Origin of the sequence: Kutzneria chonburiensis (assembly GCF_028622115.1) — a bacterium.
GTDB classification, from domain to species: domain Bacteria; phylum Actinomycetota; class Actinomycetes; order Mycobacteriales; family Pseudonocardiaceae; genus Kutzneria; species Kutzneria chonburiensis.
Window position 1 is genome coordinate 3,765,513 of the sequence record NZ_CP097263.1, and the last position, 113,269, is coordinate 3,878,781.

At 69.8% G+C, this 113,269-nt stretch carries 107 protein-coding genes (2 of these 107 only partly in view); 60 read left to right on the top strand and 47 right to left on the bottom strand.

Going from position 1 to position 113,269, the window contains the following annotated elements:
* Window positions 1-655, bottom strand: the beginning of a protein-coding gene (locus tag M3Q35_RS16820; protein WP_273942760.1) for an AfsR/SARP family transcriptional regulator. Its footprint begins 2,051 nt before the window's first position; the window shows 655 of its 2,706 coding nt (coding positions 1-655); the start codon lies at window positions 653-655; its stop codon lies beyond the left edge, outside the window.
* A 153-nt stretch (window positions 656-808) separates the two neighbouring features.
* Here M3Q35_RS16820 and M3Q35_RS16825 point away from each other — a divergent pair, with 153 nt between their 5' ends.
* Complete coding sequence (locus M3Q35_RS16825) at window positions 809-1,396, top strand: hypothetical protein (RefSeq protein WP_273942761.1); 588 nt, start codon at window positions 809-811, stop codon at window positions 1,394-1,396.
* A gap of 450 nt (window positions 1,397-1,846) precedes the next feature.
* Window positions 1,847-4,018, top strand: coding sequence for a galactose-binding domain-containing protein (locus M3Q35_RS16830; RefSeq protein WP_273942762.1), 2,172 nt, complete (start codon window positions 1,847-1,849; stop codon window positions 4,016-4,018).
* 44 nt (window positions 4,019-4,062) lie between these two features.
* Here the strand turns inward: M3Q35_RS16830 and M3Q35_RS16835 are convergent, their stop codons facing one another.
* The 4 genes from M3Q35_RS16835 to M3Q35_RS16850 form a co-directional block, all read right to left on the bottom strand.
* Complete coding sequence (locus tag M3Q35_RS16835; RefSeq protein ID WP_273942763.1) at window positions 4,063-4,440, bottom strand: VOC family protein; 378 nt, start codon at window positions 4,438-4,440, stop codon at window positions 4,063-4,065.
* Between the two features lie 11 nt (window positions 4,441-4,451).
* On the bottom strand, window positions 4,452-4,820 hold the full coding sequence (locus tag M3Q35_RS16840; protein WP_273942764.1) for an SgcJ/EcaC family oxidoreductase: 369 nt from the start codon (window positions 4,818-4,820) through the stop codon (window positions 4,452-4,454).
* Complete coding sequence (locus tag M3Q35_RS16845; protein WP_273942765.1) at window positions 4,817-5,401, bottom strand: MPN domain-containing protein; 585 nt, start codon at window positions 5,399-5,401, stop codon at window positions 4,817-4,819. The genes M3Q35_RS16840 and M3Q35_RS16845 overlap by 4 nt, the downstream gene beginning before the upstream one ends.
* A gap of 153 nt (window positions 5,402-5,554) precedes the next feature.
* The gene (locus M3Q35_RS16850; RefSeq protein WP_273942767.1) at window positions 5,555-6,565 is read right to left on the bottom strand and encodes a PucR family transcriptional regulator; all 1,011 of its coding nucleotides are present in this window, start codon (window positions 6,563-6,565) and stop codon (window positions 5,555-5,557) included.
* Between the two features lie 290 nt (window positions 6,566-6,855).
* Here M3Q35_RS16850 and M3Q35_RS16855 point away from each other — a divergent pair, with 290 nt between their 5' ends.
* Window positions 6,856-8,016 (top strand): alpha-hydroxy-acid oxidizing protein, encoded by a 1,161-nt coding sequence (locus M3Q35_RS16855; protein ID WP_273942768.1) that lies wholly within the window; start codon window positions 6,856-6,858, stop codon window positions 8,014-8,016.
* 25 nt (window positions 8,017-8,041) lie between these two features.
* Here M3Q35_RS16855 and M3Q35_RS16860 read toward each other — a convergent pair whose 3' ends face one another.
* Window positions 8,042-9,232, bottom strand: coding sequence for a M48 family metallopeptidase (locus M3Q35_RS16860; protein WP_273942769.1), 1,191 nt, complete (start codon window positions 9,230-9,232; stop codon window positions 8,042-8,044).
* A 64-nt stretch (window positions 9,233-9,296) separates the two neighbouring features.
* Between M3Q35_RS16860 and M3Q35_RS16865 the strand changes: the two genes are divergently transcribed.
* Window positions 9,297-9,863, top strand: a complete 567-nt coding sequence (locus M3Q35_RS16865; protein WP_273942771.1) for an LOG family protein — start codon at window positions 9,297-9,299, stop codon at window positions 9,861-9,863.
* Window positions 9,864-9,931: 68 nt separating this feature from the next.
* Window positions 9,932-11,614 (top strand): hypothetical protein, encoded by a 1,683-nt coding sequence (locus tag M3Q35_RS16870; RefSeq protein ID WP_273942772.1) that lies wholly within the window; start codon window positions 9,932-9,934, stop codon window positions 11,612-11,614.
* 6 nt (window positions 11,615-11,620) lie between these two features.
* Here the strand turns inward: M3Q35_RS16870 and M3Q35_RS16875 are convergent, their stop codons facing one another.
* A complete protein-coding gene (locus M3Q35_RS16875) occupies window positions 11,621-11,821 on the bottom strand; it encodes a PLD nuclease N-terminal domain-containing protein (RefSeq protein ID WP_273942774.1) in 201 nt (66 codons plus the stop codon).
* A 162-nt stretch (window positions 11,822-11,983) separates the two neighbouring features.
* On the opposite strand from M3Q35_RS16875, the gene M3Q35_RS16880 reads away from it, so the two are divergent.
* Both M3Q35_RS16880 and M3Q35_RS16885 read left to right on the top strand, forming a co-directional pair.
* Window positions 11,984-13,279 (top strand): sensor histidine kinase, encoded by a 1,296-nt coding sequence (locus M3Q35_RS16880; protein WP_273942775.1) that lies wholly within the window; start codon window positions 11,984-11,986, stop codon window positions 13,277-13,279.
* Window positions 13,267-13,908, top strand: coding sequence for a response regulator (locus M3Q35_RS16885; protein WP_273942777.1), 642 nt, complete (start codon window positions 13,267-13,269; stop codon window positions 13,906-13,908). Before M3Q35_RS16880 ends, M3Q35_RS16885 begins: the two co-directional genes overlap by 13 nt.
* 4 nt (window positions 13,909-13,912) lie before the next feature.
* Here the strand turns inward: M3Q35_RS16885 and M3Q35_RS16890 are convergent, their stop codons facing one another.
* From M3Q35_RS16890 to M3Q35_RS16900, 3 genes are read right to left on the bottom strand one after another with little or no spacing between them, the layout of a single operon-like run.
* Complete coding sequence (locus M3Q35_RS16890) at window positions 13,913-14,818, bottom strand: TIGR03564 family F420-dependent LLM class oxidoreductase (protein WP_273942778.1); 906 nt, start codon at window positions 14,816-14,818, stop codon at window positions 13,913-13,915.
* Between the two features lie 14 nt (window positions 14,819-14,832).
* On the bottom strand, window positions 14,833-17,070 hold the full coding sequence (locus M3Q35_RS16895; protein WP_273942779.1) for an AfsR/SARP family transcriptional regulator: 2,238 nt from the start codon (window positions 17,068-17,070) through the stop codon (window positions 14,833-14,835).
* The gene (locus M3Q35_RS16900; protein ID WP_273942780.1) at window positions 17,058-18,293 is read right to left on the bottom strand and encodes a pyridoxal-dependent decarboxylase, exosortase A system-associated; all 1,236 of its coding nucleotides are present in this window, start codon (window positions 18,291-18,293) and stop codon (window positions 17,058-17,060) included. The genes M3Q35_RS16895 and M3Q35_RS16900 overlap by 13 nt, the downstream gene beginning before the upstream one ends.
* Window positions 18,294-18,538: 245 nt before the next feature.
* On the opposite strand from M3Q35_RS16900, the gene M3Q35_RS16905 reads away from it, so the two are divergent.
* Genes M3Q35_RS16905 through M3Q35_RS16945 form a run of 9 tightly spaced genes read left to right on the top strand, consistent with a single transcriptional unit; the run spans window position 18,539 to window position 38,801 of the window.
* Window positions 18,539-26,122: a type I polyketide synthase gene (locus tag M3Q35_RS16905; RefSeq protein ID WP_273942781.1), complete on the top strand. Its 7,584-nt coding sequence runs from the start codon at window positions 18,539-18,541 to the stop codon at window positions 26,120-26,122.
* An 11-nt stretch (window positions 26,123-26,133) separates the two neighbouring features.
* Window positions 26,134-30,588 (top strand): type I polyketide synthase, encoded by a 4,455-nt coding sequence (locus M3Q35_RS16910; RefSeq protein WP_273942782.1) that lies wholly within the window; start codon window positions 26,134-26,136, stop codon window positions 30,586-30,588.
* A gap of 7 nt (window positions 30,589-30,595) precedes the next feature.
* Entirely contained in the window at window positions 30,596-33,874 is a 3,279-nt protein-coding gene (locus M3Q35_RS16915) for a type I polyketide synthase (protein WP_273942784.1), read from the top strand.
* Window positions 33,832-34,758: an SDR family oxidoreductase gene (locus M3Q35_RS16920; RefSeq protein ID WP_273944367.1), complete on the top strand. Its 927-nt coding sequence runs from the start codon at window positions 33,832-33,834 to the stop codon at window positions 34,756-34,758. The genes M3Q35_RS16915 and M3Q35_RS16920 overlap by 43 nt, the downstream gene beginning before the upstream one ends.
* Entirely contained in the window at window positions 34,749-35,594 is an 846-nt protein-coding gene (locus tag M3Q35_RS16925; RefSeq protein ID WP_273942785.1) for a 3-hydroxyacyl-CoA dehydrogenase family protein, read from the top strand. Before M3Q35_RS16920 ends, M3Q35_RS16925 begins: the two co-directional genes overlap by 10 nt.
* A 10-nt stretch (window positions 35,595-35,604) precedes the next feature.
* Window positions 35,605-35,847, top strand: coding sequence for an acyl carrier protein (locus tag M3Q35_RS16930; protein WP_273942786.1), 243 nt, complete (start codon window positions 35,605-35,607; stop codon window positions 35,845-35,847).
* 10 nt (window positions 35,848-35,857) lie between these two features.
* Window positions 35,858-36,991 (top strand): acyl-CoA dehydrogenase family protein, encoded by a 1,134-nt coding sequence (locus M3Q35_RS16935; protein WP_273942787.1) that lies wholly within the window; start codon window positions 35,858-35,860, stop codon window positions 36,989-36,991.
* The gene (locus tag M3Q35_RS16940; RefSeq protein WP_273942789.1) at window positions 36,988-38,055 is read left to right on the top strand and encodes an HAD-IIIC family phosphatase; all 1,068 of its coding nucleotides are present in this window, start codon (window positions 36,988-36,990) and stop codon (window positions 38,053-38,055) included. Before M3Q35_RS16935 ends, M3Q35_RS16940 begins: the two co-directional genes overlap by 4 nt.
* The gene (locus tag M3Q35_RS16945; protein WP_273942790.1) at window positions 38,052-38,801 is read left to right on the top strand and encodes a thioesterase II family protein; all 750 of its coding nucleotides are present in this window, start codon (window positions 38,052-38,054) and stop codon (window positions 38,799-38,801) included. The genes M3Q35_RS16940 and M3Q35_RS16945 overlap by 4 nt, the downstream gene beginning before the upstream one ends.
* 55 nt (window positions 38,802-38,856) lie before the next feature.
* Here the strand turns inward: M3Q35_RS16945 and M3Q35_RS16950 are convergent, their stop codons facing one another.
* The 4 genes from M3Q35_RS16950 to M3Q35_RS16965 are packed head-to-tail and all read right to left on the bottom strand — an operon-like array spanning window position 38,857 to window position 42,175.
* Window positions 38,857-39,630 (bottom strand): ABC transporter permease, encoded by a 774-nt coding sequence (locus tag M3Q35_RS16950; RefSeq protein ID WP_273942791.1) that lies wholly within the window; start codon window positions 39,628-39,630, stop codon window positions 38,857-38,859.
* Window positions 39,620-40,453, bottom strand: coding sequence for an ABC transporter ATP-binding protein (locus M3Q35_RS16955; RefSeq protein ID WP_273942792.1), 834 nt, complete (start codon window positions 40,451-40,453; stop codon window positions 39,620-39,622). Before M3Q35_RS16955 ends, M3Q35_RS16950 begins: the two co-directional genes overlap by 11 nt.
* The gene (locus tag M3Q35_RS16960) at window positions 40,447-41,922 is read right to left on the bottom strand and encodes an acyl-CoA ligase (AMP-forming), exosortase A system-associated (protein WP_273942793.1); all 1,476 of its coding nucleotides are present in this window, start codon (window positions 41,920-41,922) and stop codon (window positions 40,447-40,449) included. The genes M3Q35_RS16955 and M3Q35_RS16960 overlap by 7 nt, the downstream gene beginning before the upstream one ends.
* A complete protein-coding gene (locus M3Q35_RS16965) occupies window positions 41,915-42,175 on the bottom strand; it encodes a phosphopantetheine-binding protein (protein WP_273942794.1) in 261 nt (86 codons plus the stop codon). The genes M3Q35_RS16960 and M3Q35_RS16965 overlap by 8 nt, the downstream gene beginning before the upstream one ends.
* Window positions 42,176-42,344: 169 nt before the next feature.
* On the opposite strand from M3Q35_RS16965, the gene M3Q35_RS16970 reads away from it, so the two are divergent.
* From M3Q35_RS16970 to M3Q35_RS16980, 3 genes are all read left to right on the top strand, one after another.
* On the top strand, window positions 42,345-43,352 hold the full coding sequence (locus M3Q35_RS16970) for a helix-turn-helix transcriptional regulator (protein WP_273942795.1): 1,008 nt from the start codon (window positions 42,345-42,347) through the stop codon (window positions 43,350-43,352).
* Window positions 43,353-43,506: 154 nt separating this feature from the next.
* A complete protein-coding gene (locus M3Q35_RS16975; protein ID WP_273942796.1) occupies window positions 43,507-44,214 on the top strand; it encodes an alpha/beta fold hydrolase in 708 nt (235 codons plus the stop codon).
* A 346-nt stretch (window positions 44,215-44,560) separates the two neighbouring features.
* The gene (locus M3Q35_RS16980) at window positions 44,561-45,340 is read left to right on the top strand and encodes a hypothetical protein (protein ID WP_273942798.1); all 780 of its coding nucleotides are present in this window, start codon (window positions 44,561-44,563) and stop codon (window positions 45,338-45,340) included.
* Window positions 45,341-45,350: 10 nt separating this feature from the next.
* On the opposite strand, the gene M3Q35_RS16985 is transcribed toward M3Q35_RS16980, so the two are convergent.
* Entirely contained in the window at window positions 45,351-46,454 is a 1,104-nt protein-coding gene (locus tag M3Q35_RS16985; RefSeq protein ID WP_273942799.1) for an agmatine deiminase family protein, read from the bottom strand.
* Window positions 46,455-46,545: 91 nt separating this feature from the next.
* On the opposite strand from M3Q35_RS16985, the gene M3Q35_RS16990 reads away from it, so the two are divergent.
* The gene (locus M3Q35_RS16990) at window positions 46,546-47,088 is read left to right on the top strand and encodes a TetR/AcrR family transcriptional regulator (RefSeq protein WP_273942800.1); all 543 of its coding nucleotides are present in this window, start codon (window positions 46,546-46,548) and stop codon (window positions 47,086-47,088) included.
* Here the strand turns inward: M3Q35_RS16990 and M3Q35_RS16995 are convergent.
* The 10 genes from M3Q35_RS16995 to M3Q35_RS17040 are packed head-to-tail and all read right to left on the bottom strand — an operon-like array spanning window position 47,066 to window position 57,617.
* Window positions 47,066-48,013, bottom strand: a complete 948-nt coding sequence (locus M3Q35_RS16995) for a 3-oxoacyl-[acyl-carrier-protein] synthase III C-terminal domain-containing protein (protein WP_273942801.1) — start codon at window positions 48,011-48,013, stop codon at window positions 47,066-47,068. The genes M3Q35_RS16990 and M3Q35_RS16995 overlap by 23 nt on opposite strands.
* Complete coding sequence (locus tag M3Q35_RS17000) at window positions 48,010-49,503, bottom strand: AMP-binding protein (RefSeq protein ID WP_273942802.1); 1,494 nt, start codon at window positions 49,501-49,503, stop codon at window positions 48,010-48,012. Before M3Q35_RS17000 ends, M3Q35_RS16995 begins: the two co-directional genes overlap by 4 nt.
* Window positions 49,500-49,934 carry a holo-ACP synthase gene (locus tag M3Q35_RS17005; protein WP_273942803.1) on the bottom strand — a complete coding sequence of 145 codons (435 nt, stop codon included), beginning with the start codon at window positions 49,932-49,934 and terminating at the stop codon, window positions 49,500-49,502. The genes M3Q35_RS17000 and M3Q35_RS17005 overlap by 4 nt, the downstream gene beginning before the upstream one ends.
* Window positions 49,879-50,601, bottom strand: a complete 723-nt coding sequence (locus M3Q35_RS17010; protein WP_273942804.1) for a hypothetical protein — start codon at window positions 50,599-50,601, stop codon at window positions 49,879-49,881. Before M3Q35_RS17010 ends, M3Q35_RS17005 begins: the two co-directional genes overlap by 56 nt.
* Window positions 50,594-51,730, bottom strand: a complete 1,137-nt coding sequence (locus M3Q35_RS17015) for an acyl-CoA dehydrogenase family protein (RefSeq protein WP_273942805.1) — start codon at window positions 51,728-51,730, stop codon at window positions 50,594-50,596. The genes M3Q35_RS17010 and M3Q35_RS17015 overlap by 8 nt, the downstream gene beginning before the upstream one ends.
* Window positions 51,730-52,323: an acyl-CoA dehydrogenase family protein gene (locus M3Q35_RS17020; RefSeq protein ID WP_273942806.1), complete on the bottom strand. Its 594-nt coding sequence runs from the start codon at window positions 52,321-52,323 to the stop codon at window positions 51,730-51,732. Before M3Q35_RS17020 ends, M3Q35_RS17015 begins: the two co-directional genes overlap by 1 nt.
* The gene (locus M3Q35_RS17025) at window positions 52,320-53,255 is read right to left on the bottom strand and encodes a 3-oxoacyl-[acyl-carrier-protein] synthase III C-terminal domain-containing protein (protein WP_273942807.1); all 936 of its coding nucleotides are present in this window, start codon (window positions 53,253-53,255) and stop codon (window positions 52,320-52,322) included. The genes M3Q35_RS17020 and M3Q35_RS17025 overlap by 4 nt, the downstream gene beginning before the upstream one ends.
* 2 nt (window positions 53,256-53,257) lie before the next feature.
* On the bottom strand, window positions 53,258-53,521 hold the full coding sequence (locus tag M3Q35_RS17030; RefSeq protein ID WP_273942808.1) for an acyl carrier protein: 264 nt from the start codon (window positions 53,519-53,521) through the stop codon (window positions 53,258-53,260).
* Window positions 53,518-54,786, bottom strand: a complete 1,269-nt coding sequence (locus tag M3Q35_RS17035; protein WP_273942809.1) for a type III PLP-dependent enzyme — start codon at window positions 54,784-54,786, stop codon at window positions 53,518-53,520. The genes M3Q35_RS17030 and M3Q35_RS17035 overlap by 4 nt, the downstream gene beginning before the upstream one ends.
* On the bottom strand, window positions 54,783-57,617 hold the full coding sequence (locus M3Q35_RS17040; protein ID WP_273942810.1) for a condensation domain-containing protein: 2,835 nt from the start codon (window positions 57,615-57,617) through the stop codon (window positions 54,783-54,785). Before M3Q35_RS17040 ends, M3Q35_RS17035 begins: the two co-directional genes overlap by 4 nt.
* Window positions 57,618-57,822: 205 nt before the next feature.
* Here M3Q35_RS17040 and M3Q35_RS17045 point away from each other — a divergent pair, with 205 nt between their 5' ends.
* The 14 genes from M3Q35_RS17045 to M3Q35_RS17110 all read left to right on the top strand — a co-directional run bounded on the left by M3Q35_RS17045 (window position 57,823) and on the right by M3Q35_RS17110 (window position 69,052).
* Window positions 57,823-57,987 (top strand): hypothetical protein, encoded by a 165-nt coding sequence (locus tag M3Q35_RS17045; protein ID WP_273942811.1) that lies wholly within the window; start codon window positions 57,823-57,825, stop codon window positions 57,985-57,987.
* A gap of 125 nt (window positions 57,988-58,112) precedes the next feature.
* Complete coding sequence (locus M3Q35_RS17050) at window positions 58,113-58,670, top strand: acyl-CoA dehydrogenase family protein (RefSeq protein WP_273942812.1); 558 nt, start codon at window positions 58,113-58,115, stop codon at window positions 58,668-58,670.
* Window positions 58,667-59,746 carry an acyl-CoA dehydrogenase family protein gene (locus M3Q35_RS17055; RefSeq protein ID WP_273942813.1) on the top strand — a complete coding sequence of 360 codons (1,080 nt, stop codon included), beginning with the start codon at window positions 58,667-58,669 and terminating at the stop codon, window positions 59,744-59,746. Before M3Q35_RS17050 ends, M3Q35_RS17055 begins: the two co-directional genes overlap by 4 nt.
* Entirely contained in the window at window positions 59,733-60,227 is a 495-nt protein-coding gene (locus tag M3Q35_RS17060; protein WP_273942814.1) for a hypothetical protein, read from the top strand. The genes M3Q35_RS17055 and M3Q35_RS17060 overlap by 14 nt, the downstream gene beginning before the upstream one ends.
* On the top strand, window positions 60,224-60,679 hold the full coding sequence (locus tag M3Q35_RS17065) for a GNAT family N-acetyltransferase (RefSeq protein WP_273942815.1): 456 nt from the start codon (window positions 60,224-60,226) through the stop codon (window positions 60,677-60,679). Before M3Q35_RS17060 ends, M3Q35_RS17065 begins: the two co-directional genes overlap by 4 nt.
* Window positions 60,672-61,118: a GNAT family N-acetyltransferase gene (locus M3Q35_RS17070; RefSeq protein WP_273942816.1), complete on the top strand. Its 447-nt coding sequence runs from the start codon at window positions 60,672-60,674 to the stop codon at window positions 61,116-61,118. The genes M3Q35_RS17065 and M3Q35_RS17070 overlap by 8 nt, the downstream gene beginning before the upstream one ends.
* Window positions 61,115-61,690, top strand: coding sequence for a GNAT family N-acetyltransferase (locus M3Q35_RS17075; RefSeq protein WP_273944368.1), 576 nt, complete (start codon window positions 61,115-61,117; stop codon window positions 61,688-61,690). Before M3Q35_RS17070 ends, M3Q35_RS17075 begins: the two co-directional genes overlap by 4 nt.
* Complete coding sequence (locus tag M3Q35_RS17080) at window positions 61,687-64,638, top strand: S41 family peptidase (protein ID WP_273942817.1); 2,952 nt, start codon at window positions 61,687-61,689, stop codon at window positions 64,636-64,638. The genes M3Q35_RS17075 and M3Q35_RS17080 overlap by 4 nt, the downstream gene beginning before the upstream one ends.
* A complete protein-coding gene (locus tag M3Q35_RS17085) occupies window positions 64,635-65,336 on the top strand; it encodes a 4'-phosphopantetheinyl transferase family protein (RefSeq protein ID WP_273942818.1) in 702 nt (233 codons plus the stop codon). The genes M3Q35_RS17080 and M3Q35_RS17085 overlap by 4 nt, the downstream gene beginning before the upstream one ends.
* A gap of 111 nt (window positions 65,337-65,447) precedes the next feature.
* Entirely contained in the window at window positions 65,448-65,699 is a 252-nt protein-coding gene (locus M3Q35_RS17090) for a hypothetical protein (RefSeq protein WP_273942819.1), read from the top strand.
* A 116-nt stretch (window positions 65,700-65,815) separates the two neighbouring features.
* Window positions 65,816-66,754, top strand: coding sequence for a hypothetical protein (locus M3Q35_RS17095; RefSeq protein ID WP_273942820.1), 939 nt, complete (start codon window positions 65,816-65,818; stop codon window positions 66,752-66,754).
* A complete protein-coding gene (locus tag M3Q35_RS17100; RefSeq protein WP_273942821.1) occupies window positions 66,748-67,233 on the top strand; it encodes a nucleotidyltransferase domain-containing protein in 486 nt (161 codons plus the stop codon). The genes M3Q35_RS17095 and M3Q35_RS17100 overlap by 7 nt, the downstream gene beginning before the upstream one ends.
* Before the next feature lie 51 nt (window positions 67,234-67,284).
* Window positions 67,285-68,202 carry a hypothetical protein gene (locus M3Q35_RS17105; RefSeq protein ID WP_273942822.1) on the top strand — a complete coding sequence of 306 codons (918 nt, stop codon included), beginning with the start codon at window positions 67,285-67,287 and terminating at the stop codon, window positions 68,200-68,202.
* Between the two features lie 199 nt (window positions 68,203-68,401).
* A complete protein-coding gene (locus M3Q35_RS17110) occupies window positions 68,402-69,052 on the top strand; it encodes a G1 family glutamic endopeptidase (protein WP_273942823.1) in 651 nt (216 codons plus the stop codon).
* A 65-nt stretch (window positions 69,053-69,117) separates the two neighbouring features.
* On the opposite strand, the gene M3Q35_RS17115 is transcribed toward M3Q35_RS17110, so the two are convergent.
* Complete coding sequence (locus M3Q35_RS17115; RefSeq protein WP_420704705.1) at window positions 69,118-70,272, bottom strand: IS30 family transposase; 1,155 nt, start codon at window positions 70,270-70,272, stop codon at window positions 69,118-69,120.
* Window positions 70,273-70,531: 259 nt separating this feature from the next.
* On the opposite strand from M3Q35_RS17115, the gene M3Q35_RS17120 reads away from it, so the two are divergent.
* On the top strand, window positions 70,532-72,361 hold the full coding sequence (locus M3Q35_RS17120) for an FUSC family protein (protein WP_273942825.1): 1,830 nt from the start codon (window positions 70,532-70,534) through the stop codon (window positions 72,359-72,361).
* 73 nt (window positions 72,362-72,434) lie between these two features.
* Complete coding sequence (locus M3Q35_RS48905; protein ID WP_273942826.1) at window positions 72,435-72,791, top strand: ClpX C4-type zinc finger protein; 357 nt, start codon at window positions 72,435-72,437, stop codon at window positions 72,789-72,791.
* On the opposite strand, the gene M3Q35_RS17130 is transcribed toward M3Q35_RS48905, so the two are convergent.
* Window positions 72,771-73,145, bottom strand: coding sequence for a hypothetical protein (locus M3Q35_RS17130; RefSeq protein WP_273942827.1), 375 nt, complete (start codon window positions 73,143-73,145; stop codon window positions 72,771-72,773). The genes M3Q35_RS48905 and M3Q35_RS17130 overlap by 21 nt on opposite strands.
* A gap of 138 nt (window positions 73,146-73,283) precedes the next feature.
* Here M3Q35_RS17130 and M3Q35_RS17135 point away from each other — a divergent pair, with 138 nt between their 5' ends.
* From M3Q35_RS17135 to M3Q35_RS17150, 4 genes are all read left to right on the top strand, one after another.
* Window positions 73,284-74,045 carry an alpha/beta fold hydrolase gene (locus tag M3Q35_RS17135; protein ID WP_273942828.1) on the top strand — a complete coding sequence of 254 codons (762 nt, stop codon included), beginning with the start codon at window positions 73,284-73,286 and terminating at the stop codon, window positions 74,043-74,045.
* Between the two features lie 88 nt (window positions 74,046-74,133).
* A complete protein-coding gene (gene ggt, locus M3Q35_RS17140) occupies window positions 74,134-76,011 on the top strand; it encodes a gamma-glutamyltransferase (protein ID WP_446685288.1) in 1,878 nt (625 codons plus the stop codon).
* A 48-nt stretch (window positions 76,012-76,059) separates the two neighbouring features.
* A complete protein-coding gene (thrS, locus tag M3Q35_RS17145) occupies window positions 76,060-77,355 on the top strand; it encodes a threonine--tRNA ligase (protein ID WP_273944371.1) in 1,296 nt (431 codons plus the stop codon).
* Window positions 77,356-77,364: 9 nt separating this feature from the next.
* Window positions 77,365-77,598: a hypothetical protein gene (locus M3Q35_RS17150; RefSeq protein WP_273942829.1), complete on the top strand. Its 234-nt coding sequence runs from the start codon at window positions 77,365-77,367 to the stop codon at window positions 77,596-77,598.
* Here M3Q35_RS17150 and M3Q35_RS17155 read toward each other — a convergent pair.
* Complete coding sequence (locus M3Q35_RS17155; protein ID WP_273942830.1) at window positions 77,585-78,601, bottom strand: YeiH family protein; 1,017 nt, start codon at window positions 78,599-78,601, stop codon at window positions 77,585-77,587. The two genes, M3Q35_RS17150 and M3Q35_RS17155, sit on opposite strands and share 14 nt — an antisense overlap.
* A 72-nt stretch (window positions 78,602-78,673) precedes the next feature.
* Between M3Q35_RS17155 and M3Q35_RS17160 the strand changes: the two genes are divergently transcribed.
* Together M3Q35_RS17160 and M3Q35_RS17165 are read left to right on the top strand one after the other, a co-directional pair.
* Window positions 78,674-79,429 carry a GntR family transcriptional regulator gene (locus M3Q35_RS17160; RefSeq protein ID WP_273942831.1) on the top strand — a complete coding sequence of 252 codons (756 nt, stop codon included), beginning with the start codon at window positions 78,674-78,676 and terminating at the stop codon, window positions 79,427-79,429.
* A 220-nt stretch (window positions 79,430-79,649) separates the two neighbouring features.
* A complete protein-coding gene (locus M3Q35_RS17165; RefSeq protein ID WP_273942832.1) occupies window positions 79,650-80,882 on the top strand; it encodes an HNH endonuclease signature motif containing protein in 1,233 nt (410 codons plus the stop codon).
* 376 nt (window positions 80,883-81,258) lie between these two features.
* Here M3Q35_RS17165 and M3Q35_RS17170 read toward each other — a convergent pair whose 3' ends face one another.
* Window positions 81,259-81,597, bottom strand: a complete 339-nt coding sequence (locus tag M3Q35_RS17170; protein ID WP_273942833.1) for a hypothetical protein — start codon at window positions 81,595-81,597, stop codon at window positions 81,259-81,261.
* Window positions 81,594-83,903, bottom strand: a complete 2,310-nt coding sequence (locus M3Q35_RS17175) for an excinuclease ABC subunit UvrA (RefSeq protein WP_273942834.1) — start codon at window positions 83,901-83,903, stop codon at window positions 81,594-81,596. The genes M3Q35_RS17170 and M3Q35_RS17175 overlap by 4 nt, the downstream gene beginning before the upstream one ends.
* Between M3Q35_RS17175 and M3Q35_RS17180 the strand changes: the two genes are divergently transcribed.
* Genes M3Q35_RS17180 through M3Q35_RS17200 form a run of 5 tightly spaced genes read left to right on the top strand, consistent with a single transcriptional unit; the run spans window position 83,868 to window position 88,124 of the window.
* A complete protein-coding gene (locus tag M3Q35_RS17180; RefSeq protein WP_273942835.1) occupies window positions 83,868-84,656 on the top strand; it encodes a MerR family transcriptional regulator in 789 nt (262 codons plus the stop codon). The two genes, M3Q35_RS17175 and M3Q35_RS17180, sit on opposite strands and share 36 nt — an antisense overlap.
* Window positions 84,657-84,695: 39 nt before the next feature.
* Window positions 84,696-85,166, top strand: a complete 471-nt coding sequence (locus M3Q35_RS17185; protein ID WP_273942836.1) for an Lrp/AsnC family transcriptional regulator — start codon at window positions 84,696-84,698, stop codon at window positions 85,164-85,166.
* A 12-nt stretch (window positions 85,167-85,178) separates the two neighbouring features.
* Complete coding sequence (locus M3Q35_RS17190; RefSeq protein ID WP_273942837.1) at window positions 85,179-86,369, top strand: cytochrome P450 family protein; 1,191 nt, start codon at window positions 85,179-85,181, stop codon at window positions 86,367-86,369.
* A gap of 40 nt (window positions 86,370-86,409) precedes the next feature.
* Window positions 86,410-87,285, top strand: coding sequence for an aminoglycoside phosphotransferase family protein (locus M3Q35_RS17195; RefSeq protein WP_273944372.1), 876 nt, complete (start codon window positions 86,410-86,412; stop codon window positions 87,283-87,285).
* A complete protein-coding gene (locus M3Q35_RS17200; protein WP_273942839.1) occupies window positions 87,282-88,124 on the top strand; it encodes an aminoglycoside phosphotransferase family protein in 843 nt (280 codons plus the stop codon). Before M3Q35_RS17195 ends, M3Q35_RS17200 begins: the two co-directional genes overlap by 4 nt.
* Window positions 88,125-88,129: 5 nt before the next feature.
* On the opposite strand, the gene M3Q35_RS17205 is transcribed toward M3Q35_RS17200, so the two are convergent.
* Together M3Q35_RS17205 and M3Q35_RS17210 are read right to left on the bottom strand one after the other, a co-directional pair.
* A complete protein-coding gene (locus M3Q35_RS17205) occupies window positions 88,130-89,062 on the bottom strand; it encodes a GlxA family transcriptional regulator (protein ID WP_273942840.1) in 933 nt (310 codons plus the stop codon).
* The gene (locus M3Q35_RS17210) at window positions 89,047-89,583 is read right to left on the bottom strand and encodes an NAD(P)H-dependent oxidoreductase (protein ID WP_273942842.1); all 537 of its coding nucleotides are present in this window, start codon (window positions 89,581-89,583) and stop codon (window positions 89,047-89,049) included. The genes M3Q35_RS17205 and M3Q35_RS17210 overlap by 16 nt, the downstream gene beginning before the upstream one ends.
* Window positions 89,584-89,671: 88 nt before the next feature.
* On the opposite strand from M3Q35_RS17210, the gene M3Q35_RS17215 reads away from it, so the two are divergent.
* Complete coding sequence (locus M3Q35_RS17215; protein WP_273942843.1) at window positions 89,672-90,793, top strand: CaiB/BaiF CoA transferase family protein; 1,122 nt, start codon at window positions 89,672-89,674, stop codon at window positions 90,791-90,793.
* On the opposite strand, the gene M3Q35_RS17220 is transcribed toward M3Q35_RS17215, so the two are convergent.
* Window positions 90,768-91,304 carry a CGNR zinc finger domain-containing protein gene (locus M3Q35_RS17220; RefSeq protein ID WP_273942844.1) on the bottom strand — a complete coding sequence of 179 codons (537 nt, stop codon included), beginning with the start codon at window positions 91,302-91,304 and terminating at the stop codon, window positions 90,768-90,770. The genes M3Q35_RS17215 and M3Q35_RS17220 overlap by 26 nt on opposite strands.
* Window positions 91,305-91,410: 106 nt before the next feature.
* On the opposite strand from M3Q35_RS17220, the gene M3Q35_RS17225 reads away from it, so the two are divergent.
* Genes M3Q35_RS17225 through yidD form a run of 3 tightly spaced genes read left to right on the top strand, consistent with a single transcriptional unit; the run spans window position 91,411 to window position 93,239 of the window.
* Window positions 91,411-92,388 carry an SLAC1 family transporter gene (locus tag M3Q35_RS17225; RefSeq protein ID WP_273942845.1) on the top strand — a complete coding sequence of 326 codons (978 nt, stop codon included), beginning with the start codon at window positions 91,411-91,413 and terminating at the stop codon, window positions 92,386-92,388.
* 44 nt (window positions 92,389-92,432) lie between these two features.
* Window positions 92,433-92,774: an STAS domain-containing protein gene (locus M3Q35_RS17230; RefSeq protein ID WP_273942846.1), complete on the top strand. Its 342-nt coding sequence runs from the start codon at window positions 92,433-92,435 to the stop codon at window positions 92,772-92,774.
* Window positions 92,775-92,798: 24 nt separating this feature from the next.
* The gene (yidD, locus tag M3Q35_RS17235; RefSeq protein ID WP_273944373.1) at window positions 92,799-93,239 is read left to right on the top strand and encodes a membrane protein insertion efficiency factor YidD; all 441 of its coding nucleotides are present in this window, start codon (window positions 92,799-92,801) and stop codon (window positions 93,237-93,239) included.
* Here the strand turns inward: yidD and M3Q35_RS17240 are convergent.
* Window positions 93,236-93,691 carry a MarR family winged helix-turn-helix transcriptional regulator gene (locus M3Q35_RS17240; protein ID WP_273942847.1) on the bottom strand — a complete coding sequence of 152 codons (456 nt, stop codon included), beginning with the start codon at window positions 93,689-93,691 and terminating at the stop codon, window positions 93,236-93,238. The genes yidD and M3Q35_RS17240 overlap by 4 nt on opposite strands.
* A gap of 73 nt (window positions 93,692-93,764) precedes the next feature.
* Here M3Q35_RS17240 and M3Q35_RS17245 point away from each other — a divergent pair, with 73 nt between their 5' ends.
* On the top strand, window positions 93,765-94,334 hold the full coding sequence (locus M3Q35_RS17245; protein ID WP_273942848.1) for an NADPH-dependent FMN reductase: 570 nt from the start codon (window positions 93,765-93,767) through the stop codon (window positions 94,332-94,334).
* Window positions 94,331-95,191, top strand: a complete 861-nt coding sequence (locus M3Q35_RS17250; protein ID WP_273942850.1) for an alpha/beta fold hydrolase — start codon at window positions 94,331-94,333, stop codon at window positions 95,189-95,191. Before M3Q35_RS17245 ends, M3Q35_RS17250 begins: the two co-directional genes overlap by 4 nt.
* Before the next feature lie 6 nt (window positions 95,192-95,197).
* Here M3Q35_RS17250 and M3Q35_RS17255 read toward each other — a convergent pair whose 3' ends face one another.
* Window positions 95,198-95,890, bottom strand: coding sequence for an RraA family protein (locus M3Q35_RS17255; RefSeq protein ID WP_273942851.1), 693 nt, complete (start codon window positions 95,888-95,890; stop codon window positions 95,198-95,200).
* Between the two features lie 65 nt (window positions 95,891-95,955).
* Entirely contained in the window at window positions 95,956-96,522 is a 567-nt protein-coding gene (locus M3Q35_RS17260; RefSeq protein WP_379793984.1) for a transglycosylase family protein, read from the bottom strand.
* A gap of 375 nt (window positions 96,523-96,897) precedes the next feature.
* On the opposite strand from M3Q35_RS17260, the gene M3Q35_RS17265 reads away from it, so the two are divergent.
* From M3Q35_RS17265 to M3Q35_RS17275, 3 genes are read left to right on the top strand one after another with little or no spacing between them, the layout of a single operon-like run.
* Window positions 96,898-97,989: a LolA-like protein gene (locus M3Q35_RS17265; RefSeq protein ID WP_273942854.1), complete on the top strand. Its 1,092-nt coding sequence runs from the start codon at window positions 96,898-96,900 to the stop codon at window positions 97,987-97,989.
* Entirely contained in the window at window positions 97,986-98,894 is a 909-nt protein-coding gene (locus M3Q35_RS17270) for an ABC transporter ATP-binding protein (protein ID WP_273942855.1), read from the top strand. The genes M3Q35_RS17265 and M3Q35_RS17270 overlap by 4 nt, the downstream gene beginning before the upstream one ends.
* Window positions 98,891-99,724 (top strand): ABC transporter permease, encoded by an 834-nt coding sequence (locus M3Q35_RS17275; RefSeq protein WP_273942856.1) that lies wholly within the window; start codon window positions 98,891-98,893, stop codon window positions 99,722-99,724. The genes M3Q35_RS17270 and M3Q35_RS17275 overlap by 4 nt, the downstream gene beginning before the upstream one ends.
* 36 nt (window positions 99,725-99,760) lie before the next feature.
* On the opposite strand, the gene M3Q35_RS17280 is transcribed toward M3Q35_RS17275, so the two are convergent.
* The 5 genes from M3Q35_RS17280 to M3Q35_RS17300 all read right to left on the bottom strand — a co-directional run bounded on the left by M3Q35_RS17280 (window position 99,761) and on the right by M3Q35_RS17300 (window position 105,375).
* The gene (locus M3Q35_RS17280) at window positions 99,761-101,056 is read right to left on the bottom strand and encodes a TolB family protein (RefSeq protein WP_273942857.1); all 1,296 of its coding nucleotides are present in this window, start codon (window positions 101,054-101,056) and stop codon (window positions 99,761-99,763) included.
* Window positions 101,056-102,351: a TolB family protein gene (locus tag M3Q35_RS17285; RefSeq protein ID WP_273942860.1), complete on the bottom strand. Its 1,296-nt coding sequence runs from the start codon at window positions 102,349-102,351 to the stop codon at window positions 101,056-101,058. The genes M3Q35_RS17280 and M3Q35_RS17285 overlap by 1 nt, the downstream gene beginning before the upstream one ends.
* Window positions 102,351-103,640 (bottom strand): TolB-like translocation protein, encoded by a 1,290-nt coding sequence (locus M3Q35_RS17290; RefSeq protein ID WP_273942861.1) that lies wholly within the window; start codon window positions 103,638-103,640, stop codon window positions 102,351-102,353. Before M3Q35_RS17290 ends, M3Q35_RS17285 begins: the two co-directional genes overlap by 1 nt.
* Before the next feature lie 73 nt (window positions 103,641-103,713).
* A complete protein-coding gene (locus M3Q35_RS17295; protein ID WP_273942863.1) occupies window positions 103,714-104,463 on the bottom strand; it encodes an esterase/lipase family protein in 750 nt (249 codons plus the stop codon).
* A 24-nt stretch (window positions 104,464-104,487) separates the two neighbouring features.
* Window positions 104,488-105,375, bottom strand: a complete 888-nt coding sequence (locus tag M3Q35_RS17300; RefSeq protein ID WP_273942865.1) for an NAD(P)/FAD-dependent oxidoreductase — start codon at window positions 105,373-105,375, stop codon at window positions 104,488-104,490.
* Window positions 105,376-105,443: 68 nt separating this feature from the next.
* Between M3Q35_RS17300 and M3Q35_RS17305 the strand changes: the two genes are divergently transcribed.
* Window positions 105,444-106,388 (top strand): threonine ammonia-lyase, encoded by a 945-nt coding sequence (locus M3Q35_RS17305; RefSeq protein WP_273942866.1) that lies wholly within the window; start codon window positions 105,444-105,446, stop codon window positions 106,386-106,388.
* Window positions 106,385-107,077 (top strand): class I SAM-dependent methyltransferase, encoded by a 693-nt coding sequence (locus tag M3Q35_RS17310; RefSeq protein WP_273942868.1) that lies wholly within the window; start codon window positions 106,385-106,387, stop codon window positions 107,075-107,077. The genes M3Q35_RS17305 and M3Q35_RS17310 overlap by 4 nt, the downstream gene beginning before the upstream one ends.
* Here the strand turns inward: M3Q35_RS17310 and M3Q35_RS17315 are convergent.
* The 3 genes from M3Q35_RS17315 to M3Q35_RS17320 are packed head-to-tail and all read right to left on the bottom strand — an operon-like array spanning window position 106,993 to window position 109,252.
* A complete protein-coding gene (locus M3Q35_RS17315) occupies window positions 106,993-108,222 on the bottom strand; it encodes an FAD-dependent monooxygenase (RefSeq protein WP_337960635.1) in 1,230 nt (409 codons plus the stop codon). The genes M3Q35_RS17310 and M3Q35_RS17315 overlap by 85 nt on opposite strands.
* Window positions 108,183-108,500 (bottom strand): FAD-dependent monooxygenase, encoded by a 318-nt coding sequence (locus M3Q35_RS48515; protein WP_337960592.1) that lies wholly within the window; start codon window positions 108,498-108,500, stop codon window positions 108,183-108,185. Before M3Q35_RS48515 ends, M3Q35_RS17315 begins: the two co-directional genes overlap by 40 nt.
* On the bottom strand, window positions 108,497-109,252 hold the full coding sequence (locus M3Q35_RS17320; RefSeq protein ID WP_273942870.1) for a TetR/AcrR family transcriptional regulator: 756 nt from the start codon (window positions 109,250-109,252) through the stop codon (window positions 108,497-108,499). Before M3Q35_RS17320 ends, M3Q35_RS48515 begins: the two co-directional genes overlap by 4 nt.
* 149 nt (window positions 109,253-109,401) lie before the next feature.
* Between M3Q35_RS17320 and M3Q35_RS17325 the strand changes: the two genes are divergently transcribed.
* On the top strand, window positions 109,402-109,524 hold the full coding sequence (locus M3Q35_RS17325) for a hypothetical protein (protein WP_273942872.1): 123 nt from the start codon (window positions 109,402-109,404) through the stop codon (window positions 109,522-109,524).
* On the opposite strand, the gene M3Q35_RS17330 is transcribed toward M3Q35_RS17325, so the two are convergent.
* A complete protein-coding gene (locus M3Q35_RS17330) occupies window positions 109,521-110,906 on the bottom strand; it encodes an MFS transporter (protein WP_273942874.1) in 1,386 nt (461 codons plus the stop codon). The two genes, M3Q35_RS17325 and M3Q35_RS17330, sit on opposite strands and share 4 nt — an antisense overlap.
* A gap of 56 nt (window positions 110,907-110,962) precedes the next feature.
* A complete protein-coding gene (locus M3Q35_RS17335) occupies window positions 110,963-111,880 on the bottom strand; it encodes a hypothetical protein (RefSeq protein ID WP_273942876.1) in 918 nt (305 codons plus the stop codon).
* Window positions 111,881-112,016: 136 nt separating this feature from the next.
* On the opposite strand from M3Q35_RS17335, the gene M3Q35_RS17340 reads away from it, so the two are divergent.
* Entirely contained in the window at window positions 112,017-112,661 is a 645-nt protein-coding gene (locus M3Q35_RS17340; RefSeq protein WP_273942879.1) for a response regulator, read from the top strand.
* A gap of 198 nt (window positions 112,662-112,859) precedes the next feature.
* On the opposite strand, the gene M3Q35_RS17345 is transcribed toward M3Q35_RS17340, so the two are convergent.
* On the bottom strand, window positions 112,860-113,269 hold the 3' end of the coding sequence (locus M3Q35_RS17345) for a GAF domain-containing sensor histidine kinase (RefSeq protein ID WP_273942880.1). It continues 1,222 nt past the right edge of the window; only the last 410 of its 1,632 coding nucleotides appear in the window; its start codon lies off the right edge, out of view — the gene reads right to left on this strand; the stop codon is at window positions 112,860-112,862.

Consider the following 113,269-nt stretch of genomic DNA (forward strand, 5'->3'; position numbering starts at 1 on the left):
GATCGGCCAGCTGTTCGCGGAGTCTGTGGTAGCGCTGCAACGCCTCCGCCGGACGGCCGGCGCGATAGAGGGCCAGCAGCAGTTGGGCGACGACCCGTTCGTCCAGCGGATCGTCGTCGGCCAGGGTGGCGAGTTCGTCGAGAACGTCGGTGTGACGGCCGGCGTTCAGCGCGGCGTCGATGCGATCCAGCTGCACGGCCCGTCGCTCGGCGTTGAGCGCTGTCCGCATGCCGGTTAACCACTCGCTGTCAGTGCCGGTGAACGCCTCGCCGCGCCAGAGGCTGAGGGCCTCGTCGAACAGCGCGAGGGCGTTCAACGTGGCTGCACGGGCCTGTGCAGCCAGACGGCGAAAGCGGTGCAGGTCGATGGTGTTCTCGTCGACCGTGAGCACGTATCCGGCCGGGCGCTTGACGATCGCGACGTCGTCGGGCAGCAGGCCGCGTAGCCGGGACAGGTAGCCGTAGAGCGCGTCACGGCCGCGCTGCGGCTGCTGCTCACCCCAGACCCGGTCCAGCAGCTGATCGGCCGGCACCGGCTGATTGGCTGCTAGCAGTAACACCGCGAGCACGCTACGTTGTCTGGCGTGGCCGAGGTCGAGCGACGTGCCGCCGCTGACCGCCTCGACCGCGCCGAGCACCCGGAACTCCACGTGCACCCAACTATCAGAGGTGGGGCCGGGCATTCAAGGTTTGCCGAAGGTCGGTGTGGCACGGTGGCCTCGGTGCCGTTCCCGGGCTCCTCGGGGGAGGTGGCTCCCGGGAGCGGCACCCGCGAGAATCCCGCTCATCCCGGCCGTTACCGTGAGCGGATGCCCAACGAGGACACCGCGCCCATTCCCGCCCAGACCACCGCGGCGCGGCCCGGCACCCGTGCCGTCGCGTTCCTGGCCGCCGCCGGTGTGCTGTTGATCGTCAGCACCTTCACCAACCTGATCACGCTGCCGTCCAGCACCGGCGAGTCGCTGGCCGCGATCAACGGCTGGGGCCTCGATCTGGGCCTCGGGCACACCATCCAGCAGTACATCGGCGTGGTCGCCCTGATCGCCGGCGCCGCGCTCATCCTCATCGCCGCCGCCTCGCTGCGGCCCGGGTTCGGCTGGACCCGCAACGCCTCGCTGGTCGCCGGCGGTCTCGGCGTCGGCGCCGGGCTCTTCCTGGCCGCCGCCGGCTACAGCACCGGCACCTTCCTGGCCGAGATCGCCGGTGTGTCCGGGCAGGACGTGGCCCCGCTGATCGGTCCCGGCATCTGGCTGGCCCTGCTCGGCTCCGCCTGCGCCCTGGTCGCCATCTCCTCCCCCACCCGCGTCGACACCGTGGCGGCTCCGGTCGTGGCTTCGGAAGACGAGCCCGTCGTGTACCGCGTGGACGAGGAGTCGGAGGAGGAAGAAACCCGCTGAGTGTCTCGTCGGCCGCGGGTGCGGCCGACGAGTTCTTCGGCACCCGTCCGCGCGCCGCCGGCCCATGGGTCGGCCCGGTGCACGCGGTGTCGGCACTGCCCAACTGGACTGCCCGGTTCACGCCGCGTCCGGCCACCGAAGTGACGGTCGGCCGGAAGTCGCGCTGTGCCGGGGTTTCCGCGCGCTTGCGCACGCTGTCGCCACGGCGGCCAACCGGTCACGGAAATGATCACCGTGGCCGCCGCCGGCACCAGGCAGAACCAGCCATCACCACCCTCCCGTGCGGCCGTCGCTCGCCCATCGGCCTGCTTGTCATTTTCTTGCACTGTCTCGTCTGACTCTTGCGGCCATGTGTCGGGATTCGTATAGTCCGCTGCACGTGGTCTCGCACCCTGCCTCGCGGGACCAGGAAGCGAGCAGTCGATGAAGCCTGCCAACCCTGTCTTTGGCATGCCCGTATTGCTGGCCGCGACGCTGATCGCCTCGGGCGCGGCCCTGCTGACCGGGGCCGCGCCGGCCGCCGCGGCCACCTGTCCGACAACCGCGTCCGGCGGCGCGTCCGTGCCGTTCCGCACGGTGGAGGCCGAGTGCTCGGCCACCAACGGCGCCGCCGTCGGGCCCGACTACACCCAGGCCAGCCTGGCCTCCGAGGCGTCCGGCCGGCAGGCCGTGCGCATCGGGCAGGGCCAGTACGTCGAGTTCACGCTGCCGGCGGCGGCCAACTCGATCAACGTCCACTACAGCCTGCCCGACGGCAGCGCCGGCCGGCTCTCCGTGTACGTCAACGGAACCAAGCTGTCCAGCGGGCTTTCCGTCACCTCCCGGTACATGTACATCGACACCGGCTGGATCCCGGGCGCGAAGAACCACCACTTCTTCGACGACTCCCGGCTGCTGCTCGGTCAGAACCTCAACGCCGGGGCCAAGGTCCGGGTACAGGCCGACGGCGGCGACGTCAGCCAGGCCACCATCGACCTGGCCGACTTCGAGCAGGTCGGCGGCGCGGCGACGGCGCCGTCCGGGTCGCTGTCGGTGACCGACTACGGGGCAACGGCCAACGACTCGTCCGACGACTCGCAGGCGTTCCGCAACGCCGTCGCGGCGGCGAAGTCGCAGGGCAAGACCGTGTGGATCCCGTCCGGCCGGTTCGAGATCTCCTCGGCGCTGTCGGTCGACCAGGTGACCATCCGCGGCGCCGGCCCGTGGTACACCACGTTGCACGGCAACAACATCTTCAACAACGGCGGCGCGTCCGGCAACATCAAGCTCTACGACTTCGCCATCTTCGGCGACGTCACCGAACGCAACGACGGCAGCCCGGACAACGGCTTCCACGGCGTACTGGGCAACGGATCCGTGGTGCAGAACCTGTGGATCCAGGACACCAAATGCGGCCTGTGGCTGATGAACGGGGCGTCGAGCAACCTGACCATCAGCAACAACCGGATCATCGACACGATGGCCGACGGCATCAACTTCGACGGTGCGGTGACGAATTCGACGCTGAGCAACAACTACCTGCGCAACAACGGCGACGACGGCCTGGCGCTGTGGTCCAACGGGCAGGCCGACTCCGGCAACTCGCTGACCAACAACACCGTGGTGCAGCCGAATCTGGCCAACGGCATCGCGCTGTACGGCGGCTCGAACAACACGGTCAGCGGCAACCTGGTGCAGGACACCAACGCCCTCGGCGGCGGCATCCTGGTGGCCAACCGGTTCAGCAGCGTGCCGCTCGGCGGCACGATCACCGTGTCCGACAACACCACGCTGCGGGCCGGGGCGCTGGATCCCAACTGGCAGTTCGGGGTCGGCGCGCTGTGGTTCGACGCCCGGGACCAGGCGATCACCGGGGTGACGATCAACGTCACCGGCTTCAAGGCGATCGACAGCCCGTACGAGGCGATCCAGTTCATCGACGGCAACGGCGCCGGCAAGACGATCCAGGGCATCACCGTGAACGGCGCGACCGTGCAGGGCGTCGGCACTTTCGTGGTGCAGTCCCAGACCCAGGGCACGGTGTCGATCAGCAACGTCACCGCCAGCGGGGTCGGCGTCGTCGGCACGTACAACTGCCCGTACCCGACGTCCATCCCGAAGATGACCTTCAACGGCTCCGGCAACAGCGGCTACAGCGGCACCTGGAGCAACTGCTCGACGTGGCCGCCGCCCAACTCCGGTCCGCCAGCGCCGCCGACGTCCGGTACGAACCTGGCGCTGGGCAAGGGAATCTCGGCCAGCGGGTCGCAGGGCGGCTTCCCGCCGGGCAACGCCAACGACGGCAACGCCAGCAGCTACTGGGAGAGCACCAACAACGCCTTCCCGCAGTCGCTGACCGTCGACCTCGGCCAGGCGTACTCGATCAACAAGGTCGTGCTGAAGCTGCCGCCGTCCACGGCGTGGGGCACCCGCACGCAGACGATCACCTTGCAGGGCAGCAATGACGGCAACTCGTGGTCGACGCTCGTCGCCTCACGCGGTTACGTGTTCGATCCGGCGTCCGGCAACACCGCCACGGCGTCGTTCGGCACCACATCGCAGCGGTACGTGCGGCTGACCATCACCGGCAACACCGGCTGGCCGGCAGGGCAGGTGTCCGAGTTCGAGGTGGACATGGCGTGATCTCGTCGGGGCCGCACGGTGTTCCTGTGCGGCCCCGACGGTTTTCAGTTTTCTTCGGTGGGCGGCAGGAAACCGTGGCCGGACAGGTCGAACCAGTTGCCCTCCGGGTCGATCGCCCGGTACTCGGCGAACGGCCGGGTGGTGTGCCGGGCCGCGGGCTTGGGCAGGCCGGCGTCGACCAGGCCGGTCATCGCGCCTTCCACGTCGTCGACGTGGAAACCGAAGTGGTTGAAGCCCGTCGGCACGTCGCCGTCGAGGGCCTGCTGGATGATCGCCAGGTTGATGTAGCCGTCGGTGAGGAACTGGCTGCCGTCGGGGTCGGTGTGGAAGATCCGCATACCGAACTGGTCCCGGTAGAAGTGCGCGAGCTTGACCGCGTCGCGGGCGGTGAAGGCCAGATGGCGCAGCTTGGCGGTGGGCATGGGGTTTGCTCCTACGTTGCCGGGATCATGTTGTGGAAAGCCGTGATCAGCCACTCGCCGTCGCGGCGCCGCACCACCGCCTGGGCGTGCGTGCCGGTGCTGTTTTCTCCACTGTGGACAGTGGACGCCACGTGCACCACCGCCGCGTCGTCGCCGATGAACCGGATCGTGTGCACCTCGGCTGTCAGCTTCGTGTCGCGGTAACGGGTCCGGAACAGGGCACCATGGTTGGCCGCCACCGTCTCCCGGCCGTGCTGCTCCTCGCCGCGGACGTTCACGAAGTCGACGTCCTCGGCGAAGACACTGGCGAACCGTTCGCCGTCCGCGTTGGCCCAGCCTTCGGCCATCCGCTGCCACAGCGCCTTGATCTCGTCGCTCACGCGGCCACCATCCTCACAGTCGTGCGCAGCGGCAACAGGTTGCCGCTCGGGTCCCAGGCCTCGACGTTGTAGCTGGTCAGGCCGTTGACCTGCTCCAGGTAGCAGATGATGTTGACCGGCCAGCCGGCGGCGGCGAACACGTGCTCGTCCATCGGCGTCGGCCGGGACGACAGCGGGCAGGCCTTTTCCGCTTCCTTGTTGGTGATGCGGTGCCAGTCCGGGTGCATGTGGATCGAGCCGAGGATGTCCATTCCCGTCCGGTCCGCCTCCTTGCCGATGCGCAGCAGGTCGGCCGGATCCAGCCAGTAGCCGCGGTCGGTGTTCTCGTAGGCGCTGCCGAACCTCGGCACGATCGTCGTCTCGAACTCCTCGATCGCCGCGCGGTCCGTGGTTCTGGCGTTGGCCCCCACCTCCAGTTCGCGCACGTGGATCGCCGTCGTCGTGTAGTCCCCCAGCAGCACCGCGAAGCAGGGCAGGGGGTGGTCGGGCGTGAGCGTCTCGTACACCGGCAGGGCGATGTCGAGGAAGCGCTCCACGACCCGCGGGCAGACCACCACGGCAGGGGTGTGATGACTGGGCATGCGGATGTTCTCTCCTACGGACTTCCTCGGGTTGCTCCGAGGATGCCCCATGTTCCGCCGGCGGTACTTCAAAGTTCGGTCAGAAATGTTCGCAGCCAAACGACCGGGACCAAACGATTGACCGTTGACGGCCCGCTTGATCACGCGTTCGGACTAACCGATGCCGTCGTTCGGGACCGTACGAACGTCGCCGGCCATCCGCCGCACCGCCACCGCCGCGCGCAGCATCGGCAGATCCGCCGGCCTCGTCGGGTCGAGCCCCGTCAGCCGGCCGATCCGGCGGAGCCGGTTGTCCACGGTGTTCGGGTGCACGCCCAGCACCTTCGCCGTCGCGTTGCGGCGCAGTCCTTCGTCCAGGTACACGTCCAGCGTGCGACGGAGGTCTTCGTCCACCGGCTCGAGGAGCTCCGCCAGCCGGTGCGTTGCCGCACTGCGGCGGGTCAGCTGGTACTCCAGCAGCACGTCCGCCAGCCGGTAGGCGCCTGGCTCGCGGCGGGTTTTCGTCGCCACCTCAAGCACTTCGCGGGCCAGGCGGACGGCTGTGGGCACGTCGGCGGGTGCCGCCTCCTCCAGGGCCAGCGTGACCTTCGCACCGGCGGCCCTGGTCAGGCGGTCGTGCAGCGGAAAGTCGGCCGGCGTTGGCAGCAGGGCGATTCCGCCGGTGGGCGAGAGGGCGGTCAGTACGTCGTGGCCGGTTCGCGCAAGCTCGGCACGGACGCGGCGCACCTTCCGCCGGCCCGCCATGACGTGATCCACGCCGTCATGGAGCTCGTCCTCGTGCGGCCCCAGATCCAGCGCCACCACCACGTACCGCTCCGGCAGCCGGATTCCAGCTCTCAGCGCCGCATCCGTCGCATCGCCGCCTTCCGTGAGCGCCGCCAGCAGCGCTCCCCTCGCCGCTTGCGTCTCCCCCACCGTGCTCTCCCGGTGTTCCAGGAAGCCTTTCGCGATCGCTTGGTGCACCACGTGTTGGAACGTCACCAGCGCCCCGAAGAAGTCGATCAGCTCCCCCTGCGACGCCCGGTCGAGCTCCGGCCGCAGCTGCCGCACGCATTCCTGCAACCCCAGCAGGTAGGCGTCCAGGATCGCCTCCATCGGGATCCCTTCCTCGCCGCGCGCGATCGCCGACTCCCTCGCCTGCGCCACCAGCTCCCCCGCCGGCACTCCTCCTCCGGCAGCGCCGCCAGGAATCCCTTGAGCACCCGCTCCGTCATCGGCCGCACGTCGCCGGCCAGCGCCTCCACCGGCATCGACCCGTAGCTCGGCAGCCGCTCCACCAGCCGTTCCAGCACCCGATCCACCAGCGCCGGCACCTGTGCGTCGTCCAGCATCATCGAGGCCCCATCCTGTGACTTGTCACAAGCATCATGCCGGTCGGCTGGGTGGATTCGCAGTACGCTGCTGCTCTCAGCTGGTGGAGGATTGTGACAGCCACCAACCGGGAGGAGCGTTCGATGGCCTTCGGCGACTACCAGTACGAGATCTACTTCGGCGGCCTTCAGGGTGTGCAGCCGGCGCTGCCGATGGTGTTCGCGGAGCTGGAGGAACGGGCGGCCAAGGCGCTGTCGCCGTCGCTGCTGTCGTATGTGGCGGGCGGGGCCGGCGACGAGCACACGCAGCGCGCGAACGTGTCGGCGTTCCAGAAGTGGGGACTGATGCCCCGGATGTTCGTCGGGGGCAAGGACCGCGACCTGTCGGTGTCGATGTTCGGGCTGACGCTGCCGTCGCCGCTGTTCATGGCCCCGGTCGGCGTGCTCGGCCTGTGTGCCCAGGACGGCCATGGCGACCTCGCGGCGGCGGACGCGGCGGCGCACACGGGGGTGCCGCTGGTGCTGTCGACGCTCACCGAAGATCCGCTGGAAGACATCGCGCCCCGCTTCGGCGACACCCCGGGCTTCTTCCAGCTCTACACGCCCAACGACCGCGAGCTGGCCGAGAGCCTGGTGCGCCGGGCCGAGGCCGCGGGATTCAAGGCAATCATCGTCACCCTCGACACATGGCTGCCGGGCTGGCGTCCGAGGGACCTCGCCACCGGCAACTTCCCCCAGCTGCGGGGCCGGTGCCTGGCCAACTACACCTCCGACCCGGTGTTCCGGGCCCGTCTCGGCAAGGATCCGGCGGAGGACCCGCAGGCCACCGTCGGGCTGTGGGCCCAGCTCTTCGGCAACCCGCTGACCTGGGACGACCTGCCCTGGCTGCGGTCGATCACCTCGCTGCCGCTGATCGTCAAAGGCATCCAGCACCCCGACGACGCCCGCCGGGCCCGCGACGGCGGCGTCGACGGCATCTACTGCTCCAACCACGGCGGCCGGCAGGCCAACGGTGGCATTCCCGCCCTCGACTGCCTTCCCGCGGTCGTCGCTGCCGCCGACGGTCTGCCGGTGCTGTTCGACTCCGGCGTCCGCTCCGGCACCGACGTCGTCAAGGCCCTCGCCCTCGGCGCCACGGCCGTCGGCGTCGGCCGGCCGTACGTGTACGGCATGGCCCTGGGCGGCGCCAACGGCGTGGTGCACGTGCTGCGGTCAATGCTGGCCGAGGCCGACCTGCTCATGGCCGTCGACGGCTACCCGACGCTCGCCGACCTCACCTCGGACTCGCTCCGCCGCACGGACTGAAGTCCGGCCTGGCTACTGCCGGAGGTCAGCCCTTGTCGGCGCCGTTGGCCGGCGGCTCGTCGGACGTTCCGGTGTCGCCGTTCGACTTGCTCGACCCGTTCTCGCGCGACTCGTCGGCGGACGATGCAGTGGCCGGGCCGTCGCCCGGCGGCTCGTCGGACGGCGGGGCGTCCTCGGCCGGCGGCGTGGGGCGGGTGAACCTGGACCACACCTTGCCGGCGGCGTCGGAGATCACGCCGCCGACGTCGTTGAGCACCTTGGCCAGCGGATCGGTGCTCTCCACGAACGCGTCGCGGTACGACTTGGCCGCCGACTTCACGTCGTCGGTCCACTGGTTGTGCGGCTCGTCGCCGCGGTCGGGGTAGGTGCCGCCGAGGATGTCGCGGTACCCCTCGGTCGCGGCCCACTTCTGCAACTCGGCCGCCCGCACCACGGACAGCGGGTGGGTCTCGTTGATCACGTTCATCAGCTTGAGCACGCTGTCCCGGACGTCGCCGCCGGCTTCGTACTCGGCAGCCTGGGCCAGGAACGCCTCGGTGTCCACTTCGGACGGATCGACGGCGCCGGCCATCATGATCTGTGTCCGCAGCGCGGCCTGCGGGTTCTGCACGCACAGCAACCCGGCCCGGTCGGCCGACAGCTCGGCCTTGCGGTACCACTCCCGCAGCGCCGCGACGACCGCCCTCAGCCCCCAGTAGCCGATCGGCATCCACGACACGCTGAGCAGCATCTGCGTCAGGCGCAGCATCATGGTCCGGTACAGCGCGTGACCGGACAGCACGTGCCCGACCTCGTGCCCGATGACGAACCGCAGCCCCTCGGTGTCCAGCGCCTCGACCAGGCCCGTGGTCACGACGATGAACGGCTCGTCGAGGCCGATCGCCATGGCGTTCTGCCGGGGGTTGCGGGTGATGTAGAGCTCCGGCACCGGGTTGACGTCGAGGATCTCGGCGCACTCGTTGCGGATCGCGTCCAGCTTCGGGTACTGCTTCGGTCCGACGCGGATCGACGAGGACAGGAACAGCAGTCGATCGGCCCGCTCGCCGAACGCGCCGTTGACGGCCCGTAGCACCTGGGCAAAGCCCGGCACGGAACGCAGCGTGGTCAGCGCGCCGCGGTCCGCCGGGTGTTCGTACGCCCGCGGGCTGATGCCCGGGAACCGCACCCGGCCCTCGCTGAGGGCTACACCACCGGTGGAATCGTCCGCAGAAGTCACTTCTCCACAGTAACCACGCCCGCCAGCCGCCGTGGCCGAATCCGGTGATAGTTAGGATCGGCCCATGCGGATTTGCGTCTTCTGCGGTTCCTCCAACGGCGGCGAGGTCTACCTGGAGGCGGCCAGGACCGCCGGCCGAACCCTGGCCGAGCGGGGCATCGGCATCGTGTACGGCGGGGCCAAGGCCGGCACCATGGGCGCGGTGGCCGACGCCGCGCTGGCCGCGGGCGGCGAGGTCATCGGGGTCATCCCGGAGAGCCTGGTCAAGTGGGAGGTCGCCCACGAAGGCCTGACCGAGCAGCACATCGTCGACGGCCTGCACGCCCGCAAGGCGCTCATGGCCGAGCTCTCGGACGCCTTCATCACCCTGCCCGGCGGCGTCGGCACCATGGAGGAGCTGTTCGAGGTGTGGACCTGGGCCCAGCTCGGCCTGCACGACAAGCCGGTCGGCCTGCTCGACGTGAACGGCTTCTACGACCACCTGCTGCGCTTCACCGACACCATGGTCGAGCAGGGTTTCCTGCGCAAGCCGTACCGGGACGTGCTGCTGGTGGACACCGACCTGTCGGCGCTGCTGGACAAGTTCGCCCACCACCAGCCGCTGACCTTCCGCTGGTCCAAGGAAAGCTGAGCAACCGGGTGACATGAGGTAATCCGGCGGCCGGCGGCTGCGACACTGGTGACGGGAGGTGCGTCACCATGAACACCCCTGAGTCGAACAACACCGGGTCGCTGCCGTTGGCCGCCGTCCGTCCCTATTTCTCCGTCGTGGTCCTCGAGGGCGAGGACTTCGCCGCCCTCACCGATTTCCTGCTCACCTCCGGTCGTGGCGAGATCGTGGCCCGGCACGACGGGCCGGACCTGCTGGCGTTCGTGCGCCGTCGCGAGGATCCGCCGACCTGGGCCGGCCCCGCCGCGGGGTTCGTCGACATCACCCATCAGCTCACGATTGTGTTGCGGCGTGGCGGTTTTCTCGTCGTCTGCACGGACCGGCCGACCCAGGAGCGGCTGCAGACCTGGCTGGACCGCCAGCGTTCACTGCGGCGCTACCCGTCCGAGGTGCTGGAGAGCGCGCTCATCCAAGGCGAGGTGAAGAACCTGTGGTTACGCGGGATTCACCGGCGCAGCAGCGTGAAGGCCGACGGCAAGGTCCTCAGCGGCACCAGCGTCGAGCAGACGCTGAGCCCGCACGAGGACGGCTCCTACGTGGCCGGCTCGGCCCGCGCCGCGTTACCGCTGCGGCCGGATCTGCTGCTGCTCAAGGGAAACGCCGGGACAACACCGCGTAACGCCCTGGTGTGGCTGAGCACCCGCGCCGATGTCGAGACCTTCACCGCGATGGCCGCCGAGCTGCTCGACCTGCTGGAGGACGCGCGCGCCCAGGGCGCCGAACGGCCCGACTTCCTCACCATGCTGGCCAGTCCGGCCGACCTCGCCGAGGTTCGCGACGCCTTCGAGGTCATCGTCGAGGACCCCGACACGCTGCCGGCGGGCGCGCTCAGCGACGAGCTGCGCGACCTGGCACTGTCCGCACGGGACACTCCTCCTTCCGTCACGGGTTTCCCCGACTCGGCCTCGTTCGTGCTCGACGGCACGGTCGAGGTCACCCCGGAGCTCGTCGGCGACAAGGTCCGCCTCGACGGCGACTCCCCCATCCTCGACACCGATCTGCTCACCGTGTACTACCAGTCGGGGCACTCCTACAGCCGCGGCCGGTTCTGGCAGGCCCGTGCCCCCGAATACCCCTTTCGCAACTGGCGGTTCGAGGACTTCCGCGGCTGGGACATCCGCCGCGAGAAGCCCCGCGCCGACTCGCCGCAGCAGATCCACGACAACATCGGGGCCGACAACTCACTGTTCGACTGGGTGGTGCGGCACTACGGGCACGGCTGGCTGATCTGTGACGACGGTCCCGGCGAGGTCGCCGACTTCCTGCACATCGACACCGCCCGCACGCTCAGCCTGATCCACGTGAAGTCGGCCAAGAGCCATTCCCGCGACCGCGACGTCTCCGCCGCCGCGTACGAGGTGGTGGTCAGCCAGGCCGTCAAGAACCTCATCTACGTCAGTCGTGGGCACCTCCGTCCCCAACTCTCCCGGCCGCCGGTGCGGCGGCCCGCGTCCTGGATCGACGGCCGGCGCGTCCGCGGCCGTCGCGACTTCCTGCGCCAGCTCGATGCCCGGGTGGCCACCGACGACATGCGGGTGGTCATCCTGCAACCGCACGTCAGCAAGCGCACCTACGATCTGCTGCGCGGCCCGGGCGGTCGCGGCTCGCCCGAGCTCATGCGCCTGTATCTGCTGGAGTCCATGCTCAACTCGGCCCGCCAGTCGGCCACCGGGCTCAACGCCGACCTCGAGGTCATCGCCAGCACGGAATGAGCCGGGTCAGGCCGAGGCCCGGCGCACGGCCTTGGAGCGCCGGCCGAACAGGAACCAGGCCAGCGCCCCGACGACCGGCAGGCACAGGTCGGCGATCACCCAGCCGATCTTGGTGCCGCTGTCGACGTCACGCCGGAGCACGTCCACGATCGCGGCCACCTCCAGCACCAGCATGGGTAGCACGATCAGGAGATGAGTCAGGGTCATGTCGGTCGCTCCTTCGTCTGGAATGGACGGTGCAAGCATCGCGCGGCGGGCGTGGCCGGCGCAGTAGTGCAGATGTCCGTCTTTGGGGTGGTGCTAGGTACAGGTCCAAGGCGGGCACTGGTGCCATGGCCGGCCCCGCCCGCCGTCGTTACGGTGAGCCGCATGCAGCAACTAGCCCGCCGCATCCTGCGCGCACCGTGGTCGCCGCAGCCGTGGCGCGCGACCGCGCTGATCGCGCTGGGCTGGCCGATCGGGCTGGTCGGCACCGTCGGCGTGCTCGGGCTGACCACCCTCACCATCGCCTGTGCGACGCTGCTGGGCCCGGCCGTGATGGGCTGGCTGATACCCCCGCTGCAACCCTTCGCGACCTGGCGGCCGTGGACCTTCGTCCTGGTGATCCCGCTGTTCACGGCGCTGCTGCTGTGGTCAGTGCCGTGCACGGTCGTGCAGCGCTGGCGGTTCGCCGCGGTACTGGGCATCGAGCTGCCGGCGCCGCCCACGCGGCGACGCCTGCTCGGGCTCGCGGCCCAGTCGGCCACCTGGTGTCAGCTCGCCTATCACCTGCTCGCCGGCGTGTTGAGCACTGTCTCACTGGCGATCACGGCGGCGTTGTGGCTGCTCGGGCCGCCGCTGGCGCTGCAACTGCTCTACCTGTGGTGGCTGCCCGACCATGGCTCGACGGCCACGGTGCTGTTGACCAGCGCGCTCGGTGTGGTGGCGTTCCACCTGGCGCCGTGGGTGGCGGAATGGATCGCCCGGCTGGAGGTCGGCATGGCCCGTGATCTGCTTGGTCCGAGCCGGCGGCAACAGCTGGCCGAGCTGTCCGAACGGGTGCGCGTCGTCGTGGACAGCCGCCTGGACGTGATCGCCTCGGCCGACGCCGAGCGTCGGCGCATCGAGCGCGACCTGCACGACGGGGCCCAGCAGCGGCTGGTCTCGCTGGCCATGAACCTCGGCATCGCCCGGCTCGACCTCGACGCGGTGCCCGAGGCGACCCGCAAGGCGATCGAGAACGCGCACGAGGAGGCCAAGCTGGCGCTGACCGAGCTGCGCGATCTCGTACGCGGGCTGCACCCGGCCGTGCTCGACGAGCGCGGCCTCGACGCCGCGCTGTCCGGCATCTCGGCCCGTTCGCCGGTGCCCGTCACCCTGCACGTCGACCTGCCCCACCGTCCGTCGCGGACCACGGAAGCCGTCGCCTACTTCGTCGTCTCGGAGGCACTCGCCAATGTCGCCAAACACGCCCGCGCGTCCCGAGTGGACATTCGGGTGAGCCATCGGGAGCACACCATCGCCGTTGTCGTCACCGATGACGGACGCGGCGGCGCCCGGCTCGACGACAGCAGCGGCCTGCGTGGGCTGATGCACCGCGTCGGCTCCATCGACGGGTCGTTCCGGGTCGACAGTCCGATCGGCGGTCCCACCATCCTCACCGCGGAGCTGCCATGCGAGTCGTGATCGCCGAGGACTCCGTGCTGCTGCGGGAGGGCCTGGTCCGGCTGCTCGACGGCGCCGGCATCGAGGTCGTCGAAGCCGTCGGGGACGCCGACGAGCTGCTCCGCGCCGCCGCCGACCACGAGCCCGACCTCGTCCTGCTCGACGTCCGGATGCCGCCCACCCACACCGACGAGGGACTCCGTGCCGCACTGGTCATCCGCCGCCAGTGGCCCGCCATGGCGGTGCTCGTCCTCTCCCAGTACGTGGAGGAGCGTTATGCCAGTGAACTGCTCGCCACCGAGACCTCCGGCGTCGGCTACCTGCTCAAGGACCGCATCGCCGACGTCGGCGAGTTCCTCACCGCGCTGCGCCGCGTCGCCGACGGCGGCACCGCGCTGGACCCGGAGGCCGTCGCCCAGCTCCTGCTGCGCACGCGCAGCGCGCCGCTGGCCCGGCTCAGCCCCCGGGAGACCGAGGTCCTGCGGTACATGGCCGAGGGCCGGTCGAACGCGGGCGTCGCCGACCTGCTGATGGTCAGCGAGAGCGCGGTGGCCAAGCACGTGAACAGCATCTTCACCAAGCTCGACCTGCCGATGGCCGACAGCGACCACCGCCGAGTGCTGGCCGTGCTGACGTTTCTGAAGGGGTGATGGCTCAGAGCGAGCCGGCTAGCTGCCAGGTACGGAGGCGGTCGGCGGTCGAGCGCATGCCGGACTGGATGAGCACGACATCGGTGGCGCCGGCGTCGAAGTAGCGCCGGATGCCGGCCGCCACGTCGGTCTCGGAGCCGATGAGAGCGAGGTCGGCCGGGTGGTCGACGCCTTCGGCGTCGAGGATCCGGCGGTAGGAAGGGATGTCGCCGTAGTAGCCGAGGGTGGTGGCGGCGACGGCACGGACGGCGTCGACGTCGCTGGTGACCACGGCTGGCACGGCGGCGACGATGCGTGGTTCGAAGGAGCCGGCGAACGCCGGCACGATGTGGCGTTCGATCGCCCGAGGCCCAGCCAGGAAGGGGATGGTGCCGTCGGCGAACTCGGCGGTGGCCCGCAGGGTCTGCGGGGCCATGGCCGCGACCAGCAGTTGCACGCCGTCGCCGCCGGCCACGGCGGTGGGTAGCGGCGGCCGGGCCCGGACGGCCGAGCCGGCGAACGAGACCTGCTCGCCGTCGAGGGCCTGGTTGAGGACCTCGAGCGACTCCCGCAGCAGCCGGATGGGCGGCGGATAGTCGAGCCCGTAGGCGGGTTCGAGCAGGCCCCGCACTCCGAGGCCGACGCCGAGGGTGAAGCGGCCGTCGGTGGCGGCCTGCGCGGTCTGGGCCAGCGAGGCAATGACGAGGGGGTGACGGGAGTAGAGCGGCACGACGGCGGTGCCGACCTCGATGCCGGGCACCTCCCGTCCGGCCAAAGCGGCCAGGCTGATCGCGTCGTGGTCGAACAGCTGGGTGAACCACACCGACGACAGCCCGGCGGTCGCGGCCTCCCGGGTCTGGGCGATCAGCTCGTCGACGATGTTCTTGGCGTGCGCGGCGTCTCCGGCCGGCAGCACGGCTCCGATGGTCATGGTGTCCTCCCGGATCAGCCGGCGAGCTCGGCGTGGCGCAGGTGCGGGGTGGTGGCCCAGTCGACGACGGCCAGGGACCGCTCGGCCAGCTCCTGCCAGCCGATCTCACCGAGCCGGTCGAACATGCCGAGCGCGAGCGAGATCCGGGCCGACGCCTCGGCGTAGCGGTGCTCGCGCAGGTCGAGTTCGCCGAGCAGGTACTGCATCGCGGCCTCACCGAGCCGGTCGCCGGTGCGGAGCGCGGCGCGCAGGGCGCAGTCGTTGCTGTCCCGCCAGTCGCCGAACATCCGTTGCGCGCCAGCAAGATCGGCGATGGCGGCGGCGAGGTTCCAGCAGTGCTCGACGGCGTCCGTGGACGCGGCGTGCTGCACGGTCGCGAGCAGGGCGGCGCGTTCGCGGGCGTACCAGCCGAGCGGGTCGGCCAGCACGGCGTTGACCACGGACGACGGCAGCATCCAGCGGCTCGCCTCGCCGCGGGCGCCGAAGCCCAGCCGCAGCCGCGCCTCGTCGGCCAGACCGAGCCAGGCACCGAGCAGCCGCGTCTGGTAGCCGTCGTTTTCCTGCCCGGCCAGGAGTTCACGGGCGTGGATCCGCGCGAGCGGGTGCAGCCGGTAGCGAGCGGTCGCGCCCGCACCGGTCACGTCGACCAGCCGCGCATCGACGAGGCCCTCCAACGCATCGGCCGCGGCCACGGCGTCCAGGTCGAGCAGCGGTGCCGCCACCCAGGAGGCGAAGCAGGTCGTCGGCAGGGATCCCAGCCGCGCGAACAAGGTGCGCGATGCCGGCGGCAGCGCGGCGAAGCCGCGCTGGAGGCTGTCCCGCACCTGCGGGTCCAGGCGGTCGACCCGCATCCGCGCGACCAGGTCCGCGAACGTCCAATGTGGACGTGCGGCCAACATCGCCGCAGCCCGGGTGACGGCCAGTTGCAGGCCGCCGCACAGCTCGACCAGCTCACCGGCCTCGGCGAACTCGGCCCACACCCGGTCCCGCCCGACCATGGCCGACAGCAGCTCGATGCCGTCACGGCGGCTGAGCACGTCCAGCTCGAACACGGTCGAACCGGGCAGGGCGCCGGTCCGGGTCCGGGTGGTCATGATCAGCCGACTGGCGGCGGTACTCGGGAGCAGGCAACGGATCTGGGCGATGTCGGCCGCGTCCTCCACGACCGTCAGCACCCGCCGGTCGGCGATCGCACTGCGGTACAGGGCCGCGCGCCCCTCGACGTCGGCCGGGATCGCGGTGAAGCCCAGCGCCTGGAGGAACCGTTCGAGCACGTCGGCGACATCCGAGGTCATCCGGGCGTAGAGCTGGCCGTCGGGGAAATCGGCGGTGAGCCGGTGCGCCGCCTCGATCGCCACCGCGGACTTGCCAACGCCGGCCCGACCGGTGATCACCGTGACCGGCAACGCATCGGCCACCCCGTCGAGCAGATCCTCGGCCCCGGTGAAGTACGGCAGCCGGGCCGGCAGCATGCGCGGCACGGAAACGCTTGCGGTGGGTGGAGTGGACGCGGCGTGGCCGTTGAGGATGTCCTGGTGCAGCCGGCGCAGCTCCTCGCCCGGCTCGAGCCCGAGTTCGTCCACAAAGGTCTGTCGCACGGTCCGGTACGCCGCCAGCGCCTCGACCCGCCGTCCGCAGCGGTGCAGCGCGGTCATCAGCTGGCCGACAAAGCGTTCCCGCAGCGGGAACTCCTCGACCATGGTGGAGATCTCGCCGACGATCTCGTGGTGCCGGCCCAGTTGCAGTTCGGCGTCGAAGCAGTCCTCGAACGCCTCGACCCGCCGCTCCGCGATGCGCACCTGGTTGGCCCGCACCACGGCGCTGTCGACGCCGGTCAACGGCTCCCCGCGCCACAGCGCCAGCGCACCACGGAAAGCCTCCCGCGCGGCGTCGGACCTGGACGCCGCCAACTCGGCGCGGCCCCGGCTGACCAGGTCCTCGAACACGTGCAGATCAAGCTCGGCCGGGGCCAGCTCGATGGTGTAGCCCAGGCCCCGCACCCGAATCCGGTCGCCGAGACCGGCGGTCACGGTCAGCCGGCGCAGCGCGGAGATGCTGGTCTGGATCTGCGCCCGGGCGGTGGCCGGCGGCATGCTGCCCCACAGCGCGTCGAGCAGGCTCTCCAATGGCACCACTCGGTTGGCGTTGAGCAGCAGCATGGCCAGCACCACCTGCTGGCGGCGGGCGGTCACGCGGGCGGCGTTCACCTGGAGCAGCCCCAGTAGCCGGAAACTTGGTGTCACTGTCTCCACTTGAACTCCCCCAGAGAGTGTGCCGTGGCGCCGACGAGGAGCTCGCGCGGCGGCGGGTGGCCGAGGAACGCGGTCGGGCTGGCGGTCAGCCCGTACGCCCCGGCCTGGAAGATCGCGATCAGGTCGCCGACCTCGGCCCGCGCCAGCTCGACCTTGTCCCCCAACAGGTCCAGCGGCGTGCACAGGCAGCCGACGACGGTGACGGTCTCGGTGGCGGCGGCCGAGGTGGCCACCGTGAGCGGGTAGTTGCGGCGGATCTTCTGCCCGAAGTTGCCGGACGCGGCGAGCTGGTGGTGCAGACCACCGTCCACGACCAGGAACGTCGTGCCCCGCGAATGCTTGCGGTCGACCACCCGGGTCACGTAGACGCCGGCTTCGCCGACGAGGTAGCGGCCGAGCTCGATCACCACGCGGGCGTCCAACTGGCGCAGCGAGGTGTCGACGAGCTTGGCCAGGTTCTCGCCGATCGGCGCGAGGTCGAGGGCGGTGTCCCGGGCCGAGTACGGAATGCCGAAGCCGCCGCCGAGGTTGACGTAGCGCACCGGTGTCGGCGCCATTGCGGCCAACCGCAGCACCAGCTCGACGGTCGCCCGCTGAGCCTCACAAATACTGTCGGCGCGCAGGTTCTGCGAGCCGGCGAACACGTGGAAGCCGTAGAAGTCCAGGTCACCGAGCTCCGCCAGCACGGACGGCACCTGCTCGGCGTCGATGCCGAACTGCTGCGCCCCGCCGCCCAACGTCATGCCGGCGCCGCGCACCGCGAAGTCCGGATTGACGCGCAGCGCCACCCGGGCCTGGATGCCGAGGTCCGAGCTGACGTCCTGGACGCGGCGCAGCTCGGTGATCGACTCCAGCTCCACGGTCACGCCCGCGGCAACGGCCTGGACCAGCTCGGCCGTGGTCTTGCCCGGGCCGGCGAAGCTGATCCGGTCGGCCGGCATCGTGGTGTCCATGGCCAGCTGGAGCTCGCCCGCCGAGGCGACGTCGAACCCGTCCACCAGGCCGCTCATATGGTGCAGCACGGCCGGCATCGGGTTGGCCTTGACCGCGTAGCTCAGTGAGATCTCCGCCGGCAGCGCCGCGCGCAGCTCGGTGACGCGGGCGGTGAGCCGGTCGCGGTCGTACGCGAAGAACGGCGTGCCGCCGACGCGCGCCGCGAGCCGGTCCACCGGCACGCCGCCGACGGCCAGCACCCCGTCCACCCGGGGGAACGTGTTCGACATGGCACCCCTCGATCACTTGCCGACTCAACTTCCGCCGAAACTCTGTCAAGTGCGGCCCACTACCCACATGGGTACGCCCTACCCATATTCGCCGGGCGGGTAGGGGCACGCCCGTGTCCACCGCCGCTGTCCACTAGTTGCCGGCCTTTTCCGGCCGCCGCCCGCGCCTTGCCCGCCGCATTCCGCAGACCGCACGATCGGCAGCGAATTTCCCCTCTCGTGACGGCGGTGAGCGAATGACTGGCATGGCTGCGAACGAGCCGATCGCCGTGGTCGGAATCGCGTGCCGGCTGCCGGGGGCGGCCGACCCGGAGCAGTTCTGGCGGCTGCTCGACGCCGGCCGCGACGCGATCACCGAGCCGCCCGACGGCCGTTGGCCTGGCGCGACGGAGTTCCGCCGCGGCGGATTCATTGCCGATGTTGACCGTTTCGATGCCGCGTTCTTCGACATTTCGCCGCTCGAGGCGGCGGCCATGGATCCGCAGCAGCGACTCGCGCTGGAACTGTCATGGGAGGCGTTGGAAAACGCCCGAATCGCGCCGGATTCGCTGCGCGGCTCGGGGACCGCGGTGGTCGTCGGGGCCATCAACGGGGACTACGCGCTGCTGCACTCGAAGCTGGGGGCCGGCCCGCATTCACTCACCGGCACCCACCGCAGCCTCATCGCCAACCGCGTGTCGTATCTGCTCGGGCTGACCGGTCCGAGCCTGGCCGTGGACAGCGGGCAGTCGTCTTCGCTGGTCGCCGTGCAGGTGGCATGCGAGCAGCTGCGTCGGGGCTCGTGCACGCTGGCGCTGGCCGGCGGCGTCAACCTGAACCTGCTGGCCGAGACCACCGAGGCCATCGCCGAGTTCGGCGCGCTGTCGCCCGACGGCCGCTGCCACACGTTCGATGCTCGCGCCAATGGCTACGTCCGTGGCGAAGGTGGCGCGGTCATCGTGCTCAAGCCGCTCGCCTCAGCTGTGGCCGACGGGGATCGCATTCACGCCGTCATCCTCGGCGGGGCCGTCAACAACGACGGCGGCGGCGAGGGGCTCACTGTTCCCCATGGCGAGGCCCAGCAGGAAGTCATCCGCCTGGCCCACGCCGCCGCCGGCGTTTCGCCGGCCGAGGTCGGGTACGTCGAGCTGCACGGCACCGGCACCAGGGTCGGCGACCCCATCGAGGCGCGCGCCCTCGGCGCGGTGCTGCGGGCCGATCGGCGGCTGCTGGTCGGGTCGGTCAAGACCAACATCGGGCACCTTGAGGGCGCGGCCGGCATTGCCGGGCTGCTCAAGGTGATCCTCAGCCTGCGGCACGGGGTGCTGCCGGCCAGCCTGAACTTCGAGACGCCCAACCCGGACATCCCGTTCGACGAGCTGAACCTCGATGTGGTGCGGGAGAAGCAGAGCTGGCCGGGTCGGCGGATCGCCGGCGTGAGCTCCTTCGGCGTCGGCGGGACGAACTGCCACCTGGTGGTGGCGGCCGGCCCGATCGAGCCTCGGGACGACTCCGTCCGCACCGACGCCCCGCTGATCATCACCGCCCGGTCGGCGAAAGCCCTTGCGGCGCAGTCGCAAACGCTTTCGTCCTTTATGGACCGTGATATCGCCTACTCGTTGCTGCACACCCGGACCCAGTTCGAACACCGTTCCGTGATGCTCGGCGATGACGTGGTCACGGGCAAGGTCTCGCCCGGTGCGACGGCGTTCGTCTTCCCCGGCCAGGGCGGTCAGTGGGTCGAGATGGCGCAGGCCCTGCTGGCCGAGGAGCCGGTGTTCGCCGCCAAGCTGGCCGAATGTTCAGCCGCGTTGAACGACTTTGTTGACTTCGACGTGCTGGAGCTGCTGCGGGAGGCCGGCGATCTGAGCCGGGTGGACGTGGTGCAGCCGGCACTGTGGGCCGTGATGGTGTCGCTCGCCGCGGTGTGGCGGGCCAACGGCGTCACCCCGGAGGTGGTGCTCGGGCACTCACAGGGCGAAGTCGCGGCGGCCACGGCGATCGGCGCGTTGTCGCTGGTCGACGGCGCGCGGGTGATCGCCCTGCGGAGCAAGATCGCCGGCCGTTTGACCGGCGGCGGCATGATGTCCGTGGGCGCACCGGCTTCCGTGGTGCAGGAGATGCTGCCGCCGGGCGTGACGATCGCGGCGGTGAACGGGCCGCGTTCAGTGGTGCTGGCCGGGCCGGCCGATGAGCTGGCGGGGTTGCAGGAGCGACTGGTCGACGTCCGGACGAAGATCGTACCGGCGGCCTATGCCTCCCACTCCCCCGCAGTCGACGTGCTGCGGGGCGAGCTGTTGCCGCTGTTCGAGGCCGTCCGTCCACAAGCGACGGACGTGACGTTCATCTCCACCGTGACCGGCGAGCCGCTGGACACCCGCGAGCTGGATGCCGACTACTGGTTCGCCAATCTGCGGCAGCCGGTGCGGTTCATCGACGCCACGCGGCGGGCGCTGGCCGACGGCGTCGGGCGGTTCATCGAGTGCAGCCCGCATCCGTTGCTGCTCAACAGCATCGACGAGACCGTCGAGGGCGAGGCCGCGGTCGTCGGTACCCTGCGTCGGGACGAAGGTGGCACCGAGCGGATCCGCCGGGCGCTGGCCGAGGCGTACGTCGTCGGCGCGCCGGTGGCGTGGCAGATCACGGGCCGCAAGGTGGACCTGCCGACCTATCGGTTCCAGCGGGAACGGCACTGGTACGGCGAGATCGCCGCCGCGCAGACGGTTGCGGCCACTGGTGATCTGCGCGAGACTGTACTCAGCTCCACTGCCCATGTGTTGGGGCACAAGGACGCGTCGGCCATCGACGCCACGCGTCCGTTCAAGGAACTCGGGTTCGACTCGAACTCGCTGATGCGCCTGCGCGCCCAGCTCTCGGCACAGACCGGGCGAAAGCTGCCGACCTCGCTGCTCTACGACTACCCGACCCCTCAGCGGTTGGTCGACGGGCTCAAGGCGGCGGTTGCGGATCAGCGGTCGGAGAATGGACCGGCCACACCGGCGGCACAACCGGTGGCCGGCCAGCCCATCCCGGCCGACGCGTCGAGTTCGGACCCGATCGCCGTGATCGCGATGGGCTGCCGCTACCCCGGCGGGGCCGACTCGCCGGAGGCTTTCTGGCGGCTCATCGCGAACGGCGAGGATGCCGTCACGCCGCTGCCGTCGAACCGCGGCTGGGATCTGGACGCGTTGTTCGACGGCGCGTGCGTGACGCGCAACGGAGGCTTTCTGCACGACGCCGACCAATTCGACGCGGCGTTGTTCGGGTTGAGCCCGCGTGAGGCGCTGGCGATGGAGCCGCAGCAGCGGCTGATGCTGGAGATCTCTTGGGAGGCCTTGGAACGGGCTGGCCTGCACGATCTCCAGGGCTCGTCGACCGGTGTGTTCGTCGGGGCGATGGCGATGGACTACGGCCCTCGCCTGCACCAGCCGACCGGGGTCGTCGACGGTCACCTGATGACCGGCACCGCCCTCAGCGTCGCCTCGGGCCGTATCGCCTACACCTTCGGCTTCAACGGCCCGGCCCTGACGATCGACACCGCCTGCTCGTCGTCGCTGGTGGCGATCCAGCTGGCCGTGGAATCGTTGCGGCGCGGGGAATGCACACTGGCCTTGGCCGGCGGAGCCACGCTCATGGCCAGCCCCGGCAACCTGGTCGAGTTCACCCGTCAGAACGGCCTGTCGGTCGACGGCCGGGCCAAAGCTTTCTCCGACAACGCCGACGGCACGTCGTTCTCCGAGGGTGCGGGCGTGCTGCTGTTGGAGCGCCTGTCCGACGCCGAGCGCAACGGGCACGAGGTGCTGGCGGTGATCCGTGGCATCGCCGTGAACCAGGACGGCGCCAGCAACGGCCTGACCGCACCGAACGGTTTGGCTCAGCGGGAAGTCATTCGCAAGGCTTTGAACGACGCCGGTCTGTCCACTGCGGACGTTGACGTCGTCGAGGCCCACGGCACCGGCACCGCCCTCGGCGACCCCATCGAAGCGCACGCCGTTCTCGCCACCTACGGCCAGAACCGCCCCGCCGATCGCCCGGTGTGGCTCGGCTCGGTCAAGTCCAACATCGGCCACGCCCAGGCGGCGGCCGGTGTCGCGGGCGTGATCAAGATGGTGATGGCCATGCGGCACGGCATGGTGCCGCGGACCCTGCACGTCGACCAGCCGACGTCCAAAGTGGACTGGGAGTCCGGCAATGGTCGGGTGCTCACCGAGCACCGGCAGTGGCCGGTTGGTCCTCGGCGCGCGGCTGTGTCCAGCTTCGGTATGTCCGGCACCAACGCCCACGTGATCGTCGAGGGGGTCGCGGCCGAGCCTAAGGTTTCCGGCAACGACAACACCCCCCTGCTTTGGGTCATCTCCGCGCGTACCGAGGTGTCGCTGCGGACCCAGGCACACCGCCTTGCCGACGTCGCCGAGACCGGCGACCTTCACGCAGCGGCAGCAATTCTGGCCCGCAAGCCGGCCTTCCAACATCGTGCGGTGATCGTCGCGGACTCCCGTGAGGAGCTGCGGGAAGCGCTGCAAGCGCTTGCGACCGGCGAACCGCACCCGGCACTAGTTACCGGCGAAGCGACCCGTGACACCGACCCGGTGTTCGTCTTCCCTGGTCAGGGGGCGCAGTGGGTGGGCATGGCGGTGGATCTGCTGCGCGAGAACGAAACCTTTGCGCACGAGCTTCGTCGATGCGATGAAGCGCTGCGGCCCCACACGGGCTGGTCGGTGATCGACGTGCTGACGCACGGCGAGCCGACGCTGGATGGCACGGACGTGGTGCAGCCGGTGCTGTGGGCGCTGATGGTGTCGCTGGCCAAGCTGTGGCAGTCGATCGGCGTCGAGCCGGCGGCGGTGATCGGCCACTCACAAGGCGAGATCGCCGCGGCGGCGGTGGCCGGGGCGCTGACACTGAACGACGCGGCGAAGATCAGCGCGCTGCGCGGGCAGATCGTCGGCGCGCTGGACGGCACGGGCGGCGTGCTGGCGGTTGGGTTGCCGGCGAACGAGGTCCGTCAGCGGATCAAGCCGTGGAGTGACCGGCTCTGGCTGGCGGTGGACAACGGCCCGACGGCCACGGTGATCGCCGGCGACCTCGAGGCGCTCGACGAATTCGAGGCGGCGCAAGGCGATGACGTGCAGCTTCGACGCGCGCCGGTGGCCTACGCCGCCCACACCCCGCACGTCGCGGCGGTCCGTGACGAACTGCTGCGGCAGCTGGGCACGATCGAGCCGGTCGAGGCGACGACCAAGATCTGCTCGACCTGCCACGGCGACTTCATCGATGGCACGGCGATGACCACCGACTACTGGTACCGCAACCTGGCCGACCCGGTCAGCTTCGACCCGGCGGTCCGGAAGTTCCGCGACCGGCCGCTGTTCATCGAGGTCAGCCCGCATCCGATCCTGGCAGGCGCGGTCCGGGAGATCCTGGCCGACGAGGGTGTCGACGGCACGGCCGTGGGGACGTTGCGCCGCAACGAAGGCGGCCAGCACCAGTTCCTGATCGCCGCCGCGACGGCGTACACACAGGGCGCGGCCGTGGATTGGCCGAAGATCGTCGGCCCGGTGACACAGCGCATCGAGCTGCCGACGTACGCCTTCGACCGGCAACGATTCTGGCTGCACACCAACGAAACCGGCATGCACCCGCTGCTGGCCGACGCGGTCCCGGTGGCCGACACCGGCGGCCGGCTGCTGACCGGCAAGATCTCCCGGCACAGCGCCCCCTGGGTGGTCGACCACGCCGTCAACGGCACGGTTCTGTTGCCCGGCACGGCCTTCGTCGACCTCGCGCTGACGGCCGCCGATGGCGACCAGCTCGAAGACCTGACCCTGCACGCCCCACTCGTCCTGCCGGTCACCGGCTCGGTGCAGCTCCAGGTCACGGTCGGCGGCGAGGAGAACGGCCGGCGCTCGCTGGCCATCCACTCCCGCACCGACGGCGACTGGATCAGGCAGGCCGACGGCTTCCTCAGTGACGGCCCCCGCGTCACCAACAGGCTCACCACCTGGCCGATCGGCACGGAGATCGATCTCACCGATGCCTACGACCGGCTCAAGGCCGGCGGTTACGAGTACGGGCCGGCGTTCCAGCTGCTGCGGAGCGCTTACCGTGACGGCGAGGACTATCTCGTCGAGGTGGCGATCCCCGATGCCGGCGACTTCACCGTCCACCCGGCGCTGCTGGACGCCGCCCTGCACATCCTCGTGCTCGACGCCGACGAACTGAAGCTGCCGTTCTCCTGGTCCCGCGTGTGGTTCAACGGCCGTGGTGTCAATCGGATCCGAGTGCGGCTGAGCAACGGATCCTTGGCCATCTATGACGAAAACGGCACGCAGATCGGCGGCGTCGAGTCGCTCACCCTGGCGCCGGCACCGCAAGGCGTTGCCTCGGCTGAGTTGTACCGCGTCGATTGGGTAGAGGCTGAGCCGACCGGCCAGGCGTCGCTGACCGTGGCCCGGCCGGGCGACCTCACGAGAGTGCTGGCCCAGGTGCAGGAGTGGGTGGAGAAGGACACCGACGAGCGGCTGGTGTTCCGCGCCGATCCGTCCACTCTGGACGGTGCGCGGACGTGGGGGCTGGTCCGTTCGGCCCAGTCCGAACATCCCGGCCGGTTCGTGCTGGCCGACTGCGCCGAGGACGAGATCCCGACCACCGACGAGCCGCAGTTCGCCGTGCGTGACGGCAGGTTCTTGGTGCCGCGCATCGTCCGGCACACCATCTCGGGGTCCACCATGGACCTCGGCGGCGGCACCGTGCTGATCACCGGCGGCACCAGCGGCCTCGGCGCATTGATCGCCGAACACCTGCGGTCCAAGGGCATCACCGATCTGCTGCCGGTGTCCCGAAGCGGCGACGTGGCCTGCGATGTCGCCGACCGGGCCCAGCTGACCGAGCTGATCAAGGGCCGCCGCATCACGGCCGTGATCCACGCGGCCGGCGTCCTCGACGACGCGACCGTCACCGAGTTGACGCCGGAGAAGCTGGACACGGTGCTCCGGCCGAAGGCCGAGGCGGCCTGGCTGCTGCACGAACTCCTGCCGGACCTCAAGGCGTTCGTGCTGTTCTCGTCGGTCGCCGGTGTGCTCGGCAACCCCGGGCAGGGCAACTACGCCGCCGCCAACAGCTATCTCGACGCGCTGGCCACCCATCGCCAGAGCCTGGGCCTGCCGGCGACCTCGATCGCCTGGGGCCTGTGGTCGCTGCCGACGGCCATGACCGCGCACGTCAACAAGGTTGCGTGGGTGGCGCCGCTGAGTGTGCAGCAGGGCCTGGAGATGTTCGACGCAGCGATCAGCGAGCCGAACGCCCAGCTCGTCGCGGCGCGGTGGCGCCGGGACGGCGACGACGTGCCGCCCGTGCTGCGAAGTCTGTTCAAGCCGCGCCGGGCCGTGACGGTCGAGGCCGCGCCGGCTCAGCGGTTCGACGCCGACTCGATCTTCCGGCTGGTCCGCGACAAGGTCGCGGTGGCGCTCGGGCACCGGTCCGCCGCCACGGTCGATCCGGACAAACCGTTGCGGGAGCAGGGACTCGACTCACTGACCTCGGTCGAGCTGCGCAACCAACTCGGTGCGGCAACGGGTCTGCGGTTGCCGGCATCACTGGTGTTCAACCACCCGACGGTGACCAAGCTGGCCGGCTACCTGGCCGGCGAGCTCGTGCCGGCCGAGCCGTCGCCGGAAGACCTGCTGCGCGAGGCGCTGGACCGCATCGATCCGTCCACTCTGGACGATGAGCACCGCGACCGGCTGGCCGCCGTGCTCCAGGAGACGCTGCGCACCCTCGTCCCCGACACAACCGGCCTTGATCTCTCCTCCGACGAGGAGATCTTCGCCTTCATCGACAACCAGCTGTGAAAGGGAAAACCATGGCCGGCGAGGACAAGCTCCGCGAGTATCTCAAGCGGGTGACGGTCGACCTGGCGAACGCGCGCCGCCGGCTGGCCGACGCCGACGCCCGGGAGCACGAGCCGGTGGCCGTGATCGGCATGTCCTGCCGTTTCCCGGACGCGCCGGATGTGCCCTCGTACTGGGAGATGCTGCGAGAGGGCCGGGCGGCGGAGATCACCGGCTTCCCGCGCGGCCGGTTCGACCACGACCCGTCGGCCGAGGACAACACGTTGTACCAGCCGAAAACCGGGGCCTTCCTGCCCGATGTGGCCGGCTGGGACGCGGAGTTCTTCGGCTTCCCGCCGCGCGAGGCGCTGCGGATGGACCCGCAGCAGCGGCTGCTCATGGAGCTGGCCTGGGAAGCCATGGAGGATGCCGGCACCCCGCCGAAAACGCTTGCGGGTAGCCGAACCGGTGTCTTGCTGGGCTTCTCCGACGCGTTCCAGTACGGCCAGTTGGAGCACGACCGCGAGGGTATCGACGTCTACACCGACCCGTACATGGGTCAGGGCAGCCTCGGTAGCGTGGTCGCCGGTCGCATCGCGTACCACTTCGATCTGCACGGGCCCACGTTCTCCCTGGACACCGCCTGCTCGTCCTCGCTGGTCGCCGTACACCTGGCCGTGCAGGCCCTGCGCAACAACGAGTGCGACTACGTGCTGGTCGGCGGCGGATACCTCGCGCTGCACGAGTTCCTGTATATCTACAGCTGCTCCAACGCCCTGCTCGCGGACCGCTGCAACACCTTCGACGCCGGCGCCAATGGCTACATGATGGGCGAGGGCGGCGGCATGGTGCTGCTGACTCGGCTGTCCGATGCCGAGCGCAACGGGCACCGCGTCCGGGCGGTCATCCGCGGCACCGCCGTGAACCAGGACGGCCGCAGCAACGGCCTCACCGCGCCGAACCGCGCCGCCCAGGTCGACGTGATCCGCCGGGCGCACGCGGCAGCACAGGTGAAGCCCGAAGACATCGCCTTCGTCGAGGCCCACGGGTCGGGCACGGCGCTGGGCGACGAGATCGAGTTGGGGGCGTTGAACGACGTCTTCCACCAGCGTGAAGTCCCACTGCACGTCGGTGCGGTGAAGACCAACGTCGGCCACACGCACGCCGCCGCCGGCATCGCCGGCCTGATCAAGACGGTTCTGGTGCTGGAGAACGGCGTGGTGCCGCCGAACCTGAACATGTCCGAGCCGGCCGAGGCCGTGGTGGCCAGCGACACCGTGCGGCCGGCGACGGCCAGCACCGAGCTGCCGGCCGGCGCGATCGCCGGGGTCAGCTCGTTCGGCTGGTCCGGCACCAACGCGCACATCGTCCTCGAAGCCAAGCCGGCACCGGCACCGACTCAGGTCGAGGGGCTCACGTTGCTCCCGGTGTCAGGGGCGTCGGAGAGCGCTCTCCGTGACGGCCTACAGGCGCTCAGCGGCACGAACGCCCAGCTGACGGACCTGGCCCACACGTTGCAGGTCGGCCGGACCCACCACGAGTACCGCCGGGCGATCGTGGCCACCGACGCCGCCGACGCCAAGGCGCGTTTCGCCACCTCCGAGCCGGCTATCAAAGCAGGGCACGAAAAGCCGAGGGTGGCGTTCCTGCTGCCGGGTGTCGGCGACCAGTATCGAGGGCTCGGGAGAGCGCTCTACGAGCACGAACCGGTGTTCGCGGCGGCCGTCGACGAGTGCCTGGACATCGCCGCCGACCGCTGCGGGGTCGACCTTCGCGAGCTGTTCTTCGCCGAACCGCCGGCCGAGGTGCAGGTGCCGTCGCTGTTCGGCGGCGGTCCCTCGGACGACGTGATGGACCACGCGGAGATCGCGCACCCGTTCCTGTTCACGGTCGAGTACGCGCTGGCCCAGCTCCTGGCGCACCGGGGCATCAAGCCCGATCTGCTGGTCGGCTACAGCCTGGGCGAGTACGTGGCGGCCTGCATCGCCGGTGTGTTCTCGCTGTCCGACGCGCTCTGGGTCGTCACCGAGCGGGCCCGGCTGATCGAGTCGGCACCCGCCGGCCGGATGCTCGCCGCGGCGGCCGGGCCCGAGCAGCTCGGCGACCTGCCGGTGGACATCGCGGCGTTGAACGGCCCGCAGATGACCGTCCTCAGCGGCTCGCCACACGACATCGAGCAGGTCTCGCAGCAGCTGAAGGCCAACGGCATCGCCAACCGCACCCTGCGGTCGGCGCATCCCTTCCACTCCACGTTGTTGCAGCCAATGCAGGACAAGCTGGCGGCGCTGATCGCCACCGTCGAACGTAACGCACCGACCGTTACTATCATCTCCAACGCCACCGGCACCGTGCTGACGGAGGCCCAGGCCACCGATCCCCAGTACTGGGCCGATCACCTGTGCCGGCCGGTCCGCTTCGCCGAGAGCATCCAGAATTTCGCCGCCGACGCGTACGTGGAGCTCGGCCCCGGCCAGACCCTCGGCGGCCTCGTCCGGCAGAACGTCACCACCCGCCCGACCGTCCTCGGCACGCTGGCGGCCCCGTGGCCGGCGGTGGACCGACCGGAGGAGAACGTCAGCGTCCTGGAGACGTGCGGCCGGCTGTGGGAGATCGGCGTCGACCTGGACTGGGCGGCGTTCGACCGGGGCGGTCAGCTCGCGGAGCTGCCGCCGTACCCGTTCCAGCGCACGCGCTTCTGGCCGCAGGCCAAGGAGAAGTCGGCGACACCGTCGAACGGCCTGCTGTACAGCCCGATCTGGCGCACCGACCTGTCCCGCCCGCAGTTGGACGAGCTCACCGGCACGCTGATCGTGTTCGCCGACGACACCGGAATCGGCGGCCGCCTGGCGGACATCGCCGAAGCGGCCGGCGTGCGGGTCGTCGAGGTCGCGCCGGGCACCGGCCGCCGCCGGGACGGCCGACGCGTGGTGATCGACCCGACGGTTCCCGAGCTGTACCGCGAGATCCTCGCTGCCGACGGCCCGGTGCAGGTCGTACACCTGTGGAGCCTGCTCGCCGACTCCCCCGACACCGCGATCACCAGCGGCTTCGACACGCTGCTGCTGGCTGTGCAGGCGCTCGCCGGCACGGCCAAGGAACACGGCGTCCGCCTCCTGACGGTCAGCGACGGGGCGTCGGAGATCGTCGGCGGCGATACTCCCACCCCGTATCGCGCCATCGTGCACGGCCTCGGCCGCGGCGTCCGGGCCGAGTACCCGGGACTGAGCTGGCGCGGCATCGACCTGGCCTCGGACGCCGATCCGTTGGCGGCGGCCAAGAACCTGGCCGAGGAGCTGCGGCGCGGGCCGTGGTCGTACGAGGACGCGGCGGCCGAGCCGGCGCTCATCGGCTGGCGCAACGGTCGCCGCTGGCTCAAGGGCTACACCGAGATCACGCCGTCGGGCGAGCCCGGCTGGGCCGGCACGTACCTGATCACCGGCGGCACCAAGGGTCTCGGCCTCCGGCTGGCCAAGCACTTGGCCGGCAAGGGAGTCAGCCGGCTGGCACTGGTCAGCCGCAGCGGCGGCGAGGTCGACATCGACGGCACCGAGGTGCTGGTGATCAAGGCCGATGTCGGTGACCCGGACCAGTTCCGGTCGGCGATCGAGCAGGCCCAGGAGAAGTTCGGGCAGCTGCACGGCATCGTGCACGCGGCCGGCGTTCCCGGCAGCGGCCTGGCCCAGCGGCAGACCTTGGATGACGCCCATGCCGTGCTGGCCCCGAAGGTCCGTGCCCTGGAGCCGCTGCACGAGCTGATCAACTCGGCCACCCCGCCGCGCAAGGTGATCCTCTACTCATCAGTGTCCACTGTGCTCGGTGGTCTCGGCGAGGGCGACTACTGCGCAGCGAACACCGTGCTCGACGCCTACGGCACCGCACTGGCGTCCACTTCGGACACCCAGGTGATCACGGTGACCTGGGGCCACTGGCAGTACGACGCCTGGCAGGACGGCAGCGAAGCCATCGCAGACCGCGCGGCCTACCGCCGCCGCAACGGCTTCAGCGACGCCGCCGGCCTGGCCCTGCTGGACCGGATCGTTGGCGGCGCCAACGGCACCGTCGTGGCGATGCGGCAGGAACTTCCGGCGGCGCAACGGGAATGGTCCGCGCTGAGCAACCTCGCCGATCTCGTCGAGACGGCCGCCACGCCGGAGTCGACGCGGTTCCCGAGGCCGCCGCTGCGCACCGACTACGCCCCGCCGCGCACCGACCTGGAGACGACCGTCGCCGAGATCTGGGGCGAGTTCCTCGGCATCGACCGCATCGGCGTCAACGACCCGTTCTTCGACCTCGGCGGCACGTCGCTGGTCGGCATGGCGATGGTGGCGGCGATCGAGAAGGTCGTCGGCCGGGCCATCGCGCCGGCCGTGCTGTTCGCGCACCCGACGGTAGCCACCTTCGCCGCCGAGCTGACGGCATCTGACCAGCCCAGACCGGCGCTCGGCGCATCCCGTGGCGAACGTCGTCGTCGCGCCCGGCAGAAGTGAGGACCCGATGACCGACGAGATCCAGAGCACCGACATCGCGCTGGTCGGCATGGCCGGGCGCTTCCCCGGCGCGGCCGACGTCGACGAGCTGTGGGCGACCATCCGGGCCGGCCGGTCCGGCCTGCGCCGGTTCACCGACGAGGAGCTGCTGGCCAACGGCGTCTCCCCCGAGCTGCTCGCCGACCCCGCGTACGTCAAGGCGGGCGCGGTGATCGACGGCATCGCCGAGTTCGACGCCGGCTTCTTCGGTATCACCCCGAAGGAAGCGCAGATCCTCGACCCGCAGCACCGGCTGCTGCTGGAGCACTGCTGGCACGCCCTCGAGGACGCCGGCTGCGATCCGGCCCGTTTCGACGGTGCGGTCGGGGTGTTCGCCGGCACGGCCTGGAGCACGTACCTGATCAACAACCTGGCGCCGGCCGGGGCCGCCCGCGAGATGGGCGACATGGCGGTGGCGCTGGCCAACGAGAAGGACACCCTCGCCACCCGGGTGGCTCACCTGCTCGGACTGTCCGGGCCGGCCTTCGCGATCCAGAGCGCGTGCTCGACGTCGCTGGTGGCGGTGTGCGTGGCGGCCAGCAGCCTGGCCAACTTCGAGTGCGACCTCGCGCTGGCCGGCGGCGTGTCGCTGGCCGTGCCGCACGAAGTCGGCTACCTGTACCAGGAAGGTGGGATCGCGCCGCCGGACGGCGAGTGCCGGGCCTTCGACGCCGCCGGTCTCGGCGCGCCGCTGGGCGGCGGGGTCGGCGTGGTTGCCTTGCGGCGCTTGGAAGACGCGCTGGCCGACGGCGACCGGGTGTACGCGGTGCTGCGCGGTTGGGCGGTCAACAACGATGCCGGCCGCAAGGTCGGATTCACTGCCCCGGGTGTCGAGGGTCAGGCCGCGGTGATCGCAGAGGCGCTGGCGGCAGCCGGGCTGGAACCGTCGGACATCGACTACGTGGAGGCGCACGGCACCGGCACTGCGCTCGGCGACGCCTCGGAAATCGCTGCCCTGCAACGGGTCTTCCATGGTGAGCGGTTGAGCATCGGCTCGATCAAGACGAACGTGGGCCACCTCGACCGGGCGGCCGGTGTGACGGGCCTGATCAAGACGGCGCTTTCCCTGCACCGCGAGGAGATACCGCCGACGCTCAACCTGGAGACCCCGAACCCGCAGCTCGCGGCGGGCAGCGCGGAGCTGGACGTGGTGACGTCCACACAGGACTGGCCGCGCAGTGAGCGCAAGCGGCGGGCCGGCGTCAGCGCTTTCGGCATCGGTGGCACCAACGCCCACGTGATCGTCGAAGAAGCCCCGGTTGTCGTCCGGGACCCGTCGCCACGGCAGGAACTGCTGGTGTGGTCGGCCCGAACCGCCCAGGCCGCCGATGAAATGGGCTCCAGGCTGGCCGATCACCTTGCCGTCACGGAAGACTCGCTGGCCGATGCGGCGAACACGTTGCAGCAGGGTCGATCGGTGTTCCGGCACCGGCGGATCGTGGTCGCCGGCAGTAACGCGGAGGCGGCCGACAAGATCCGCGAGGGCGAGTTCCTGACCAGGCACGACGGCCGCACCGACCGCGGCGTCGGGTTCCTGCTGGCCGGCGCGGGCGAGCAGTACCCGGGCATGGCCCGGCACCTGTACGAGACCGAGCCGGTGTTCGCCATGGCCATCGACGCCTGCATGGAGATCGTCGGCCTTGAGCCGCTGCAAGACCTGCTCCAGCCGCGCCGGGCCACCTCCAACGGCCTCGCCCAGCTCATGGGCCGTACGCAGACCTCCCGACAGGACGCCACCGATCGCCTGCACCCGGCGCTGTTCGCCGTCGAATACGCGCTGGCCCAGCTGATCCGGTCCTGGGGCGTCGAGCCGACCGTGCTGGTCGGCTACAGCCTCGGCGAGTACGTCGCCGCCTGTCTGGCCGGCGTGCTGTCGCTGGACGACGCGCTCAAGCTCGTCGCCCACCGGGCCAAGCTGATCAACGCCCTGCCCGGCGGCGCCATGGCTGCCGTCCCCCGCTCGGCCGAGGAGCTCCGTCCGCGGCTCGACGGCGTCGACATCGCCGCGATCAACGGGCCGGATCTCACGGTCGTCTCCGGCGCGGATCTGGCTGACCTGCAACGGAAGCTGGCTGCGGACTCGATCCCCTGTCGCCCGCTCGCCACCACGCACGCGTTCCACTCTCGCATGCTGGCCCCGATCCGGGACGAGCTGACCGTGTGGATCAAGGCCAACATCACGCTACACGCACCGACCATCCCGTACGTCTCCAACGTCACCGGCGAGCTGATCACCGAAGCGCCGACGCCGGAGTACTGGGCCGAGCACATGTGCGCGCCCGTGCAGTTCGACCGGGCCATCGAAACCGTGCTGGCCCAGGGTGATCTGGCGTTGGTGGAGATCGGTCCCGGCCAGTCGCTCGGCGCCATGATCCGCGGCCACCGCGACTGCACGCCGGACCGCTGGCCGCTGATCGTGCCCACGCTGCCGGCGGCCGACGACCGGCGCGAGTCGGTGCTGGCCGAGGCCGCGGGACGGCTGTGGCTGGCCGGCGTGGCCATCGACTGGGCCGGCTACCAGGGTGATCGCGAGCTCGGCCGGGTCGGCCTGCCGACCTATCCGTTCCAGCGCGAGCGCTACTGGATCGACGCGCCCAAGCCGGTGATCAAGGACAACGTCGAGCTGCTCACGCAGGTCTGGTCCCGGACGCCGCCCGGCCAGCCGGCCGAGCCGGCGCAGTTCGTGATCATTCCCGATGCCGGCGGCATCGGCGAGGCACTGACCGAGCTGCTGTGCCAGCAGGGTTTCGACGCCGAGCTGAGCTGCGGCGACCTGTACGGCACGGTCGTCGATCTGTCCGCTTTGGACGCCGTCGACGAGGTCACGGCCGTTGCCGCCGCGGCAAGGACGTTGACCACGGGCGACGACCTGACCGTGCTCGTCGTGACGCGCGGCGGTCAGCCCGTCGGCGAGCCCGTGTCGCCGATCCAGGCCGCGATTGCCGCGCTTCCCGTTGTCGCGAACCAGGAATACCTCAACCTCGATGCCCGCGGCGTCGACCTCGACCCCACGTACACGATCACCGAGGCGGCGCAAGCGCTTGCCGCCGAGCTGACCCGCCCCACCGACGCCGTGCTCGTCGCCCACCGCGGCGACCGCCGCTACTCCCCGGCTACGAGCCGGCCAGGACCGGGGCCGGACAGTCGATCAAGTCCGGCGGGACCTATCTCATCACCGGCGGCCTCGGCACGGTCGGACGTCAACTGGCGCAACACTTCGTCGACGCCGGCGCGAAGGTCATCCTGACCGGCCGCAGCGGCGGCGAGGTCGAGAACGCCGACGTGCGCCAGGTCGACGTGACCGATGTCGACGCCATGCGGGCGCTGTTCGAGGAAAGCCGGATCGACGGCGTCGTGCATGCCGCCGCCTCGGTCGGCCCCGACCAGCTCCTCCCGTTGGCACAAAGCGGCGAATCCATTGTGGCGCAGCACTTCGGTGCTAAGGTCGAAGGCGCGCGGGTGCTGGCAACGGTGATCGCGACGCTGCCCGAGGTGGACCGCCCCGACTGGTGCGTGCTGTTCTCGTCCACCTCGTCGTTGCTCGGCGGCGTCACGCTCGGCGCCTACGCCGCGGCCAACGCGGCACTGACCGCCTTGGCCCGCAACGAGAACTGGACGTGCGCGGCCTGGGACACCTGGCCCGGCACCCTCGACCGGCTGGACGGCCGGATCGGTGCCAGCATGGCCAAGCACACGATGACCCGTCCCGAGGCGCTCACCGCGTTCGACCGGGTGCTCAAGCACGGCGGTCAGCTCGTGGTCGCCGCCGGCGGCCTGGGTGACCGGCTGCCGGTCCGGGGCAGCGTGCAAATCCTTCCGCGGCAACAGACCACGACCAAGCGATACCCGAGACCCGAGCTGCCGCAACCGTTTGTGGCGCCCGGCGACGACAACGAGCAGGCGCTGGCCGACATCTGGTCGTCCGTGCTCGGCGTGGAGCCGGTCGGGTCGAAAGACAACTTCTTCGACCTCGGGGGCAACTCGCTGATCGCGCTGCACATGCTGGCGCTGGTCAGGGAACGCCTCGGCGTCGCGGTCCCGACCGCGACGCTGTTCGAGCGGCCCACCGTGCGGGGGCTCGCCGCGCAGGTCCTGGACACCAACACGGAAACGGAGCAGTCATGGCAGTGATCGGCGTGGTGGGCGCGGGTGTGATGGGCATCGGCGTCGCGCAGAACGTGGCCACCGGCGGGCACGACGTCGTGCTCGTGGACACCACCGAAGAGGTACTGGCCGACGCCAGGGCCGCGATCCACCGCAACTGCCGCCTGTCCCGGATGATGGGCGGCCCCACCCTCGACCCGGACGAGGTGCTGTCCCGCATCACCACCGCCGTCGGCCTCGACGAGCTGGCCAAGGCCGAGCTGGTGATCGAGAACGTCACCGAGAACTGGGAGGTCAAGCGGGAGGTGCACGCCGAGCTGGACCGCGTGCTGCCGGCCGACACCGTGGTGGTGGCCAACACCTCCGCCATCCCGATCACCCGGATCGCCTCCGTGGGAACGCATCCCGAGCGCGTGGTCGGCGTGCACTTCATGAACCCGGTGCCGGCCAAGCCCGTGGTGGAGCTGATCCCCGGCTTCCACACCACGCCGGAGACGCTGCGGCGCACCCGGGAACTGTTGTCCGACATGGGCAAGCGCTGGGTGGACGTGAAGGACGCGTCCGGCTTCGTGTCCAACCGCGTGCTGATGCTGACCATCAACGAGGCGGCCTACCTGGTGCACGAGGGCGTGGCCACGGCCGAGTCGGTGGACGAGGTGTTCCGCGGCTGCTTCGGCCACCCGATGGGCCCGCTGGAGACCGCCGACCTGATCGGCGTCGACACCATCCTGTACAGCGTCGAGGTGCTCTACGAGCACTACGCCGACAGCAAGTACCGGCCGTGCCCGCTGCTCAAGCAGATGACCGACGCCGGACTGCACGGCCGCAAGAGCGGCCGCGGCTTCTACACCTACAACGCCTGAGGGGCAAGCAATGGACACCACGGCTCGAATCCTGGCCTTCATCACCAACCGCTTCCCGCAGGCGGAGATCACCGACACCGAGGACATCTTCTCGCTGGGCTACATCAACTCCCTGTTCGCCATGGAGCTGGTCATGTTCATCGAGAAGGAGTTCACCGTCACCATCCCCAACGACGAGCTGCGCATCGACAACTTCCGCACCGCCAAGGCGATGACCGAGCTGGTGGACGGCCTGCGGTCCGCGGTCGTCTGAGGGGTGTGACATGACCCAGCAACTGGCCCCCGCCATCGACCGGGCCTTCGCGCGATCCTTTGTGGACTGTTCGGTGCGGCCCCATGCCGATGCGTGGGACCGGGCCGGGCGGATCCCGGAGGAGCTGCTCGACGAGATCGCCGCCGCCGGCCTGTGGGCTCCGTTCCTGCCGGCCGCGCTCGGCGGCTCGGGCATCGACATGGTGACGCTCGGCGAGATCCACGAGGAGGTGGGCCGCGGCTGCTCGTCGGTGCGCAGCCTGCTCACCGTGCACACCATGCTTTCCTGGGCGCTGCAACGCTTCGGGACCGACGCGCAGATCCAGCAGTGGGGGCCGGAGCTGGCCGCCGGCCGCACGCTCGGCGCGTTCTGCCTTTCCGAGCCAGGTGCCGGCAGCGACACCGCGGCGATCACCACGACCGCGGTGCCGCACAAGGGCGGCTGGCTGCTCAACGGCGTCAAGAAGTGGACCACCAACGGCCAGCGGGCCGATCTGCTCCTGGTGTTCGCCAAGCGTCCGGCCAGCACGATCGCGTTGCTGGTGCCCAGCAACGCGCCCGGTGTGCTGGTGAACCCGATCGACGACATGCTCGGCACCCGGTCGTCCATGCTGGCCGAGATCGCGTTCTCGGACGTCGAACTCGGGCCCGAGTCCCTGTTGGGGCCCAGCGGTTTCGCGTCCGGCATGGTGCTGACCGGCACGCTGGACCTCGGCCGCTACAGCGTGGCCGCCGGCTCGGTCGGCATCATCCAGGCCTGCATCGACGCGTGCGCCAACTACGCCGCACAGCGCCGGGTCGGCGGTACGCCATTGCGTGATCTGCCCTTGATCCAGGCGAAGCTGTCGGACATGGTCACCGACGTCCGCGCCGCACGGCTGCTGCTGGCCGAAGCCGGGCGGCTCAAGGACCGGGGCGATGCCGCCACGATCATGGCGACGTGGATCGCCAAGTACTTCGCCTCCACGGCCGCCGCGCGGCACGCGTCCGAGGCCGTGCAGATCCACGGGGCCAACGGATGCAGCCCGGAGTTCCCGGTCGGGCGGTTCTACCGGGACGCCAAAGTCATGGAGATCATCGAGGGCAGCACGGAGATCCAGCGGATGACCATCGCTGCCGAGGCCTACCGGAAGTGGGAGCCGTGACCGCAGTACTGGCCAAGCCGAACCCTGTCAAACCACCACAGGGCAAGATCAAGTGCGTGGTGTGGGACCTGGACAACACGGTGTGGGACGGTGTGTTGCTGGAGGACGGCGACGTCACGGTCCGACCGTCCGTTGTGGACCATATCCACCGGCTGGACGCAATGGGTGTGCTGCACTCCGTGGCCAGCAAGAACGACCACGGCGCAGCCATGGCCAAGCTGACCGAGCTCGGCCTGGCCGACATGTTCCTGTTCCCGCAGATCTCGTGGAACGCCAAGTCCTCGTCGATCGAGCGCATCGCGGCCAAGCTCAACCTGGGCCTTGACGCGTTCGCCTTCGTCGATGACCAGGCGTTCGAGCTGGCCGAGGTCGGGCACGCGCTGCCCACGGTGACCTGTGTGGACAGTGCCGTGATGGATGACGTGTTGGTGCGTAAGGAGTTCCGACCGCGGTTCGTCACTGATGAGTCGGCGCAGCGGCGCGGCATGTACCAGAGCCAGTTGGCGCGGGACGACATCGAGGCCGATTTCGTCGGCACCAGCGAGGAGTTCCTGGCCAGCCTGGGCATGACGTTCACCATCGCGCCGGCCCGCACCGAGGACCTGCAACGGGCCGAAGAGCTGACCGTGCGCACCAATCAGCTCAACTCGACCGGCCGCACCTATTCCTACGACGAGCTGGACGCGTTGCGGGAGTCGCCCGACCACCTGCTGCTGGTGGCGTCGCTGACCGACCGGTTCGGCTCGTACGGGAAGATCGGCCTGGCCCTGGTCGAGAAGGGTGCCCCGGACTGGCACCTGAACATGATGCTGATGTCCTGCCGGGTGATGTCCCGTGGCGTCGGCACTGTCCTGTTGGGACACATCATGGGCCTGGCCCGTGACGCCGGCGCCGGGCTGCGGGCCGACTTCGTGGAGACCGGACGGAACCGGATGATGCAGATCACCTACGCCTTCAGCGGTTTCCGCGAGGCCTCCCGTGACGGCCAGCACGTGGTGCTGGCCGCCGACCTGAGCCAGATCCAGCCGCCGCCCGGCTATGTCGTGATGGAGGTGGTGGAGTGACCGCCACCGTCGGTCACAGCCGTTGGCTGCCCTTCAGCGACACGGAGGGCGGCCTTCGGCTGTATTGCCTGCCGCACGCCGGCGGTTCCGCGTCGGCGTTCCGCCCGTGGATCGGCCGGCTTCCCGGCGTCAGCGTGCTTCCCGTGCAGTATCCGGGCCGCGAGACCCGACTTCGTGAGGCTGCGCATCACAGCGTCGGTAATCTGGCCGCCGAGCTGGCGGAGGCGTTACTGGCCGATGCACAGGACGCGCCCTATGCCGTGTACGGCCACAGTTTCGGTGCCCTGACGGCGTTCGAGCTGCTGCACGTGATCCGCGGCTTGGGCGGCCCGCTGCCCGTGCAGCTCATCGTGTCCGGCTTCGGTGCCCCGCAGACCGAGGACTTCGCCGACGACGCCGTGACCGACGAGGAGATCATCGGCCTGCTGCGCGATCTCGGCGGCACCCCCGAGCAGTACCTCACCGACCGGAGGATCCTGAAGATGATCATGCCGCCGCTGCGGGCCGACCTGACCGCCAAGGTCGCCTACCGCTACATGCCCCGGCCCGAGCTGGACGTGCCGATCATGGCCCTCGGCGGCCTCGACGACCGGCAGGCCACGTACGACTCCATGCACGGCTGGGCCGACCAGACCACCGGCGACTTCCGCCTGCACCCGTTGCCCGGCGGGCACTTCGCGGTGCTGGAGCAGCCCGAGGAGACGCTGGAGCTGATCAGCCGGGTGCTGCGACCACACCTGGTGTGACCGGCAACGGAAAACGGCCCGGCGGACTCCGCCGGGCCGTTCCTCCGTGGACGGTTCACACCAGGTGGCTGCGGCCCCAGCCGTGGGCCAGCCGGAACGTGGCCACCGCACCGCAGATCAGGCCGATGACCAGGCAGATCACGCCGGGCTGCAAGGTGCCGGCGACGTCGCCCTGCACGGCCGAGCGGAGCATGGAAAGCCCATACGTGCCAGGGGAAAACGTGGTGATCGCCTGCGCCCACGGCGGCATCAGGTCGACGGGCAGGATGGCGCCGCCGATGGAGCTGATCAGCAGCGCACCGACGTCACACGCCACGAACAGATCGCCGCGGCTGCGGACGATGGTGGACAGCATCGCGCCCATGCCCAGCAACGCGAAGCCCCACACGCACATGGCCAACGTCAGCAGCCACAACGACTTCGGGAACGGCATGCCGACAACGGCCCAGCCGAAGACGATCAGCACGGCCTGCTGGATGAGCAGCACGAAGAACACCGGCAGGGCCTTGCCGATGAGCAGCTCGGCCCGGGCGGCGCGGCTGGCCCGCAGCCGGTCCCAGGTCAGCCACTCGCGCTCGACGAAGATCGAGTTGGCCACGATGGACATGGCGAACACCGAGAACATCATCAGCTGCCCGGTCACGGCCTGGATCGACCCGTAGCTCAATGCCTTGGTGTACAGGGGTTGGAACATCACCATGAACACCATCGGCGCGACCAGGTAGCTGATCAGCTGGGACGGGTCGCGCAGCCGCAGCAGCGAGTTGTACTTGATCAGCGCGCCCGCCCGGATCAGCGGCTCGGGCACACGCAGCGTGTCAGTGGACATCGGAGACCGCCAGGGAACGGTAGAGGTCGTCAAGGTCGGGGTTGCGCAGCTCAACGGACTCGACGGTGCCCTGCGCGTGCGCGATCAGCTCCAGCAGCGCGGCGGTCGGATCCGTGGTGGCGCGGTGGTATTCGTGGTCCGTGGTCCGTACGCGGACCTCGCCGGGCAAGCCGTCGAGCAACTCGGCGCTGCTGCCGCGGGCGATCACCTTGCCGTGCGAGGCGACGGCGATGCTGGCCTTCAGGTCGGCCAGCTCGGTGAGGTAGTGCGTGGTGTAGACCACGGCGGCCCCCTCGTCGGCCCGCTGCTTGACCACGTCCAGCAACGCCTGCCGGGTCTCCGGGTCGGCGCCGGCGGTCGGCTCGTCCATCAGCAGCAGCTTGGGCCGATGGATCAGCGCGGTCGCGGCCTGGGTGCGTCGCTGCTGACCGCCGGACAGCAGGCCGGCGCGGCGCTCCAGGAAGCTCGTGAGCTGCATGGCCGTGGCCAGCTCCTCGATCTCCGCCTTGAGTGCCTTGCGCCGCAGGCCGGACAGCCGGCCGTACAGCTCGAGGTGCTCGCGCACGGTCAGCGGCCGGTAGAGGGCGATGTGCTGCGGCGAGATGCCGATCTCGCCGCGGGTCTCGTGCGGCGGCACGCCGTCCACCAGCACGGCGCCGCTGTCCGGCTTGAGCAGCCCGGACACCATGTCCACGAAGGTGGTCTTGCCGGCGCCGTTGTGGCCGACCAGGCCGCAGATCTCGCCGGCCGCCACGGACAGGCTGAATCCGGCCAAGGCCTGCACTTCGTCGTACTTCTTGGTCAGGTCGGTGGCTTCTAACACGACAGCTCCTTGGCCAGTAGGTGCCGGTCGAACTTGCCGTTGACCGACCGGGGCAGCTGGTCCCGCACGTCGATGCGGTGCGGTTGCATGTACGCCGGCAGCGCCTCGGAAAGCGCCTTCCGTAGCTCTTCAGCATCGCCGAGCAGCGTCGCGACGAGCACGATGTGCTGGCCGAGCCGCTCGTCGTCGACGCCGAGCGCGACCGCCTCGCCGACAAGACCGGTGGCGTAGGCGGCTTCCTCGACCTCGGTCGGGCTGACCCGGTAGCCGGAGGTCTTGATCATGTCGTCGCCGCGGCCGACGAAGTACAGGAAGCCGTCCTCGTCGGTGCGCACGGTGTCCCCGGACCAGACGGCGATTTCGGTGCCGTAACTGGTGGGCAGCGGCCGGAATCGCTCGGCGGTGCGCACCGGGTCGCGCCAATAGCCTTGCGCGACAAGGGCTCCGCGGTGCACGAGCTCGCCGGCTTCGCCGGGCTCGCACGGCGTCCCGTCCGGGTGGACGACGAGGATCTCGGCGTTGGGGATGGCCTTGCCGATCGAGTCGGGGCGGCGGTCCGCCTCGGCCGGGTCGAGATAGGTGGAGCGGAACGCCTCGGTGAGGCCGTACATGAGGTACGGCTCGGCGTCCGGGAAGATCTCCCGCAGCCGTTGCAGCGTCGCCCGGGGCATGCGGCCGCCGGTGTTGGCGAAGTAGCGCAGGCGCGTGGCCGGCCACTCCTGCGTGACCAGCTGCAACCACAGCGGCGGCACGCAGGTCAGGCCGGTCACCCCGTGCTTGACGCACAGCTTCACGACTTCCCGCGGCAGCAGGTAGTTGACCAGCACGACGTGCGCGCCGACCAGGAACGACGTCGTCAGCTGGCTGAAGCCGGCGTCGAAGCTGAGCGGCAGCGCGGCCAGGATGACGTCGTCCGCCGACTGCTTCAGGTAGCTGGCCACACTTTCCGCGCCGGCCAGGATGTTGCGGTGCGAGAGCACGACGCCCTTGGGGCCACCGGTGCTGCCGCTGGTGTACATGATCGCGGCGACGTCCTGGTCGATGACAACAGGTGTTGTCACAGGGTCTTCCGAGGTCAGCGCCCGCCACCGATCGTCGCCGAAGACCACAGTCTCGACATCCGTCGCCTCACGGACCGTGTCCAGGCGCTCGGGCGTGGTGATCACCAGTCGCGGCGTGCAGTCCTCGACCACGTGAGCCAGGTGCCGGGCCTTGAACAGCGGATTGACCGGTACGAAAGCGGCTCCCGTTGCGGATATCGCCAGCAAAGTGACAACCGTGTCAATGCGCTTCTCGGCGTACACCGCGACCCGGTCGCCCTTGCGCACCCCGAGCCCGGACAGACCGGCGGCCAGCCGTGCCACCCGCTCCCCCAGCTCGCGGTAGCTCAGCGTGACGTCCTTGAAGGTCAGCGCCGGCGAATCCGGTTCCCCACGGGCGAGGAGTTGATCGACGCGGACCTCACGCATCGCTGAACTGCCCCGCGGGCACCAGGTCGGACACCGTGGCCCACAGCGAACCCGCGGTCGCGAAGGTCTCCTCCGTGATCAGCTCGTCCGGCAGCTCGAGGCCGAAGGTCTCCTCGAGGTCGGTCAGCAGCTGGACCAGGCCCATCGAGTTCAGGCCGAGCGCGGCCAGGTCGTCGGCCGCCGTGAAGTCCTCGTTCACCGCGTAGGGCAGGTGGGCCAGCAGGGTCTTGCGGAAGGAGCGCGGTATGTCCATGGGTTCCTCACTCGGCTGCGGGGTCGGGCGGACGCTGCGCCGAGTCGACCATCCGCCTCGCTCAACCCACCATCACCGCGCCATCACCGGGGCAGTTGCGGAGCAGTAGTGGCACGAGAAGATCGTTTGGCACGGTGGACGCCGCTGAGCACAAGGACTTGGAGGCGACATGTCCGTGGTTACCCTCGGGTCACTGCCCACTGTGGACGGTGTGCCCGACGACCTTGAGGCCGAGCTCTACCGCTACGCCGTGCAGCTGGGCGAGATCGTCTCGCCGGAGCGGGCCGCGGCCGACCTCGCGCTGCCCACCGGCGAGGTGTTCGCCGCGCTGACGCGGCTGGTCGAGCTGCACCTGCTGCGCACCGACGGGACGACCGGCCGCTACCTGCCGATGGATCCGGAGGTCGCGGCGACGCTGCTGATCTCACCGGTCGAGCGGGCCATGTACCAGCGGCGCGAGCTGGCCGACCGGCTGCGCGACCGGATCGACGCCATCACCCGGCCGGCCGTCGAGGTCAGCGAGCCGGTCGGGGCCATCGACAGCTTGGAGGGCGTGGCCGAGATCCGCGGGCTGTTCAAGCTGGCCGCCGAGGTGTGCCGGGACGAGATGGTCGTGCTGCGGCCGGGCCACGACGACGACGAGCTGCTCGACGACCTGCTCGCGCCGTGCTACTCGGTGCTGGAGCGGGCCGTGTCCGTGCGGGTCGTGTGCCCGCACCGCAGCCGCGCCGGTTTCGCCTCGCGGGCCAAGGCCAAGCGCCTGATCGCCGACGGCGCCGAGATCCGCACGCTCAGCCAGGTGCCGCAGGCGGCCGTGGTGTTCGATCGGACGCTGGCCGTCATGTTCAGCTTCGACGAGGACGGTTTCCCGACCGCGCGGCGGGTCCGTGACCGCAATGTCGTGCGGTTCCTGCTCGACATGTTCGGGCAGCTGTGGGACAGCGCGACGCCGTTCGCCGCCGAGGACACCGGCTACGCCGACGCCATCGACGACCTCCAGCAGAGCGTCGCCCGGCTGATGGCGCAGGGCTTGACCGACGAGGTCGTCGCCCGTCGCCTCGGCATGTCCGTGCGCACCTGCCGGCGGCACATCGCCGCCCTGTTGCAGAACCTCGACGCCGTCAGCCGCTTCCAGGCCGGCGTCCTGGCCGCGTCGAAGTTGACCATGACCGCCTGATACGTGGCCTTCCTGTCCTCTTACGCAGTAGTCCGCACCGGGTCCGGCGGTCATGGTTAGACGTGCTCCAAGTCACATCGTGGCCAACTTGATTGTGCACGATGTAATCGCCTAACGTTCTCGATGTCAGCACGAGATCGAAGGAGACATCGAGATGACCACTCAGCCGACCGCGATCCTGGTCCACGGCGCGTTCGCCGACGCCTCGAGCTGGAACGGCGTGATCGCCGACCTGACCGACCGCGGCTTCCCGGTCATCGCCGCCGCCAACCCGCTGCGCAGCCTCAGCACCGACGCCGCCACCATCAAGGCTCTCGTCCAGAGCATCGACGGGCCGGTCGTGTTGGTCGGCCACTCGTACGGTGGCGCGGTCATCAGCAACGCGGCCGTCGGTCAGGCCAACGTCAAGGCGCTCGTCTCCATCGCCGGCTTCCTCCCCGAGCAGGGCGAGAGCGCGTTGGAGCTGTCCAACAAGTTCCCCGGCAGCACCCTCGGCGACACCCTCCAAACGGTGGCACTGCCCGACGGCAACACTGATCTGTACGTGCGCCAGGAGCTGTTCCCCAACCAGTTCGCCGCCGACGTCCCCGCCTCGCAGGCCGCCTTGATGGCTGCCACCCAGCGCCCCGTCGCCGAGGCCGCTCTCACCGGCGGCTCCGACTCCCCCGCTTGGCACGACCTTCCCGTGTGGACGCTCATCCCCACCGGCGACAAGAACATCCCGCCGGCCGCCCAGCACTTCATGGCCAAGCGCGCCGAGGCCACCGTCGTCGAGATCGCCGACGCCTCCCACGCCGTGCTCGTCTCGCAGCCCAAGGCCGTCGCCGACCTCATCGCCGACGCCGCTGGAGCCCAGGCCTGAGCTGCCCCCAAACCAATCCAACCAGATCAACCTGGGAACCCGGGTCGAGCGCGATCGCCCAAGATCGCTCCGACCCGGGTTTCCGGCGTCGAGGTCTAGAATGGATTCGGGGGCTGCTCGTTCAGCCTCGTTCGTTCAAGATCGCTCCCACCCTGGTTCGCGGGACACGGCATGGTCATCCCGACGTTGCCCGTCGAACCCGGTAACGGCGTTTACCGCTGGTCAGAGCCGGGACCGGGGTATCGTCCGGACAGCTTCTTCACCGTCCGCAGGGGGACCCTTGAGATCACGTTTGGTTGTCGGGCTGGCTGCTGCCCTTGTAATCGCCGGATGCGCGTCCGCGCCAGTGGCGGCACCACCACCCACCTCCGGCGCGCCGTCATCCCCCTCCGACACGGGCCCGCTCACGGCCGCCGACCTGGTCGGCAAGGTGACGGCCGCCGCACGGGGCAAACGCACCTATCACGTCACCGCCGTGCCGATCGACAACACCCTCACCTACGCGGCGGAGGGAAGCGTGCGGATCGGTTCGGTCGACACCGACCACGTGGACATCGACACCGCCGCCGACCTGGACATCACGGTCCAGGTCAAGCCGAACGACGGCAACCCGCCGCAGGCGTTGCGGTTCATCACCCTGGACACGAAGACCTATGTCGAGGTCACCCCGGTCTACCAGCCACCGCCCGGCAAACCATGGGTGGCACTCGATCGCCAAGCGCAGGACGACTTCACCAACAGCATGTTCGGCTTCAACGACGTGGGTGTCCAGGAGACCGTGCCAACGGCGTACGACCTGGCCATGCTCGCCGCCGGCGGCGAGATCACCGGCTCGTCCCCGGAAGGGGACGCCACGCGGTACAAGATCACGCTCGACCTGAGGAAGGCCATGGACTCCCTCACCAACCCCTATCTGAAGGACGAGGCCAAGTACGCCCTCGATGCGGGCGGCCGGTCGGAGGACTTCGAACTTGTCGTCGACCGGCAGTACACGATGCTGAGCCTGAAAAGCTCGGCGAAGGTGGTGAGCACCGGCCAACCGGTGGTCTATGAGGTCCGGTTCGACAAGTGGGGTGACCCCGTCGACCTCAGCACCCCGCCTCCGGCGGAGACGACGACCCGCTGACCGGGGCTGCTCAAGCCGGCTGGTCGTGAGTCGCGCAGTGGATACCCCCGCCGCCGGCCGCGATGTTGTCGATACGTACGGGCACGACCTCGCGTCCGGGCAGGTGATCGCGAAGGATTCCGCGAGCTCGGTCATCGGCCGCGGCGTCGCCGAACTTGGGCATGAACACGGCGCCGTTGGCGATGTAGAAGTTGGCGTACGAGATCACGCTCTTCGATCCTCGAACGGTGACGTTATCGGGGTCGGGCTGCGGCAGATCGATGACGGTGAGCGAAGAACCGGTGGCGTCGGTGCTGCCCGCGAGCACGGTCCGGGCCTGGTCGGCGGACCGCGACCAGACATCGGGCGGCGAGCCGGGAAAGGCCTGGTCGAGCAGGACGACGCCGGGGGCGACGAAGCGGACCAGGCAGTCGACGTGGGCGTCGGTGATGTCCTGCCCGCGCACGCCGGCGAACCAGATCACCTTGCCGACACCGAAAAGCCGCTTGAGCTCGTCCTCGATCTGCTGCCGTGACCGACCGGGATTGCGGTTGTCGTTGACGAGCGAACTCTCGGTGGCCAACAACGTGCCGCGGCCATCGGTCTCCAGCGCCCCACCCTCGGCGACGAGCCAGGTCGGCACGCGCGGAATCCCGTACTTGGCAAGCAAAGCGCGAGCAACGCCGGCGTCGTTGGCGTGCGGCTGCTTCGAACCCCAACCGTTGAAGTTGAGGTCGACACCGCCGTCCGAGACGAACACCGGCGCGGTGTCACGGGCCCAGAGGTCGTCGACCGGGATGGGAACGACCTCCACGCCACTGCCGACCGCGCGCTGCGCGCCGTCCACATCCTCGGGACGAGCCATCAGGATCACGGACTCGTAGTCGGCGATCGCCCGCGCGAGGCCGGTGATGTCCTGACGCACGCCGACGACGTCGGACTCCCAGATCGTCGTGGTCGGCCACGACATGACGGTTCGGGCGTGACGAGCCCACTCCGCGCCCAACTTCGAGGTGGTCGTGGCAGCACGCGAAGGCGCCGGTGGCTCCGGTCGGGAGCACGCGGCGAGGGCAGCCGCGCCGAGGCCGGCCGCGGTGCGCAGCACGGTCCGACGGGACAGCGAGAGGTCGTCCATGGCCTCATCATGAGGCTGACTAAATTTTCAGTCAAGTCGATCAGCCGGGTATACTGAAAAGTAAGTCAGGGAGAAAGGCCAGGTGGCAGCCGTGTCGGAGCGTCAGCGGGCGATACTGGACGCCGCGGTCCGGGTCATCGCGCGGACCGGGGTGCGGGGCCTGCGGGTCGAGCAGCTGGCGGCCGAGGCCGGCATCTCGACCGCGCTGATCTACTACCACTTCGGCGACCGCGCCGGTCTGCTCCGCCGCACGCTCGAGCACGTCAGCGACCGCGCGGCCGACTACACGCAGCCGGCCGCGAACGTCGAAACCATGCTGCTCCAGGAACTCCAGGACACCGAGGCAGTGCGGACGAACAGCACCGCCTGGGGTGAGCTGCGCGCCTCCGCCGTCTTCAACGACGAACTGCGCGACACCCTGGCCGAGTCGACCCGGGTCTGGACGTCCGAGGTCGCCGAGGCGATCGCCCGGGTCCGACCGGACGCGCCGGCGGCCGACGCCGCCGAGCGCCTCACCGCGCTGGTGGAGGGGCTCAGCGAACGCTGGCTCAGCGGCTCGATCACCCTGGACCGCGCCCGGGAACTGCTCCGCGGCGCCGTCGCACTGGAGGTCAGTCCGCCAGCACCTCGATGATCATCGCCTGGAAGTACGCGCCCTGACCGATCGCGATGAGCGCGCAGCGGTCACCGGGCTGCAGCCGGCCGACCCGGTCGGCGTGCTCCATGGCCATCAGGGCGTCGGCCCCGAAGCTGTGGCCGGTCTCGGGCATCAGGTCGAGGCAGATCTTGTCACGCGGAATGCCGGACTGGATGCTGAACGTCCGCCAGAACATCTTGTTGTTCAGGTGCGGCAGCACCCAGTCGAGCTGGTCGAGCGTCATGCCGGCCACCGCGGCCGCCCGCTCCACCGTCTCCACCACCTGGGCCGAGCACACCTTGGCGAACAAGGCGTTCTCCTCCGAGGTCATCCGGATGTTGCGATGGAACCGGGCATCCCGGCCGCCGGCCCCGCCGAGGTAGCGATACCGGGCCGACTGTCCGTTATGGACGATCACGCCGGCGGCGCAGTCGCCGCTGACGGTCGTGCCGGCGATGACCCGGGCGTCGTCGCCGACGCTGCCCTGGTCGCCGCCGAGCACGAGCACCCGCTCGTCGCCGGAAGCGCCGGGCCGGGCCAGGAACATCCGGGCGTACTCGACACCCCGCAGCACGGACGCGCAGTTGATGTGCGAAAGGCCGTAGAACCTCGAACTGCTCAGGCCCAACCGGGCTCGCAGCCGGTCCGGGAACTCGGCGCACAGGTCGGTCTCGGCCATCAGCATCGTGTGTCCATAGAGGACGAGATCAGCGGTGCCACCGTCCAGTGCGGCCCGTCCGGCCTCGACCAGGACATCTTCGTACAGCTCGCCGGGAGCCAGCGACGGGATGTCCCGCAGCCCGTACACCTTGGTGAACATCTTGCGCTCGGTCACCGGCCGCCCGGCCCGCACCATGATGTCGTCGACGGGCTCCACCCAACTCGGCAGCTTCACCGCCACCCGGGACAGCCCGACGCTCACGACCCGCTCCTGACACGTGCGGTCAGCACCGGCCGGTCGACCTTCCGGTTGCTGTTCAAGGGAAACTCGGCCAGGTGCTGGTAGTGCAGCGGGATCAGGTACCGGGGATAGAAGGTGCCCATCTCCTCCATGAGGTCGGCGGCCGGCCGCTCCTCCCCCAGGTAGAACGCATACAGCTCGCCGTCCAGCGCGATCGCCACCGCATCGGTCACGCCGCCCAGCCTGCGCAGGCCACTCTCCACTTCGGACAGTTCGACCCGCACGCCATGGATCTTGACCTGGTGATCGCGGCGACCGAGGAAAGCCAACTCCCCATTGGGTTCCAGCCGCGCGACGTCGCCGGTACGGTACCAGCGCCGGCCATCGTGCTCCAGGAACCGGCCCTCGTCGTCACGGGGATCCAGGTAGCCGGGGAACATCTGCGGACCGGTCACGCACAGTTCGCCCGACGCCGCCCCGACGACCCCCTCCGAGTCGACGAGAACGTGGTCCAGGCCCGGGTGCATGGTTCCGATCAACACGATGTCGTTGACACACAAGGCCGGCGAGGTCACCGGGTCCCAGGTGTGCACGCTGCACGAGATCGTCAACTCGGTCGGCCCGTACAGGTTCTCCACCAGCCCACCGGTCGCGGCCTGCCAGTCGGCGGCGTCGTCACGCAGCAGCGGCTCGCCGCAGAACACCGCCAGCCGCATGGACGGCATGCACCCCGGCGTGAGCTTTCCCATACGCCGCAGCAAAGAGATGACGCTCGGCGACGAACACCACACGGTGATGCCGTACTTGCGCACGAACTGCGGCACCGCCATGAACGCCTGCGGCGGCATGCACACCAGCGTCCCACCGCTGCCCCAGGCGCTGAAGATGTCGAACATCGCCAGGTCGAACGTGAGCTCGCCGGTCTGGGAGAACACGTCCGACGGACCGAAACCGTAGCGGTCGTGCACGAAACGCAGATAGAACTCGACGTTGCGGTGCCGCACCGGCACACCCTTGGGCCGTCCGGTGGAGCCGGAGGTGAACAGAATGTAGGCGATGTCGTCCGGATCGGCGGAGTACGGGTGCTCCAGCGGCGGCGCGGACAGCTCGGTGATCACCGGCGTGTCGTCGAGTGCCGAACCCAAGTCCCCCAACAGGGGCCGACCGTTGTCGTCGACCAGCAGCGCGTCGATCTCGGCGGCGGTGATCATGTCGCGGGTCCGCTCGGCCGGGAAGTCCGGGTTCAGCGGCACCACCGAGGCGCCCGCGTAGCCGGCGGCGAGAATGCCGGCATAGGCCAGCTCGCTGCGGCTGGCCAGCAAGCCGATCCGTCGCGGCCGGTCGCCGACCCGGGCAACCACCTCACCGGCCAGCGCCAGCGCGTGTTCGTGGACCTGCTGGTACGTATACGATTCTCCGGCCACCCGGAGCGCGACCGCCGCCGGGTTCCGGCGCAGACTGCGCAGGAACCAGCCGTGCAGCACGCCCTCGGTGGCGATGCTCCTGGTCATGACGTTCCCTTCCGCACGGCGGCGGCCACCGCGACGACAAGATCCACTTGATGGGTGATGGAGACCGCGACGTCCCCGAGGCCGACGGCGTCGGCCAGCCGCTCGGCGCCGCCGTGCAGGGTCACCGCGGGCGCTCCCCACTCGTCCGCGATCACCTCGATGTCCCGCCAGCGCAGGCCCTGGCCGAATCCGCGGCCGAGCAGCTTGCACACGGCCTCCTTGACGCAGAAGCGACCGGCCAGCCGCTCGGCGTGCCGCGCCGTGCCGGGCTCCCCGCCTGCGCCAGCTCGGCCTCGGTGAACACGAGGCCGCGGTAGCGGCGGTGCTCGGCGACCCGGCTGAACCGGGACACCGACAGCAGGTCGACGGCGATCTTCATGCCAACTCCACGCCCGCGGCGTCCACGACCTGCGCCAGCAACCAGCCTTCACGCAGCGGTCCCTTGGTGTGCAACAGGATACGCTCGCCGTCGGCGATGTCGCCGGCGCTCAACGCCGCGTGCACGTCCAGCCAGCCGTCGCAGGCCCCGGCCCCGGTGAACCGCCACTCGACGTCCGAAAAGGACTCCGGAGAGCCCTCGCCGGCGTCCAGCACCCGCAGCGGACCCGGCCCCTGCCGCACCCGCATGCCCACGGTGGCGAAGCGACCGGTACCGACGCGAGCATCGGCGAACACCGGCTCGTCGCAGATCAAGACCGTTGCCACGGAAGGAATCGCCCAGTCCAGCAGCTCGAATCCCACGGTGCCACCGAGTTCGTCGAGATGCGTGATACCGATGTCGTCACCGCGCCAGTCGAATTCGAGCACCATGCGGGCCAGCAGCGTGACCATCGGGTCGCGCAACGGGCCGGAGCGGATCAGGAACAGCGGCTGGTCGTCGTCGGGGACGCCGACCGCGGCCAGCGCGAGGTCGCTCAGCTCGGGCTCGTCGGAGTCGGCCGGGTTGACCACGATCAGGTGCTCAACGGGAATACCCTCCTGGATCGCCGCCTCCACCCGCTGCTTGGGCAGCAGGTCGTCCGGAAACGCCGTCAGCGGCAGGTAATCGGTGTGCGTCCGGACGGCCGCACACAAGCGAGTGATACTCAGATCAGCCATCAGCGTCTCCCGACTGGTAGCCGCGGGCCACGTGCAGGCGCTGGATGTTGCTGGTGCCGTCCATGAACTCGAAGGCCCGCACGTCCCGGGTCCACTTCTCCAGCAGCGGGTGTTCGATCAGGCCGGCCGGGCCGATGGACGCGATGGCCCACTGGGCCGTCCGCTGGGCCATCCGCACCGCGCTGAGCTTGGACGCGCTGGCGAAGTAGCCGCGCTCGGGGTCGGCGTCGAGCTTGGCCGCGGCCTGGAAGATCAGCTGCTTGCCGGCCTCCGCGCGGGCCAGCGCCAGGTCCACGCCCGGGGCGTTCTTCCGGTGCTCGGCAACGTATTCCGTGATCGCCATCGCGGTTCCCACGGCCGAGGCCGAGATCTGGATCCGCATGTTGTTCAACGTCTTGACCGCGCCCCAGATGCCACGCCGGGTGACCGGCAGGTGCTCGCCCAGCAGCATGTCCGCCGACACCGGCACGCCGTCGAACTGCAACTCGGACAGGTACGCGCCGCGCAGGCCAACAGTGTCCAGCCGCTGCGCGGTGAAACCAGAAGCCGGCACCTCGACCATCGCGGCCCGGATGGACAGCGCCGACCGACCGGTACGGCCGAAGATCAGGCCGATGCCGCCGCGAGCGCCGTGGCCGATGTAACGCTTGGCCCCGTACAGCAGGTAGCCGCCGTTGCCGTCCTTTTCCAGCCTGGTCTGCATGTTCGTGGCGTCGCTGCCGTGACCGGGCTCGCTCATGGCGAAGAACGTCCAGGTCCGGCCGCCGTGCAGCCGGGTGTAGAACTTCTCCTGCTGCGCCGGGTTGCCGAGCAGGCTGACGTACACGCCGGCCAGCGCCGGGCACGGGCAGGCGAACATGGTGGACATGTCGCCGCGGGCCAGCTCGACCATGCCGACGATGTCCTCCAGCACGGACTTCGCCTTCATCAGGCGGTATCCGCCGGACACCGACTCGCGGTACTCCGGAGGGGTATTGGACAGCCGGATCATGGTGTACACGGGCGAATTGAAGTGCTGCTCCATGTCGTCCGGGTCGGCGTCGATGGACAGGGCCCGGGCGCGCATGTCCTCGACCGCGTCCCGGCAGTCGTCGCGCACGGCCCGCAGCCGCTCGTCGAGCTCGATCATCACGCCGCTCCCTTCCGGTCGATCCAGGTGTTGGCCACCAGCGCCGACACGTACAGCGCCCGCACCGCGTGATCGGCGACGTAGCCCGCCGCACCGAACAGCTGCGTCACCTGCCAGCCCAGTTCGTCCAATGTGGAATGCAGGTCCGCCAGGGCATCCGGGGCCAGCGGCACCGACGCGTAGGCGCGGGCCAGCTCCAGCTCGGCGGCGACGTCGCCGACCGTGCCGGTGATCAGCTGCTTGCGGATCAGCGGCTCGTCGGCGACGGTCCGCTCGGACAGGTACGCGATGGCCTCGTCCAGCAGGCGTCGCACGGTGCCGATGCGCACGGCGGCCAGCAGCCGGCCGATCTCGGCCAGCGTGTAGTCCGCGGCCGGTCGTTCCCCCGGGCAGGCCAGGAACACGATGTCCTCGCGGTCGGCCAGGCTGTGCGTACGGATCTCCGCGCCATCGGCAACGCTTGCGGCCGGCACGGCGGCAAAGCTTCCGGGCGCGGCGGCGGTGACCTCGGTGCCCGACAGCGCGGCGGCCAGGCCGGCGGCCAGACCCTCGTCCCGCGCGATCCGCTCGCACTGCTCGAGAACAGTGCTCATGAGTCCTCCTCGACTTCGACGATCGCGGTGTGGAAGTACGCGCCCTGGGCCACCGAGACCAGGGCACAGCGGTCACCGGGGCGCAGCCGGCCGGTGCGGTCGGCGTGGTCAAGCGCCATCAGCGCGTCCGCGCCGAAGTTGTGCCCGCACAACGGGATCAGGTCCAGCAGGACCTTCTCCCGCGGGATGCCGGCGCGGCGGCTCACGCTGCCCCAGAACATCCGGTTGGACAGGTGCGGCAGCACCCAGTCCAGCTCGTCCACGCTCAGGCCGACGGCTTTCACCGCACGATGCAGCGTGTTCACGGTCTCGTCGCAGCAGACCCGGCTGAACTCCTCGGCTTCTCGCGGCGACATCCGCATGTTGCGGTGGAACCGAAGATCACGGCTGGTCACGCCGCCGAGATACCGATAACGGCCCTGTGCCGCGACCGTGAGGCCGACAACCCCGTCGCCGCCGATGGCGATGCCGGGGATCACGCGGGCCACGTCGTGCACGCTGCCGTGGTCGCCGCCCAGTACCAGCACCCGTTCCTTGGGGTAGCGGGCCAGGTAGCGCCGAGCAAAGTCCAAGGACCGCAACACCGACGTGCAGTTCACGTGCGACAGGCCGAAGAACCGGCTGCCGGACAGGCCGAGCCGGGCCCGGACCCGGTCCGGGAATCCGCCGCGCAGCCCGAACTCCTGCGTCAGCATGGTGTGCCCGTAGAGCACCAGGCCGGCCGTGCCGCCGTCGAGCGCGGCCCGGCCGGCCGCCACGAACAGGTCCTCGAGCTGTTCGTGGTCGGCCAGCGTCGGGCTCTCCCGCAGGCCGTGCACCTTGGCGAACATCTTGCGCTCCATGGCGTCCCGCCCGGCGCGCAGCAGGATGTCCTGCACCGGCTCGGACCGTCCGGGCAGCTGGACGGCCACTTTGGACAGTCCGATCGGCATCGTCAGACCGCGGCCTTGGCGAAGCCGTGCTCGATGTAGTCGGTCAGGCTGCCCACGGTCTGGAACACCTCGGGGCCCAGCTCGTCAGGGTCGATCTCCAGGCCGATGGTGTCCTCCAACGACATCAGCAGCTCGATCACGCTGGTCGAGTCCAGCGCCAGGTCCTCGAACAGGCGGGACTCCGGCGACAGCTCGCCGACCTCCTTGTTGAGCACGGCCGACAGGGCGACACGCAGGTGGGCGACGATCTCTTCGCGGTTCATCATGACTCCTTGGTGGTGTGCACGAGGATCTGGTGGCGGAGCAGGTCTTCAGCCTCGTCGCGGCGGCGCACCAGGTGCGCCTCGCCGCCGGTGACGAGGACCTCGGCCGGGTAGCCGTGGCTGAGGAACAGGCCGGGCGAGGCCGTCGGGCCGTACGCGCCGGAGTTGAGGATGCCGATCAGGTCGCCGGCCTTGAGCGCCGGCAGCTCGGCGTGCTTGAGCACGGAGTCGTTGGGCGTGCACAGCGGACCGGTGACGTTCCACGACTCGGGCTCGCCCACGTCCTCGCGGTTGGACAGCAGCGCGGCCGGGAAGTTGCGCTTGACGAACGACCCGATGCCGACCGCCGCCATGTGGTGGTGCGTGCCGCCGTCGGCGATGGCGAAGCGCTCCCCCATCGACTCCTTGACGTAGCGCACACCCATCACGTACGTGCCGGCGCGGCCGGCCAGGAACCGCCCGGACTCCATGATCAGCCGGGTCTCCGGGTGCGCGCCGACGAACTTGTCCAGCAGCGGGTTGATCTCGGTGGCCACGTCGACGGCGTCGATGTCCTGCTCGCCGTCGAAGTAGGCCACGCCGAGCCCGCCACCGATGTCCACGGTGTCCAGTCGGATGTTGCAGGCCTCGGCCACGCGTTCGGCCAGGTCGAGGATGTAGCGGGTGTTCTTGCCGACCACGTCCGCGTCGAGGATCCGGGTTCCCATGTATACCTGGATTCCGGCGACGTCAGCGTGCAGGTACTTCGCCGTCAGGTCGCCGGCGGCCAGCACCTGCTCCTCGTCGATGCCGAACTGGCGGGGCTTGCCGCCCATGGTCAGCCGCGAGCCGCTGATCGCCAGCGCCGGGTTGATCCGCAGCAGAACCCGTTGGTACACGCCCCATTGCGCGGCGATCCGCTCGATGTGGTCGAGCTCGTCGAAGGATTCGCAGACGATGGCGTACACGCCGGTCTCGACGCAGGCCCGCAACTCGCACTCGCTCTTGCCGGGGCCGAGGAAGATGACGTCCTCGGGCGCGGTGCCGGCCTGCAACACGGTGCGAAGCTCCACCAGGGACGAGACCTCGGCCCGGGCGCCACCGGCCTTCAGCGCGGCGTACACGCTGACGTTCGGGTTGGCCTTGAGCGAGTAGAAGATCTCCAGCTTGGGGTGCAAGGCGTTGCGCAGCCCGGTGATCGTGTCGGTGAGCACGTCGCCGTCGTAGACGTAGAGCGGCGTGCCGAAGCGCCCGGCCAGCTCCTCGTACTCGATGCCCTGGATCCTCATGACTGGTTCCCCACCATTCTCTGCAGGCGTGCTTCGGCTTCCTGGCGCAGTTCCAGCGCCGCGTCGGCGCTCTCGGCGACGCAGATGGCGTACAGCCGGCCGTGGAAGCTGCCGTCGGTGGCGGCGGCGTTCAGCGTCGCGAAGTTGTTGACCAACACGCCGGTCGTGCGGCCCTCGTCGAGCAGCAGGTCCCCGAGCGCGTCGGCGACCTCGGTGAAGCTGTGCACGCGGGACGGGCGCAGTCCGAACGTGGCGGCGATGGCGTGCGCGCCGTCGGGGATGAACCGCTCGGCGATCCGGCTCTGGTAGGTCGACATGTTGAAGCGGGCGTTGATCTCCAGGCACGGGTAGAGCGTGCCGTCGGTGGCCAGCATGGCGTCCACGCCGACCAGGCCGAAGAAACCTTCCTCGTGCAGCGCCTTGCCGATCTTCTGCACGGCCTCCTGGAGCTCGGCCGCGGCGACCGCCGGCAGCTCGACCGGGAAGCGGTGGCCCTGGTGCACGCCGTCCTTGAGCACGGCCGCCTTCACGGTCTCGAAGCGCACGTTTCCGGTGCGGGACACCACGAACTGGTAGTTGAGGTCCTGGGCGTGTTCGATCCACGTCTCGACGACGAGGTTGGCCGGTGCGTCCAGGCCGCGGCGCTCGATCAGCCGCAGCAGGCGGCTCGCCGCCTTCTCGTCGGCCACGACGACCATGCCGCGCCCGGACACGCCAAGGGATTCCTTGACGACCACGCGGCCGCCGTCGGCCAGCAGCTCCTCCAGCGCCGGACGGAGCTCACCGACCGTGTGCACGACACGACCCGGAACCTCCCGGATGCCAATGCTTTCCACCAGCTGGCGGCTGAAGATCTTGCCGTTGACCGCCTTGCAGGTCTGGGCGGTGGTGCCGGCCAGCGGCAGCCCGGTCTCCTTGGCCAGCTCCTCCTCGGCCGCGGAGATGCCCAGCGGCATCAGGTAGGTGCGGCCGTCGGCCAGCTTGCGCAGCTCCTCCAGCAGCAGCGGGGAGTTGAGCGCATCCTCGGTGACCATCAGCTCGGGGCTGCTGACCTCGGCGTTGACCGTCCGGCCGGCGGCCGCGCCGAGGCGGCCGAGATAGGCCGCGAACTCGGCGTCCATGGCGGCCTTGAGCACGACCACGTCGCCGGTGTCGGCCAGCAGCGCGCCCATCTCCTCCATGCGGTTCACGGTCGCGCCGGCGAAGGCGATGCCGGCGCCGGGCAGCTTCGGCTCGCCGACCGCCCAGCTCCGCTCCACCTCGAAGTTGTTGACGAACACGAAGCGGGCGTGTTCGTCGCCGGTCAGGTCCTTCTTCAGTCGTTCGACGAAATTCATCGCTCTCCTCAGTTCGTCGGCGATCGTCCGCAGGGGCCGCGCGCCGGCGAGCCGGCCGAGCGACACGTCGGTCCATCCCTTGTCACGTAACGCCCTGACCGTTAGCGGCAGCCGCAGGGCCCGGCCGCCGTTGGCCAGGTAGCTGGCGTCCGGGTCCACCCGGTCCAGCCCGTTGACCTCGGCCACGGCCTCGACCAGCGCTTTCACTGCCTCTTCGTCGGCGTTGACAACATCTGTTGTCACGGCCGGCGCGGCCGGCCGCTCGGAAAACGTCGGCGTGGCACCGGTCTGGAGCAGCGCCGCGTAGCTACGCAGGAAGTGCTCCACGTCGTCGCGGCTCATCACGTCGGCCATCGCCTGTAGTGCCAGCGTCGTGCCGTCGCACCACTCGTAGACCCGGAAGTAGGTGTCACCACCCGACTTGGCCCAGTGCACCGGCTCCGCGTTCCAGACAAAGCGATCACGCTTGGTCCGGCAGGATCTCGGCGCGTAGTTCAGGAAGTTCAGCTCCGACTCCACGCGCGGCTGGCCGGCCTGCGCCACCAGCTCGACGACCAGGTCGTACGGCACGTGCGCGTACGCCATGGCCTCCTCGACCTGCTGCGCCGCACGCTTGATCACCTCGGCGAAGGGGCCGACGGTGTCGATCACCACCAGCGTCGGGTACGAGGCGCAGCCGAGCACGTGCTCGAAGCCGCTGGACTCGCGCTGGCTGGTGTACATGCGGAACGCGACCTTCGGCTCGCCCGTGTAGGCGGCGACGGTGATCGCGTAGGCGGCGAGGTGCACGGCCGAGGGCCAGACCTTGTGCTCGGCGGCGATCGTCCGGGCCGTGGCCAGCAGCGACGGCACCGTGAACGACGCCGCGTGCGAGCCATTTTCGCCGGTCCGGCGACTGGCATAGATGTCGTGCGGCAGCTCGGAAGCCGTGCGCCGCCAGTGGTCGAGGGACGGTGTCAACGTCGCCTCGTGCCGGGCCAGGTCGACCGGCTGGTGCACGACCGGCGGCAACTGGATCGGGCGGCGCGCGATCCGCGCGGCCAGCACGGTGTCCAGCTCGGCGGTCAGCGTTCCCAGGCTGACGTCGTCCAGCGACAGGTGGTTGAACACCAGGTGCAGCCGGCGCACGGTGTCACCGTCGGCGATGACGCCCGCGCGGATCGGCCACTCCGTGGTGATGTCAAAGGGTTCCTCGGTCAGCCGCGCGATCAGCTCCGCCGGCCGGTCGCCGGCGACATGCACAGTCGGCGCCGCCGGCGGCTGCACAACCTGTTGCGGCCAAGGCTGGGCCAACAGGTCGTAGGTGGTGCGCAGGATCTCGTGCCGGCGCACCAGGTAGGTCAGCGCCGACCGCACGTGGGCGATCGTGGTGCCCTCGGGCACCGGGTGATTGATCGCGATGTGCATGTCGTGCCGGGCCTCGGCCGGCGTCTGGAGGTAGTGCAGCACGTGGTGCCGCTGCCCCCAACACAGGTCCGCGCTCTTCGCGACCATCGTGACCTCCTCACCTGTCGATAGCCAGATAGTGACCCGTAAATGAACGCAACGGCAGTGCTCCGCACTGTCATGTTCTTTCCGGGAAATAGCTGTCAGCACAATCCGTTGACAGGACCGGGGTCGACAGGCGAATCTTTTGGCATCCCCGGCGACGCCGAGAGGCCGAATCGGGGAAATCAATTAACACACCAAGGAATGAGGCGTGTACACGATGCCGAACACCAAGGCCGCGGTCAAGCAGTCCGTCAAGCAGAGCGTGAAGCAGTCCGTCAAGCAGTCGGTGAAGCAGTCCGTCAAGCAGTCGGTCAAGCAGAGCGTGAAGCAGTCGGTCAAGGAGTCCGTGAAGCAGAGCGTGAAGCAGTCGTGATGTACGGCGGTGCGGCGGGTGCGAATCCCGCTCGTCGCACCGCCGATCTCGCCTCTCTTTCCGGGGGAATGCGCCGAATCGTGTAGCGGCGCATTCCCCCGAATACTCGCGTCCGGAGGAGATCGATGCGCCACACCATCGCGGAATGCGAACGGGCCGGCCACGACGACGGCCTTTCCGCCGGCCTCGCACTCACCGGCGCCGCCCTCGACAACGCGCCCGGCCAGGTGGCCGCGGTGCCTTCCGATTCCGTGCCTCCGGGCGCGGAAGTGCTGCGCGCGGAGCAGGGCATCAGCTTCGTGCGCACGAAACCCTGTGCCGGCCCCGAGTCGACGGCGGTCGCCGCCCGGCTGGCGGGTGTCCGGTTAGGACTGACCCGCCGGCTCGCGCAACGGGCCATCGCGCACTTGTCCGGACGTACGGTCGGCGGTGAGCCGACCATCGGCAAACAGTTGGTGCAGGGCACTTTGGCCGACGCACACGTGGCCACCGAGGCCGCTCGCCGAGCCTTGTCCGTCGCCGGCGACTGCCCCGACACCGTACGGGATGTGCACGAGCGTCTGACCACAGTGGACTGGGAGCTGGCGAAGTTGTTCGGGGCCAGCGGCTTCGTCGACGGTGGCGCGATGTTCGACGTGCACCTGTCCCGCCTCATGGCCAGTTGCTGGGTCGGTGCGTCATGACTTCGCTGGACGAACTCCAGGGCCTGGCCGCCGAACTGGCGGCCGAGCTGCGGCCGCACGCGCTGGCCGTGGACGCAGGCGTGGTGCCGGACATCCCCGCGCTGGACGTCATCCGTGACATCGCCACGCCGCCCGAGTTTCGGGCCTCTGACCTGCCCAAATGCGCCGAGACGTACACCGAGACGTGCCTCGCGCGCACGGCCGCCAACATCGAGCTCTCCCGTGGTGACGCCGGCGTGCTCAACATCTGCCGTGCCCCCTCGCTCGCCGGGCTGGCTGTCGACGCCCTGGGCAGCCCGGCGCAGCAGGAAGCGTTCTACCGTGTGCTGGCCGACGAGCGGCCGTGGACCTTCTTCGGCATGACCGAGCCGGGCTGCGGCAGCGACGCCACCGCCATGGAAACCCGGCTGGACAAGGATTTCCGTCTGCACGGCGGCAAGAAGTACGTGGCCAACGCGGCGCGCGGCGGCATCGGCGTCGTCTTCGCCCGCACCGGTCCGACTCCGCTGTCCATCCGTGCGGTGGTCGTCCGCAACCCGAGCCCGGGTTACACCGGTCGCCCGCTGACGATGTTCGGCCTGCGCGGCGCCGCTCTTGGTGAGATGACCTTCGACGGTGTCGAGCTGTCGCGGGAAGCCTTGCTGGGCGCACACTTGCCCGCCTCACGGCGTGGACTGTGGGGCGCCGCACGCACGTTCAACGTGATGCGCCTCCAGATCGGCGCTCAGGCCCTCGGCGTCGCCCTGGCCATCAGCGACTACGTGCACGCCCTCCGTCCACAGTGGAATACCCTGATGACGTCCAGACTGGAAGCGGCCAGGGAGTTGCTGCTCGACTGCGCGCACGACGTCGACAACAACCCGGACGACCGCCGTGCCCCGTCGATCGGCAAACTGCACGCCACGAACCTGGCCGTGGAGACCGCGCGCTGGGCCGAGTCGGCGCTCGAACCCGGTGCGCTGCTTGACCATCCGCTGCTGGAGAAGTGGTGCCGGGACGTGCACGCCTTCGAGTTCATGGACGGCACCAGCACCGTCCAACGCCTCACCATCGGGACTGGCCATGACGACAACTGAACTGCCGCACTGGTCGAGCCGGCCCTACTCGGACGCCGACCGCGACGCCGTGCTGGCCCTGTTCACCGAACCCGACTTCTTCTTCCGCACCGGGGATCCCGACACGCGGCCGGAGTGGGAGATCCTGGAGCTGCTCGACGAGGACACGCACGTGCTGCTGGCCGACGGCGAGGTCGTCGGCCTGTACGCCGTCGAGTCCGAGGCCAACAACGCCTGCCACTACAGCATGCAGTTGCGGCTGCGGGCCTCGGCCCCGCTGCGGTGGTGGCGCGCCGCGTTCGAGGAACTGGTGCGCGCCAACCGATGGCGGCGCGAGGTCGTGCGGCTGGCGCTGCGCATCGACGAGTTCGACGACCGCGGCCTGGCCTTCGCCCGTGCCGCCGGCCTGCGCGAAGAGGGCACGTTGGCCGCGGTCACCGTGCACGACGGCAGCCGCTACGGCTCCGTGTCGTTCGCCCGGATCTGGGAGCCGACCTCATGAGACTGCGTGGATACCGCCGCGGCGACGCCCACCTGCTCGCCGGCCCCTGGCTGCCCGGTGAGCTGCTCGGACTGCCGATGATCGACTGGCCGATGCTGGCCGAGCCCACCACCGTGCCCGCGCCGACCGACCCGAGCCAGGAGCTGTGCATCGCGTCCGGACTGGGCTTCGTGCGCTACACCGAGCTCGACTGGGTGCACCGCCGGGCCCGCGTCGAGATCGGTCTGCAGGCCCCGCACAGCCTCGACGTGCTGCTGAAAACCGTGGTGGCGCACGGGTTCCTGACGCTGAATCTGAGCCGCCTGTACGGCTGGGTGACGCCGGTGCTCGACCCGCCCGTGGGGCTGCTGACCGATGTCGGCTTCCAGTGCGAGGCAACGCTGCCGGAGAGCGCGTGGCTGGACGGCCGGCCGGTGGACCGGGAGATCTGGGGAGTTGTGCGCAATGACTGAGATCCTGCGGCTCGATGTGGACGCCGCCGTCGCCGAGCTACGGGCGTCCGGCGACTCCGCGCGGGGTTTTCTCGGGCTCGATCCCGTGACCCAGAACGATTCCCTGCTCGCCGCCGAGCTCAAGGCGTTGGCGGCGCAGCTGTTCAGCGCCGGCGAGGCACTGGTCGGTTTCGCCCCCAACACGGATCAGCCACGCCAGGCGTACGTGGCCAGCACGTCGGCGGACCCGGAACCGTTGCGGGCGCTGCTGGAATTCCTGGCGACGTACCAGCGCTGCACCACGTTCGTGGCCATGGTGCCGGTGGATGCCGAGGGCGGCAAGGGGCTCGAGGCGTGTGGCTTCGAGCGGGCCGGGTTGCTGCCGCAGCACCGGTGGCAGAACTACGACTGGCAGGACGTCCTGGTCTACGTGGGGAGGGCGGACTCGTGCCGTTCATGACGGTCCGGCACTTCACCGAGGCGGACATCCCGATCCGCACGGAGCTGTTGCGGGAGAACAAGTACCAGACCAACCTGAACGACTTCGCGATGTCGGCCGACGACCGCGCGCTGGCCGACGGTATGCAGCATACGATCGACGCGCAGCATCACGTGAAGCGGCTGTTCACCATGTGTGGCTCCAAGGGCCAGGTGGTCGGCTTCTCGTGGATCACGTCGATCGACTGGCGCAGCCAGGCCTGCGAGCTGTCTTTCGCGGTGCTGCCCCGGTACCGCAGCGGTTTCGGCTTCAAGGCGGTGGAAGCGGCGCACGAGTACCTGCGCGAGCAGCTGCACATGGACGTGATCATCAACCAGGTGTTGTCGCACAACACGATGATGCTGTCGGCCGCCGAGTTGGAGGCCAACGCCCAGGTGCGCTCGGAGTTCGACTCGTACACGGTCGGCCAGTGGCGCACAGCCTGCTACTGGACCGTGACGCGCGATGAGGTGCGTGACCGCAAGCAGCGGGAAATGGCGCGGCGGCAGGAGATCGCGGACCGGGTCCGAGCGGGAGTGCGGGAGCTGTCGTGACCGGATATCTGCGGTTCCCGACCATCGCCGGCGACACGGTCGTCTTCACCTGCGAGGACGACCTGTGGTCGGTGCCGGTCGGCGGCGGGACCGCGCGACGGCTGACCGCCGGCGTGTCCGAGGCCAGCCGGCCCCGGCTGTCGCCCGACGGTTCGCTGGTGGCATTCATCGGCGCTGATGACGGACCTTCCGAGGTGTACGTCATGCCCGCTCATGGCGGGCCATCGCGCCGGTTGACGTACCAGGCAGCGCGGTGCGTGACGGTCGGTTGGCATCCGGGGACCGGCGAGATCATCTATGCCTCGACGGCTGCCCAGCCGGCCGGTTTCGGGTTCCGGCTGTTCGCGGTGTCGCCTTCCGGTGGCGTGCCCCGGCTGTTGCGTCCCGGTCTGGCCGACGCGGTGACCTTCGGGCCGGACGGCCGCGTGGTCGTCGGCCGGAACACCGCGGATCCCGCTCGGTGGAAGCGTTATCGCGGCGGCTTAGCCGGTGAGCTGTGGACAGCGTCCACTGTGGACGGGCCGCTGACGCCGTTGTTGTCGCTGCCGGGCAACCTGGCCAACCCGTGCTGGGTCGGCGACCGGATCTTCTTCATCAGCGATCACGAGGGCGTCGGCAATGTGTACTCGTGCCGACCGGACGGCGCCGACCTGCACCGGCACACCTCACACGGGGAATATTACGCCCGTAACCTTACAACCGATGGCTTACGTCTGGTGCATCACGCCGGCGCGTCGCTCTTCCTGCTGGACGAGCAGCTTCCCGTCGAGGTCGCCGGTTCACGGTCGCAGTGCGCCCGCCGGATCGTGTCCGCGGCCGACCACCTCGAGGACGCTCGCCTGAGCCCCGACGGCAAGTCCGTGACCCTGACCGTGCGCGGGCAGGCGTTCACCATGGCCCCGCAGACCGGCCCCGTGCGTCAGCACGGGGCTGCTTCCGGTGTACGCCATCGGCTCGTGGACTGGCTTCCCGACGGCCGGCTCGTGGCGGTCGTCGGCGACGACTCGGCCGACGAACGCTTAACTGTACTCGGTGGTTCAGATACGCCCGTGCCCGGCACGGCCACCGAGCTCGCCGCGTCACCTCGCGACGGTCTCGTAGCCTTCGCCACCAACCGGCAGCAGCTGTGGGTCGTCGACGATGGGCTTCCCCGCCTGGTGGACCACAGCCCGCACGAGCGCATCGAGGACCTGGCCTGGTCCCCCGACGGCCGTTGGCTGGCGTACACCTACCCCACCTCGCCCCGCACCTCGGCGATCAAGGTCTTCGACGCCGAACTGAACCAGGCAGTACAGGTCACTGCACCGGTGCTGCGCGACTCCCGGCCGTCCTTCGACCCCAGCGGCCGGTACCTGTACTTCGTCGGACAGCGCGATCTGGCCGTCGACCACGACCAGGTGCAGTTCGACCTGGGCTTCCCGTACGCCGGCCGGCCCTACCTGATCACCTTGCGAGCCGAGGAGCCGCCCCCGTTCGAACACTCCTCCCCCGCCCCGCTCACCGACGTGGAGATCGACTTCGCCGGCATCGAGCGCCGCGTGCTGCCGCTGCCCGTGCCGGAGGGGCGCTACGCCAAGATCGTCGGCCTGCCCGGCAAGGTGTTGCTGCACTCCGTGCCGCTGGCCGCGCCCGACATCGCCCAGCCCGACGCCACTCCAGACGGCATCGTCTCGGTGGTCGACCTGGTCACCGGCGAGGTCGAGTCCGACGTGCTCAGCCCCGTCGACGACGTACACGCCAGCAACTCGATGATCCTCTACCGGCACGAAGGCACCGTGCACATGGTGCCGTCCGATGACCTCGACGGAGAGGGCATCGAGCTCGATCTCAAGCGCCTCCAGGTCTCCGTCCAGCCGGAGGCCGAGTGGCGGCAGATGTTCCGGGAGACCTGGCGCTTGCAGCGCGAGGGTTTTTGGGACGCCGCCATGAACGGCGTGGACTGGGATGCCATGTACGACCGGTATCTCAGGCTGCTGGATCGCGTGGCCACTCGGGCCGAGCTGTCCGACCTGCTGTGGGAGCTCCAGGCCGAGCTCGGCACTTCGCACACGTACGAACGCGGCGGCGAGTACCGGCCGACTCCCAGCCACGGTCAGGGTTTTCTCGGCGTGGACTGGGAATCCGATTGGCGCATCGGCAACATCCTGCTCGGCGATCCGTGGAATCCCCGTGCCACTTCGCCGTGCAACCGCCTCGGCGCCGACATCCGCGCCGGCGATCAGGTCGTCGCCATCAACGGCCGGCCGATGTCCGCCGAACTCCTTGTCGGACAGGCTGATCGCCAGGTCGAGCTGACCGTCCTCCGTGACGGCACCAGCCGTTCCGTCACGGTCACCGCCCTGGCCGACGAATCCGCCGCCCGCTACCGCGACTGGGTGTCGGCAAACCGTTCTGCTGTAAGGGAATTGTCCGACTGCCGCCTCGGCTACATCCATGCTCCGGACATGAACGCCAGCGGTTACGCCGAGTTCGTGCGGGCCTTCCTGACCGAGTTGGACTGCGAGGGCCTCATCGTCGACGTGCGATTCAACGGCGGCGGCCAGATCGCACCAATGTTGTTGGACCGCTTGTCCCGCAAGCGTTTCGGCACCGAGTCCGGCCGTTGGGGGCGGCCCACCCCGTACCCGTCCGAGGCTCCTCGTGGTCCGATGGCGCTGTTGGTCAACGAGCACACCGGTTCCAACGGCGAGATCTTCGCGCAGGGCTTTCGTTCGCTCGGGCTCGGTCCTCTCATCGGCCGGCGGACGTGGGGCGGCGTGATCGCCACGTGGCCTCGGCACTCGCTTGTCGACGGCACCGTCACCACCCAGCCCGAGTTCCGTTACGTGCTCGACGGGCAGATTCTGGAGAACCGCGGCGTGGTGCCCGACATTCAGGTCGACAACGAGGACCGGCAGTTGGCCACTGCCGTCGCCGCGCTCGTCCCGACCCCGGTGCCCGCGCCGTGAACCCCGGCGAGGTTGTCGTCTGGCTGGTTCCGGTGCGCCCCCGCACCGGTTGGCTGGCCATGCTCGACGACGACGAGCGTTTGCGTGCCGCCAAGCTCGCCAGCACCCCCGCCGGCGACACCTTCGTCACTTCCCGTGCCACCCAGCGACTTGTCGGTTCCCACTACCTCGGCATCCCGCCCGGCGAGATCGTCACCGACCGCACTTGCACCCACTGCGACACCGGCGCCCGCCACGGCCGCCCTCGCTTCCGCGACGCCGCCATCGACTATTCCGTCTCGCACACCGAGCATTGGGTGATCATGGCCGTCGTGTGCAGCGGTCTCATCGGTGTGGACATCGAGGACCTCCGCGCCGCCCCCGACCCTTCCGGCCTGGCCCGCGCTTGCCTCACCACTTCCGAGCGCTCCCACTTCGACTCCTTGCCTCCGTCTGTTCGCGCCCCGTGGCTCGTCTCCGCCTGGACTCGTAAGGAGGCCGCCATGAAGCTCACCGGCCTCGGCCTCCGTGCTCCGCCCCGGCATCTCGACGTTCGCGGGTCCGCCGTCGCCACCGCCATTCCGCGGTGGCCTTCCGCCGCCGTGCACCTTCGCGACATCGACGCCCCTCCCGGCCACCTCGCCGCCCTCGCCACCACCGTCCCCGTGCTCTCCGTCCGTGCCGCCACCCTCGACGACCTCGAGGCCGTGCCGGTGTGACCCCGTTCTGAGCAGCCCCCGTTTCCATCCAACCAGATCAACCTGAATCCCCGCCCCGGTGAGCCTCCCTCAAGATCGCCCCCACCCGGCCGGCCCCTTTCAGGGAGTAGAATGGAAGTCGGGGGCTGCTCCGATCGCTTGATCAACAACGATGGCTTCCCCGCACCGCCGGCCGAACAGGCCTCGGCGCACTGGGCGGTGTTTCAGACGGCGTCGTGGTCGCCGATATCCGTCCTCGTGGCCGCGTCGGCTGCCCGCGCCGCGCACAGCCAACCGGCAATCGCGCGGCGCGGGCGCCAGAAGCAACCACCGCAGCTATTGGTCTTCGCGCTGGAACTTTGTGGGGACAGGCATGCGCGCTGAAATCCCTTGCACCCCAGGCCGCCTGCTTGGTGGGATACAGAACGGCGGGAGGGGACAGCTTGGCGGTGTTCGGGTGTGCGGGCTGCGGTGCGGTCCTGACGGCGGCGGTGTCGAAGGTGGCGTTGCCGATTCATCTGGCCTATACCCACTGGGAAACGCTGCACCCGCCACTGCTGGAGACAGGGTCCTACGCGGTCGACCCCGAGCCGGGCGGGCCGCCGTGGCGGCAATGCGACGAGGTCGAGGCAGCGGAGCGGGGATGGTTCATCACGTTCGGCGAGCTGCCCGACGGACCGTCGGGCATGGTCCTGCTCGCGCCCGGTGACGTGCGCGGCACCAAGCTGATCATCGAGCGGGCCGCGGGCTACTGCCTGGGGATCGACGGGCGGGACGGCCCGAACGTGGCCTGCCGGGGCTGCGATCGGCCGGTCGGAACGAGGATCGACGACTGCGGATACTGGCAGGTTGTGCGGCTCGGCCCGGACGCAGTGGTGCGGCTGCCGAGCCCGCCGGAGCGGCCGGTCATGGACTGGCCGGAGCTGCTGGCCACCGGCGCGCTGTGGCACCGGCTGAGCGAATTCCGGGACATCCCGGCGGGCGTGGCGCTCGCCCAAGTGGTGGTGGCGGCCGGGGGCGCGCCGGTCGAGGTGGCGCCGGGGCCGGTCGTTGAGCTCCTCGGACGGGCGCTTGCTGCGCTGCTGCCCGCCGGGGGTGGAGCGAAGCGGCTGGACCTGGCGGGACCGGGGCTCGGCGAGCCGGGCGCCGACCTGGTCCTGGTGCCGATACATCCGCAGACGGGAGACATGTGGCAGCCGAGCGCCGGGGCGGTGCCGGTGCCGATGGACGCGGCGCTCTGGGCGGAACTCGCCTTCCCGCCACCCCGAACCCGGCTGCCGATGGTCGGCGGACTGCCGGCCGGCGTGGAGCGGGACGATCCGCTGCCGCGGCGACCGTCGCACCCGTTCCAACCGTCCAGGGAAGCGTTCCGATACACGCTCGCACGCATGCCGGCGGTCAGGGAACCGTGGCTGAAAGCGATCTTCGACCGGTGCTGACGGCGACGGACGTGCACGAGATTCTCGGGCTGCTGCGGGGATTCGACGTGTGGATCGCGGGCGGATGGGGCATCGACGCGCTGCTCGGCGAGCAGACGCGAGAGCACCGAGACCTGGATCTGCTGCACCGTCGGGAGCAAGAGACAGCGGTCGTGGCGGCGCTGACCGAGGCCGGGTTCGGAGAGACGGTGGACTGGCGGCCGGTGCGGTTCGTGATGGCGGACGACCACAAAGAAATCGACCTGCACCCACTGGTCTTCGACAAGGACGGGTCGGCGGTGCAGGAGTCACTGGAGCCCGGCAAACCGTTCCGGTACCCGGCGGAATGCTTCGTGACGGGCACGATCGGCGGCGCAAGGGTGCCCTGTCTGTCGGCGGAACAGCAGGTGTACTTCCATCAAGGGTACGAACCGACGGAACGGGACCGGCAGGACATGGCGAGGCTGCGCAAGGCGTTCGGGATCGCGACGCACTTCTGACCCGACGGTCGGCCCTGGTCGGCGGTCGGACGGGGGATCTACGGTCGGCGGATGGACCACCAGCTGGCCGCCGCGCTGGAGTCGGGGTCGTTCGCGCACGGACTGCGAACGGCGATCAGGATGCGCGGCCTGACATTGGAGCAGGTGCAGCACGAACTGGCCGACCGCGGCGTGGTGGTCAGCTCGGTGACGCTGTCGTACTGGAGCCGAGGCCGCAGCCAGCCGGAGCGGGCGGAGTCGATCAAAGCGGTGAAGCTGCTCGAAGGCATCCTTGACACACCAACGGGATCGCTGACGGCGCTGCTGGCCCCACCACGGCCGAGGGGTCCACGACGAGCGCACGTGGCGGTGAGCATCGACCGCCAACGCCTGTGGGACGAAGCGCACCGCCTCGACCGGGTGATGGCCCAACTGGGATCCCAAGACGAAGAACGACTGTGCCTGCTGTCGGTGCACGACCGGTTCCAACTGGACGAGCGCCGCCGGCCGACCCGGCTGACGATCACGGAAGTCCTGCGCGCGCAACGGGATCGGGTCGACCGGGCGCTGGTGATCTTCCAGGGGCGGGAGCTGGGGCGCACGCCGAAGCTCACGGTGGTGCGTGGCGGCTGGCCGGGTCGGGTGCGTACGGACGAAGGCGCGGGCTTCCTGGTCGCGGAGGTGATGCTGGACCGCGTGATCGACAGCGGCGAGACAGCCGTGATCGAATGCGCGCTCAACTACGGCAGCCACGCCGAGCCGATGACCGACTACGACCGCCGGCTGCCCTACGCGGCCCGAGGTTATCTGCTGGAGATTGAATTCCACCAGACGGCGATGCCGGTACGCTGTCACGCGACGACCAGACCGACCATCGAACACGTCCGGCGTGACGTCCACGAGCTCTCGCTGGGCGGCGCACCCCACGCCCACCTGGCGTTGTTCGACGTCGCCCCGGGCATCCACGGCCTGCGCTGGGAATGGGAATAACAGTTTCAAACAGAGTTCCGCAGGCCCCGAAACACAGTTTCCCGCAATGCGGGAGGCTCGCTTGTCCCGATTCGATTCACCGCTTTACCGTCCGTGTCCCCTGCATTTCTCCTCGGACGGAGAGTTCCCTGCCATGCGCGTAACGCTCACAGCGTTAGTTATCGGCGCGTCCCTGCTCGCGCCGACCCAGGCCGCACCCATGGGCGCGGCCGCCGGCCACCTCGACGGCGCCGCTGCCACCCGCACCAACGACCACTGGAGCGGCTACTCGGCCCACTCCGGCGACTACACCACGGTCTCGGCCAGCTGGACCGAGCCGACGGTCGACTGCCGCACCGGCGGCGAGGTGGTGTTCTGGGTCGGCCTCGACGGCGACGGCAATGGCAACGTGGAGCAGACCGGCACACATGTGCTGTGCCGCAACGGGAAGGCCATCCACACCGGCTGGTGGGAGACCTACCCCTGCTACAACATCATCGACTACGGCCACGTCGTCCAGCCGGGCGACAAGATCAGCGCGACGGTCACCGACAACGGCAACGGCACCTACCGGCTCTACCTGCGCGACGCCACCCAGGGCTGGACCGAGCAGCCGAACAAGCGTGCCTGCTCGGGCGCGGGCGACGTGTCGGCGGAGGTGATCACCGAGACGCCGATCTACCCCAACGGCCCCTCGCCGCTGGCCAACTTCGGCACGGTGACGTACACCAGCGTCAGCATCAACGGCCGGCCGCTGAGCAACGCCAACCCGCAGGCGATCACCATGGCCCGACACGGCCGCACCATCGACACCACCTCGTCGATCACCACCGGCACCCAGTTCAGCAACACCTGGCTGGCGACCAACTGATGCCAGGAAGGGCCCCTTACTGACGTTGAACGGGCGGATTCCAGGGGTCGTTGCAACACTGGTGATCAACTGGTGTTGGCCAGGAGCATAGTCAGACGCTCGGCTGGGGTGTCCCAGCCGAGCGTTTTGCGTGGTCGGCCGTTGAGTTGGGCGGCGACCGCGGCCAGGTCGGCGGGGGTGTGGACGGACAGGTCGGTGCCTTTGGGGAAGTACTGGCGTAGCAGGCCGTTGGTGTTCTCGTTGGAGCCGCGTTGCCAGGGAGAGTGCGGGTCGCAGAAGTAGACCTGGATGCCGGTGGCCGCGCTGAACTCGTGGTGGCGGGCCATCTCCACGCCCTGGTCCCAGGTCAGCGACCGTGTGAGGTGGGCGGGTAGGGCGGTGATGGTGGTGATCAGGCCGTCGCGGACGGTCTCGGCGTCGTGGCGGCCGGGTAGGTGGACCAGCATCACGTAGCGGGTGCTGCGTTCGACCAGGGTGCCGATCGCGGAGGCGTTGCCCAGGCCCATGATCAGGTCGCCTTCCCAGTTCCCGGGGTAGGCGCGGTCTTCCACCTCGGCCGGGCGGTCGCTGATCATGACCATCGGTTCGGTGAACCGGGGGCGGCGTTGGTCGGGCCGGCGTCGGGGTGTGCGGGCGGTGCGTCCGGTGCGCAGGGCGCCGGTCAGCTCGCGGCGCAGCGCGCCGCGTGTTTGGACGTAGAGGGCCTGGTAGATGGTCTCGTGGGTCACGTGCAGCTCCGGCCGGTCGGGGTGGTCACGGCGTAGCCGACAGGCGATCTGCTCGGGGCTGTGCCGATCGTCGAGCATGCCCTGCACCAGATCGCGCAGTTCGGGGCGGGCGGCGATCTTGCCGGTTTTCGGGCGTGGTCGGCGGGCCTCGGCCCGGGCCTGGGCGGCGTGGGGCCGGTAGTCGCCGCTGGCGGGGTGGCGGTTGCGGGCCAGTTCCCGGCTGATCGTGGACGGGGTGCGTCCCAGTGCGGTCGCGATGGCCCGTACGCCGGTCCCGGCCCGGTGCAGGTCGGCGATCGCGATCCGTTCCTCGACGGACAGGAACCGGGACGAGATCGCCGGCCGCGCGGCCGGCAGACACGCGGGCGGGGCGGACGACTGGCTGGTCGTCCGCCCCGGGCTGGGTGCTCGTCCGTGCCGCCACCGGTGGCCGGTGCGGCGGTTGATCCCCACGATCCGACATGCTTCGGTCGTGCCCACGCCCTGCTTCACAAGATCAAGATAGTGCTGGCGTTCAGCGTGGAGTTTCTTACGGCCCTGTGGTGAGCGGTCTTTGCGGATCTCGAACACGGCAACCCCTGAACGGGTCAGGTGTTGCAACCACCACTAGAACCCAAGACGCCAGTATCGGTCCCTTGATCTTGCCGGCGGTGTCAGGAAGGGGTCCTTCCTGACGTTCAACGAGAGGATTCGTCCCTTGATCTTGGGCGGGGCGGCGGGTCGCCGTCCCGTCCAAGATAGATTTCCCGGCGTGAAGGCACTGGCGCAGGGCGCGGGCATGCTCGTGGTGATCATCGTGGTGGTGGGCAGCGCGGCCGGTGTCGGCGCGGCGCTGGGCCTGGGCAACGTGACGATCCTCGCGGGACTGACGGCGCTGTTCTGTTTCATCGCGGCCAACGGCGGCCCGCTGCGAGCGGACCTCAAGCTGCTGGCGGCGTTCGCCCCGGCGGTGATCATCGGCGGCGCGCTGCCGAGGCTGCTGGGCGAGCTGTCGCACATCGCGGCGATCGTGGCGCTGGTGATCATCGTGTTCATCGCGGCGCTGCTACCGGTGTTCGGCACGCGCTTCGTGACGGTCGGCCTCGGCCTGGGCATGGCCTCGGTCTTCGGTTACGGCTATCAGCTCACGGGCAGCGAAAGCCTGTGGCAGATCGTGGCCGCGCCGGCGATCGCGGTCGGTGTGGTGATCATCCTCCGTACGCTGATGGGTGCCCGCGACCCGGACAAGCCGACCCGCGTGGCGCTGGCGGGTGCCCTGCAAGGCGTCAGCGGCGCGCAGGAACGCGCGGCCCGAGTGTGGCTGGCCGACCGTCCCCGCGTATGGCAGTCCCGCGTTCTCGGTGCGGGGGTACGGTTCTCCGCGACCATCACCGTCCTCAAAGGACGCCAGCAGGCGCTGCCACAAGAGCAGGCCGAGGCGCTGGCCGAGGTGATCGAAGCAGCCCGAGCACAGATGGCGGTCCTGGCCGAGGCGGTCAAGGCGAAGTCCACTCCGGACGATCTGCCGCCGGTGGAACGCCTGTCTCCCAAGGTGAAGCTTCCCGGCGCAACCGAACACATGATGGAGGGCCTGTGGCGGCTGATCGACACGGTCCACGAGGCTGTGATCAACCGCGACCGGTCGACCTCGACCTTTCCCCGCTACTTCATCGAACAGGCCCTACGCCGCGAACTCGCCGGCACGTTCTCCTGGCGCAGCGCCCAGCTGCGGCACGCAATCCGCTGCGCCCTCGGCATGGCGATCGCGCTGACGATCGCCGCGTTCCGGCCGGGTGACCCGCTGACCGTCTCGTTCCTGATGACCACGTTCGCGATCATGCAGCCGGAGTGGCGGGACACGCTGGCCAAGGCGTGGCAACGGGTCGGCGGCGCGCTGGCCGGCGCGGCGGTGCTGGCGCTGGTGCTGTGGCTGCTGCCGCAGTCGGCGCTGATGCCGGTCGCCCTGGTGGCGCTGCTGGTCGGCTTCCCGTTCATGCAGACGCAGCCGATGCTGTTCAACGGCTGCATGGTGTTCCTCAGCGTCGGCCTGAACGCGTCCAGCCGGCACCTCGACCCGGTGAGCACGCTGATCGAATACGTGCTGCTGATGGCCGGCGCGGCAACGATCGGCCTGCTCTTCGGCTTCCTCGCGGTGCCGGGCGTGGCGCGCCCGCCGCTGAGCGCCCGGTTTGCCGACGCCACCGCCGAACTCCAGCGCCTGCTGGGCATGGTGTCGAGCCTGCTGCGTGGTGACGAGATCCTCGGCCGCACGGTCGGCGTCCGTTTTCGTGACGCCGCAAGGGCACACCAGAACCTGATCGCCCCGGAGCCCGGCAGCAAGGCCCCTTCGGCCGATCAGCAGGAAGCCCTGGACGAAGCCGGCGAGGGCCTACGCGGGCTCGCCGCCTCGTCACTGGCGCTGTTCCGGTTGGGCAACACCGCCCCGGCGCTGGCCGACTTCACCGCCGAGGCGGCGCGGGCGCTCACCGACGGCGAGCCGCCGGAGCCGCCGGCCGGCCTTGACGACGAGCAGCAGCTGATCGCCGACGTCGTCGTGGCCGACCTGCTCCGGATCCAGCACGCCCGCCCGCAGCTGGGCTGAGAAATGTGTCAGGCCACTCCTGACAGGCCGTGCTAGCGTGTCAGGCACAACCTGACATGGGAGGGGTCATCGCATGCTGAGCTGTTCCTTCTGCACCAAAACCCAGGACGAGGTCGAGAAGCTGGTCGCCGGCCCGGGCGTCTACATATGCGACAAGTGCGTCGACCTGTGCGCCAAGATCATCGCCCACGAGAAGTCGCCGGGCCGGGTGCCGGAATGGGCCGAGATGTCCGACGAGCAGATGCTCGACAAGCTGCCCCGCATCGCCGGCACCATGGCCCAGGTCGAAGCCGGCCTCGACGACTGGGTCGGCGAGCTGCGGCGACGCGGCGTGACCTGGGTTCGCATCGGCGAGAAGCTGAGCATGACCAGGCAGTCGGCCTGGGAACGGTTCAAGCCGACCACCGAGTCAGCCGAGGATGGGGCCTAGGATCCCGCCGCCGTCGTCGGTCGTCGTCGTGGTGGGCGGCGTGGTCGTGGTCGGCCGCGGCGGCTTCGACGGCTTGGTGGTCTTCGTCGGCCGACTGGTCGTCGTCGGCGTGGTCGTGGTGATGGTTGTCGTGGTCGTCGTCGCCGAGGTGGTGGACGACGTCGTCCGCGACGGCCGGCTGGTGGTGTGGGTCACCGGCACCGGGAACACCGGATCGGTGCTGGTCGTGCTGGTCCGCGCGGGCGCCTGCTGCCCCTGGAAGTCGGCGGTCATCGGCTGCGGCATCTTCACGAACGCCATGCCCAGCACCACACCGGCGATCGCGGACACCACAAGCGCGGTGCTCGCGCTCATCACGCGGTCGAACGGGGTACTCGCAGCCCGGTCCACTCTCGGCGCCCTCTCGGTAAGTCGTCGTCAGCACTGGGTACGCACCCGACCACGCAGTGGTTCAGCCCGATCGGGAACCGGTTCCAGGGATACCCTGGTCGAATGGGGCGGCTGATGGTTGACGGCGGGGAAATCCATTACGAGATCGCGGGTGCGGGCCGACCGGTGGTGCTGCTGCACACCGGCATCCAGGACGCCCGGATGTGGAACCGCGAGTTCGAGTTGCTAACGGATACCCACACGGTCATCCGTTACGACGCTCGCAACCACGGTCGGTCCAGCACGGCCACCAAGCCGTACGCCCATCACGACGACCTGCGGCTGCTGCTGGACGGCCTGGGCATCGAGCGGGCCAGCCTGGTCGGCATGTCGCTTGGCGCGCGGACGTCCATCGACTTCACGCTGACCTGGCCGGACCGCGTGGAGCAGCTGCTGCTGGTCTCCCCCGGGGCCAGCGGCATGACACACCGTGACCCGTTCGTCCTCGACCAATTCGAACGGCTCAAGACCGCGACGGACCTCGAGGGCGTGGTCACGCCGATCATGCGGATGTGGGTGGACGGCCCACACCGCACCCCGGAGCAGGTGGACCCGGCGGTCCGGGTGCCCTGCCTCGAGATGATGACCAACACCGTCTCCCGGCACGCCCCGTCCTTCGCGATCCCGCCGATCGAGGTCGGCGCGATCGACCGGCTGGCCGAGCTGGCCGCGCCGACCACCGTGGTGCTGGGCGACCTCGACTCCACCGACATCGTTGACGTGGCGGAACGCATCGGCGAGCCGGTCGTCGTCGAGGGCGCCGGACACGTCGTCAACCTGGAACAGCCCGAGCGGTTCGCGGAAATCCTGCTCAAATCCGTCTGAAGTAGACGGTAACCATTACCCTTCACCGGTTTGTCGCAGCGTGACCAGCCGACAAACCTGGCCAGCACGGCGCGGGAACGAGTAGAACATGGGGATCTATTCCGTAACGGAAGGGATCGCCATGCGACTACGCCGCAGCGTCAGCTCGGTTCTGTCGGTAGGGCTCATGGCCGGCCTCACCCTCGTGGCCGGCGCGACGCCCGGCTCGGCGCGGCCCGCCCCGGCCAAGCACCCCGTGGCGCAGGGCTTCTTCGGCGCGGTCGTCTCGGACACGCCGGAGTCCACCCAGGCCGGCATCGACGTGCTGCGCCGGGGCGGCACCGCCGCCGACGCCGCGGTCGCGGTGGCCGCGACGCTGGGCGTCACCGATCCGTACGTCGCCGGCATCGGTGGCGGCGGATTCCTGGTGTACTACGACGCCCGCACCCATCAGGTGTCCACAATAGACGGACGCGAGACCACGCCGGCGGCCGACACCGAGACCATGTTCGTCGACCCGAGCACCGGCAAGCCCTACGCCTTCCCGACCGGCGTGACCAGCGGCCTTTCGGTCGGCGTGCCGGGCAACCTGGCCACCTGGCAGCGGGCGCTGCAGCGCTGGGGCCGGTTCAGCCTGGCCGACAACCTGCGCCCGGCCGAGGAAGTGGCCGACCGCGGCTTTGTCGTCGACGACACGTTCCGCGAGCTGACCAGGGAAAACGCTGCCCGGTTCGCCCAGTTCTCGTCCTCGGCGGCGCAGTACCTGCCGGACGGGCAGCTGCCCGTCGTCGGCTCAACCATGCGCAACAAGGACCTGGCCGACACGTACCGGGAGATCGGCCGCAAGGGCATCGGGGCGCTGTACGGCGGTTCGGTCGGGCGTGACCTGGTCAACGCCGTGCAGAACCTGCCGCTGGCGGCGGGCTCGACGCTCAAGCCCATCCCCGGCCCGATGCAGCTGTCCGACCTGACGGCGTACAAGGCGCTGGACACGGCCCCGACGCACGTGAACTACCGCGGCTACGACGTGTACGGCATGGCCCCGTCGTCCAGCGGCGGCATCACGGTCGGCGAATCGCTGAACATTCTGCAGAACTTCGACCTCAAGAACATGGACCCGGTCCAGGCGCTGCACCACTACCTGGAGGCCACGCGGCTGGCCTTCGCCGACCGCGGCCGCTACATCGGCGACTCGCGCTACGTGAACGTGCCGCAGCAGCAGTTGCTGTCGCCGCAGTTCGCGGCCAGCCGGGCCTGCCTCATCGACCCGACCAAGGCCGGCGTCAGCCCGGTCGCGCCGGGCAACCCGGCCTCGCCGACCCCGTGCGCCACCGGCACCGCAGCGTCGGCCGGCGACGACGAGAACCACACCAACCACTTCGTGGTCTCCGACGCGTACGGCAACGTGGCGTCGTACACCAACACCATCGAGGAGCTGGGCGGCAGCGCGATCGTCGTGCCGGGGCGGGGTTTCCTGCTCAACAACGAGCTGACCGACTTCAACTTCGCGCCGACGCAGGGCACCGCGCCCGACCCCAACCTGCCGGCGCCGGGCAAGCGGCCGCGCTCCAGCATGTCGCCGACGATCGTGTTGCAGCACGGCAAGCCGTTCCTGGCGGTCGGCTCGCCCGGCGGCTCCACGATCATCACCACCGTGCTCCAGATCCTGCTCAACCGGATCGACTTCGGCATGAACCTGGAGGACGCCATCGCCGCGCCGCGGGCCACGCAGCGCAACACGGCGACGTCCACGGCGGAACCGGCGTTCATCGCCCTGCCGACCACGGCGGGATTGCAGGCGCTCGGCCAGAAGTTCGCGATCAACGACACGTCGCCGCTCGATCCGACGATCAAGATCGCGCCGACCATCGGCGTGGCCTCCGGCCTCGAGTTCAGGCCGGACGGCCGGGTCATCGCGGCCGGCGAGCCGTCACGCCGTGGCGGAAGTGCCGCCGCAGTGGTGTTTCCGACGTGCTACTGTGATTGACATGCAGCGCGCCAACGTCACGACGACGCCGGACCCAGTCCCGGCGCGCTGAATCACGTTTTCCAGCAGAAGCCCCGGGCAGGTGCCCGGGGCTTCTGCTTTGCGGTCACCTGCCTTCACGCGAAGGAGACCGCTGTGCACGACCACCGCAAGCTCGGCCGCGAACTCGGCCTGTTCGACACCGATCCGTTGATGGGCGCGGGATTGCCGTACTGGCTGCCCGCCGGGGCAGCGATCCGCCACGTGTTGGAGGAGTACGTGCGCGACCTGGAACGCCGCGCCGGCTACCAGCACGTCTATTCGCCCGTGCTGGGCAAACGGGCGTTGTTCGAGCAGTCCGGGCACTGGTCGCACTACAGCCACGACATGTTCCCGCCGATGGACGTGGGCGGCGAGCAGATGGTGTTGCGCCCCAGCCTGTGCCCGCACCACGCGTTGATCTACCGCTCACGGGCGCACAGTTACCGTGAACTTCCCTTGCGCCTGGCAGAAATCGGCGGCATGTACCGGGCCGAGCTGTCCGGTGTGCTGGGCGGGCTGTCGCGGGTGCGGTCCATCCAGCTCAACGACGCGCACGTGTTCTGCACCCCGGATCAAGTCCTGGGTGAGGCGCGGGCGGCGTTGGAGCTCGTCCAGCGAGCGCACCATGATCTCGGCATCAAGCCCGTGCGCTACCGGCTGTCGCTGCGGGGCGACGGCGGCAAGTACGTGGACAATCCCGAGCTGTGGCAACGTTCCGAGGGGTTGCTGCGGGAAGTTCTGTCCGATGTGGACCACGAGGAGGCGCCGGGCGAGGCCGCCTTCTACGGTCCGAAGATCGACATCCAGATAGCCGACAGCGCGGAGCGGGAGTCCAGCATTTCCACCGTACAGGTGGATTTCCACCAGCCGGCACAGTTCGACCTCAGCTACATCGGGGCCGATTCGGCCCGGCACCGGCCGGTCATGGTGCACCGCAGCCTGATCGGCAGCATGGAACGGGCCGTGGCACACCTGATCGAGGTGCACGGCGGCGCGTTCCCGGCGTGGTTCGCGCCGGTGCAGATCGTGGTGCTGCCGGTGTCCGACGAGGAGTGGCCGGCGGCTTCTGCTGTGGCGCAGCGATGTATGGATCTTGGGTTGCGGGCGGAAGTCGTTGGGGTAGCACAAGGTTCGCTCGGCGCGCGGATCCGTGAGTCGAGGTTGGTGCCGTACCAGGCGGTGATCGGGGCGAAGGAAGTGGCCAACGAGGAGGTGGCGTTGCGGTTGCGCGACGGTCGCCGGCTGGACCCGATGTCCGTACAGGAGGCGTTGGGGCGGATCGGTTCTCTGGTCGGGGCACGGTCGTTGGCCTTGTGGGACTAGGCTTCGAGCATGATCCGTCGTTGGAATCCGCCGTCGGTCGCGGCCCCGTCCGGGCAGTACAGCCACGTGGCGACCGTGCCGGCCGGGCACGAGCTGGTGTTCGTGTCCGGTCAGCTCGGTCTGCGTCCGGACGGCACGTTGGCCGGCCCGGACGGGGACTTCCCGGCGCATTCGCTGATGGTGGTGACGCCCGAGTTCGCCGTGGAGATCGAGGTGGTGGCGGCGGTTCCTATAGGCCGGTGAGGGCCTGGATGCCGAGGCTGCTGGCGGCCACGGCGATCCACAGCAGGCCGCCCAGCAGCAGCGGCCGTGCGCCGGCCTTGCGCATGTCGGCGAACCGCAGCGACAGGCCGATGCCGGCCAGCGCGGTCGTGATCAGGAACGCGCCGAGCGCGGACAACGCCGGGTGCCAGGAGTCGGGGATCAGACCGGCGGTGTCGGTGGCCGCCGCAAGCACGAAGCCGATCAGGAACGCCGGCACGATGCGGTGCCACGGCAGGTGCACCTCGTCGTTGCGGCGGGCCTTGAGGAAGGCCAGCGTGATGACGATCGGGATGATCATCAGGCTGCGGGTCAGCTTCACCACGATCGCGTACGGGCCGGCGTCGCCGCCGTAGGCGTAGGCCGCCGCGACGACCGACGAGGTGTCGTTGACGGCGGTGCCGGCCCAGAGGCCGAAGGCGTGCGGGCTCAGGCCGAGCAGGTGGCCGATCGGCGGGAACAGCAGCACCGCCGCGATGTTGAAGGTGAAGATCGTGCCGATCGCGTAGGCCGTCTCGGTGCTCTTCGGCTTGATCACCGCCGTGGTCGCGGCGATGGCCGACGCGCCGCAGATGCCGGTGCCCACGCCGATCAGGGTCTTGGTGTCCGAGCCGACCTTGAGCCACTTGCCCAGCAGCCAGGCGCCGCCGAGCGCGACCGCCAGCGTGCCGAGCATGACCGGCAGCGAGGACACGCCGACGTGCACGACCTGTTGCAGCGAGAGACCGGTGCCCAGGACGACGATCGACAGCTGGAGCACGGTCTTGGAGGCGAAGGTGTAGCCCGGCGTGAGGCGGGTGGCGCGGAGCGGCTTGAGGGTGGTGGCCGCGAGGACGCCAAGGACGATCGCGAAGACCGGGCCGCCGACGACCGGGACCAACAGGCCAAGGCCGGTGGCCACGGCCGCGACGAGGAGGGTCACGGCCAGGCCGGGCAGCCGGGTCGCGATGTGCGTCTGCGGTGCCGCGACGGCGGTGCGGGCCATGACCACCTCCTAATGTCCGTACATTTACGCTACGAGATGTTCGGACATTAGGCAACCGGTAGCGTTGCCCTCGTGGCGGGGCGCACATTGGACCGGGCCGGATCGACACCGCTGTGGCAGCAGCTCCAGACGGCGTTGCTGGAGAGGTTGTCGGCCGGGGAGTTCGCTTCGGCGTTCCCGGGGGAGATGGCGCTCGTCGAGGAGTACGACGTCAGCCGGTCGACCGTGCGGCAGGCGTTGCGGCAGCTCAGGGCCGATGGCGTGATCGTCGCGGAGCGGGGACGGCAGCCCCGGGTGGCGGCGGTGCCGGAGATCCATCAGCCGCTGGGGGCGCTGTATTCGCTCTTCGCGTCGGTCGAGGCGGCGGGGTTGTCGCAGGACTCCGTGGTGCGGGTGTTGGACGTGCGGGCTGATGGCGTGGTGGCGGAGCGACTGGGGTTGGAGGGGTCGACGCCGCTGGTGTATTTGGAGCGGTTGAGGCTGGCCGGGGGTGAGCCGTTGGCGATCGACCGGGTGTGGTTGCCGGCTTCGGTCGCGTCTCCGCTGCTGGAGGCGGATTTCAGCCACACGAGTTTGTATGGGGAGCTCGCGGCGCGCACGGGGGTTCGGCTGGACGCGGGGCATGAGGACGTGCATGCGGTGATCCCGACGCCGGCCGAGTTGAAGCAGCTTCACTGCCCTGGTGGGACCGCCCTGTTTGCGATCAACCGGCTGGGGTCGTCGCAGGGGCGGGCGGTGGAGTGGCGGCAGACGCGGGTGCGGGGGGATCGGTTTGCGTTGACGGCGGAGTTCACGGCGCAGTTTGGGTATCGGTTCATGCAGCGGTGACGGCGGGGTTGCACGGTTGGCGCGGTTTGGGTGGGGGTTGGTGCGGTTTGGTGCGGGGGTTTAATTCGGTGTGGTCGCGTGGATTTGGTGTGGAGCCTCTGCGCGATGGCCCAAGGGCTAAAAGCGGGCAGGACGAGCCTGCCCTTGGCCTGTCAATTGTACGCCATCGCGCCCCTCCACACAAAATCCACGCGACTGGTCGGAGTTGCCGTGTTGTGGTGTGGCGGGAGGAAAGAAAAGCCTTTCTGTCCGGCGGGATTCACCCGTTAGGGATTCGCGTTCGATCTTGTGTTCGAGTATTCTCAGAAGTATGGAACTCACCCGCGACATCGAGAGCATGGAACCCACCGGGGCCATGTTCGATCTGGTGGTGGGCGTGGATCCCGCGAGCCTGACCCAAGAACAGTTGGTCAATTTCGTGGGGGCGGCCCGGAAGGTGCGGGCCGTGTGTGAATGGGCCGAACATGAGGCCCTCAACCACATCGACGACCTCACCGAATTGGCGATGGCCACGAAGGTGTCAGAGCCGGCCCTGGCCCGGTCCCAGGAGATCGCCGCCGCTCTGGAGACTCACCCCGCGCTGGCCGAGCGGTTCCGCCGGGGAGAGATCGACCTGGCCCGGTTCGCCGCAGCCTGGGAACGCACCCGCCACCTCACCGACCCGGCCCAGGTCGCCGAGGTCGACCAGGCCCTGGCCGAGCAGGCCGCCGGCATGACCCGGACGCAGGTGTGCCGCAAGGCCACCGCGCTGGTCGCCAAAGCCGACCCCGACGGCCACGAGCAACGCTGCCACAAAGCCAAAAACGACCGGCAAGTCGGGATCTCCGCCTTGCCCGACGGCATGGCCAAGCTCGTGTGGATCCTCCCCGCGACCGAGGCTCACCAGCTGTTCCAGCAGATCTGCGCGGATGCGAAGTCGCTGCCGAAGGATGAGCGCACCACCGACCAGAAACGCTCGGACGTGCTCTGGGATCGCTTGCGGGGCAAGCACACCAACTGGAACGTCCGCACCTTCGTGACCATCTCGATGGAGACCTTGCTTGGTCTCACGAATGACCCCGGCCTGCTCGCCGGCTACGGGCCGATCACGGCCGAAGCGGCCCGGGAACTGGCCATGCACGGCCCCTTCCGAGGCCTCCTCCTCGACGAGTACCAGCAGATCAGCGCCATCAGCACCGACACCTACCGACCCACCACCCTGATGAAAGAGACGTCCGTTGCTCGGGCCGGCGGGACCTGCACCGCCCCCGGCTGCACCCTGCCCATCCAGGAACACGACCACATCACCCCCTGGCCCACAGGCCGCACCCAAGCCACCAACCTCCAAGGGCTCTGCACCTGGCACCACCACCGCAAACACGACAACTACACAGTGACCCAGGATTCAGACGGCACCACTCACTGGATCACCCCGGCCGGCCGCCACCACACCACCCGCCCCATGCGGCACTAACCGGGAAACGGGCACCGGGAAAAGGGTGCACAGTGGGAACTAAAACCCAGCCACCACCATTCCTTCACACACCGATCGCCAACTCCCCGAATTGGGTCGATTTTGTGTGGAGGGGCGCGATGGCGTACAATTGACAGGCCAAGGGCAGGCTCGTCCTGCCCGCTTTTAGCCCTTGGGCCATCGCGCAGAGGCTCCACACCAAATCGACCCATAAACCGAAGTCCCCCGGGAAACTACACGGCACGCGCACCAAACCCAACCCCCACAAAGGGCGGGTGGGTGGGCCACCAAACCCAACCCACAAACCCAACCCACAAACCCACCCCACCACCCACCAACACTCACACCCACAAACAACCCTCAACCGCCCCAGACCTCACCTCAACCGCCGAGCCGTCTGATGCGCCGTAGCCAATTCCCTTCGAGCCTGCGCCCGCATAGAATCTGGCAGCTCCTCCACCCCATGAAACAGCACCACAAAGTGCTGCATGCACATCATCAACAACGCCACCGGCTCCGCCTTCTCCCCCAGCGGCCCCGCACTCCCCGCCACCGCCTCCCGCAGCACGTCAAGCTCCCTCTCCAACCCCCGCACCACCTCCCCCAGCGGATATCCCCCACTCCCCCGCACCGGATGACCATCCAGCAACACCGCCACCCGCCGCGCCGCCCCCGCAATCGCCCCAGCCGCGCCCACCACCAACTCCCCGCTCATCGAACGGTCGCCCCCAACGCCTCCCGCAACGCATCCCCCGTGTGCGACCCCTCAATCCCCACCAGTTCCCCCGGCGGCCCGGAGAACAGCACCCGCCCACCAGCGCTCCCACCCTCCGGCCCCAGGTCGATCACCCAATCCGCGCGGGCAATCACCTCCAGGTTGTGCTCGATCACGATCACACTCGCGCCCCGCTCGGACACCAACCGCTCCAACACCTCCACCAACCGCTCCACATCGGACATGTGCAGCCCACTGGTCGGCTCATCCAGCACATACACCGCCCCATCCCGATGCAGATGCGACGCCAACTTGATCCGCTGGCACTCACCCCCGGACAAACTCGGCAAAGCCTGCCCGAGCCGCAAATACTCCAGCCCAACATCCACCAACCCACGCAACACCGACACCACCGAGGCCACCGAGGCCACCGAGGCCACCGAGGCCACCGACGCCACCGGCCTAACACCACCAAAGAACGCCACCGCCTCGGCCACCGTCAGGTCCAGCACATCGCCGATCGACAGCCCACCGAGCCGGTACGCCAACACCTCCGCGTTGTACCGCCGCCCCTCGCACGCCCCGCACACGCTGCTGATCCCGGCCAGGAAGCCGAGGTCGGTCACGATCACCCCGGCCCCCTCGCACTCCCGGCACGCCCCGGCCGAGTTGGCGCTGAACAGCCCCGCACCAACCCCGTTGGCCTTGGCGAACGCCTTGCGGATGGGGTCCATGGCCTCGGTGTAGGTCGCGACACTGGACCGCCGGTTGGCCGTCGGCGCGGACTGGTCGACGACGATCGCGTCGGGGTATCGCGCACTGTAAGACCCATACAGCAGTGAGCTCTTACCGGACCCGGCGACACCTGTGACCGCGGTCAGCACCCCGGTCGGGATCTCGACGCTGACGTCCCGCAGGTTGTTCAGCGTCACGCCGGTCAGCGGCATCCACCCGGTCGGGCGCCGCACCTGAGCCTTCAGCGACGGCCGTTCCTTCCAACACCGACCGGTGACGGTCCCTGAATCCGCCAGCGCCGCAACGGTTCCTTCGAAAACCACCTCGCCACCGGCCCCACCGGCCCCGGGACCGACGTCGATCACGTGGTCGGCGAAGCCGATCACGTCCCGGTCGTGTTCCACCACCAGCACGGTGTTTCCGTTGTCCCGCAACGTGGTCAGCAGCGAAGTCAGCCGGCCGACGTCCCGCGCGTGCAGCCCGATGCTCGGCTCGTCGAAGACGTACAGCAGGTCGGACAGCGTGCTGGCCAACTGCCGGACGATCTTGATCCGCTGCGATTCGCCGCCGGACAACGTGTCGGTGGCCCGGTCCAGCGACACATACCCGAGACCGATCTCCACCAGGTGCCCGACCCGCCGCCGGAGCCCGTCCAGCACCGGGGCGACGGCCGGCAAATTGAAGCCGGCCAACACGTCCAGCAGCGCCGAAGCCTCCAAAGAGGACAGTTCGGCGATGTTGTGACCATCGATCCGGGACTCCAACGCGGCCGGCGAGAGTCGGCTGCCGCCACAGTCCCCGCACACCGCCGAGGTCGTGAACCGCTCCACCATCTGCCGGGTGCGCTCCGAGGTCTCGCCGCTGTCCTTGCGCACGTACAGCCGCCGGAACTTGACCACTGCCCCCTCGTAGCCGGCGTTGATCTTCTGGCCGAGGTTCTCCACCTCGACGGTGCCACCCTCCCCGTACAGCAGGTCCTCCAGCTCCGCGGCCGAGAACGAGCCGACCGGGCGGTCCACGTCGAAGCGGTTGGCGAAGATCTGCCAGTGCCAGGTGCCGACCTTGAACGACGGCGCCAGCAGCGCGCCCTCGGCCAGCGACAACGCCGGATCGAGGAACACCGCCAGGTCGACGTCGGTGACCACGCCGAGCCCCTCGCACGTGGCGCACATGCCCGACGGCATGTTGAACGAGAACGCATCCGCCGGCCCGATGTACGGGTCGCCGGCGCGGGAGAACAGCAGCCGCAGCAGCGGGGCGATGTCGGTGATGGTGCCGACGGTCGACCGCGATCCGCCGCCGAGCCGTCGCTGGTCGACCAGGACCACGGCCGGCAGGTGCTCGATGAGGTCGACGTCCGGCCGCGCCCGATGGGGCAGGAAACTGCGGACGAAGGCGGGCAGGGTCTCGTGCAGCTGCCGCTGGGCCTCCGCCGCGATGGTGTCGAACACGAGCGACGACTTGCCGGAGCCGGACACGCCGGTCACCACGGTGATCGTCCGCTTGGGTATGTCCACGTCCACGCCGGTCAGGTTGTGCTCGCGGGCGCCCAGTACCCGAACGAATTCCATGGCTTCAAGCGTATCGTTGAACCGCCCAGTGCAGACTTTTCCAGTACGACCGGGGGAAACGTGGTAAAAACCCTCAATCGGCCGGTTGACCTGGCCCGACTCGTCGGGATATCACCGCAGCAGGTCCGCAACTACCTCGACGCGGGCGTCCTGCCGCCGGCCACGCGGTCCGACACCGGCTACCGCCAGCTCGACGACCGGCACCGGAAGGCACTGCTGGCCTACCGGGCGCTGGCCGCCGGCCACGGGTGGAACGCCGCCGGGGACATCATGCGCGCCATCCACGCCGACGACGTGCACCAAGCGCTGGCGCTGGTCGACGCCGGTCACGCCGAGCTGCACCGGCAGCGGGAAGCGCTGCGGCTGACCGCCGACGCGCTGGAAACGGTTGTGGACAGCGAACCTCCGCAGCGGGCGGCCATGCGGATCGGCGAGCTCGCGGCCCACCTCGGCGTCCGCACCTCCGCGCTTCGGGTCTGGGAGGACGCCGAACTGCTGACGCCGCAACGGGATCCGGCCACCGGCTATCGCACGTACGGGCCGCGGGAGATCAGGGACGCGCGGATCATCCTGATGCTGCGTCACGGCATGCACGGCTTGCCACAGATCCGGCCGATCCTGGACGATCTGCGCCGCAGCGGCAGCCGCGACGCCTTGGCGGTGGCGATCGCCCAGCGGCACGCCGACCTGGGCCGTCAGGCCGAGGCCATGCTGGCCGCCGCTGCCCTGCTGCACGCCTACCTGGGCAGATAACGGTCCAGGCGTTAGCCGGCCGGATGTTTCAATGTCGCGGTGGATCGAATCGACCGGCAGATCCTTTCGGAGCTGCAACGCGACGGCAGGCTCAGCAACGCCGAGCTGGCCGAACGAGTGGGCCTCACGCCGTCGCCGTGCCTGCGCCGGGTGAACCGACTCGAGCAGGACGGTGTGATCCGCGGCTACCGGGCCCGGCTGGACCCGGCGGCGGTCGGCCGCGGCTTCCAGGCGTTCGTCAGCGTGGTGATGGCCAAGGAGGACCGGCCGACGGTGGCGGAGTTCGAGCAGCGGATCGCCGAGCTGCCCGAGGTGGTGGAGGCGATGCGGCTGTTCGGCGATCCGGACTACCTGCTGCGGATCGCGGTCGCCGACATCGCGGCGTACGAGCGGCTGCACACCGACACGCTGTCGCTGCTACCGGGCGTTGCCCGCCTTACTTCGCACCTGACCATGAAACAGGTGAAAGAGGATGCAGGATTGCCGGTCGAAACGGCCATTACGCCCTGACCCGCTGGCACCATGGACAAGGTGAAGCTCGACAAGGCATGGATCCAGGACCCGTGGCCGCTCTACGCCGAGATGCGCCGCCAGGGGCCGCTGCGCCGCGTGACCATGCCCGACGGCGTGCCCGGCTGGCTGGTGACCGACCACGCGCAGGCCCGGGCGCTGCTCGACGACCGCAGGCTGAGCAAGAACGTCGTACGGGCGCGGCCGCTGTTCCCGCCGAACGCGGCTGCCGGCTACGGCACGCGGCTGTCCGAGCACATGCTCAACGACGACCCGCCCAACCACACCCGGCTGCGCAAGCTGGTCACGAAGGCGTTCACCAGCCGGGCGGTGAGCCGGTTGCGGCCGCGGATCGAGCAGATCGTCGACGAGCTGCTGGACGGCATCGACGGCGAGACCGACTTCATCGAGTCCTTCGCCTTCCCGCTGCCCATCGCGGTGATCAGCGAGCTGCTCGGCGTGCCACCTGAGGATCACTCACGGATCCGGGCCTGGAGCAAGATCTTCGTGTCCGGAGTGACGGGTACACCGTTGGCCGAGGCGGCCCGTGACCAGGATCGGCTGCTGCGGGACCTGATCCGGGCCAAGCGGGCGGTGCCGACCGAGGACCTGCTCAGCGATCTCGTGCACGTGTCGGACGAGGGCGACCAGCTGTCCGAGGACGAGCTGGTGTCGATGGCCTTCCTGCTGCTGTTCGCCGGCCACGAGACGACCGTGCACCTGCTCGGCAACGCCGTGTACCAGCTGCTGACCAACCCCAAGCAGCAGGAGCTGCTGCGCGGCGATCCCGGTCTGCTGCCCGGCGCGGTCGAGGAGTTCCTGCGCATCGGCAGCCCGATCCACATCGCCACGCTGCGGTTCACCACCGAGGCCGTGTCCGTCGACGACGTGGAGATCCCGGCCGGCGAGTTCGTGATGATCTCGCTGCTGGCCGCCAACGCCGACGAGGCCCGGTTCGACGACCCGCACGAGCTGGACCTGACCCGGCCGGCCGGCGGGCATCTGGCCTTCGGGCACGGCATCCACTACTGCCTCGGCGCGCCGCTGGCCCGGCTGGAGGGCGAGATCGCCATCGGCCGGCTGCTGGCCCGGTTCCCGTCGCTGCGGCTGGCCGTCGACCCGGCCGAGCTGCACTGGCGGACCAGCACGCTGGTGCACGGGCTGCGGCAGCTGCCGATAATTGCCTCGACAGATGCGGTGTGATGGAGGCACGCACACCCGCTGAGGAGCTGCCCCGTTGTCCGTGCACGTCGACGTCCCGCAGGCCCGACGCCTGGTGGCCGCGCAGTTCCCGGAGTGGGCCGAGCTCGAGGTGAGACCGGTGCCGTCGTCCGGCGTCGACAACATCAGTTTTCGGCTGGGTGACGACAAGCTGCTGCGGATGCCGCGGTTCGCCCGCTGGACCGGGCAGGTCACGCGGGAGCAGCGCTGGCTGCCCCGGCTGGCCCCGCACCTGCCGCTGGCCGTGCCGACGCCGCTCGGCCAGGGTCGGCCCGGCGAGGGGTATCCGTTCCCCTGGTCGGTCTACGACTGGATCGACGGCAGCAACGCCGATCGGCTCACCGACCACCGCCAGGCGGCCGTCGACCTCGCCGACTTTCTGTTGGCGCTACGGGAGATCGACGCCACCGACGGGCCGCCGCCCGAGTGGAGCAACGGTTTCCGCGGCGTCGATCTGCACGACGACCGTGACTCGCCGGTCGTCGCGTCCCGGATGCGGGAGCGCATTGCCGTGCTGGAAGGCTTTTTCGACGTCGACGCCGTGACCGAGGTCTGGCAGACCGGGCTCGACGCGCCCACCTGGGACGGGCCGCCCGCCTGGGTCCATGGCGATCCCGTCGGGGCCAACATGATCGCCAAGGACGGCCGGCTGGCCGCTGTGATCGACTTCGGCACCCTCGCCGTCGGTGATCCGGCCTGCGATCTCATTGCCGCGTGGGGCTTTCTGCCCGCCGGCGCACGCGAGGAGTTCCGCCGGCTGCTGGCCGTGGACGACGCCACCTGGGCCCGTGGGCGGGTCTGGGGTCTGACGTCGATCCTGCCGTCCAAGGCCGGCCTCGCCGACCCGGTGCAGGCCGCCCGAGCCCACCAGGCGTTGACCGAGATCATCGACGGATGATCGTGCACCCCGTGGTCCGCCGTCGGGCCGAGCAGGAGGGGACGGTCGGCGAGAAGTGGTTGGCCGACCTGGATTCCCTGCTCGCGTCGATGGCCGAGCGGTGGGGGTTGGACGTCGGCGAACAGCTGGACGGCGGCTTCGGGTCGGTGGTGTTCCGGGTGCGGACGGCCGAGCGGGAGGCCGTGCTCAAGCTGGCCGTGCCCGGCACCATGGTCGCCCAGGAGGCCGCCGCGCTGGGACATCCTGGGTACGCCACGCTCTACGCCAGCGACCTCGACACCGGCGCGCTGCTGCTGGAGTCACTCGGCCCGCACATGCAGTTGCCGCCGATGGAGATGGTCACCGAGCTCGGCAAACTACTGCGGATCGCTTGGCGGGCAACGGATGCGCCCCTCCATCCGCAGGCCGACCTCCTCGCCCGATTGATCACGGACCTGTGGCGGGATCTTCGGCCGCCCTACCCCGATTCCCTGCTGACCACGGCCTTGCGGACGGCCGCGAAACGGGCCGCCGACACCAGCCGCCGGGTGGTCGTGCACGGGGATCCCCACTGCGGCAACGCCCTCCAGAGCACCGACGGTTACCTCTTCGTCGACCCCGACGGCTACGTCGGCGATCCCGCCTACGACTGCGGCGTCGTGCTGCGCGACACCACCGCCGCCGAGTTTCCCGCCCTGTGCCGGCAACTCGCGACGATCACCGGCCTGCCGTTCGAGGCCATCGCCGAATGGGCCTTCGTCGAACGGGTCTCCACCGGCCTCCACCTGCTCGGCCTCGGCGACGCCGAGCGCTCGAAGTCCTTCCTGGACACCGCCCTGCACTCCGTCGAAACGTGCTGAGTCTTTCAGTGCTGAGCGCGATACGCCCCCGGGGTAATGCCGAGGCGCTGCACGAACACCCGTCGCAAGGTCTCGTCGCTGCCGAAGCCGCTGCGGGCGGCGGCGGAAGCGACGGTGTGCCCACGGGACAACAGGTCCTGGGCGGCCTCCAGCCGGACGAGCTCGACGTAGCGGGCGGGCGTGGTGCCGATCTCGTCGTGGAACAGCCGGGAGAGCTGCCGAGGGCTGACGGAAGCCTTGGCGGACATGGTGGTCACGGTCCAGTGCTCGGCGGGATCGAGGGCGACGGCGTCCAACAGGGTCCGAAGTGGACTGTCCTGGCCGACGTGCGCCCTTGACGGGGCGGAGAACTGCGACTGCCCGCCGGGGCGCTGCATGAAGACGACCATGGACTGCGCGACTTCGGCGGCAAGGGAAGGGCCATGGTCCTCCTCCACCAACGACAGCGCCAGGTCGACCCCGGAGCTGACGCCGGCCGAGGTGACAATGGAGCCGTCCCGCACGTACAACGCGTCGGACTGCACGGAAACGCGCGGATACCGTTGGGCGAACAACGAGACCTGCCGCCAATGGGTCGTCGCCCTGCGGCCGTCCAACAACCCGATCTCGGCCAGCAGAAAGGATCCGGTGCACACGGAGGTGATCCGCGACGCGCCGGAAACCAGCTGCCGCACGGCCTCCACCACAGCGCCGCCGAACGGGAAGTCGACCATGCCGTAGGCACCGGGCACGAGCACTGTCCCATCAGGACTGTCGACCGGCCCGTCCACGCCCAACGTGGTGCCGCTGGCGGTACGGACGGGCTGCCCGTCCGGCGACACGACCCGCAGTTCATACGAGGCGCCGAGCCGGTTGGCGTGGCCGAACACGTCGGACGGCCCGGCGACGTCGATCATCGTCACGCCGTCGAAGGCCAGGATGGTCACGCGGTGAGGCACACCGCAGATGATGCCAGCACGTCCCGGTACCGCGCCGCATGCGCGGCCAGCTCGGCGTCGGTGACGCCGCGCACGTCGTGCAGCACCAACGGCGGCGCGAAGTCCATGCCGACCCGGCGGGCGGTGTTCTCCAGCGGCGCCAACAGAACCTCCATCGGGTACCGGTGGAAACCGCCGTCCCGGTACGCCTCCTCGACGCCGCCGGTGGACGTCACGACCTGCAACGTCTTGCCGGCCAGCAGCCCGCGCGGCCCGTCGTAGGCGAAGCCACCGACCAGCACCTCGTCCATCCACTGTTTGAGCAGCGCCGGCACCGCGTACCACTGGAACGGGAACTGGAAGACGATCAGGTCGTGCTCGGACACGAGCCGCTGCTCACGCGGCACGTCGATGATGCGGTCCGGGTACGAGACGTGCAGGTCGTGCAGCGTCACCCCGGGCTGCCCGGCGACGGCTTCGGCCAGCGCCGCGTTGATCCGCGACCGGGACAGGTTCGGGTGGTCCAGCAACACCAGTGTCATACCCGAAAACTAGGTTCCGGCCGGCGCCGGCGGACCCCGGGATCGGGCCGGGAAGTCCCCAGATCGGGCATGCACTTTACTGGCCGGCATGGGTTCTCTGGACGGAATCGTGGTGGCCGACTTCTCCCGGGTGCTGGCCGGGCCGTACTGCACCATGCTGCTGGCCGACCTGGGCGCGGACGTGATCAAGGTGGAGAGCCCGCGCGGCGACGACACCCGGCAGTGGCTGCCGCCGGCGAACGCGGACGGCGTCGGCACGTACTACCTGGCGGTCAACCGCAACAAACGGTCCATCGCCCTGGACCTGACCGATCCGACCGACGCCGAAGCCGCCCGAGAGCTGGCCACCAGAGCGGATGTGCTGGTGCACAACCTGAGGCCCGGCGCGATGGAACGCTTCGGCCTCGGCTACGACGACGTGGCGGCGACCAATCCCACGGCCGTCTACTGCTCGATCAGCGGCTTCGGCCCCGACTCCGACCTGCCCGGCTACGACCTCCTGGTGCAGGCGATGTCCGGCATGATGAGCCTCACCGGCGCACCCGACGGGCCACCGTTCCGGGCCGGCGTCGCGGTGATCGACGTGATGACCGGCCTGCACGCGGCGACCGGCATCCTGGCGGCGCTGCACCACCGGGACGTCACGGGGCAGGGCCAGCACGTGCGGACGAACCTGTTGTCGGCGGCGCTGTCCTCGCTGGTCAACCAGACCTCGGCCTACGTGGCCGGCGGCGTGGTGCCGCACCGCATGGGCAACGAGCACCTGAGCCTCTACCCGTACGAGCCGATGGCCACCGGCGACGGTGAGCTGATCATCGCCGTCGGCAACGACCCGCAGTTCCGGCGGCTGGCCGCGGCCATCGGCGCGCCGGAACTGGCCGACGACACCAGGTTCGCCACCATGGCCCGGCGCAACGCCAACCGTCAGGAGCTGCGCCGCCTGCTGCTGGCCCGGCTGGCCGAGAAGCCGGCCCAGGAGTGGTTCCGCATCCTGGCCGACGCCGACATCCCGTCCGGGCCGATCAACGACGTCCGCCAGGGCGTCGATCTGGCCACGGAGCTGGGCCTCGACCCGATCGCGTACGCCGGCGGCGTGCCGACGGTCCGCAATCCGCTCACCCTGTCGGCCACGCCCACCCGGCACGATCTCGCGCCGCCGAAGCTGGATGAGCACGGCGCCGAGATCAGGGCGTGGCTGGGCCGGAACTAGCCTTCTTCCGCTCACGGTAGGCCCGCATCGCCGCTCTGGAGGCGCAGCCGGGCGAGCAGTAGACGGCCGAGCCGTTGCGGGTCTGGTCGACGAACACCCATCGGCACGGATGGGCCCGGCAGGTCTTGAGCCGGGCCCATTTCCCGGACAGCGACAGCTCGACCACGGCCGCCAGCACCTCGCCGAAGACCCCGGGCTGGGCCGGCTGCAACTCGACGCCCGAAGCGGTGATCACCGGGGTCAGAGGATGACGCAAAGCCATGCGCCGCAAGCGTTCCTCCGCTTCAGCCAGGCGACCCGCGGCCACGTCGGCGTTGTGCGTGCGGACGACGTCGATCAGCGCCTCCCGCAGCTCCCGGGCGGCCGCCGCGTCGGCGTCCGACGCCTCCGCCGGCAGCCCGCGCTCGGCCAGCCACGAGCGGTAGTGCTCCCCGTCCATGAAGCGGTCCACCCGGCTGGGATCGACCGCCGAGCCGTCGTGCGAGTTGACGAAGCTGAGGACCAGATCCATGTTAGGAGCGTAATCGTCTAGCCCATAACTCCACAACCCCCGCCATCGGTTGGACGTTAGCGTCAAACCGACTACGGTCACCACTGCACGGCACGAGGAGGCAGTGGTGCGGAAGATTCCGTTGAACCTGTTCGGCACGGCGTTCGGCACCGCGGGCCTGGGCGGCACGTGGCTGACCGCCGCCGCGCAGGGCTACGCGCCGACCGCCGTCGGCATCGTGCTGCTGGCCGTCGCCGCCGTGCTCTGGGCCGTCGTCCTCGGCTGCTACGGCACGTACGCCATCAGGCAGAACGCGCTGGTCAAGGACCTCGTGGACCCGATCGGCGGCCCGTTCGCCGCGCTGGCCCTGATCACGCCGATGCTGATCGCCGGCCAGACGCTCCCCCGCCCCGCCGCGACGGTGATCGTCGACGTGTTCGCCACGCTGATCGTCCTGCACGGCTCGTGGTTCACCGGCCAGCTGATCTACGCCGGCATGGACTTCGACCAGCTGCACCCCGGCTACTTCCTGCCCAGCGCGGCCGGCGGCTTCGTGGCCGCGGCCAGCGCCGCCACGGTCGGCCAGCACGAGTTCGGCGTGCTGCTGCTGGGTTTCGGCATCATCTCGTGGCTGATCCTCGGCTCGCTGATCCTGGGCCGGCTGGTGTTCCGCCCGCCGCTGCCCGACCCGCTGATCCCGACCATCGCCATCGAGGTGGCGCCGGCCGCCGTGGCCAGCCTCGCCTACTTCACCCTGTTCGGTGACCGCGTCGACACCGTCGCCGCCCTGCTCGGCGGCTACGGCCTGCTGATGGTGCTGGCCCAGCTGCGCCTGCTGCCCCGCTACGCCCGACTCCGCTTCGCGCCGAGCTTCTGGGCCTTCACGTTCGCCTGGGCCGGCGTCGCCACCGCCGCGCTGCACTGGCTGGGTTGGGAGCGCCCGGTCGGCCAGGGTCTTTGGACCTGTCTCGTGCTCGCCGCGATCACCACACTGGTCGCCGCCATCGCCGTACGCACCGTGCTGGGCCTGCTCCGCGGCACGCTGCTGCCCCGGGCGGTGTTGCCGGTCGATACCGTCCGGCCTACGGTGGGTAGCGTCGGTTGAGACCACAGCCGCGTGGATACCGCGCGAGCTAGGGAGTCTCGGCCATGTCGGATACCGCGGTCAGATCGGAACGGGTCGGGCCGGCAGCGCTGATCCACGTCAAGGGCGAGGTCGACATGGCGGCCGAGGCGTCGCTGCGCCGGCACATCGACGAGGCCATGGCCGACGAGCCGGCGGCGGTGGTGCTCGACCTGACCGGCGTGACGTTCTTCGCCTCGGCCGGCCTGCACATCCTGGTCGATCTGCACCATGACGCCGCGGCACGGGGAGTGTCCCTGCACGTGGTCGCGGACAGCCGGATCGTGCTGCGGCCGATGGAGATCACCGGGGTCGACCAGCTGATCACCGTGGTCGCCTCGGTCGATCAGGCCCTGGCCCACAGCTGACGTGCGTATCTTGGCGTCGTGCCCATGTTCCGACGCCGCCGGCGCTACGACGACTACCAGCCCCGCCGATACCGGGGTGGCGGCGGCTCGTCCTGCCTGCGGGACGCCTGCCTCATCGAGAGCGGTTGCTGCATAGCGGAAAGCTGTGACGGCAACTGCCTGATCGCCGGCCTGCTGACGCTGCCGCACCTGCTGGTCGCCGCCGGCTCGGCGGTGCCGCGGACCCGACGCCAGTCACTCGGGATGAAAGCGCCGTCGCAGATGATGATCGCCGCGATCCGCGTGTACCAGCGGGAGATCAGCGCCAAGCGGCCGGCCGTGTGCCGGTTCGAGCCAAGCTGCTCGGAGTACGCCGCCCAGGCCATCGCCCGGCACGGCGCGCTGCGCGGCGCCCGGCTGATGGTCGGCCGCCTGCTGCGCTGCCGTCCGGGCGGCCGGCGCGGCGCGGATCCGGTGCCGGCCTAGGTCCCGAACTTCTCGAAGGCTTCGGCCAGCGCCCGCAGGTCGAAGCCTTCGAGGTGCTTGAGGACGTACTTGCGCACGCCCCACAGGTTGGTCGGCCACGCCGCGTCCAGCCGGTCGAAGCCGCGATCGGTGAGCACGGCGTGCCAGCCGCGGCGGTCGTGCTCGTCACGGACCCGCTCGACCAGCGCCTGCGCCTCCAGCCGGGTGACCACGTGGGTCATCCCGCTCAGCGACAGGAACGACATCTCGGCCAGCTCGCTCATGCGCAGCCGGCGGTCGGGCGCCTCGGACAGCCGGGACAGCGTCAGGTAGTCGGTCATCGACATCTGGCGCTCGCGCAGCATGGTGGCGTCCATCACCCGCGGCAGCGCGTTGACAACCCGGTCGAGCGCCCTGATCAGCGCCTCCTCGTCGGCGTCGAGCGGGCGATCCACGCCGTCTTCGGTGTCCACGCCAGCAGCTTACTTGCTTCGGGCAGGAATCAGTAGATACTTTCTTCCCGAAGGAACTATCTCGGAGGTTCACGTGACCAAGATCGGCATCATCCTGGGCAGCACCCGGCCGGGGCGCAACGGCGAAGCGGTGGCCAAGTGGGTGCACAAGATCGCGTCCGAGCGCACGGACGCCGAGTTCGAGCTGGTCGACCTGCTCGACTACCCGCTGCCCCACCTGGACGAGGTGCTGCCGCCGACGATGGGCCAGTACAGCCAGCCGCACACCCTCCGGTGGGCCGCGAAGATCGCCTCGTTCGACGGGTTCGTGTTCGTCACGCCCGAGTACAACCACTCCACCTCCGGCGCGCTCAAGAACGCCATCGACTTCCTGTACGCGGAGTGGAACAACAAGGCCGTCGGCTTCGTCAGCTACGGCTCGGTCGGCGGCGCCCGCGCGGTCGAGCACCTGCGGCTGATCGCCGCCGAGCTCCAGCTGGCCGACGTGCGCTCGCAGGTCGCGCTGTCGCTGTTCACCGACTTCGAGAACTTCCGCGACTTCGCGCCGGGCGAGCACCAGCTGCCCGTGTTGCAGGCCACGCTGGACCAGGTCGTGGCGTGGAGCAACGCGCTCGCCCCGCTGCGCGCCGGGGCGGCGGCGTGAGCTTGCGGAAGACCTCGCCCGCGGACTTCGAGCACAAGTTCGCCGACGTCAACGGCACCCGGCTGCACTACGTGGTGGCCGGCAGGGGCGAGCCGCTGATCCTGATGGGCGGCTGGCCGCGCACCTGGTGGCAGTTCCACAAGGTGATTCCGTTGCTGGCCAAGCATTATCGGGTGATCGCGGTGGACATCCGCGGCATGGGCGACTCGGCCCGGCCGGCCGAGGGCTACGACAAGAAGACCATGGCCCGCGACATCCACGAGCTGATCAACCGGCTCGGTTTCGAGCGGGCGCACGTGTACGGCGACGACATCGGCGGCCAGGTGGCGTTCAGCCTGGCCTGGAACCACCCGGAGTCGGTGGACGGCCTGGTGATCGCCGACGGCATCCACCCCTCCGAGGCCATGTACCAGTTCCCGATGGTGCCGCGGCCGGGCCAGCCCGTGTACCCGTGGTGGTGGGCGACCGGACTGCTCGACGGGCTGGTGGAATCGTGGCAGGCCGGCAAGTTCCGGGCCATCATCGACTGGAACATCGAGCACATCGGCGGCGACCCGAGCATGTTCGACGAGCAGAGCCGCGACATCTACGCCGCCGCGTACAACACGCCCGAGGCCATCCGCGCCACCAACGGCTGGTTCCGGACGTTCGGACAGGACATCGCCGACTTCGCGACGTATCCCAAGCTGGAGAAGCCGCTGCTGTACCTCGGCGGCACCCTGCTGCCGGTGTCCAAGCCGGTGGTCGAGGCGTTCAGCACCACCGTCGCGTTCGTCGAGTTCCCGGACGCCGGGCACTTCCTGGCCGAGCAGCACCCGGAGCGGTTCGCCGACGTGCTGACCCGGCATTTCGGCTAGCCTGGCCTACTCCTCCACCGCTCCGCCGATCCGGCGGAGGTGGTCGCGGAAGGTCAGCGCCGGGTTCTCGGCCCGGTTGGCCAGGAACGTGGCGAACCGGAGCTGGTCGCGCAGCGTCTCGCCGCCGCGGGTCCGCTCGGCCTGCCGGCGCTCCGTGTCGCGAATGCCTTCGGCCAGCAGGAAAAGGTCCTCGATGTGCTGGGCCGGCACGAAGATCACGCCGTCGTCGTCACCGAACACGACATCGCCGGAGTCGACGACCCACTCCCCCATCCGGGCCGAGGTCAGCGCGTCCGCCGGCCGCTCCTCGGCGGCCAACGGCCCGGTCGGCAGCGAGCCGAGGCTGAACACCGGCAGGCCGATCGCCCGCACGTCGGCGGTGTCGCGGTGCAGGCCCCAGATCGCCACGCCGGCCAGGCCGGCGGTCTGGGCCTCCTGCACGATCAGGTCGCCGACGCAGGAGTGGTCGAGGCGACCGCCGTTGTCCACCACCAGCACGTCGCCCGGCGCGGCGCCCTCGATCGCCTCCAGGAACACGTCGACGCTGCCGGCGTGCCGGGCCGGCAGCGCCCGCCCGGCGATCTTGGCGCCCGGCTGCACGGCGTGAATTCCCAGGCAGCGCACCGGAAGCTGGGCCCGGACGCAGGCATCGGCCAGGTGCGCGGTGGTCAGCGTCTCGAACCGTCGGCGAAGATCCATGGCTCGACAATAGATCCGCCGGCCCGCCGCCCGACAGCTCGATCGGGCGACGGGCCGGCGGGCCCTTACTTCGTGGCGATGCGTGCGCCCGGGAAGATCAGATCCGGGTTGAGCAGCGCGGCCGGGTTGAGCTCGACCAGGCGCTGCCAGCCGCCGTCCACGTGCAGCCGGTCGGCGATGCCGCTGAGCGTGTCGCCGGGCTGGATGGTGTAGTCGCCGGCCGGGTTGTCGACCGAGCCGGGCAGCTCTTTCGCCGCCGGGGCAACGGATGCGCGGTGGGACGGCGAGAAATGCCGTACGCCGCCGCCGATACAGGTCGGCCACGCGCCGGTTCCCCTGGCCCGCACCACGTTCTCGGCCACCCGGATCTGCTCTTCACGGGTGGCGTGGTCGGCCGAGCCGGTGCCGCCGTTGGCCTGCCACGTGCCCGGCGAGAACTGGAGCCCGCCGAGGTAGCCGTTGCCGGTGTGGGCGCCCCAGTTGCCGCCGCTCTCACAGCGCGCCACCGAGTCCCAGTTGATGCCGGAATCCGCGGCGGCCGATGCGGCCAGCGGTCCGACGGTCAAAGCCAGTGCCGCGATTCCCGCTGCGGAACCCACGGCGACACGCCGATCGAATCGACGAGGAGACATCATTGCCTCTCCCGCCTCGCCTCGCGCAAGCGCTCTCCGTCCTGCGGTTCCCTTCACGCGACTACGTGGGCCGATCCGGTTTCCGGACGGAGCGAGGCGCTCACCGGATCGGTACCGCTGGCCGAAACTCCGGCCGAGGACAACGTAAGCACAACCGCGACCGAAAAAGGCGGATATCCGATAGGTATCGTGTCGCGATAGAAACGTGATTCGGCAGGTCGCGCCAGATTTGATCTTCTCAATTCGAGCCCGCGAATCACCCGAAACGGTGGGCGTGTCGTTTCCAAACGTGACGGGGACCACTTCGTAAGACTTCGATCACAACCGAACCGGCCTCCGCAGGCGTAGAAAGGGAGGACGCGGAAGGTGGTGAGCGTGCCGACGACACGGTGGCGCTGGGCGGTTGTGGCCGCGGTGGCGGCGGTTCTGGTCGCCGCGCCGGTGGCGCTGACCGCCCTGCCGGCGTCCGCGCACAGGGATCCGGGGGCCCTGCGCGCCCGCGTGTTGGCCTCGGTGAACCAGCCGTACCAGGGCTACGCCGAGGCCACCGGCTCGCTCGGTCTGCCCGACCTGCCCGCTCTGTCCTCGGTGACCGCGCTGCTCGGCGGCACCACCCGGCTGCGGGCCTGGTACGTCGCGCCGGAGCACTGGCGGACCGACGAGATCACCGGCGTCGGCGAGCGCGACACCTATGCCGTGCCCGGCAGCCAGTTCATCTGGGACAACGGGCAGAACCAGTACACCCAGATCGTCGGGGACGAGCCCATTCGGCTGCCGCGCGGCGCCGACCTGCTGCCGCCCGACCTGGCCCGCCGCGTGCTCAAGGACGAGCCCAAGGTCGAAGCCCTGCCCGCGCAACGGGTTGCCGGCATCGACGCCGCCGGGCTGCGCGTGACGCCGTCCGATCCGCAGACCGCGATCGGTCGGGTCGACATCTGGGCCGATCCGGACAGCGGGCTGCCGCTGCGGGTCGAGGTGACGGCCAAGGGCCAGCCGGCGCCGTTCGTGGTCAGCGCCTTCCGGTCCGTGAGCACGCAGCGCCCGTCCGAGGACGTGATCACGCCGAAACCCTCGCCCGACAGCGGTTTCACCGTCACCGACGCGCCGGACGTGCTCGGCGCGTTCAGCGGCTTCCCGCTGCCGGCGCAGGTCGCCGGCCGGCCGCTGCAGACCGACCGGGTCGGCGGCGGGCGCGGGCTTGGCTTCTACGGCACCGGTTTGTCGGCTTTCGTCGTCGCGCCGCTGCCCCGCAACATCGCCGGCGGCGTGGTCGACGCGATGGGCAAGGTCGGCGCGAAAACCGTGCCGCTGCCCGGCGGGCAGGGCACTCTGCTGACCATCGCGCCGTTGTCCGTGCTGGTCGAACGGTCCGGTTTCCGCACCTTCCTGCTCGCCGGCGTGGTCGATCCCGCGCTGCTCACCCAGGCGGCCGCCGAGCTGTCCACGCTGCCCAGGAGGCGTCCATGATCGTCACCCGCGGGCTGACCAAGCGCTACGGTTCCGTGCTCGCCGTCGACGGCGTCGACCTGAACGTGCGCGAGGGTGACCGGTACGGCTTCTTGGGGCCCAACGGTTCCGGCAAGACCACGCTCGTACGCATGCTGTTGGGGCTGGTCTACGCCACCAGCGGCGAGATCGAGGTGCTCGGCTCGCCGATGCCGCGCCGGGCCGCCGAGGTGTTGCCGCAGATCGGCGCCATGGTCGAGGGTCCCGCCGCGTATCCGCACCTGTCCGGCCGTCGCAACCTCTCCCTGCTCGACGCCAGCGGTCCCGGCGGCAGCCGCCGCACCCGCCGGTCCCGCATCGAGGAAGCCCTTGCCCGAGTTGGCCTTTCGGGCATCGATCGACGTCCCGTCAAGGCCTATTCGCTCGGCATGCGGCAGCGCCTCGGCCTCGCCGCCGCATTGTTGCGGCAACCCCGGCTGCTCATCCTCGACGAGCCCACCAATGGCCTCGACCCCAAGGGCATTCACGAGATCCGGGACCTGCTGATCGAGCTCAACGCCACCGGCACCACCGTTTTCCTGTCCAGCCACTTGCTTTCCGAGGTCGAGCAGCTCTGCACCCGTGTCGGCATCGTTGACCGCGGGCGGCTGGTGTTGGAGGACGAATTGGCCGCCATTCGCCGCGCCACCGGATTGGTGTTGGTGCAGAGCCCCGACGCCGCCGATGTGGTGCCCTTGCTCAACGGCCAGCTCGTCGCCCGTGACGGAGAGAACCTGGTGATACGACACGAGGATCCCGCCACGTTGAACGCCACCCTGGTCGCCGCCGGGCTGCGGGTGGCGTCCATCGCCCCGCAGCGGCGGACGTTGGAGCAGGTGGTGTTGGAAGTGACCGGCACCGGCTCCGACCGGGTGGACGCCTCGTGATCACCGTTGAGCTCCGCAAACTCGTGCTGCGGCCCCGGATCTGGACCAACATCCTGCTGCTGTGCCTGCTGCCGATCATCGTCGGCGTGTTCCTCAAGACCGCCGACTTCGCGCCGCCGCCGGGGCAGGGTGGGGCGTTCCTGTCGGCGGTGCGGGGCAACGGACTGCTGTTCCCGGCGGCGGCGCTGGCGCTGGTGCTGCCGATCTTCCTGCCGCTGTCGGTGGCGGTGGTGGCGGGCGACTCGATCGCCGGCGAAGCGGTCGGCGGCACGTTGCGCTACCTGCTGATCCGACCGGTCGGCCGGTCACGGCTGCTGGTGGCGAAGATCATCGCGCTGCTGGCGTTCGTGCTGCTGGCGATCGCCTGCGTGGTGATCAGCTCACTGATCGTCGGCGTGATCCTGTTCGGCACGGGCACCAGTGCGACCGGCGGCGCGGCGGCCGGTGCGGCGACGTCGCTGTCGGGGGTTTCGCTTACGCAGGGCCAACTTGCCGCCCGGCTGTTGTACTCGATCGGCTACATCGTGGTGGCCATGATCGGCTTCGGCGCGATCGGCCTGTTCCTGTCCACGCTGACCAGCTCGTCGCTGGGCGCGGCGCTGGGGGCGTTGTCGATCCTGATCACCAGCGCGGTGTTGCAGACGCTGGACGCGGCGGCCGCGGTCAAGCCCTACCTGCCGACGAACTACTGGCTGTCGTGGATCGACTTCTTCCGCGACCCCGTCTTCTGGGACTCCATCGACAAGGGCCTGCTGCTCCAGGCCGGCTACGTCGTGGTCTTCCTCGGCGCGGCCTGGGCCAACCTCGCCACCAAGGACGTGACGTCCTGAACCGGTGCCCACGGGGGTGGGCACCGGCCCCCGGGCTCAGCCCAGGTCTCGGACGTACACATTGGACGAACGCGGACTCGTCCCCGGCACGAAATTGCCGGCGTACGACGTGAACGCTACGTGCCGCCCGTCGGCCGACAGCGACGGCCGGCGCGAGTGGTCGTCGCCCTGGCTGCCGTCGCCGGCCACGCTGGCCAAGGACGTGCGGCCGGCGACCTGATCATGCACGAAGATGTCCCACACTCCGTTGTAGTCGCCGGGCACCAGGCCGTCCGCGCCGGACTCGTAGGCGATGTACCGGCCGTCCGCCGACATCGACGGCCAGACGTCCGGCGAGGTGCCGCCGGCCAGCTGCTCACCGTTCGGCCCGACATCGATCCTGGTCACGGCGTTGCGCCACCGGTCGCGCACGAACAGGTCGTCGCGGTTGTTCGTGTCGCCGGGCACCAGGTTCGACGCGTACGAGTGGAACACGACATACCGGCCGTCGGCCGAGATCGCCCCGTAGCGGCTGGCGCTGTTGCCCCCGTTGCCGGCGACGTCGATGCTGACCTGGTCGGTGTAGCCGAACAGCTGGTCGTGTACGAACACGTCGTCCGCATGGTTGGTGTCGGCGTACAGCGTGATGTTCGAGGCGAACGAGCTGAACGCCACGTACCGGCCGTCCGCGGAGATCGACGGCAGGTAGCTCATCCCGTTGCCCTGCCGTCCGTACGGGTCGACGCTGACCCGGTCGGTGTGGCCGTCCGCCACGTCGTACTCGAAGACGTCGTGTGTGCCGTTGGTGTCCTGCGGGACCAGGTTGCCGGCATACGAGTCGTAGGCGATGTGCTGCCCGTCGGCCGAGATCACCGGGTGGAAGCTGTCGCTGTCGGCCTGCTCGCCGAACAGGTTGACGGTGATCCGGGTGGTGGCACCGGTCGTCATGTCGTGCCGGAAGATGTCGCTGGCCTTGTTGGTGTCGCCGGCGACCAGGTTCGTCGCGTCCGACGCGAACACGACGTACCGGCCGTCGCCGGAGATCGACGTCGGCCCGCTGGGGCCGTTGCCCGGCACACCGGCGGAGTCGACGCTGACCCGCGTGATCGCGCCGGTCCGCCGGTCCCGCACGAACACGTCGGCGGCCTGGTTGGTGTCGCCCGGCACGAGGTCGTCGGCCGACGAGCTGAAGGCCACGTAGCGCCCGTCGCCCGAGATCGACGGCGCGCCGCTGATCCCCGCCGACGGACCACCGTCGACCTTTCCGCTCACCAGAGTCGTTGCGGTGTCGGCATGGGCAATGCCGGCCGGCACCAACGCGATGCCGGCCAGCACGGTCAGGATGCGACGCATCAGCCCAGGTCCCGAACGTACACATTGGACGAATACGGGCTCGTCCCGGGCACGAAGTTGCTGGCGTAGGACATGAACGCGACGGTCCGACCGTCGGCGCTCAATGACGGCTGCTGGGAGTAGTTGTCGCCCTGCACCCCATCGCTGCCCACACTGACCAGCGACGTCGTGCCGGTGACGCGGTCCCACCGGAAGACGTCCCACGCGGCGTTGGAGTCGCCGGCCACGATGTCGCTCGCGCCCGACTCGTAGGCCACGTACCGGCCGTCGGCCGACAACGACGGCCAGATGTCCGGTGTGGTGCCGCCGGACAGCTGCTGGCCGTTCGGACCGACGTCGATCCTGGTCATGGTGAAGCGCTGCCGGTCCCACACGAACATGTCGTAACGGCCGTTCGTGTCGCCCGGCACCAGATTCGTGGCGTAGGAGGTGAACGCCACGAAGCGGCCGTCGGCCGAGATCGCCGCGTACCGGCTGGCCCGGTCGCCCTGCACCCCGTTGACATCCACGCTGATCCGGTCGGTGCGTCCGGACAGCCGGTCGTGCACGAACACGTCGTCCGCGTTGTTGGTGTCCGCGAACAGCGCGATGTTCGAGGCGCTGGAGCTGAACGCCACGTAGCGGCCGTCGCCGGAGATCGACGGCAACTGGCTGATCCCGTTGCCCTGCCGGCCGTTCGAGTCGATGCTGACCAGGTTGACGCGATTGCCGTCCCGGTCGAACTCGAACACGTCGTGCACGCCGTTGGTGTCCTCCCAGACCAGGTTGCTGGCGAACGAGTCGTAGGCGATGTGCTGCCCGTCGGCCGAGATCACCGGGTGGAAGCTGTCGCTGTTGGCCTGCTCGCCCAGCCAGGTCACGCTGACCCGGCTGGTCGCACCGGTGGTCATGTCGTGCAGGAAGATGTCCCGGACCTTGTTGGTGTCGCCCGCGACCAGGTTCGACGCGTACGAGGAGAACACCACATAGCGGCCGTCACCGGAGATCGACGGCGAAGTGCTGTCGTCGTTGCCCTGCACGCCGGCCGAGTCGGTGCTGACCCGCGTGATGGTCCCGGTCTGCCGGTCCCGCACGAAGATGTCGGTGGCCCGGTTGGTGTCGCCCGGCACGAGGTTGTTGGCGCCAGAGGAGAACGCCACGTACCGGCCGTCGGCCGAGATCGACGGCGCGCCGCTGATCCCCACCGCCGGACCGCCGTCGACGGTCGCGCTGACCAGAGTCGTTGCGGTGTCGGCGTGAGCGACGCCGGCCGGGGCCAGCGCGATCACCGCCAGCACGGTCAGAATGCGCCGCATCAGCCCAGGTCCCTGACGTAGGTGTTGGCCGAGCCCGCCGGCACGCTCGGCACGAAGTTGGTGGCCTGCGACTTGAACGCCACGTGCGCGCCGTCGCTCGAGATCGCCGGCTCCTCGGAGAAGTTGTCGCCCGCAGTGCCGTTGCCGGCCGCACTGGCCAGGCTGGTGGTGCCGTTGACGGTGTCCCGCACCAGCACGTCCCAGGTGCCGTTGGTGTCGCCGGCCGCAAGGCCGTCCTCACCGGAGGAGAAGGCGACGTAACGGCCGTCGGCCGAGATCGACGAGCGCGGACCGATGTTGCCGCCGGCCGCCGCGCCGGTCGGGTCGACGTTCACCCGGGTGATCGTGTCCCAGTACATGACCCGGGCGGTGAACAGGTCGGGGCGGCCGTTGGTGTCGTTCGGCACCAGGTTCGACGCGTAGGACTCGAACACGACGTGCTTGCCGTCGGCCGAGATGATCGGGTTGCGGCTCGTGCTGTTGCCCAGCCGGCCGTCGACGCTCCGGCTGAGCAGGCTGGTGAACCCGTGGTACAGGAACACGTCGGACGACTGGTTCGTGTCCGCCCGCAGGTCGAGGTTGTCCGCGTCGGAGGTGTACGCGACCTGCTGGCCGTCGGCCGAGATCGACGGTCCCCAGCTCGCCCCGTCGGCCTCCTGGAAGGACGAGTTGACGCTGATCCGCAGCGGGCAGCACGAGCCCTGGTCCCACTCGAACACGTCGGACGCGCCGTTGGTGTCGAAGGGAGCGATGGTCGTCGCGAGCGAGTCGAACGCGACGTGCTGCCCGTCGGCCGAGATCACCGGATTCGAGCTGTCGCCGTCGGGCTGGGTGAAGGCGGTGTCCGAGGCGTTGACCCGCAGCGTCTTGCCGGTGACCAGGTCGCGCTCGTAGATGTTCTGGAACTTGCCCGGGTTCTTCGAGATCAGGTTGGTCGCGCGGGACTCGAAGACCACGTACCGGCCGTCGGCCGAGATCGACGGGTTGCCACTGGGCCCGTTGGCCTCCGCGCCGGCCGAATTCACACTCACCCGGGTGGTCACCCCGGTCTGGCGGTCACGGACGAAGATGTCCGCGACACCGTTGTTGTCGCCACGCACCAGGTTCGTCGCCGTCGACGCGAAGGCCACGAACCGGCCGTCCGGCGAGATCGCCGGCCGTCCGCTCGTGCCCGCCGCCGGCGTGCCGTCCACGGTGACGCTCACCAGTGACGTCTGCGGGGTCGCCGCGAACGCCACTCCCCCCGGTACCAGCGCCGCCACGACGAGCACGGTCGCGATGCGTCTCATCATTACCCCTCTGCTTGGATCTTTGCCGCGGCAGCATGCCCAACCGGACCCCGACCCAGCATCGGGACATTCCCTACGAAACACCCTCCCTAGGACATTCGGACAAAGCCCGGCCGGTCAGGCCGTCCAGCACGAGCCCGATCACCCGAGGATCGGTCGGCAGCTGCTCGTGCGACACCCGCGCACCCGGGCAGACCTGCTGCAACGGCACGTTGACCGCCCCCGGCAGACGAGCCGAGTCCGGCGGCGTCACCGTCTGGTCGTCCTCGGTCCAGATCGACATCCACGGGATGTCGGCCGCCCCGGCGATCGGCGCCAGCACCGCGCTGCCCGGCGCCAGCTGTTGGCACGCCGTCGGGCACGCGCCCGGCGCAAGCGCGCCGCCCTCAGCGGCCAGCGTGGTGCCGTGCAGCGGGGACCCCATCGTGACAATGCGTTGGGCCCGGCCCTTGTTGTCGGCCACCCACAGCCGGGCCACCACGCCGCCCGCCGAATAGCCCACGATGTCAACGGACGAAGTGCCGCCCTTAAGGGCAGTGCTGACGGCGTCGTCGAGAACCTTGGTCTGCTGCACGAGATCGCCGGTTCCGTCACCCGGCAGCGTCAGGATCACGGCATTGCGGCCATCGGCCCGGATTCTGGCGGCCAGCGGCTCCAGCGACGTCCGGTCGCCACCGAACCCCGGCACCAGCACCACGGTTCCGGGCCGATCCGGGGCCAGCGCCGTCGCAGGGCCTGGCCACGCGCGCACCGCGACCACCGCCCCCAGCACCACGACGACGACTCCGACCAGCGCGAACAGCAGCCGTCGCCTGGGGCTCAACCCTCGCCAGCTCACACCCCATCATTACGCCGGCAGCTGGGCCACGGCCAGTTCGGTCTCCTCCTCGATCAGGTCCATGTTGATCGCCGCCCCGGCCCGGACGCCGGCCGCCGCCGCGCCGATCACCTGCTCCATGAGGTTCGTGACGTTGCCCGCCACCCACACGCCCGGGATCGCCGTCGCCTCCCCGTCGGCCGGCACGTAGGTGCCGGCCGGGTGATCGGCCACCTCCAGGCCCAACGCCGTCAGCACGTCCGCGTTCGAGCGGGCCTTGGCCGTGACGACGAAGGCGTCGTGGTTCAGGTCGTCCAGGCTCCGCACCCTGCCTTCGACCACGGTGATCCCGCGCGCCGCGAACTGCCGGCGCTGCGTTTCGTCCAGTTCCACGGAGTCGTTGGCGTAGAAGGTGATCCGCTCGCTCCACTGCCGCCAGATCAGGGCCTGGTGCACCGAGATCGGGGTGCTGGCGATGACTCCGATGCTCTGGTCCCGGACTTCCCAGCCGTGGCAGTACGGGCAGTGCAGCACGTCCTTGCCCCACCGCTCGGCCACGCCGCCGATGTCCGGGAGCTCGTCGGTCAGCCCGGTCGCCACCAGCAGCCGTCGGCCGTCCACAGTGGACCCATCGGCCAGCTCGACCGTGAAGCCACCGTTCTTTCCGGACGCCTTCACCGCCTCACCCTGGACGATTTCCCCACCGTACGACTCCACCTCGCCACGCCCGATGCGCAGCAGCTCCAGCGGATTCACGCCTTCCCGCCCGAGGTAGTTGTGCGCGCCGCCGGCCGGGGCGTTGCGCGGCCGCCCGGCATCGATCACCAGCACCTTGCGCCGGGCCCGGCTTAACGTCAGCGCGCCGCTCAGCCCAGCCGCACCCCCGCCGATCACGATCACGTCGTAGTTATCGTTCATGGCGCGATGATGCGACGGCCGGCAGCGGCCGGCAAAATAACTTGCTGTTTCGGCAACAGGGAGCGTGCGTGGTCGACATCACGGACATCGAGGCCGCGGCCGAGCGGATCGCCGGGCATGTGCTGCGCACGCCCACCCTGGCCAGTCCCGGCCTGTCCGCCCTGCTCGGCGTGCCCGTCACGGTCAAACTGGAGCTGCTCCAGCTCGGCGGTTCGTTCAAGGTTCGCGGCGCCGCCGCCAAACTCCTGACCCTGACCGACGCCGAGCGGGCCGCCGGGGTCGTCGCGGTCAGCGGCGGCAACCACGCCATCGGCGTCGCGGTCATGGCCGGTGCCCTCGGCGTCGCCGCCACCGTCATCATGCCCCGTACCGCCCCCGTCCAGGCCGCCTCCGCCGCCCGCGCCGCCGGGGCCGACGTCCGCCTGACCGAGGACATGGCCGGCGCCTTCGCCTTGATGGACCAGCTCCAGCAGACCGGGATGACCTTGCTCCATCCCTTCGCCGATCCCGTCGTCCTGGCCGGGCAGGGCACCGTCGGCCTCGAGCTCAGCGACGATGCCGGCGAGTTGACCGACGTGCTCGTCAGCATCGGTGGCGGCGCGCTGATCTCCGGTGTCGCCGTCGCCCTGCATGCCCGCCGCCCTGACATTCGGGTGTGGGGCGTGGAAACCGTTGGCGCTCAGGCCATGACCGACGCTTTGGCGGCCGGCGGGCCGGTGCCGACCTCGTTGTCCTCCCTCGTGTCGACCTTGAGCGCCCCGACGGTCTCCCAGCTCACCTACGACCATGTGTCCACTGTGGTCACCGAGGTGCTGCTGGTCACCGATGCCGAGGCCGTGCAAGGAACTCTGGACCTGGCCGACCACGCCAAGGTCTGGGCCGAGCCCGCCGCCGGCTGCCTGCTGCCGGCCGCCCGGCAGGTCCTGGCCCGGGTCGGGAGCGATGCCAAGCTCGGCTTTGTGGTGTGCGGCGGCAACGCGACCACCGCGGACGTGTTCCGGTGGTCACGATGAGCCACGCGATGGACGGCAGCCCGGTCGAGCTCTACGCGCTGCTGCCGGCGTTCGGTGAACCCGAGCTGATCCACGGTGCGATCCCGGCCGGTGCGACCGTGCTGGAACTGGGCGCGGGGACCGGCCGGGTGACGCAACCGCTTGCGGCGCTGGGACATCCGGTGCTGGCGGTGGACAGCTCCGCCGACATGCTGGCGCACGTCCGTGATGCCGAGACGCTGCTGGCGCACATCGAGTCGCTGCGGCTGGGCCGGCGGTTCGACGCGGTGCTGCTGGCCAGCCATCTGATCAACACACCGGACGCGTCGCAACGGCAGGCCTTGCTGGCCACCGCGGCCCATCACGTGCAGGGTCAGGTGTTGATCCAGTGGCACCCGCCGGCCTGGTTCGACCGGGTGGACTCGACTTCGCACCAGGCCGGCCCGGTCACGATCACCGTGCGGGACATCGCCCGCGACGGTAACCTCCTGTCCGCGACCGTGCACTACGACGGGGCCGGCCACCACTGGGAGCACCCGTTCACCGCACTGCGACTGTCCATTGCGGACACCATCGCCGAGTTGGCCGCCGCCGGGCTGCGGTTCGGCGACTGGCTGACCGACGATCAGACATGGTTCACGGCCACGCCGAACCAGCGGTCGAGCGCCTCCGACAAGCCGTCCGCGGTCGAGGACGCCCAGGCCACGTAGTTGTCCGGCCTGATCAACACCGCGGCCGGAAGGCCCTCGACCGGTTCGGCGGTGATCACATCGATCGGGCCCTGGAAAACGCCGAGGGTTCCGGTGAAGTCGAGCAGCAGCGGACGGCCGGTACAGGCGAGCTCGGCCAGCCGCTTCGGACCGTCCGGCGTGACCAGGTCCAGCGCCGGGGCGAACCGGCCGACCAGTGGATGCGGCTCCTCGACGCCCATGTCGTAGCGGATGTCCGAGCCGGCCAGCAGCTCGGCGATCCGTTTGGTGGCAGCGGGATCGCCGAGCAGCTCGGCGAACAACACCCGCAGGGCGGTGACGTCGCTGCCCGGCGCGACCAGCGCGTTGGTCGCGTAGCCGTAGGTGAGCATGCGCTCGGCGGCGACGCGACGCTCGGTGTCGTACGTGTCGAGCAGTCCGGCCGGCGCGGTGCCGTTGATCTCGGCGGCGAGCTTCCAGCCGAGGTTGGCGGCGTCCTGCATGCCCAGGTTGAGGCCGCCACCGCCGTAGGCCAGGATGTGCGCGGCATCGCCGAGCAGGAACACGCGGCCGTCACGGAACCGTGCCGCGACGCGGTTATGGCCCCGCGTCAGGCGGTTCATCAGGTGCGGCCCGTCGCCCTCGGGCTCGCCCAGCGGGATGTCGACACCGAGCACCCGGCGCACGCTGGCCCGCAGCTCGTCCATGGTCATCGGCTCGTCGGTGGGCGGCTGGTCCCACTCGACGGTGGAGATCGTCGGCGGGTGATCCGGCAGTGGCGCATAGGAAAAGCCGCCCTGCTCGGTACGGATGCCGAGGAACGGCAACGCGAGGCCGTGACCGGGGATCTTGAGGCCGCGCGTGGTCGGATCGACCCAGTCGGCCGGCACGGTGGCGTGGGCCATGCGCATGGTGCGCCGGTCGTAGGTGACGCCGCCGAAGTCGATGCCCGACAGCTTGCGTACCGCGCTCCGCGCGCCGTCGGCACCGACGAGGTAGGTCGCCGACAGCTCGTAACGACCGTCCGGGCCGTCGACCTCGACCGTCACCGTTGTGGAATCCTGTTTCAGGCCAACGAGTTCGTGGCCGTGACGGATCTCGACGCCGAGCTCGACCGCCCGCTCGGTCAGCACCTCGACGATCTTCCGCTGCGGCGCCGGCAACACGTGCAAGGGGCTCTGGTCGAGCAGCCCGAGGTTGAGATACAGGCCGGCGTAAGGGAAAAACCGGAATTCGGCACCGGCGGGCCGGGGCGGCCGGCCAACGCCTCGTACAGGCCGCGGTGGTCGACGAGTCGCACGACCTCGCCGACGAGACCGTTGGCCTTGGGCTCGTTGCTCGGTTCCGGCAGCCGCTCCAGCACCACCGGCCGCACCCCGGCCAGCGCCAGCTCACAGGCCAGCATCAGCCCGTTGGGCCCGGCCCCGGAAATGATCACGTTCACGATTCCCCCTCCGGCGCGGGCAGTCCGCGCCCGATTTCGGCAAACACCCGGTCGATCACGTCGAGCACCGATCCGGTCGGATCGGTGAGCATCCAGAACCGCATGGCCGTGGCGATGCCCGCCGCCACCACCGAGGCCGCGAGCTGCGGAAACAGGTCGCCGTCGCGGTCGAGGCCGAGCCGTTCGGCAATCGCCACCGCCAGCTCGTCCTTGGCGATGTCGTCGGCGCGCAGCAGTTCGGCGTGCAGCGAGGGATGCGTCAGCACGAGCTTGACCCGCTCCATGTACGCCGCATCGCGCGGCAAGGACGGCGCTCCGGCCAACTCCGATCCCGGCCCAGCCGCCGATCCCACGCCGGCCAACTCCGAACCCCGCCCGGCCCCCGATCCCGGCCCGGCCGCCGATCCCGCACCGGCCGAGTCCGAATCCGGCCCGGCCGCCGTTTGCGTATTTGCCGGCGCCCCGGCGAGGCTCGACCGCACCGCCGCCAGCACCGCCGGCCAGAACGGCTCGTCAGCCGGCTGCGACCGCAGCTCGTCGGCCACGACCAGCGCCCGCTCCAGGTGGCTGGCCGCAACCGCCTCGGCCTTGCTCGTGAAGTAGTTGCGGAAGGTCCGCTCCGACACGTTCGCCGCCGCCGCGATGTCCTCGACGGACACCTCGTCCCAGCCCCGCGCCACGATCAGCGCGATCGTGGCCCGGCTCAGCGCCAGCCGCGTCTCCCGCTTCTTCCGCTCCCGCAGCCCCGTCATGCCTCCACGCTACCCACAATCTTGCCGAATTGGCAAGATTTCCACTCCGGCATCATTTGCCACAGCAAATGTCACATGCGCGTCATACTTGCCTCTCTGCGGCACATCCGGACCGCATGTGCCGAAAGAAGCTGGCGGAGGTGGGGTGCGTGATCGCACGAGTCACGGTGCGGGCGGCGATCGCCCAACGGGCCGAGGAGATCGGCTGGCACTCGCAGCCGCGCCCGGCGCCGAAGTCGGAGAAGATCTACCGGGTGATGCGGAGCAGCTAGGAGCGGGCCGGCGCCTTCGAACGCCCGGCGCTGACCACGGCACCGTCCGAACGGTCCAGCCGCAGGAACATCAGGGCCCCGATCAGGGCGATCACCGCCCCCACGACAAAGCCGACGCGGAAATCGCCGACCGTCGGCACGGCACCGCGAGCTGACACGGCCACCACCGTCGCCGCCACGGCCACGCCCATGCCGGTGGCGAGCTGGCTGACGGTGGCGTTCACCGTGCTGGCGGCGCTCATGGACTCGGCCGGCACGTCGGCGAAAGCCAGCGTGTTGACGCCCGTGAACTCGAGGGACCGGAAGGCCCCGCCGAGGAAGCAGACCACCGCGATCACCCAGTACGGCGTCGAGGCACTGAACAGCGCGCAGGCCGCCAGCGACAGGGCAACGAGAATGCCGTTGCCGACCAGTACCCGCCGGAAACCGAAGCGCCGCACGGTCGGCGTGGTGATGGTCTTCATGACGAGGTTGCCGGCGAAGACGGTCAGCACGAGCAGTCCGGACGTGACGGCGCTGAGCCCGAAGCCGACCTGGAACAGCAGCGGCAGCAGGAACGGGATCATGTTGATCGCCAGCCGCAGCAGCGAGCCTTCGCCCGAGGTCGCGGCGTACGTGCGGATCCGCAGCGGCGACAGGTCCAGCAGCGGCGTGGGATGCCGCCGGGCATGGCGTACGGCGACGAAGCCGACGATCAACCCCACCGCCAGCAGACCACCGGTGAGCAGCCAGTTCGTACCGGCACCGGCCTGATCCATGCCGTACACCAGGCACGCGATGGCCACCGCGCTCAGCCCGAACCCGAGCCCGTCGAAAGGGCGAAGCACCCGGTCGGACGCCTTCACGACCAGCAGTGCGGAGATCAACGCCACCAGCCCGAGCGGCACGTTGATCAGGAAGATCCACCGCCACGAGGTGTACGTGGTGATCACGCCGCCGACCGGCGGCCCCAGCACCGGCGCGATCAGGCCGGGCCACGTGATGATGGCCGTCGCCGCCATCAAGTCCGCTTTGGCGGCGCCACGCAGCACAACCGTACGACCTACTGGCACCATCATCGCGCCGCCGATGCCCTGCACGACCCGGGCCAGCACGAACTGCCACAGCGTCTGGGACGCCGCGCACAGCACCGAGGCCAGCGTGAACACGACGATCGCCGCACAGAACACCCGCCGCGCGCCGAACCGGTCGGACAGCCAGCCGCTGAGCGGGATCATCACCGCCACCGTCAGCAGGTAGGCCGTCACGCCGAGGCCGGCGTCGACCGCGCCGACGCGGAACGAGTCGGCGATGCCCGGCAGCGCCGTGGTGATCACGGTGCCGTCCAGCAGCTCCATGAAGAACGCACCCGCGACGATGACGGCGACCAGTCGACTGCTCACGATCAGCAACCTAGGTCGGCACGCCGCCGTCTGTCATGCGGAATGTGGCCCCCGGCTCAGAGCTGCGGCACGCCGCCGATGCGGAGCAGCGCGTGCGGGTACACGCCGTGACCGAGCTGGCGGGCCAGCCCTTCGCGCACCTCGTCCAGCTTGATCAGCCTGGTCACCGGCCGGATCGCCAGCCCGAAGGCCGACGCCGACAGCCGGGCGTTCTGGATCGCCGCGCCGGCCAGCACGTGGTCGCGGGGGCTGTCGCCGCTGGTCGTGACGACCAGCACCGGGTCGGCCACGAGTCGGGCGGCGATCGAGCAGACCGCGTCGGCGTACGGCTCGGCCGACATGGTCGCCAGCGGACCCAGCTGCTGGGCGACCTGCGCCACCGGCGTCGTCTGCTGCGGCTCCAGCCACGGCGCCAGTTCGTCGGCGCACCAGCGGTCGCCGTCCATGCGTCTGCCAGCGTGCAGCACCAGGCGAGCGGTTTCCATCGCCGCGTTCCGGTCGTTGAGCAGCCGCAACTCCGTGCCCGGGCACCAGTTCGAGGCAACCAGCTTGGCCACCGCGGCCGAGTCCGGCACCCACTCGCCCGGCTCGGCCCAGTAGGGCGGCATGCGCTCGATCTGGCGGTGCAGCAGCGTCTCGCGGTCGGTCGGCGGCGCCGGCGACAGGGCCTTCACCGTGGCCACCAGATCCGGGGCCGTGCCGTCGCCGGCCAGCTCGATCGTGGCGCGCCAGCCGAGCATGCGCATCGCCAGGTACAGGTTGGCCAGCGCCGTCCCGCAGTACAGCAGCCGGTTCACGCCCGCGCGCTCGTAGCGGGTACCCGGACCCAGCTCGAACAGCGAGGCCGCCCGCTCGCCCAGCTGTAGGACGTACGGCCGCTCGGGGTGTAGCACCGGCGCATGCCGAATGGCGTTGAGCAGCGTGGTCGCCTCGAACTTGGTCCACTGGTCACCGGAATTGCGCCGGGTCAGCACAACGGTCCTCCGAACGTCGCTGGGCTGGTGCGATCACTCCCGTACGTGAAGACGCCTGCCGGCCACGTCTTGTTCACCGGATTCGCCAGGACCTTGGACACTGCCACCGATGTTCGGCGGCCGACTAGAGTTGGGTGTGCCCACCCGAGTGTTCCTGGTCGACGACCACGAGATCGTCCGGCGCGGTATCGCCGACCTGCTCGACGACGAGCCCGACCTCCAGGTGTGCGGCGAGGCCGCCTCGGCCGCCGAGGCGTTGGCCCGGATTCCCGCCACCAGGCCCGATGTCGCCGTGCTCGATGTGCGCCTGCCCGACGGCAACGGCGTCGAGCTGTGCCGTGAGCTGCGGGCCCGGATGCCCGAGCTGCACTGCCTGATGCTCACGTCCTTCTCCGACGACGAGGCCCTCCTCGACGCCATCATGGCCGGCGCCGCCGGCTTCGTGCTCAAGCAGGTCCTCGGCCACGATCTGTTGGCCGCCATCCGTACTGTCGCCGGCGGGCAGTCACTGTTGGACGGTCGCACCACCGCCGCCCTGATGAACCGCCTGCGCCGCCAGCGCGACGACGCCGATCCCCTGCGCGAGCTCTCCGACCAGGAACGCACCGTGTTGGAACTCATCGGCGACGGCCTGACGAACCGTCAGATCGCCGAGCGCATGTTCCTGGCCGAGAAGACCGTGAAGAACTACGTCTCGCACCTGCTGGCCAAGCTCGGCATGCAGCGCCGCACCCAGGTCGCCGTGCTCGCCACCGAGCTCCGCAGCCGCGACCGCCCGTAGCGTACCCGCCCACCCCGCCCCCACCCCCGTTTTGTGCCACATGCGCTTCCCATTTGCGCCTCAGTGCCACATAGGAAGCCCATGTGGCACCAGCCGGGTGCCCGGCTCGGCGCATCGCCACATGCGCTTCCTACTTGCGTCCTGGTGCCACATAGGAAGCGCATGTGGCGAAAGGGGTGGGTAGACGTGGTTGGTGGGCTAGGGTAGGGGCACCCGCCACGTCAACAGGGTGCCGCCGGATTCCCTTGCCACGACGTCGAAACTGCCTCGGCACGCCCGGGCCCGCTCGGCCAGGTTCGCCAGGCCGCTGCGGCGGACGTCCGATGGGATGCCGATCCCGTCGTCCCCCACGCGGATCACCAGATCCTCCCCGGCGTCCACGGCCAGGGTCAGCTCGGACGCCCGGGCGTGCCGGAGGGCGTTGCTCAGCGCCTCCCGGACGACGGCGTCGGCGTGCTCGGCGACCGACGGCGGCACGAGAGTGTCGACGGCGCCGGAGATGCGGACCGACGGCGTGGGCGAAGCGTCGGCGGTGAGCTCGGCGACGGTGTCCAACAGCCTGCGGCGCAAGCCTTCCATGCCGTTGCCACCGGAGGTGTGCAGGTCGA

What these genes read in the sequence shown, in the direction of transcription:
- M3Q35_RS16930 (WP_273942786.1), top strand. Translation starts at nt 35,605, where the DNA reads ATGGACACCACGGCTCGAATCCTGGCCTTCATCACCAACCGCTTCCCG.
- M3Q35_RS16950 (WP_273942791.1), bottom strand. Translation starts at nt 39,630, where the DNA reads ATGTCCACTGACACGCTGCGTGTGCCCGAGCCGCTGATCCGGGCGGGC.
- M3Q35_RS17105 (WP_273942822.1), top strand. Translation starts at nt 67,285, where the DNA reads ATGGACCACCAGCTGGCCGCCGCGCTGGAGTCGGGGTCGTTCGCGCAC.
- M3Q35_RS17310 (WP_273942868.1), top strand. Translation starts at nt 106,385, where the DNA reads ATGAGCCACGCGATGGACGGCAGCCCGGTCGAGCTCTACGCGCTGCTG.
- M3Q35_RS17110 (WP_273942823.1), top strand. Translation starts at nt 68,402, where the DNA reads ATGGGCGCGGCCGCCGGCCACCTCGACGGCGCCGCTGCCACCCGCACC.
- M3Q35_RS17070 (WP_273942816.1), top strand. Translation starts at nt 60,672, where the DNA reads ATGACTGAGATCCTGCGGCTCGATGTGGACGCCGCCGTCGCCGAGCTA.
- M3Q35_RS17135 (WP_273942828.1), top strand. Translation starts at nt 73,284, where the DNA reads ATGGGGCGGCTGATGGTTGACGGCGGGGAAATCCATTACGAGATCGCG.
- M3Q35_RS17040 (WP_273942810.1), bottom strand. Translation starts at nt 57,617, where the DNA reads ATGGTCGCGAAGAGCGCGGACCTGTGTTGGGGGCAGCGGCACCACGTG.
- M3Q35_RS17210 (WP_273942842.1), bottom strand. Translation starts at nt 89,583, where the DNA reads ATGACACTGGTGTTGCTGGACCACCCGAACCTGTCCCGGTCGCGGATC.
- M3Q35_RS16960 (WP_273942793.1), bottom strand. Translation starts at nt 41,922, where the DNA reads ATGCGTGAGGTCCGCGTCGATCAACTCCTCGCCCGTGGGGAACCGGAT.
- M3Q35_RS17000 (WP_273942802.1), bottom strand. Translation starts at nt 49,503, where the DNA reads ATGACCAGGAGCATCGCCACCGAGGGCGTGCTGCACGGCTGGTTCCTG.
- M3Q35_RS17060 (WP_273942814.1), top strand. Translation starts at nt 59,733, where the DNA reads ATGACGACAACTGAACTGCCGCACTGGTCGAGCCGGCCCTACTCGGAC.
- M3Q35_RS17015 (WP_273942805.1), bottom strand. Translation starts at nt 51,730, where the DNA reads ATGATCGAGCTCGACGAGCGGCTGCGGGCCGTGCGCGACGACTGCCGG.
- M3Q35_RS16925 (WP_273942785.1), top strand. Translation starts at nt 34,749, where the DNA reads ATGGCAGTGATCGGCGTGGTGGGCGCGGGTGTGATGGGCATCGGCGTC.
- M3Q35_RS17170 (WP_273942833.1), bottom strand. Translation starts at nt 81,597, where the DNA reads ATGAGCGGGGAGTTGGTGGTGGGCGCGGCTGGGGCGATTGCGGGGGCG.
- M3Q35_RS17175 (WP_273942834.1), bottom strand. Translation starts at nt 83,903, where the DNA reads ATGGAATTCGTTCGGGTACTGGGCGCCCGCGAGCACAACCTGACCGGC.
- M3Q35_RS17055 (WP_273942813.1), top strand. Translation starts at nt 58,667, where the DNA reads ATGACTTCGCTGGACGAACTCCAGGGCCTGGCCGCCGAACTGGCGGCC.
- M3Q35_RS17260 (WP_379793984.1), bottom strand. Translation starts at nt 96,522, where the DNA reads ATGTCTCCTCGTCGATTCGATCGGCGTGTCGCCGTGGGTTCCGCAGCG.
- M3Q35_RS17280 (WP_273942857.1), bottom strand. Translation starts at nt 101,056, where the DNA reads ATGCGTCGCATCCTGACCGTGCTGGCCGGCATCGCGTTGGTGCCGGCC.
- M3Q35_RS17090 (WP_273942819.1), top strand. Translation starts at nt 65,448, where the DNA reads ATGGAAGTCGGGGGCTGCTCCGATCGCTTGATCAACAACGATGGCTTC.
- M3Q35_RS16885 (WP_273942777.1), top strand. Translation starts at nt 13,267, where the DNA reads ATGCGAGTCGTGATCGCCGAGGACTCCGTGCTGCTGCGGGAGGGCCTG.
- M3Q35_RS17190 (WP_273942837.1), top strand. Translation starts at nt 85,179, where the DNA reads ATGGACAAGGTGAAGCTCGACAAGGCATGGATCCAGGACCCGTGGCCG.
- M3Q35_RS16900 (WP_273942780.1), bottom strand. Translation starts at nt 18,293, where the DNA reads ATGTCGAACACGTTCCCCCGGGTGGACGGGGTGCTGGCCGTCGGCGGC.
- M3Q35_RS16845 (WP_273942765.1), bottom strand. Translation starts at nt 5,401, where the DNA reads ATGCCCAGTCATCACACCCCTGCCGTGGTGGTCTGCCCGCGGGTCGTG.
- M3Q35_RS16910 (WP_273942782.1), top strand. Translation starts at nt 26,134, where the DNA reads ATGGCCGGCGAGGACAAGCTCCGCGAGTATCTCAAGCGGGTGACGGTC.
- M3Q35_RS17255 (WP_273942851.1), bottom strand. Translation starts at nt 95,890, where the DNA reads ATGGATCTTCGCCGACGGTTCGAGACGCTGACCACCGCGCACCTGGCC.
- M3Q35_RS16915 (WP_273942784.1), top strand. Translation starts at nt 30,596, where the DNA reads ATGACCGACGAGATCCAGAGCACCGACATCGCGCTGGTCGGCATGGCC.
- M3Q35_RS16865 (WP_273942771.1), top strand. Translation starts at nt 9,297, where the DNA reads ATGCGGATTTGCGTCTTCTGCGGTTCCTCCAACGGCGGCGAGGTCTAC.
- M3Q35_RS16870 (WP_273942772.1), top strand. Translation starts at nt 9,932, where the DNA reads ATGAACACCCCTGAGTCGAACAACACCGGGTCGCTGCCGTTGGCCGCC.
- M3Q35_RS16985 (WP_273942799.1), bottom strand. Translation starts at nt 46,454, where the DNA reads ATGGACGACCTCTCGCTGTCCCGTCGGACCGTGCTGCGCACCGCGGCC.
- M3Q35_RS17200 (WP_273942839.1), top strand. Translation starts at nt 87,282, where the DNA reads ATGATCGTGCACCCCGTGGTCCGCCGTCGGGCCGAGCAGGAGGGGACG.
- M3Q35_RS17300 (WP_273942865.1), bottom strand. Translation starts at nt 105,375, where the DNA reads ATGAACGATAACTACGACGTGATCGTGATCGGCGGGGGTGCGGCTGGG.
- M3Q35_RS16890 (WP_273942778.1), bottom strand. Translation starts at nt 14,818, where the DNA reads ATGACCATCGGAGCCGTGCTGCCGGCCGGAGACGCCGCGCACGCCAAG.
- M3Q35_RS17155 (WP_273942830.1), bottom strand. Translation starts at nt 78,601, where the DNA reads ATGGCCCGCACCGCCGTCGCGGCACCGCAGACGCACATCGCGACCCGG.
- M3Q35_RS16970 (WP_273942795.1), top strand. Translation starts at nt 42,345, where the DNA reads ATGTCCGTGGTTACCCTCGGGTCACTGCCCACTGTGGACGGTGTGCCC.
- ggt (WP_446685288.1), top strand. Translation starts at nt 74,134, where the DNA reads ATGGGGATCTATTCCGTAACGGAAGGGATCGCCATGCGACTACGCCGC.
- M3Q35_RS17030 (WP_273942808.1), bottom strand. Translation starts at nt 53,521, where the DNA reads ATGATGAACCGCGAAGAGATCGTCGCCCACCTGCGTGTCGCCCTGTCG.
- M3Q35_RS16875 (WP_273942774.1), bottom strand. Translation starts at nt 11,821, where the DNA reads ATGACCCTGACTCATCTCCTGATCGTGCTACCCATGCTGGTGCTGGAG.
- M3Q35_RS16905 (WP_273942781.1), top strand. Translation starts at nt 18,539, where the DNA reads ATGGCTGCGAACGAGCCGATCGCCGTGGTCGGAATCGCGTGCCGGCTG.
- M3Q35_RS17290 (WP_273942861.1), bottom strand. Translation starts at nt 103,640, where the DNA reads ATGAGACGCATCGCGACCGTGCTCGTCGTGGCGGCGCTGGTACCGGGG.
- M3Q35_RS17215 (WP_273942843.1), top strand. Translation starts at nt 89,672, where the DNA reads ATGGGTTCTCTGGACGGAATCGTGGTGGCCGACTTCTCCCGGGTGCTG.
- M3Q35_RS16830 (WP_273942762.1), top strand. Translation starts at nt 1,847, where the DNA reads ATGCCCGTATTGCTGGCCGCGACGCTGATCGCCTCGGGCGCGGCCCTG.
- M3Q35_RS17220 (WP_273942844.1), bottom strand. Translation starts at nt 91,304, where the DNA reads ATGGATCTGGTCCTCAGCTTCGTCAACTCGCACGACGGCTCGGCGGTC.
- M3Q35_RS16880 (WP_273942775.1), top strand. Translation starts at nt 11,984, where the DNA reads ATGCAGCAACTAGCCCGCCGCATCCTGCGCGCACCGTGGTCGCCGCAG.
- M3Q35_RS17020 (WP_273942806.1), bottom strand. Translation starts at nt 52,323, where the DNA reads ATGAGCACTGTTCTCGAGCAGTGCGAGCGGATCGCGCGGGACGAGGGT.
- M3Q35_RS17270 (WP_273942855.1), top strand. Translation starts at nt 97,986, where the DNA reads ATGATCGTCACCCGCGGGCTGACCAAGCGCTACGGTTCCGTGCTCGCC.
- M3Q35_RS16975 (WP_273942796.1), top strand. Translation starts at nt 43,507, where the DNA reads ATGACCACTCAGCCGACCGCGATCCTGGTCCACGGCGCGTTCGCCGAC.
- M3Q35_RS17285 (WP_273942860.1), bottom strand. Translation starts at nt 102,351, where the DNA reads ATGCGGCGCATTCTGACCGTGCTGGCGGTGATCGCGCTGGCCCCGGCC.
- M3Q35_RS17025 (WP_273942807.1), bottom strand. Translation starts at nt 53,255, where the DNA reads ATGCCGATCGGACTGTCCAAAGTGGCCGTCCAGCTGCCCGGACGGTCC.
- M3Q35_RS17010 (WP_273942804.1), bottom strand. Translation starts at nt 50,601, where the DNA reads ATGGCTGATCTGAGTATCACTCGCTTGTGTGCGGCCGTCCGGACGCAC.
- M3Q35_RS16965 (WP_273942794.1), bottom strand. Translation starts at nt 42,175, where the DNA reads ATGGACATACCGCGCTCCTTCCGCAAGACCCTGCTGGCCCACCTGCCC.
- M3Q35_RS16935 (WP_273942787.1), top strand. Translation starts at nt 35,858, where the DNA reads ATGACCCAGCAACTGGCCCCCGCCATCGACCGGGCCTTCGCGCGATCC.
- M3Q35_RS17065 (WP_273942815.1), top strand. Translation starts at nt 60,224, where the DNA reads ATGAGACTGCGTGGATACCGCCGCGGCGACGCCCACCTGCTCGCCGGC.
- M3Q35_RS16855 (WP_273942768.1), top strand. Translation starts at nt 6,856, where the DNA reads ATGGCCTTCGGCGACTACCAGTACGAGATCTACTTCGGCGGCCTTCAG.
- M3Q35_RS17320 (WP_273942870.1), bottom strand. Translation starts at nt 109,252, where the DNA reads ATGACGGGGCTGCGGGAGCGGAAGAAGCGGGAGACGCGGCTGGCGCTG.
- M3Q35_RS17130 (WP_273942827.1), bottom strand. Translation starts at nt 73,145, where the DNA reads ATGAGCGCGAGCACCGCGCTTGTGGTGTCCGCGATCGCCGGTGTGGTG.
- M3Q35_RS16835 (WP_273942763.1), bottom strand. Translation starts at nt 4,440, where the DNA reads ATGCCCACCGCCAAGCTGCGCCATCTGGCCTTCACCGCCCGCGACGCG.
- M3Q35_RS48905 (WP_273942826.1), top strand. Translation starts at nt 72,435, where the DNA reads ATGCTGAGCTGTTCCTTCTGCACCAAAACCCAGGACGAGGTCGAGAAG.
- M3Q35_RS17150 (WP_273942829.1), top strand. Translation starts at nt 77,365, where the DNA reads ATGATCCGTCGTTGGAATCCGCCGTCGGTCGCGGCCCCGTCCGGGCAG.
- M3Q35_RS17035 (WP_273942809.1), bottom strand. Translation starts at nt 54,786, where the DNA reads ATGAGGATCCAGGGCATCGAGTACGAGGAGCTGGCCGGGCGCTTCGGC.
- yidD (WP_273944373.1), top strand. Translation starts at nt 92,799, where the DNA reads ATGTTCCGACGCCGCCGGCGCTACGACGACTACCAGCCCCGCCGATAC.
- M3Q35_RS17075 (WP_273944368.1), top strand. Translation starts at nt 61,115, where the DNA reads ATGACGGTCCGGCACTTCACCGAGGCGGACATCCCGATCCGCACGGAG.
- M3Q35_RS17230 (WP_273942846.1), top strand. Translation starts at nt 92,433, where the DNA reads ATGTCGGATACCGCGGTCAGATCGGAACGGGTCGGGCCGGCAGCGCTG.
- M3Q35_RS17050 (WP_273942812.1), top strand. Translation starts at nt 58,113, where the DNA reads ATGCGCCACACCATCGCGGAATGCGAACGGGCCGGCCACGACGACGGC.
- M3Q35_RS16825 (WP_273942761.1), top strand. Translation starts at nt 809, where the DNA reads ATGCCCAACGAGGACACCGCGCCCATTCCCGCCCAGACCACCGCGGCG.